The organism is Paucibacter sp. XJ19-41, assembly GCF_028462495.1.
Taxonomy (GTDB): Bacteria; Pseudomonadota; Gammaproteobacteria; order Burkholderiales; family Burkholderiaceae_C; genus Roseateles_E.
On record NZ_JAQOWX010000007.1, the window covers coordinates 1 to 84,004 of the forward strand.

An 84,004-nucleotide genomic window follows, 5' to 3' on the forward strand; every position below is an offset into this window, starting at 1 on the left:
GCTGCGGCCGGTGCGCGGCCGGCGGCCGGGCGCTCATGGCGTGCGGCCGGGCGGTAGCTGTTGTCGGCCTTGGCGGCGCCACGGGGGGCCGGCGCGGCATCGAGCTTCATCGTCAGCGAGATGCGCTTGCGGGCCAGGTCGACCTCCAGCACCCTCACCTTCACGATGTCGCCGGTCTTGACGACCTCGCGCGCATCGCTGACGAACTTGTTGGCCAGCTGGCTGACATGGACCAGGCCGTCCTGGTGCACGCCCAGGTCGATGAAGGCGCCAAACTGCGCGACATTGGACACCGTGCCCTCCAGCACCATGCCTTCGGTCAGGTCCTTGATGTCCTCGACGCCGTCATTGAAGCGCGCCACCTTGAAGTCCGGGCGCGGGTCGCGGCCCGGCTTCTCCAGCTCGGTCAGGATGTCCTTGACCGTGATCGCACCGAACTTGTCGTCGGCAAAGGCCTCGGGCTTCAGCGTGCGGATCACATCGCTCTTGCCCATGATGTCGGCGACCGGCCGCTGCACCGCTGCCATGATCTTCTGCACCACCGGGTAGGTCTCTGGGTGCACGCCGGTCAGGTCCAGCGGGTTCTCGCCATCACGGATGCGCAGGAAACCAGCCGACTGCTCGAAGGTCTTGGGACCCAGACCCGTCACGGCCAGCAGCTGCTGGCGATCCTTGAAAGCACCGTTGGCATCGCGCCAGCGCACGATGGAAGCGGCCACCGTGCCCGACAGGCCCGAAACCCGCGCAAGCAGCGGCGCCGAAGCGGTGTTCAGATCCACGCCCACCGAGTTCACGCAGTCCTCAACGACGGCGTCCAGGGTCTTGGCCAGCTCGCTCTGGTTGACATCGTGCTGGTACTGGCCGACGCCTATGCTCTTCGGATCGATCTTGACCAGCTCGGCCAGCGGGTCCTGCAGGCGGCGCGCGATCGACACGGCGCCGCGCAGCGACACATCCAGATCCGGCAGCTCCTTGGAGGCGAACTCGGAGGCCGAGTAGACCGAGGCGCCAGCCTCGCTGACGACCACCTTCTCGATGATGGTGCCGGGCGCAAGCTGCTGGATGCGCTTGATCAGGTCGGCGGCCAGTTTGTCGGTCTCGCGGCTGGCCGTGCCGTTGCCGATCGCGATCAGGTTGACGCCGTGCGTGGCCACCAGGCGACCCAGCGTGTGCAGCGAGCCCTCCCAGTCCTTGCGCGGCTCATGCGGGTAGACGGTATGTGTGTCCAGCACACGGCCGGTGTCCGACACCACCGCCACCTTGACGCCGGTGCGTATGCCCGGATCCAGCCCCATCACGACGCGCTTGCCGGCCGGTGCGGCCAAGAGCAGATCGCGCAGGTTCTCGGCGAACACCTTGATCGCCACTTTCTCGGCCTCCTCGCGCAGGCGCGAGAACAGATCGCGTTCCAGACTCATGCTGAGCTTGACCTTCCAGGTCCAGGCCACGGTCTTGCGGATCAGGGTGTCGCCGGCCCGGCCGGCGGGGCTCCAGCCCAGGTGGCGGGCGATGCGCCCCTCGGCCAAGCCGGGCTGGCCGGCCACGATCTCCTCGTCCAGCACCAGCTTGGCATCGAGAAACTCCTGCGTGCGGCCGCGAAACACCGCCAGCGCACGGTGCGAGGGCACGGTACGGATGGGCTCGGCGTAGTCGAAATAGTCGCGGAACTTGGAGATGTCCGGGTTGTTCTCGTCCTTGCCGTCCATCAGCTTGGACTTGAACAGGCCCTCGGCCCACAACCATTCGCGCAGCTTGCCGATCAGCAAGGCGTCCTCGGCCCAGCGCTCGCTGAGCAGGTCGCGCACGCCGTCCAGCACGGCGAAAGCATCGGCAAAGCCCAGCTCTGCATTGATGAACGCAGCAGCCTCAGCCTGCGGATCCAGCGTCGGGTCGGCAAACAGCTTGTCGGCCAGCGGCTCCAGGCCGGCCTCGCGGGCGATCATGCCCTTGGTGCGGCGCTTTTGCTTGTAGGGCAGGTAGAGGTCTTCGAGCTCCTGCTTGGTCGGCACGGCCAGGATGGCGGCCTGCAGCTCCGGCGTCAGCTTGCCCTGCTCTTCGATGCTCTTGAGCACGGCGGCGCGGCGGTCCTCCAGCTCGCGCAGATAGCCCAGGCGCGACTCCAGCTCGCGCAGCTGGATGTCGTCCAGGCCGTCGGTGACTTCCTTGCGGTAGCGGGCGATGAAGGGCACGGTGGCGCCGCCATCGAGCAGCTCCACCGCCGCGTTGATCTGGGCCGGGCGAACCTTCAGTTCGGCGGCAATTTGAAGCAGGATCTTGTCCAAAACAGCGAAAGCCAAGGCTAAATCTTGAAGCGCGCGAGTGTGCCACAGGGGTGGGGGCGGGGTCGGCACCCAGGGCTCAGGCGGCCAGCCAGCGCCGCTGGCCGGCGATGCGGCGCAGATCGCTGAAGCGGGTCTCGCCCCGCTCGCGCAAGACCGGCCACAGCCGCAGCAGCAACTCGGCCGTGGCCAGGGTGTCGGCGGCCGCCTGATGGCGCTGTGCGCAGCGAATGCCGAAGTGCGCCATCCACTCGTCCAGCGAGCGCCGCCGCCCCTGGGCATGCAGCACGGCGGCCACCGGCTCCAGATCCAGCCAGCGGTTGGACAGGCGGTGGCCCAGCAGCCGGCCCATCTCGCGCTGGATCATGCCCTCGTCAAACGCTGCATGGAAGGCCAGCAGCGGCGCCGCGCCGACCCACTGCTCAAAGGCCCGCAGCGCCGTCGCCGGCTCGACGCCGCTGCGCTGGGCCGCCAGGCCGATGCCGTGCAGCAGGATATTGGCCTTGTAGTCGGCCGGCACGGGCCGGGCCTCGTCCTGGCGCAGCAGGATCTCGAAACTATCTCCCAGCAGGATGCGGGGCTCGGGCCTGAGCTCCACCGCGATGGCCGCGATCGCCAGCAGCCGGTCGCGTTCCAGGTCCAGCCCGGTGGTCTCGACATCGAGCACCACCCAGCGCTGCTGTGCATCGACGCTGCCGCGGCCTGTCAGGCGCTGCCACCAGCCGCTCATCGCAGATAGTCCAGTTCCAGGCGCTGCTGCAGACGACGCGCCACCTTGTAGCTCTCCTTGAGCACACGGCGGTCGATGTCATTGAGTTCGTCCAGCGCGATCCAGTTGGGGTGGGTGGTATTGCCCTCCATCTGCACCCGCAGCCTGAGCATCTGCAGGAACTCGAAGGCGCCGATCCAGCCCTCGCGCTCGTGCGCAGGCGCCTGCAGCACCCGTCCCAGGGCCTCGAAACGGGCCCGGGTGCCGGTTTCGGCCACGCCATGGGCCAGCGCGTAGAGCCGGGCCACATCGACAAACAGGGCCGTGCCGCCGAGCTTCAGGTCCACACCCTCGCGGCCACCGATCTGCTGGGCCTCGACGGCACCCAGCCAGTTCAGCGGGGTGCGGTTGCGCAGCGCGTTCTCGGCCATCTGGCGCATGAAGCGCGGCAGCCGCGCCGCATGGTCGCTGACCAGGGCGCGCAGCGGCCGCGCCAGCCTGGCCTCGCCCCAGATCGGCCGGAAGTCGAAATAGATGCTGGCCTTCAGCAAATCCTCCGGCGCGCCGTGCTCCATCCAGGCGCTGAAGGCTTCCAGCCACTCCTGCTGGCTCAGGCAACAGGCCGGGTTGCTGGCCATCACCTGGCCCTTGCACAGCGGGTAGCCGCAGGCATCGAGAGCCTCGTTGGCCGCCCGCGCAAACGCCAGCCAGCGCGGCCGGTCGGCGGCAGGGTCGCTGCTCTCGAATATCAGGCCGTTGTCCTGGTCGGTGGCAATGGTCTGCTCGCCGCGCCCCTCGGAGCCAAAGGCCAGCCAGCAGGCACGGCCCATGTCCAGCCCATGGGCTTCGGCCAGCAGCTGCAGCAGGCGCTGGGTCAGCACATCGTTGAGATGGGAGATCAGCTCGGTCAGCTGCCGCGCGGCCACGCCCTGGCCGAGCAGGTTGCGGGCAAAGCGGCGGATGTCCTGGGCCACCACGCGCAGCGTGTCCACATCCTGGGCATTGCGTATCGCGGTGCTGACCTGCTTGAGCGACAGGCGCTGCATCGCGAACAGATCGCGCTCCGAGACGATGCCCACGACCGCCCCTCCCTCGCCGAGCACCGGCACATGGCGCAGGCCGTGGCGCGACATCAGCAGCGCCGCGTCCTGGGCCGTGTCATCGCCGCGCAGGCACAGCACCGGCGTACTCATGACTTCCGAAATCGGCCGGCTCAGCGGCAACTGCGGCAGGGTGATGCGCGCCAGCACATCGTGGCGGGTCAGGATGCCCAGCGGCGCGCCGGCGGCGTCCAGCACCAGCACCGAGCCGATGTGTTGCTGGTGCATCAGCAAGAGGGCCTGCGCCAGCGGGGTCTCGGGCGCGACGCCGGTCGGTGATTTGCGGGCCAGCTGGGCCAGCGGCGTCTCCATCGACTGCTCGGACAGGGTCTGCGAGGAGTAGGCCACCTGCAGCGCACGGCGCGATAGCGCCAGAAACTGCGCGACGCGGCGGTTCAGGAAATCGGCAAAAGGCGCGCTCACCCGGGCCAGTCCATGCACTTCGGCCGCCGGCAGCAGCAGGCAGAAGGTATCGCCCTGCGAGGTGTAGGTGGCGGTGACGGCGCGCGCGCCCATCAGCGCGCCGACCGGGACGAAATCGCCCGGTTCGAAATGAAAGCCGCCGGTGGCCTCGGCCATGCCGCGCTGGGCCGTCACCGCTCCCTGGCGCACGAACAGCAGATGCTCGACCGGCCCCTGCTCCGGCGCCAACAGCAGCTCGCCCGGGCCGTAATAGGCCTGGCTGGCGGCGGCCAGAAAGCGTTCCACATGGGTGGCCTGCATCTGCGCGAATGGGGCATGCGCGCACAGCTCGCTGCGCAGATGTCCCAGCAGGCTGGCGGACGGCGTGGCATGAGGTGGATCGCTCATGGGGTGATCATTCATGAAAAAAGCCCCGCAGCAAGCTGCGGGGCCGATTCAGATCAAGACTTGATCAAAGAAGCATCAGGCCTGGCCCAGACGCAGGTCCGGATAGCGCACATGCTCGACCAGTTCCTGCGTGTCCTTGCTCGGCGCCGGCGTGATCAGGCTGACGATGATGATCACCGCAAAGCCCAGCGGCACACCGAACAGGCCGGCCGAGATCGGCAGGATCCCCCACCACAGCTCGATCGGCGAGGTCACGCCGAACACGCCGCGCAGCCAGGGCTGGGTCGTCCCCATGTAGTAGAAGGTGATGCCCAGACCGGCCGCGATGCCCAGCGACGCACCCCATTTGTTGGCGCGCTTCCAGAACACCCCCAGCACCAGGGCCGGGAAGAAGGCAGCGGCCGCGAACGAGAACGCAGCGGAGACCAGGAACAGGATGTCGGCCGGCTTCTGCGCCGCGACATAAGCCGCAGCCAGCGCCACCACCAGCAGCAGCACCTTGGAGATGGTGACGCGGCGGGCGGTCGAGGCGTTCGGGTCGATCATCTTGTAGTAGACATCGTGGCTCAGCGCGTTGGCGATGGTCAGCAGCAGACCGTCGGCGGTGGACAGCGCCGCCGCCAGACCGCCGGCCGCGACCATGCCCGAGATCACATAGGGCAGGCCACCGATCTCCGGCGTGGCCAGCACGATGATGTCGCCGCCGATCCTCATCTCGCCGAGCTGGAAGATGCCGTCCTTGTTGATATCGGCCACCGCCAACAGGGCCGGGTCGACCTTGGCCCAGTTGTTGATCCAGGCCGGCAACTGATCAAACGGCGTGCCCACCAGCACGGTGAAGACCTCGTACTTGACCAGCACGGCCAGGGCCGGCGCGGTGAAGTAGAGCAGGAAGATGAAGAACAGGCTCCAGGTCACCGACTCGCGCGCCTCCTTGACCGAGGGCGTGGTGTAGTAGCGCATCAGGATGTGCGGCAGCGCGGCCGTCCCCACCATCAGGCAGAACACCAGGGCCAGGAAGTTGCGGCGCGATTCGTCGAAGGTCTTCTTCGCCTTCTCGTCGCCATTCGGATCGCCGGCAAACTGCTGGCCGTGGGTCGGCATGCCGGCCAGCGGCTTGGCGCGCGCCTCGTTGGCGGTCTTGCCGGCCGTCCAGGCCTTCTTGGCGTCGGCCTCGTTGGCCGGCACGGCCGCCAACGCCTTTTGCGCCGCCTCGACCTCGGCCGCCGGGGCATTGGCCGCCTTCAGCGCGGCCAGCTTGCTCTCGGCCGCGGCCTTGTCGGCGGCCATCGCGGCCGGCACATCCTTGAGCTTGGCATCGAACTCGGCCGCGCGGGCCTTGAAGATCTCGATGACCTCCTGCTCCTTCGGATCGGCCTTGATCTTCTTCTCGGCCTCGCTGACCTTCTGCAGCTGGTAGCCGTAGATGGCCTGCGGCACCGGGATATTGGTCTGCTTGACCGACAGCCAGATCACCGGGATCAGGTAGGCAATGATCAGGATGATGTACTGGGCCACCTGGGTCCAGGTGACGGCGCGCATGCCGCCCAGGAAGGAGCAGACCAGGATGCCGGCCAGGCCGACGAAGACCCCGATCTCGAAGGCCAGACCCGAGAGCCGCGCGGTGATCAGGCCCACGCCGTAGATCTGCGCCACCACATAGGTGAAGGAGCACAGGATCGCCGCCGCCACACCCAGGATGCGCGGCAGATTGCCCTCATAGCGCGCGCCCAGGAAGTCGGGAATCGTGAACTGGCCGAACTTGCGCAGATAGGGCGCCAGGAACAGCGCCACCAGGCAGTAGCCGCCGGTCCAGCCCATGATGAAGGCCAGGCCGCCGTAGCCGGTCAGGTACAGCGTGCCGGCCATGCCGATGAAGGACGCGGCGCTCATCCAGTCGGCGCCGGTGGCCATGCCGTTGTAGATCGCCGGCACACGCCGGCCGGCGACGTAGTACTCGCTGGCATCCGAGGTGCGGCTCATGAAGCCGATGCCCGCATACAGCAGCACCGTCGCGATCAGGAAGATGAAACCGATGTACTGGCGCGGCAGGCCCATCTGCTCCAGGATCGCCAGCGCGATGATGAAGACGATGAAGCCGCCCGTGTACCAGGTGTAGACCTTGTTGAGCTGCTTTTTGAAAGCAGCGTTGGAATTGGCACTGAAGGTGCCGCCTGCGCTTGAGGGTGTTGAGCCTGCCATGTCATTCGTCCTCGGCAACGCCGTGTTCCTGGTCCAGCCGGTTCATAGTCCGCGCGTAGTACCAGATGATCAGGCAGTAGACGATCAGCGCGCCCTGGGATGCGACCCAGAAGCTGAACGGCCAGCCAAAAAAGGTGAAGTTCAGTTCGCGGGCGTAAAAGCCCACGACGAAGGTCACCACGAACCAGATCGCCAGCAGAACCCCGGTGATGCGCAGGTTCTTTCGCCAGTACTGGTGATGTCTTTCGGATAACTGCATCGCTGTCGTCTCCATCGCGTTGTAAGCAAGGCCGACCCGCCTGGCGGCGGTCCGGGCACCGATGCGTCCCCCTGCGCCAACAGCGCGCAGCCTGCGTGGGAACGCCCGTCAGGCGAGCAGGCCGGTCTCGCGCTCCAGTTGCGCGGCGACCTTGGGCTCGAAGCCCTTGAGGTGGGCGATGATGCGCCGTGCCTCGTCGGGCTCCTGACGGTCCACATGCACCCGGGCCAGCTGATACCAGCCGTAAGGGCTCATGGGTTGCAGTTCGGTGTTGCGCTTGAGGGCAGCGAGCGCCTCCTCGAAGCGTTGCATGCGTATCAGGCACAGGCCCAGGCCGTACCAGGCTCGGTCCAGCTTGGTATCCAGCGCCACGGCCTGGCGGAAGGCGGCCTCGGCCTCTTCCAGCCGGCTCTCGGCCTCCAGCAGATAGGCCAGGTTGAACCAGTCGCCGGCGCTGCGCTGCGGCGCTGCCGCCACCAGGGCCTGCAGATCGGCAATCGCCGCGCCGCGCGCGCCGCGCTGCGAGCGCAGATGGGCACGGCTGGCCAGGGCGTAGCTGTCCTGCGGCCAGCGCCGCAGCATCTCGTCAAAGATCCGCTCGGCCTGCTCACGGCGACCGAACACCAGGGCGGTGATGGCGCGCAGCTTCAGCAGGCGATAGGGCCAGGTCTTGCCGGATTGCTGGGTGTTCACTGACATTGCGCCACTCCGATCTGCAGGCAGAGATTGATCTTGACCACCGTCACCACCAGCCACAGGCTCAGCATCAGCAGGAAGGCGGCCAGCGGGATGTGGCGGTCCAGCACGACGCGCGGGCTGATCGCCCGGGTCAGCTTCACAAAGGGCTGGGTCAGCACCTGCAGCAGGCGGTAGAAGAAATTGCCTTCGCGCTTCTGGCCGGCCAGCAGGCCTAGCAGCCATTGACCGGCCATTGCCAGCAAGGCGATCTCGGCGATCAGCTTTAAGGATGATGTCAGCAAAAGCATAGTGGGTCTCGCGGGCGCTGACCGCACTGTGCGACCGCAGCGCTTACAGATTTCTGACAAACACGCCCCACCCTGGGGCAGCCCCACTATCGATAACCCTCAAAGCCATGGCGGCGGCCTCGGCACACAGGGAAATCCCGCCCGGGTCGGCCATGTAAAAATAGCGCGCGTGCGAGCGCTCCCGCGCCGGCAACCCAACCACGGAATCCCATGGACATCGAACGCATCAACACCATCGGCGCCAGCCTTGCCGACCTGACAGCGCGTACTGACGCGCTAAGGGGGTATCTTTGACTACGACCGCAAAGCACTGCGGCTGAACGAGGTCAACGCCGCGCTGGAGAACCCCAGCGTCTGGAACGAGCCCAAGCGCGCTCAGGAACTGGGCAAGGAAAAGCGCACGCTGGAAAACGTGGTCCAGACCATCGACCGCCTCACGAGCAATCTGGCCGACAACCTCGAGCTCTACGAGATGAGCAAGGCCGAGGACGATTTCGCCGGCCTCGAAGGCATAGCGGCCGATGCAGCCAAGCTGGCCGAAATCGTCGAGCAGCTGGAATTCCGCCGCATGTTCAACAACCCGGCCGATCCGCTGAACTGCTTCATCGACATCCAGGCCGGCGCCGGTGGCACTGAGGCCTGCGACTGGGCCGGCATGCTCTTGCGCCAGTACCTGAAGTACGCCGAGCGCAAGGGCTTCAAGACGACACTGGAAGACCAGACCGATGGCGATGTGGCCGGCATCAAGAGCGCCACGATCAAGGTCGAGGGCGAGTATGCCTTCGGCCTGCTGCGCACCGAGACCGGCGTGCATCGCCTGGTGCGCAAGAGCCCCTTCGATAGCTCGGGCGGCCGCCATACCAGCTTTGCCTCGCTGTTCGTCTACCCGGAGGTCGACGACTCGATCGAGATCGACATCAACCCGGCCGATGTGCGCACCGACACCTTCCGCGCCTCCGGCGCCGGCGGCCAGCACATCAACAAGACCGACTCGGCGGTGCGCCTGACCCACATCCCGACCGGCATCGTCGTGCAGTGTCAGGACGGTCGCAGCCAGCACAGCAACCGCGATGTCGCCTGGAAGCGCCTGCGCTCGCGCCTGTACGACCATGAAATGCGCAAGCGCATGGAAGAGCAGCAAAAGCTCGAGGACACCAAGACCGATGTGGGCTGGGGTCACCAGATCCGCAGCTATGTGCTGGACCAGAGCCGCATCAAGGATCTGCGCACCAACTACGAGACCTCGGCCACGCAGAAAGTGCTGGACGGCGATCTCGATCAGTTCATCACCGAGAGCCTGAAGCAAGGCGTCTGAGACCGACGAGACACCCGGCGCAGCGCGCCGGGCCACACAACAACATTGAGAACAAGCACCATGCGTGAAGGCTCTGCCACCTTGATCCGCCGCGAAGACTATCTGGCGCCGACCTTCTGGATCCGCACGGTCGATCTGACCTTCGATCTCGACCCGGCCAAGACCCTGGTCACCAGCAAGATGCAGCTGGAGCGCAACCACGCCGTGCCGCACGGCCCGCTGCGTCTGCACGGCGAGGAACTGAACCTTCTGCGCGTGCTGATCAATGGCGAGAGCGTGTCCTTCCGTCAGGAAGGCGGCGAGCTGATCATCGACAATGTGCCCGACGCCGACTTCGCGCTGGAGATCCGCAACAGCTGCGCACCGGACAAGAACACCACGCTGAGCGGCCTCTACACCTCGGGGGGTGGCTTCTTCACACAGTGCGAGGCCGAGGGCTTCCGCCGCATCAGCTATTTCCTCGACCGCCCCGATGTGATGGCGGTCTACACGGTGCTGCTGCGCGCCGACAAGGCCAAGTACCCGGTGCTGCTGTCCAACGGCAATCTGCTGGAGAGCGGTGAGTTGGCTGGCGGCAAGCACTTCGCCAAATGGCATGACCCCTTCCCCAAGCCCTCCTATCTGTTCGCGCTGGTGGCGGGCGATCTGGTGGCCCGCGAACAGCGCGTGCGCACCCGCGCCGGACGGGACCATCTGCTGCAGGTCTATGTGCGCCGCGGCGATCTGGAGAAGACCGAGCATGCGATGAACTCGCTGATCGCTTCGATGGTTTGGGACGAAGCGCGCTTCAAGCTGCCGCTGGACCTGGAGCGCTTCATGGTGGTCGGCGTGTCCGACTTCAATATGGGCGCGATGGAGAACAAGGGCCTGAACATCTTCAACACCAGCGCCCTGCTGGCCTCGCCGGCCACGGCCACGGACGCCGATTTCGGCCGCATCGAGTCCATCGTCGCCCACGAGTATTTCCACAACTGGACCGGCAACCGCGTCACCTGCCGCGACTGGTTCCAGCTCTCGCTCAAAGAAGGCCTGACCGTGTTCCGCGATCAGGAATTCTCGATGGACATGGCCGCCACGCCCAGCGCGCGGGCGGTCTGCCGCATCCAGGACGTGCGTGGCCTGCGCGCGATGCAGTTCCCGGAAGACTCGGGCGCGATGGCGCACCCGGTGCGTCCCGACAGCTATGTGGAGATCAATAATTTCTACACCGCGACGGTCTACGAGAAGGGCTCGGAAGTCGTGCGCATGTACCAGACCCTGGTCGGCCGTACCGGCTTCGAGAAGGGCATGAGCCTGTACTTCGAGCGCCATGACGGCCAGGCCGTGACCTGCGACGATTTTGCGCAAGCCATCGCCGATGCCAACCCAGGCTCGGCCCTGACGACCCGGTTGGAGGCCTTCAAACGCTGGTACTCACAGTCCGGCACGCCGCGCGTGAAAGCCCGCGGCAGCTACGACGCCGCGTCGCAAACATACACGCTGACGCTCACCCAGAGCAACAAGGGCCAGCCACCGCAGGTGATCCCGGTCGTCACCGGCCTGCTCGGCCGTGACGGTACGGCCTTGGCCGAGCAATTGCTGGTACTGGATGAGACCGAGCAGCACTTCACCTTCCAGGACATCGCCGTCGAGCCGGTGCCCTCGCTGCTGCGCGGCTTCTCGGCCCCGGTATTGCTGGACGACGGTCTGAGCGACGCCGAATTGCTGGTGCTGCTGACCCATGATGCCGACGCCTTCAACCGTTGGGAAGCCGGCCAGCGCCTGGCGCTGAACCGCATCCTCGGCGCGGTCCGCAGTGGCCAGCCCTTGCAGCTGGACACGGCCTTCATCGAGGCCATGCGCGCGGTGCTGAACCACGCCGAGCTGGACGCTGCCTTCAAGGAGCTGGCCCTGACCCTGCCGGGCGAGGCCTATATCGCCGAGCAGTTGGAGGTGGTCGATCCGCAAGCCATCCATGCCGCTGTCGAGGCCGCACAGATCCAGCTCGCCGCCGCGCTGCGCGAGGACTGGATCGCAGTTTTTGAGGCCAACCAGATCAAGGGCGGCTACACGCCCGACCCGGTGTCCGCAGGCAAGCGTGCGCTGGCCAATCTGGCGCTGGCCATGCTGGTGCTGGACGCGAAGGCGCAGAGCCGGCCCGATGCCGGCGTCTGGCTGGGCCGCGCCTACCAGCGCTTCAAGGACGCCGGTAATATGACCGACCGCCTGGGCGCGCTGGCCGCCCTGGTCAACGGCCATGCCGAGCTGGCCGAGCCGGCGCTGGCCAAGTTCCACGCGTTGTTCAAGGACGATGCACTGGTGATCGACAAATGGTTCGCGCTCCAGGCTCGCGCCGCCGAGCACGGCGGCCGCACCTTTGCCAAGGTGCGCCAGCTGCTGCAGCACCCCGACTTCAGCATGAAGAACCCCAACCGTGCGCGCAGCCTGATCTTCTCGCTGTGCCTGTTCAACCCGGCGGCCTTCCACCGGGCCGACGCGGCCGGCTATGTGTTCTGGGCCGAGCAGGTGCTGGTGCTCGATGCGATCAACCCGCAAGTCGCCAGCCGCCTGGCGCGCGGCATGGACCGCTGGACCGCGCTGGCCGAGCCCTACCGCAGCGCCGCCCGCGAGGCCATTGCCCGCGTCGCGGCCAAACCCGATCTGTCCAACGATGTGCGCGAGATCGTCGAGCGCGCCTTGGCTTCCGGTTCCTGAAGACTCAAAGGATTGACCCCATGACCCGTCGCATCAGCCTGACCCAGTACCTGATCGAACAACAACGCCAGCACGGCCACATCCCGCAGGAGCTGCGACTGCTGATCGAGGTGGTGGCGCGCGCCTGTAAGCGCATCGCCATCAACGTCAACAAGGGCGCACTCGGCGATGTGCTGGGCACGGCCGGCTCGGAGAACGTACAGGGCGAGGTGCAGAAGAAGCTCGACATCATCGCCAACGAGGTGCTGATCGAGGCCAATGAATGGGGCGGCCATCTGGCGGCCATGGCCAGCGAGGAGATGGAGGGCATCTACGTCGTGCCCAACCGCTTCCCGCAGGGCGAGTACCTCTTGATGTTCGACCCGCTGGACGGTTCGTCCAATATCGACGTCAATGTCTCGATCGGCACGATCTTCTCGGTGCTGACCAAACCCGAGGGCGGCAAGGGTGTCAGTGAGGACGATTTCCTGCAGCCTGGCACGGCCCAGGTCGCCGCTGGCTACTGTGTCTACGGCCCGCAGACCACGCTGGTGCTGACGGTGGGCGACGGCGTCGCGATGTTCACCTTGGACCGCGAGCAGGGCTCCTGGGTGCTGACCGCCGACGACATCAAGATCCCCGAGGACACCAAGGAGTTCGCGATCAATATGTCGAATATGCGCCACTGGGACGCCCCGGTGACACGCTATATCGACGAATGCCTGGCCGGCACCACCGGCCCGCGCGCCAAGGACTTCAATATGCGCTGGATCGCCTCGATGGTGGCCGATGTGCATCGCATCCTGACCCGTGGCGGCGTCTTCCTCTACCCCTGGGACAAGCGCGAGCCTGGCAAGGCCGGCAAGCTGCGCCTGATGTACGAGGCCAATCCGATGGCCTTCCTGGTCGAGCAGGCCGGCGGCGCGGCCACCAATGCGCGCCAGCGCATCATGGAGCTACAGCCCGGCAAGCTGCATGAGCGGGTGGCCGTGGTGTTGGGCTCGAAGAACGAAGTCGAACGGATCACCGCCTACCATCTTGATTCGACAAAATAAATCCTGCTAGAATCGCGGGCTTGATAGCCGGTGTAGCTCAGTCGGTAGAGCAGCTCATTCGTAATGAGAAGGTCGGGTGTTCGATTCATCTCTCCGGCACCAAAAAACGTAGAAAGCCACTCCCGAGAGGGGGTGGCTTTTTTGTTCATGGAGCTCTGAACTTGTCCCAAGCCTTGGCCGCCTGGCTGACTGCGCCGCAACACCGCCGGGCCTGGCACATCCTGCTGGCTGCACTGCTGCTGGTGATCAGCTATCTGGCCTTGTCCACCGCCCCGCCACCGACGCTGGACAGTGGCTGGGACAAGCTCAACCACCTGCTGGCCTTCGGCGCGCTGGGCTTTTGCGCCTTTATCGGCGCCAGCGCCGCACGGAGCCGCTGGCTGTGGGGCCCGCTGGGGCTGCTGGGCTATGGCGTGCTGATCGAGCTGCTGCAGTCGCAGCTGCCGCCGCGCTCGGCCGACTGGCGCGATGTGCTGGCCGATGCGCTTGGCATCGCCGCAGGACTGGTGCTGGCCGCGCTGGCGCAGGCCCTGGCGCGGCGCCGCTGAGCTCGACAACGGCTACTCGATGCGCGCCCCACTGCGGGCGCGCTGCACCAGAAAGCGCCGCAGCTCCGGCGCTTCGCGGGCGAACTGCTCCTCGCTGAGCCAGCGCCGGTACAGCGGCAAGACCTGCTCGGGCCGTGCGGCCACCGCACGCAGCGCGCGGTCGATGTCGCTGATCACCGCCCTGCCCCAATCGCTGCGATTGCAGGAGAAATAGCCGACCGGCGACTCGCCCAGCTCCTCGATCGGCAGGCTCACCAGCTCGGCCGGCTGGCCCAGCTGGTGATAGCCGACCACCATCGGGTATTCCAGTGTGAAGTCCATGCGGCCGGCGCTGAGCATGGTCAGCAGATTGCCGGCGCGCGGCGCCACCATGGCCTGCACATTGCCGTCCGGTGCCGGCCTCAGCCAGGGCGCCAGATCGGCGCCGTAGTGGCGCTGGCTCATTACCAGCCCGTGCAGGTCGGCGCGCGCCGAGAGCTCACGCAGGGAGATGCTGCTGCGCCCCCGCGCAATCTCCTGCAGCCGCTCGCGTCGCAGCACCAGTTGCAGCTGGCCGGCCAGCAGGGCCGGCGTGAACAGGCGCTGCGCCAGCCGCTCGGGCGTGCGCATCGAGGTCGGCGAGCACAGCTGCAGGCCGGCCTTGCGCTCGACCTCGGCGCGCGGGCCGTTGAGCACGACAAAACGATGCCGGTACTGCGGCAGCTGGCGCAGCACCAGGCGCAGAAAACCGTCCATCAAGCCCTCGCCGAGCTGCTCGGCCGTCGCCGGCGCCTGGCCGCCGGGCAGCAGATGAAACGGCGGCCAGTCGGACAGGTTCCAGGTGATGGTGGGCTCGGCCACCACCGGCCTCGACAGCACGGCCAGGCACAGCAGGCTCAGGCGCAGCAGGCTCCTCGTTCTCCACATCGGACACTCCCTCGCAATGACGGTCAGCGAAGCGTCGATGCGCCCCTGCTGCAGCGCAGTCTAGGCGAGCACGGTGCGGCCGATCGCCTCATCAACGGGCTTCGACACCGCCATCCCAGGGTTTGAGTGCCAGCGCCACGGCATGGGCGCGGTTACTGGCGCCGAGCTTGCGCAGGATGCGCTGCACATGGTTCTTGACGGTCAGCGCGCTGATGCCCAGGCTGCAGCCGATGTCATGGTTGCTCAAGCCCTGGCGCAAGCCTTCCAGCACCTCCCGCTCGCGCTGGGTCAGACTCACGCCCGCTTGCGGCCCGCTAGCCGGCTCTGGCACCTCGGCCTGGACACGCAGCCAGCTGCTGTGCAGATGCGGCATTAGCAGCTGCAGCAGCACTTGCTGATGTTCGCTGTAGCCACCGTCCTGGCGCGCCAGCACGAAGAAGCTCTCAATCTCGCTGGGGCGCTGCGGTCGCGACACGCCGTGCACCAGCAGCTGGTCGTAGCCCGCCTGGCGCAGCAGGCCGCAAACCGGCTCGCCGCTTTCAGGCGGCAGCTGCACACGCAGCGGCCGGCAGCCGCCGCGCAGCCACAGCGCCTGCAGCTGAGCCGGCAAGGCCGCGCCACGGCTGCTGAGCAAGGTGGCCAGCGCGGCCGGCAGCGGCTTGCTGTTGAAGAGCTCGAAGGCGAGCTCGCGGTGGCTGCGCTGATAGGCACCGCACATCAGCAGCTGATGCGGCAGCAGCTGCTGCAGGCTGCCCTGGGTCCAGACAAAGAACTGGGCGCCATGGCGCAGGCTCAGTGCGGCCTCGGTCGTGCGCACCAGGGCCAGCACCTGCGCCTGGTTCAGCAGGGTTGATCCGTAGAAATCGTCCGAAGGCTGGGCTGACATGGGTGGCCGGGCATGCTGCTGAGTGCACAGCTTAGGTGGCGCACATGACGGCTTGTTGAAAAACAGCGGCCGCTACAGCAGTTTCACCAGCGCCAGTGTGATCGCCGGGAAGCACAGGAGCAAGGCCAGGCGCAGCCCGTCCCAGGCCAGGAAGGGCAGCACACCTTTGTAGGTCTCGCTCATCGGTACTTCACGCGCCAGGCTGTTGACCACATAGACGTTCAGGCCCACCGGCGGCGCCAGCAGGCCGATGCCCACGGTCGTCAGCACCAGCACGCCGAACCAGATCGCTTTGTGCTCGGCACTCAGCCCCCACAGATCCAGGCCCATGATGGTCGGAAAGATCACCGGGATCGTCAGCAGCAGCATCGACAACTCGTCCATCACACAGCCCAGCACGATGTAGAAGCACAGCACGCCGGCCACGATCAGGAGCGGGGCCACGTCTTGCTGCCCGACCCAGGCCGCCAGATGGGCAGGCATCTGGGTCAGCGCCAGCGCCGCGTTCATCATGTCGGCGCCCAGAAAGATCATGAACACCATCGCCGTGGTCTCGGCCGTGCCCAGAAAGCTGCGCTTGATGCCGGCCCAGCCCAGCTCGCGCTTGAACAGGCCCAGCAGCAGGGTCGCGACCGCACCGACCGCCGCGCCCTCGGTCGGCGAGAACACCCCGCCATAGATGCCGCCGAACACCAGGCCGAAGATCACGACGATAGGCCAGACGCCCCACAGCGCCTGCCAGCGCTCGCTCCAGGGCAGCGGCTCGCTGGGCGTGGCCAGCTCGGGCCGGGCCCGGCAGTAAAGCCAGATCACGACGATATAGCCCAGCGCCGCCAGCAGCCCCGGCAGCGTGGCGGCGGCAAACAGCTTGGCGATGTTCTGCTCGGTCAGGATGGCATAGACCACCAGGGGCACCGAGGGCGGGATCAGGATGCCCAGCGTGCCGCCGGTGGCCAGCGCGGCGGTGGAGAGCCGGCCAGCATAGCCATGGGCCTTCATCTGGCCATAGGCCACCTGGGTGATGGTCGCCGAGGTGGCCACGGCCGAGCCGCAGACCGCACCGAAGGCCGCCGCCGACAAGATGGCCGCCATGCCCAGGCCGCCGCGCACATGGCCGACAAAGGCCGCCGCCGCCTTGAACAGTGCTCGGCTCAAGCCTCCTTGGGTCGCGAACTGGCCCATCAGCAGGAAGAGCGGGATCACCGACAGGTCATAGACCGAGAGCCGCGCCACTGCGCTGCCCTTGAGCGTGTTCAGCAAGGCCATATCGCTGGTCATCAGCGCATAGCCGATGGCGCCCGGGATGAACATGGCCGCCGCGATCGGCACCCGCAGCGCCATCAGCAGCAGCATCGCAGCAAAGATGCTGGCGCCCAGACCGGCGCCGCTCATTGGCGCCCCCTTCGGCCTGCGGACTGTCCCACCAGGCGGGAGCGAGCTTGCTCGGGGCGGCCCGTCGCCGCGCTCATGAGTCTTCGCCCTTAGGCCCTAACAGGTCCTGAGTCATTTGCACCAGCGCGATCAATGCAGTCAATGCAAGACCTGGCCCCAGCACCGCATAGCTGATCCACATCGGCAGATCCAGAATCATCGTGGTCTCGCCGGCCTCACGCACGGCCAGCGCGCCGACGCCGGTGCGCCAGGCCAGCAGGCCCACCATCAGGGCCAGCAGCAGCGCGCCGATGCCGTCCAGCAGGCCGCGCGAGCGCGGACCCAGCTTCTGCGTAAAGAAGTCGACGATGATGTTGGCCCGCTGCAGCTGGCACCAGGGCAGACACAGCGCGATGCACAGCGCGATGCCGAATTGGCTCAGCTCGACATCACCGGGAATCGGCCGCGACAGCCAGGATCGGCCGACGATGCTTGCCACCGTCAGCAAGGCCACCAGGCAGGCGCTGACGCAACCAGCCAGCGCGCTCCACAGGGCCAGCCTCCGCAACACCCCCATCAAACTCACTTCTTGTACTTGGCCAGCAGGTCCTGCGCGTCCTTCAGCATCTGCTTGCCGGGCAGGCCGCGCTTGTCCATATCGGCCACCCAGTCGTCATACAGCGGAAGGCTGGCCTTGATCCACAGGTCCACCTCGGCGGCCGGCACTTTGTAGAAGGTGTTGCCGCGGTCCACCGCTGGCTTGCGGCCCACCGCCTGGCTCTCGTCCCAGGTCTTGCCGGCCTGCTGCGACAGCAGCGCGCCGCTGTTGCGGTCGATCACCGCCTTCAGATCGGCCGGCAGGCTGTCGTACTTGGCCTGGTTCATCGCCAGGATGAACAGCGCCGAATACAGCGCCGGGCGCGAGGCATCGGTCTCGGTGTGGTACTTGACCATCTCATGCAGCTTGACCGAGGGGATCACCTCCCAGGGCAGCGCGAAACCGTCGATCGTGCCTTTGCTGACCGCGTCGGCCACCGCCGGCAGCGGCATGCCCACCGGCGTTGCGCCCAGCGAGGCCAGCAACTTGTTGGTCTGGCGGGTCGGCGCGCGCAGCTTCATGCCCTTCAGATCGGCCAGGGTCTTGATGGGCTTGTCGCGGCTGTGCAGATAGCCCTCGTCATGGATGCTGAACATCAGCGGCTTGATGCCGGGGAACTCCTTCATGCCGTACTTGCCGTAATAGTCCCAGGCGGCGCGTGCCCCGGCCTCGGCCGAGTTGTTCATGAAGGGCAGTTCGAACACCTCCATGATGGGGAAACGGCCGGCCGTGTAACCCGGCAAGGTGAAGGCGATGTCGACGACGCCGTCCTTGGCCTGATCGATCAGTTGGGCCGGCGTGCCGCCCAGCTGCATGGCCGGGAAGATCTGGCATTTCAATTTGTTACCCGAGTCCGCCGCGATCTTGTCGCACCAGGGCTGCAAGATTTTGCTGGGCGGCATCGCACCGGGTGGCCAGAAGTGGTGGACCTTGAGGGTCACCTCTTGCGCCAGCGCCAGTGAGGCACCCAGGGCGCCGGCCAAGGCCAGCAGGGCGCGCAGCGCGTTTCGGGGCATCTTTTTTCCACTCACGCTTGTCTCCGCAAATGTTCGTTATGAGAGCCTATCGTATGCCCAGCGAACCGCCTCGCCATCGAGATTAGCCCTGTGGGCCGACCGGTAGGGCTGCTGACAGATTCGGACGGCGTGATGCGCTACGCTGCGTAGACCGCGACAGGGAGTCACCCATGCCTGCAGCAAGTTCGGCCACCAGCCCGGTGGCCCGCCAGCACCAATCCCATCAACTTGCCCAACGCTACGCGGCCGTGCGCGCCCACACGCTGGCGCTGGCCGCGCCGCTGAGCGCCGAAGACCAGGCGCTGCAATCGATGCCCGATGCCAGCCCGGCCAAATGGCACCAGGCCCACACCACCTGGTTTTTCGAGGCCCTGCTGCTCAAGCCGCTGGCGCCCGGCTACCGGCTCTTCAACGAGCAATTCCTCTACCTCTTCAACTCCTACTACGAGGCCCTCGGCCCGCGCCATCCGCGCCCGCAGCGTGGCCTGCTGAGCCGGCCCGGGCTGGACGAGGTGCAGGCCTACCGCGCCCATGTGGACGCGGCCGTGCTGGACTGGATCGCCCACTGCGACGCCGACAGCTGGGCGCGCGGCGAGGCCATCCTGGAACTGGGCCTGCAGCATGAGCAGCAACATCAGGAGCTGCTGCTGACCGACATCCTGCATGCCTTCTCCTGCAATCCGCTGTGGCCCGCCTACGGCAATTTGCCGGAGCAGCCGCCCGCGCCGGCACTGCAGTGGCTGAGCCATCCGGGCGGCGTGGTCGAGATCGGCCACTCGGGCACAGGCTTCTCCTTTGACAACGAAGGTCCGCGCCACCATGTCCTGCTGCAAGCCTTCGAGATCGCCAACCGGCTGGTGACTTGCGGCGAGTTTGCCGACTTCATTGCCGATGGAGGCTACCGCCGGCCCGAGCTCTGGCTGTCGGACGGCTGGGCTCTGGCCCGCGCCCAGGACTGGCAGGCGCCGGCCTACTGGCTGTCCGATGGCCGCGTCTTCGGTCTCTGCGGCGCCCGGGCCATGGACCCGGCGGCGCCAGTGCTGCAGCTGAGCTTTTACGAGGCCGCCGCCTATGCCGACTGGGCAGGGGCACGGCTGCCCAGCGAATTCGAGTGGGAGGCGGCGGCCACCGCCCTGCCCGGCCTGGTCCAGCTGTTTGACTGCGCCTGGCAGTGGACCCGCTCGGCCTACCACCCCTACCCCGGCTTCAGGCCACTGGCCGGGCCGGCGGCCGAGTACAACGGCAAGTTCATGGTGGGCCAGCTGGTCTTGCGCGGTGCCAGCCTGGCCACGCCGCCGGGCCATGCCAGAGCCACTTACCGCAATTTCTTTCCGCCGGCCGCGCGCTGGCAGTTCAGCGGCCTGCGCCTGGCGCGTGAGCCCCAATAAGGAGCCCCGCAATGAAGCCCCTGCTGCAACTGGTCCCCGACGACGAGGGCTTTGCCCCCGACCTGCACCGCGCGTTGCGCCAGCGCCCGCGCACGATCTCACCAAAATATTTCTACGACGAGGCCGGCTCGGCCCTGTTCGAGCGCATCTGCGAGCTGCCCGAGTACTACCCGACCCGCACCGAGTTGGCCCTGCTGCAGCGCCACGCCCCCGAGATGGCGACGCTGATTGGGCCCGGCGCCCAGTTGGTCGAGTATGGCGCCGGGGCTCTGCGCAAGGTCCGGCTGTTGCTGGCGCACCTGAACGCGCCCCACAGCTTTGTGCCAGTGGACATCTCAGGCCCGCATCTGCTGGGGGCCTGCCGTACGCTGCAGGCCGAATTCCCGGCGCTGGCACTGCAGCCGGTGATCGCCGATTTCACCCGTCCGCATGACCTGCCGGCGCGTCCGGCGCTCGGGCGGCGCATCGGCTTTTTTCCGGGCTCGAGCATCGGCAATTTCGCGCCCGAGCAGGCGCTGGACTTTCTGCGCATGGCGGCCCAGCAGCTGCGTGGCGGTGCACTGCTGATTGGGGTGGACCTGATCAAGGAACCTGCCCTGCTGCATGCGGCCTACAACGACGCGGCCGGCGTGACTGCCGCCTTCAACCTCAACATCCTGGCGCGCGCGCGCCAGGAGCTGGACGCACAGATCGATCCCGAAGGATTTGCGCACAGCGCCTTCTACAACGCGCCTCTGCAGCGCATCGAGATGCATCTGCAAAGCCGCCGCCGCCAGCAGTTGCGGCTGGAGCACCGCGTCTACGAGTTCGAGGCCGGCGAGACGCTGCACACCGAGAACTCCTACAAATTCAGCATCGAGGGCTTCCAGGCCCTGGCCAGCAAGGCCGGTTTCAAAGCCGCTACAGTCTGGACCGACGAGCGCGACTGGTTCAGTCTGCACTGGCTGCAAGCGCCCGACTGAGCAAAGGATGGACAGACGATGAAAGCAATCTGGAACGATACCGTGATCGCCGAGAGCGATGACACCGTGGTGGTCGAAGGCAACCACTACTTCCCCGACAGCGCGCTCAAGCGCGAGTACACCAGCTTCAGCAATCACAAGACCATGTGCTCATGGAAGGGCCAAGCCAGCTATCTGTCGCTGATGGTCAAGGGCGAGCTGAACCCCGATGCGGTCTGGTACTACCCCGACCCGAAGCCGGGCGCCGAAATGGTCGCCGGCCGGGTCGCGTTCTGGAAGGGCGTGCAGGTTACCGAGTAACTGCCGGCAACACGGTGGCCGCGCAGTCGCCGAAGCCGATGCGGCGTGCGCCCTCCTTGTGTGCGTAGCCGCGCAGTATCAAGGTGTCGCCGTCCTGCAAGAAGGTGCGCGTCTCGCCATTGGCCAGGGTCAGAGCTTGTTTGCCCCCCTGCGACAGCTCCAGCAGCGAGCCGCCCTCCTCGGCCGCCGGCCCGCTTTGCGTGCCGGTGCCCAACAGATCGCCGGGTTGCAGATTGCAGCCATTGCTGGCGTGGTGCGTCAGCATCTGGGCCAGGGTCCAGTAGGCCGACTGCCCGAAGTTGGATCGCATCAGCCGGGTCGGCACCTGGCCGGCCGCGCGCATCTGCGCGGTCTGTAGCCAGACCTCCAGCTCGATCAAATAGCCGCCCTCGGCGCGGTTCTTCGCCGAGTCCAGATAGGGCAGCGGCTGCGGATCCTCGGCCGGATGTGCGAATGCGCAGCGGAAAGGCTCCAGCGCCTCCATCGTAACGATCCAGGGCGAGATCGTGGTCGCGAAGTTCTTGGCCAGGAAGGGGCCCAGCGGCTGGTACTCCCAGGCCTGCATATCGCGGGCCGACCAGTCGTTCAGCAGGGTCAGGCCGAAAAGATGCGCGTCGGCCTGCTCAATGGGGATGGGCTCACCCAGCGCATTGCCGCCAGCGACGAACACGCCCAGCTCCAGCTCGTAGTCCAGCCGCTTGCAGGGCGCACGCTCCGGCACGGTGGCGCCTGGCGGCATCAACTGGCCCAGCGGGCGACGCACTTGCTGGCCCGAGACACCGATCGAGGAGCTGCGGCCGTGGTAACCGATGGGCACCCACTTGTAGTTGGGCAGCAGCGGGTTGTCCGGGCGGAACAGCTTGCCCACCGTGGTCGCGTGGTGGATGCCGGTATAGAAGTCGGTGTAGTCGCCGATGCGGCATGGCACGGCCATTTGCGCGGCGCTTTGCGCCAGCAGGCAGGGCGTCAGCGCGGCCTGCTGCTTGCTGTCGGCGGCCAGCGCCTCGAACAAAGCATGGCGCAGCAGCCGGCGCTTATCAGCAGGCTGGGCCATGAAAGCATTCAGATCGCCCTCGGCCAGCGGCTGCAGCAGCACCTGGACCGCGCTGCTCCAGCGCCCGGCGCTGGCGGCCAGCCTCAGGTCCAGGATCTGATCGCCGACCGCGACGCCGACGCGGGCGCTCTCGTTCGTGCCGGCACGGCGGAACAGGCCATAGGGCAGGTTCTGGATCGGGAATTCGCTGTCGGCGGCGTTGGCCGAAGCCACCCAACTCAGGGCAGCGGCGTCATGGGTGTGGTCGATGGAAGAGCTCATGCTTGTGCGGGGAAGTTGTCTTTGAGATCACGCCAGCAGTCGGCATAGCCGCTGTCCAGCGCACCGCCCTTCATGGCGAACTCGGTCGGCAGCAGACGCCAGCGAGTCTCGAACATAAAGGCCAGGGTGTTGTCCAGTTTGTGCGGTTTCAGGTCCGCGCCGCTGGCCTTGGCGAAGGCTTCGGTGTCGGGGCCGTGCGGCACCATTGCATTGTGCAGGCTGGACGCGCCGGGATTGAAGCCGCCGGGCTTGGCGTCGTACTGACCGGTCACCAGACCCATGAACTCGCTCATCACATTGCGGTGATACCAGGGCGGGCGGAAGGTGTCCTCGGCCACCATCCAGCGCGGCGGGAAGATCACGAAGTCCAGATTGGCCCAGCCGGCGGTATCCGAGGGCGAAGTCAGCACCGTGAAGATGCTGGGGTCCGGATGATCGAAGCTGATCGAGCCTATGGTCATGAAATGCGCCGTGTCGTACTTGTAGGGCGCCAGATTGCCGTGCCAGGCGACGACGTTGAAGGGCGTATGGTCCCGGCGCGCGGACCACAGCCGGCCGCCAAACTTTTTGACAATCTCGTAATCACCGACGCCCTCCTCGAAATCAGCGACCGGCGCCAGAAAGTCGCGCGGATTGGCCAGCCCGTTCGAGCCTATGGGCCCCAGCTCGGGCAGGCGCAGCGCCGCGCCATAGTTCTCGCAGATATAGCCGCGCGAAGGGCCGTCCACCTCAACCTTGAAAGCCAGGCCGCGCGGGATCAGCGCGATCTCGCCTGGCCGCACCGCCAGCAGGCCCAGCTCGGTGCGGATGCGCAGGCCGCCCTGCTGCGGCACGATCAGGAACTCGCCGTCGGCATTGACGAAGGCGCGCCGGTCCATCGACCGATTGGCCAGATACAAATGGGCGGCCATACCGACCTGGGCATCGGGATCACCGTTGACGACCAGGGTGCGCAGGCCCTCGATGAAATCGGTTGGCGCCTCGGGAACAGGCGTGGGCGCCCAGCGCAGCGGATCGGGCGGCACGACTTGACCCTGGGCAGCGCCGGTCTTCAGCCAGCCATGGTCCAGCGGCGCATAGCCGCCGACCACCACCGAGGGCTGGCGCCGGTACATCCAGGTCCTCAAGTTCTCGGCGCGCGGCGCGGTGAAGGCCGTGCCCGAGATCAGCTCGGCATAGAGGCCATGGGCCACTTGCTGCGGGCTGTTGCGCCCGATCGGCAGACTGCCGGCGATGGCCTCGCTGGCGTGTTCGTTGCCGAAGCCCGATTGGTACTTGAGTTCGCTCATCTGCGTATCAGTCCAGTTTGATATTGGCAGCCTTGATCACCTGTCCCCATTTGGCCAGTTCCTGCTTCCAGTAGGCGCGCATCTGCTCGGGCGTGCCGCCCAGCGCCTCCAGGCCTAGGGTCTGGAAGCGCGCCTTCACGGCGGTGCTGGCCAGCGCGTCCTGCAGCGCCTTGTTCAGCGTAGCGATCACCGGGGCCGGCGTGCCGGCCGGCACGACCAGGCCCTGCCAGGCATAGGCCTCGAATCCGGGCAGGCCCTGCTCGGCAAAGGTCGGGACCTCGGCAAAGGTCTTGATGCGGGCCGGGCTGGCCACGGCCAGCGCGCGCAGCTTGCCCGAGAGGATGTGCGGGTAGCCAGCTGCGGTGTCGATGAACATGAAAGGCACCTGGCCTCCGATCACATCCTGCACCGCCGGCGCCGCACCGCGATAGGGAATATGGGTCAGGCTCAGCTTGCTTCGGTCACGCAGCAGCTCGGTGGCCAGATGGTGGGGGCTACCGGCACCGGGGGTCGCGTAGTTCAATCCGTCCTGGGTCTTGGCCCAGGCCAGGAACTCCTTGTAGTTCTTCACCGGCACGTTGGCGTTGACGACCAACAGCATCGGGAAGCGTGCCACCAGGCCCACCGGGGCCAGGTCTTGCTCGGCCGTGTAAGGCAGCTTGCTGTAGAGCCAGGGATTGGCCGCCAGGGTGGCGGTGTCGGCGGTCAGCAGCACCTGGCCATCGGCCTTGGACTTGACCACATAGTCCGCGCCGATATTGGTGGCCGCGCCGGGCTTGTTATTGATGATGAGGGTCTGGCCCAGGGTCTTGCCCATGGCCTCGGCCAGGCTGCGGGCCACCACATCGGCACCACCGCCGGCCGGATAAGGCACGACCCATTCGACCGGCTTGTCGGGATAGGCAAAAGCCGGTGTGGCGGCAGCGGCGGCCAGGCTCAGGAGCAGGGAACGGCGGGACACAAGAGACATGGATCAGGACTCGCTTGGAAGAGAAAGGAAATCAGGAAGCCGCCAACGTGTTGGCTCGGGCCAGCGCCAGCGCCTCATCAAGCACCTCGCGCTCGCCGACGTGGTTTGCCAGTATCAGCACCAGCTTGGCCAGCAGCATGTCAGCCTGCTCGTCGCCCAGATCGCGCTGAGCATCGATCAAGGCTTCGTAAAAGCCGTCAGGATCGGCGATATGGGGGCTGCGTATCAATTGGCTCATGAGGACAACACTCCCAGGCAACGCCGCAGCGCGGCTTGGATCTTGGCCGCATCGAAGCCGCGCCAGCGCGCGGCCAGATGCTGGTCGGGGCGTATCAGGTAGATGCTGCCGGGCCGCGCGTCATAGCGCTCGGCCAGCAGGCCATCGGCCGGCACGATCAGCGGCACGGCCACCGTGTTGCCGACGCTGACCGGCTCGGCAGGGCCAAAACTCAGCAGCGTGAAAAAGCCCTGGCCCAGCTGATGGAGCAGCCAGCCCTCGCCCAGCGGCGCATCGAGACAGGGGCTGCCGAGGCGCAGCGGGCCGGCAAACTCATCCTCGTCGGGCGTGTTCAGCGGCGAGCCGACGTAATGGGTGGGCATGGACAGCCGGCCGCTATTGACCAGGGGCCGGGCAAAGGCCTCGGTCTTGGCCAGTTCCAGCACCGCATTGCGCAGGCGCAGCGAGGCGCGGCTCTTGGGGCTGATGAAGTCGGTCGAACGGGTCGAGTTCAGGATGTTCTCGTCGGCCGCAGCGGCGCGCTCGATCTGGTAGCTGTCCAGCAGGCTTTCGGGCGCGGCCCCGTCCAGCACTGCCTTGAGCTTCCAGCCCAGATTGTCGGCATCCTGCACGCCGCTGTTGGCGCCGCGTGCGCCAAAGGGCGAGACCTGGTGCGCCGCATCGCCGAGCAGCAGCACCCGGCCCTGGCGGAAGGTCTTGGCGCGGCGGCAGGCGAACTGGTAGACCGACACCCATTCCAGCTCGAACTCGACATCCGGGCCCAGCATGGCCTGGATGCGCGGGATCACCTTCTCGGGCTTCTTCTCCTCGGCCGGATCGGCATCGCGGCCGAGCTGGAAGTCGATGCGCCAGACGCCGTCGCACTGCTTGTGCAGCAGCACCGACTGGTTGCGGTGGACCGGGGGGTCGAACCAGAACCAGCGTTCGGTCGGAATCGCTGCCTTCATGATCACATCGGCGATCAGGAAACGGTCCCGAAAGACCTGACCCTCGAAGTCCAGACCCAGCATGCGGCGGGTGTCGCTGCCGGCACCGTCGCAGGCCAGCAGCCACTGAGCCTCCAGCTGGAACTGCCCGTCGGGGGTTTCCACCGTCAGCCGGGCGGCATCCTCGACCTGCTCCAAGGCCACCAGTCTGTGCTTCCACGCGAGCGTGATCAGCGGCAGGGCCTCGCAGGCAGCGACCAGGCGCTCCTCCAGATGGTATTGCTGCAGATTGATCATGGCCGGCATCTGGTGGGCCGGCTGAGGCAGCAGATCGAACTGGTAGGCCAGCTCGTCGCGGAAGAACACCTTGCCGACCTGCCAGCGCACGCCCTGCCCGGCCAGCGCGGCGCCGACGCCCAGGCGGTCCCAGATCTCCAGCGAGCGCTTGGCATAGCAGACCGCGCGCGAGCCCTGGCTGACGCTGTTGTTGTCGTCCAGCAGCAGCACCGGGATGCCGCGCGCCGCGCAGTCCAGCGCGGCCGTCAGCCCCACCGGACCGGCGCCGATGATGACCACCGGATGGCGCAAGACCTGGCCCTCGCGCTGGGCCGGGCTCTGCCGGTAGTCGTAGACCGGGAAGGTATAGGTCTTCAGCATGGGCCGGCCTCAGTGCGCCTGGGCCTGGAATTCCTTGTCGTGCATCCAGGCCGCATGCTTGGGCGCACGCTTGGTCTGGCTCCACTCCTCCAGCATCTGCCATTTGCAGGCATCGAGCTGCGCATACATGGCCGGCGTGCCGACATCGGCCGCCAGCTCGATGCGGTGGCCGTTGGGGTCGAAGAAGTAGATGCTCTTGAAGAGGGTGTGGTCGGTGACACCGATCACCTCGATGCCGGCCGCTTCCAGCTCGGTCTTCTTGGCCTCCAGCTCGGCCACGCTGCCGACCTTGAAGGCAATGTGCTGCACCCATTCCGGCGTGTTGGCGTCGCGGCCCATGGGCTTGGCCGTCGGCAGCTCGAAGAAGGCCAGCACATTGCCGCCACCGGCATCGAGGAAGAGATGCATATAGGGATCCTCGGCCTTGGTGGATGGCACCTTGTCCTCGGCGATGGCCAGTACAAAGTCCATGCCCAGGTGCTGGCCGTACCACTGCACCGTGGTCTTGGCGTCCAGGCAGCGGTAGGCGACGTGGTGGATGCGTTCGATCTTCATCGCGGGCTCTCCCTCAGGCCTTGATGTCTTCCAGCGCCTGCCACATCGCGATATCGCGCTCGGCGGTCCAGATGCGGGGGTCCGGGTACTGGGTGGCCTCGTCGTAGGCACGGGTCACATCGAAGGGCATGCAATGGGCAAAAATCACCCATTGGCCGTACTTCGGCGCCAGGCGCTCATAGGTCTCGCGATAGACCGTCTTCAGATCGCGGCCGGCGCTGGCCCCGGCCTTGACGCTCTCGTAGAGCTCGGAGACAAAGGCGCGCGTGCCCGACAGGCCGGCCGCCACCTCGGCCGGGTTCTGCAGCGCGCGGCCGCGGCCGGGCACCAGCTTCTCGGGCTTCAGCGCGGCGATATTGTCCAGGGTATGCGGCCAGTCCTTGAAGTAGGCATCGCCGGCATAGGGCGTGGCATCGAACTCGACCAGATCGCCGGAGAACAAGACCTTGTCCTGCGGCAGCCAGACCACCGTGTCCCCCTTGGTATGACCACGCCCCAGCTGCAGGATCTGCACCTCGAGCTTGCCGAGGAACATCGTCATCTTGCCGGTGAAAGTGATGGTGGGCCAGGTCATGCCCGGCGGCACCGACTCGACCGCCTGGAACAGCCGCGGGAAGCGGCCGATCTCGCTGGCCTTGTCCTGCTCGCCGCGCTCGACGATCAGGTCATAGGTGTCCTGGCTGGCGATGATGTGCTCGGGCTGGTAAGCGCTGGCGCCCAGCACCCGCACCGCGTGGTAGTGGCTCAAGAGCACATACTTGATCGGCTTGTCGGTGACCTCGCGGATGCGGCGTATCACGTCCTGGGCCATCACCGGCGTGGCCTGGGTGTCGATCACCATCACCGCGTCGTCGCCGATCACGATGCCGGTGTTCGGATCGCCCTCGGCCGTGTAGGCCCAGGCATGGTCGGACAGCTTGTCGAAGCTGACCTTCTTGACCTCCAGATCGGCTTGGGACGCAAAAGTCTTGGTGTTCATGGTGGCGGCGGCTCGGTTCGGGTGGCTGGCAGGTTAGGAATGAATTTAATCTTTGACAAATTCATTCGCCTATAACGAATCAACGGCTTGATCTTAGTCATCGCGTTTGTTAATGTCTAATTGATTGTTTTAGGTAGAAACCCTAGTGAAGCCCAGCGACGCAGAGACGAACCCGACCGAACGCGGCCCGCGCGGCATCCAGAGCGTGGAGGTCGGCGGCCAGCTGCTGATCGCACTGGCCCACCATGGCCGGCCGCTGGCGCTGAAGGATCTGGCCCGCCAGGCCGAGATGCCTCCGGCCAAGGCCCACCCCTATCTGGTCAGCTTCATCAAGCTGGGCCTGGTCGAGCAGGAGGCCGGCAGCGGTCGCTACGGTCTGGGGCCGCTGGCCTTGCAGCTGGGCCTGATCAGCCTGCAACAGTACGACCCGGTGCGCCTGGCGACGCCGCGCATCGAGGAGCTGGCCCTGCTGCTGGGCCATACGGTGGCGATCGCCGTCTGGGGCAATCACGGGCCGACCATCGTGCGGGTGGCCGAGGCCTCCAGCCCGGTCCACATCAGCATGCGCCACGGCACGGTGATGAGCCTGGCCGGCACCGCCTCGGGCCGGCTGTTCGCCGCCCATCTGCCACGCGAGCAGGTGCTGGCGGCCGACCCGGCCATCGTCTTCGATGCCGCGCTGGACGACCATCTGGCCCAGGCCCGGCTGCTGGGCATCGCCCACTCGCATGACGGCGTCGTCGCCGGCGTCAGCGCGCTGGCCGCGCCGGTGTTCGATGACCAGGGCCGCATGGTCCTGAGCCTGACCGCCATCGGCCCCAGCGGCAGTTTCGATCTGCGGCTGGACGGCGCACTGGCGCAGACGCTCAAGCGGGTCGGGCTGGAGTTGTCGCGTCAGCTCGGCTGGCGCGCCTCGCCCTGATGGCGGCGCATGGGCTCTTCGATGCGTAAGACCTGTCGCCGGCCCGCGATGCGGAGCCGGCTCGAACAATGCAGCGGGATCAAGCCGCCAGCGCCGTCAGCTGCAGCTCGGCAATGATCTCGGCCTCGCGCTGCGGCGAGAAGAAAAATGGATAAAGGGTGCGGACCAGCGAGCCAAGCGCGGGCTGGCCACCATAGCGCCGCAGTTGCTGCTCCACATAGCCGAAATCCAGGCTCATCAGCACAGCCGGCGCCTGCACACGGTTGTTCATTCGCGCCTCGCTGCAGACCTTGAAGCCCAGCATGCGACGGTAATACGCCACATGCCGGGGATTGACCTCGATGACCAGCATCTGGGCATCATGCACATGGTGGGCATGGATGTAGGCCGTGTGAAACAACGCGGCAAGCACGGTTTTGGAAGGGACGTCCACATCCAGAGCCAGTTGGGTGAACTCGCACAAATCCAGGCCGCTGGCGCGCAAGGCCTCCATCTCGTCGGCAAACACCGCATCGGCACCGAGGCCCGCATCGGAATCGAAACGTATGCCCAAGGTGCCCAGCGTGCGCTGCTCGGCCACCGCACTGAGCGTCAGCAAATGACGCTCACCTTCGCTGGCGCGGGTGTTGGTGAGATAGCCGCGTTGCGCATAGCGCCGGCTGACCAGCGCGCTGGCCACGCGTTTGAATTGGGGGCAGTCAGCGGCACGGATCTGGATGCCCTGGATCGCCATACCGGGCTGCGCTTCGCGAAGCCCGAAGAAACCGCGCTCACGCGCCGGTGAGCGCAGGGCATGCAAGCCAATCATGGGCTGAAGGCCCGATCTTGCCCCCAGCGAAATGCTTTCATTCGACATGACAACCCGTCCTCGCCAGCTAATGCGCCGCAGTCTAACTTGCTATATCGGCAGAACTGGCCCAACTCATGTCACCGGAACAACTGACACAGAAAACTTACACTTTCAAGCCCCATTCCGGGGGATGCCTACACTGAAAGCGTGAAAATCTCACTGCCGACACCCCCGATTTCAGGGGATTCCCCCGCCAACTCATAGCCCGGCGGCAAATGACTTGAGCAGGACGAGCAAGGCCTCGGGCTGCTCCAGCGGGCTCAGGTGCGAGGCGCCGGCCAGCACCTCCAGCCGCGCGCCCGGGACGCGCTGCGCAATGGCCTCGGCCATCGCCGGGGTCGCGCCCTGGTCCAGCGCGCCGGCGATCACCAGGGTCGGGCAGCGCACCGCGCTCAAGGCCTCCAGATAGTCGACCCCGCTGACCGCCTGGCAGGCGGCGATATAAGCGGCCGGGTCCTGGGCCAGCAAGCGGCTGTGCAGCAAGGCCGTGGCCTCGGGCTCGGCAGCACGGAAATCGGCATGCAGATAGCGCTCGGTGACCATGGACGCCACCGCCACCATGCCGCCGGCCTCGACCGCCGCGATGCGCTGGGCCCAGGCCGCGCGCGCGGCCTCGGGATACTGCGCCGTCGTGTGCGCCAGCACCAGGCCGCGCAGCAGCTCGGGGTGCTTCAGGGCCAGGCCCTGCCCCACCATGCCGCCCAGCGAGAGGCCGACAAAGCAGACCGGCCCGCGCCCCCATTCGCGTATCAGCCGCGCGGCATCGTCGACCAGCTCGTCCAGGCTGTAGGGACCGGTGGGCCGGGCGGACTCGCCATGGCCGCGCTGGTCGTAGCGCAGGGTCGGGTGTTGCCCGCCGAGCGCGGCGGCCAGGCCGTCCCAGAGATGGGCATCGAGGCCCAGCGCGTGGGCGAACACGATGGGCACGCCGCTGCCCTCGCCCTGCAGCAGCAGATGCAGCTGCGGCTGGCTGAAGGTGTGCTGCGCGCGCGGGCGCAGCGCGCGCGTCAGCGGCGCCGGCAGCGGCGCCAGGCCTTCGGCCTCGAGGATCTCTCCGGTGATCTTGAAGGCGGTGTTGGCGGCCGGCACGCCGCAGTAGATCGCCCCCTGCAGCAGGGTCTCCTGGATCATGGTAACGGGCACACCGCCACGGACGGCGGCGCGGCAGTGCAGCTCGAACTCCTCCCAGCGCGCCAGCCCCATGGTCATGCCCAGCACCAGCAGGCGCCGGGTCGGCTTGTCCAGGCCCGGCCGGCCCCAGATCTCGTGCCAGGCATAGCGGGTGATGAAGGCCTGGAACTCGGCGTTGAAGGCCGTGGCGCCGGCGGTCGAGCGCTGCACCCAGTCCTCGCCCAGCATGGCACGGCGATTGACGAGGCCGCGGTCGAAATCGTCGTCGCGTTGGTCGGGGTACTCGTTCATGGTCATGGCGCCAGCGGTTGGTCCATCAAGGACTGCCATTGTGAGCGTGCTGTCAGCAGCACCTTGTGCACACGGGCATCGGCATGGCGGGCGGCGGCCTGCACATCGAACACCGCATCGAGCTCGTCCGCGCTGATGCCACGCGAGAACTCGGCATCGCCCTGCCACAGGCCCTGGGCCAGCGCCCGCAAAGGCCGACCTTGGGCCACGACCTGCTGCGACAGGCCCTCGACCAGTTGATGGGCCCGCGCCTTGCCGCAGACCCGCGCCAGTAGCAAGGCCAGGCCCTCGGCGGCGACCAGATCGTCAAGACGCTCGATATTGGCCCGCATGCGCTCGGGCTCGATGCGCAGCCCCGCCAACGCGCCGGCCAGCGCCTGCAGCGCGCCATGGCTACTCAGCAGCAAGCCGGTCCACTCGGCCAGCTCGGCCTGCCAGCCGCCCAGGCCGCGCTCATGCTCCTGGCCCATGCAGGCCAGCAGCGCGGCGACCCGCTGCGGCGCGCGCTGGGCCGCCGCCAGCGCCTGCATGCAGGCGACCGGGTTGCGCTTGTGCGGCATCGCGCTGGACCCACCCGAACCGCTGACCGCGCCCTCCATCATCTCGCCGACCTCGGCCTGGGCCAGCAGCGACAGATCGCGCGCCAGCTTGCCCAGTGAGCCGCACATCACGCCCAGCTCGGCACCGAGCCGCACCCAGCGGTCGCGCTGGGTGTGCCAGCACTGCTCCGGCAGGCGCAGGCGCAGCTCGGCCGCAACCTGGCTCGCAACCGCATCGGCCTTGTCGCCCAACGAGGCCAGCGTGCCGGCGGCCCCGCCCAGCTGCAGCAGCAAGGCCTCGTCGGCCTGGGCGCGCAGGGCCTGGGCCGAACGCAGCAGCGGCATCAACCAGTTCAGCAGCTTGCAGCGCAGGCTGCTGACCAGGGCCGGCTGCATCAGCGTGCGGGCCAGCATCGGGATCGAGTCGGCGGCCTCGGCCTGGTCCAGCAGATGGCCGCACAGGCTCAGCAGATCGTCGTCGATCAGGCGCAGCGCACGGCGGGTCTGCAAGACCATCGCGGTGTCGATCACGTCCTGGCTGGTGCTGCCCCAGTGCACATAGCCGGCGGCGGCCGGGTCGAACAAGGCCACCGTCTCGGTGAGCTTCTTGACCAGCGGTATCGCCAGACTGCCGGCACGGCCGCTGGCCGCGACCAGACCAGTCACATCGTAGAGCTCGGCCCGGCACAGGCTGGCAATCGCCTGCGCGGCCGATTGCGGGATCACGCCGGCCTTGGCCTCGGCGCGCGCCAGCGCCGCCTCGAAGTCCATCATGGCCTGCACGATGGCGCTCTCGTCGAAGAGCGCCAGCATCTGCGGCGTGGACAAAAAACCCTCGAATACCAGCACTGACATCAACCCATCCTGAGGATCTTTGCAGCGATGCTAACGAGGGCTGGCGGGGCTGCGAGCCCGGGGCTTACCCGCAGCGGGTTTGCCCCGGCGTCGTCTGCGGACTCAGGCAGCGGCGCTGTGCGCCTGTGCCAGACGGCTCATATTGCCCATCGAGACACGGTGCATCTCGATCAGACCCAGCAGGCCGCTGCGGTGCAGCTGCAACACCTTCTCGTCTTCCAGCTGCGCGAGCTTGTCTTCGTTGATGGCCAGGAAGCCGTCAACATCGATCTTCTCGCCATTGGGCAGGGTAGCTTCGAAGCGCATGTCCTGCAGCAGGTCGAACTCCTGCAGCTGGGCGCAGACCATGCGAGTGCGCTCGGCTTCGCGCTCGAAGCTCTCAAGGAAGTTCTTCGCGTTGACGGTGAACTCGGTGGGCTGGCCGTCGGCGGCGAACAGCAGCTGACCCTCGGTCTGCGAAAAGCCCTTCCACTGCTCGTCAAAGCAGACGGCGATGTCGTCGCTGTTGTTGATGCGGGCCATCGCGAAGGGGTAGCGGCGCAGATAGGCGGGCAGGTAGTTGCCGGTCCACTTGCCGTCCTTCAGGAACAGATTGCTGCCCGGCTTCAGGCCGAACACGGCCAGCGGGGCCACGGCCGGCTTGGCGCCTTCGGCCGGCTGCTGCGCGCTCTCGCCGACGCGCACGAACACGATAGGGAACTCCTTGCAGGCGTCGGCAAACTCGACCGCCGTCAGGAACAGCGAGTTCAGGCCGGCCACGCGCTCCAGCGTCGGCAGCTCGGCCTGCAGGCGCAGGTTCTTGTGCTGTTCACGGTCCAGCGGCACCAGCGAGCCGTACAAAGGGGGGTTGCTCATTTCTCATCATCTCCATCTTGAGCCAGTCGTTTGACCAGCACCTTGTCCACACGCTTGCCATCGAGGTCCACGACCTCGAATCTCCAGGCGTTCCACTCCACCACATCGGCCGTGCGCGGCAAACGCCCCAAGAGCAGCATGATCATGCCGGCCAGGGTGTTGTAGCGCCCACGATCCTCTTCGGGCAGTTCCTTCAGGTCCAGGCGGTCCTTCAGCTCGGGGCTGGGAATCAGGCCGTCCATCAGCCAGCTCCCGTCCTCGCGTTGCACCGCCCAGGCATCACCATCGCTGGGCGCCGAAAACTCGCCCGCGATCGCTTCCAACACATCACGCACCGAGATCACGCCCTGGACCTCGCCGTACTCGTCGACGACGAAGACCAGCTGCGCATCCGAGCCGCGGAAATGGTCCAGCAGCTCCATGCCCGACAAGGTCTCGGGCACAAAGATCGGCGCCTCAAGATCGTCACCCAGATTCAGTGGCTGGCCGGACAGCGCGCGCTGCAGCAGGGTCTGGGCCGAGACCACGCCGATCACATCATTGAGCCCTTCGCGGCAGACCGGGTAGCGACTGTAGCCATGGGCTTGCAGGATGGCCAGCACCTGCGGCGCCTCGTCATGGATATTGAGCCAGGCGATCTCGGCGCGCGGAATCATCATCGAGCCGACCTGGCGCTCATCGAGCCGGAACACATTGCGCACCATCTGGTGCTCCTGCTCCTCGATCACGCCGGCGTCCAGTCCCTCTTCCAGGCTGGCCGCGATCTCTTCTTCGGTGACGCCGCGCTGCGCCCTGCCGCGCAGGCCCAGCAGGCCCAGCACCGCATTGGTCGCAAAGCTCAGAAACACAACTAGCGGTCGTGCCACCAGGGATAGAAAATCCATCGGCGGCGCCACCAGGCGAGCCACCGTCTCCGGAAACATCTGGCCCAGGCGCTTGGGCACCAGCTCACCGAAGATGATGGTGGCCACGGTCAGTATCACGACGACCAGGCCGGTGGCCGTGTACTGCGCGATGTGCTGGGCCAGGCCCAGCGAGCCCAGCCACAGCGCCAGCGGGCCGGCGAACGCGGCCTCGCCGACGATGCCGTTGAGCACGCCGATCGAGGTGATGCCTATCTGCACCGTGGACAGAAACTTGGTCGGGTTCTCGTGCAGGTCCATCGCCGCCTGGGCACCGGACTCCCCGCCTTCCACCATCACCTGCAGCCGGGCCTTGCGGGCGGCGGTGAGCGCCATTTCCGACATCGCGAAAAGGCCGTTGAGCAGAATCAGAAAAATGACTAGGGCGGTATCCATTGGCAGCGCGAGCCTCGGGTAAACCCGGTCGCGCATCGGTTCTTTCGGGGGCGCAAGCGTAGCAGAAGGCCATGACACAAACCCACCGCACAATCCCGGTATGAACTATCTGATCGGTGATCTGCAAGGCTGCTGCGACGCGCTGGAGCACCTGCTCGCCAAACTCGACTTCTCGCCCTCGCGCGACCGGCTCTATCTGCTGGGCGACCTCGTCAACCGCGGCCCGGCCTCGCTGGCCACCCTGCGCCGCCTGCAAGGCCTGGGCGACGCGGCCCGCTGCCTGCTGGGCAACCACGACCTGCACCTGCTGGCCGCCGCCGCCGGCACCCGCAAGCCGCACCGCAGCGACACGCTGAACGAAATCCTCGACGCCCCCGACCGCGAGGCCCTGCTGGACTGGCTGCGCCAGCAGCGCCTGGCCCGGCACGAGCTGGGCTGGCTGATGGTGCATGCCGGCGTCGTGCCGCAATGGGACACGCTGCAGACGCTGGCCCTGGCCAGCGAGGTCGAGGCGCTGCTGTGCGGGCCCGATCTGCAGGACTTTCTGCAACAGATGTATGGCAATGAGCCGCTGAGCTGGGACGAGTCCCTGGCCGGCATCGCCCGATGGCGATTCATCATCAATGTGCTGACCCGGCTGCGCTTTTGCGATGCCCAGGGGCGCCTGGACCTGAAGACCAAGGACGCCGACGGCGCGCCCGAGGGCTTCCTGCCCTGGTTCGATGTGCCCGGCCGGCGCAGCGCCGGCACACCCATCGCCTTCGGCCACTGGTCGACCCTGGGCCTGCTGCAGCGCCCCGACCTGCTGGCGCTGGACACCGGCTGCGTCTGGGGCGGCCGCCTGACGGCCGCCCGGGTCGAGACCGGCCGCGTGCTGGAGATCATCCAGGTGGACTGCGCGCAGGCCCAGAAGCCGGGCCTTGCATAGCGGCTAGAATGCGCGCTCTGCGCAAGGCAGAAACCGGAGGCTTGGGGGAGTGGTTTAACCCAACAGTCTTGAAAACTGTCGACGGGCAACCGTCCGTGAGTTCGAATCTCACAGCCTCCGCCAAGCGGGCTCAGCCCCCCTTGATACGCACCGTGAAGGTGATCTTGTAGCTGCCGCCATCGCCGCTGTAGCTCAGCGGGGACAGCGAGGTCTCGGTGGTCACCAGGGGCACGACGAAGCTGTGCGAGCCCAGGTACTCATCGTTCGACAGCGTGCTCTTGAGCAGATCGGTCAGCTTCGGTCGGACGATGGAGCGCAGCTGATCGCTGTTCAGATTGGCCCAGGCACTGCCACCGTAGATGTTCCAGACCGACTGCATCATCAGCTGCAGGACGCCGCCGCTGCCGAGGTCGGGGTCAAAGTCCTCTTCCAGCAGCCAGGCGAACACAAAGGCGCCGCCGGCTTCGGCCTCGTTGACGATCTGTCGCATATTCATCGTCTTGCCGGCGAGGAAGGCGCCATCCCAGTCGGGATCGCGCACGCGGATCAGCTTGCCGCCGGGCACATTGCGATGCCCCATGAAAACCATCAGATAAGGCGCATCGCTGCCGCCCTCGCTGGTGTCATCCAGGCACTTGATCTGCGTAACCATGAGTTGACGGGTGGGCATGCTGCACCTCCATTGCTGACTGACAGGCGCTAGGGCCTTGGCGGTCGCCAAAGGCTCGGCCGTGTCGGAAGTCAGGCTAGGTGCGACCCCTGCCCTGGCCCATCCCTAGGAGTGGTGGGCTGCGCAGGCAGTTCAGGGCTGCAGCGTGTACCGCGTCACCAGCCGCCGCCCCGCGCCGTCCTGGGCCGTCAGCCAGAGTTCGTAGGCCAGCGGCGTCTGGCCGGCCTGGGCCGACAGCGCCGGCAGGCTCAGCGTGCTGGCCGGCGGGAAGGCGGGCGTGAAGTCGCTGATCGTCACGCTGGCGCTGTAGCGGATCACCGCCCGCACGTTGCTCAGCCGCAGATCGGGATTGGCACTGGCCCAGCTCGACCAGTTCAGCGTCAGGCCGCTGGCCAGGGCGGCGGCGCTCAGCGGGGCACTCGCACTGACGCCGTCCAGGGCCGGGTGGCGAGCGGCGGCCGGCACGCTGGCAGGCAGCTCGGCGCGCAGCCAGCTGTTGCGGGTTTCGGCCGTGCCGGCCAGCGTGTAGCTGGCCAGGTAGCGGGCGGCGCGCAAGGTGTCGGCGCCACCCAACCAGCCCAGGCTGGTGGGTTGCAGCAAGGTGTCGGAAAGCGCGCCGCTGGCCACGGCCGAGGTCGCGCCGGCGGCCGCGCTGATGCAAAGCCAGCGCTGGCCGCAATAGGCCAGCGGGATGCTGAAGCCGCCGGGGGTCTGCACCGTGGCCTTGTCAAGCAGCGCCGTGCCGGCACTGTCCTGCGCCTGCAGCAGCAGTTGCACGCCCAGGCCGGGATTGCTGGCCGGCGCGACGACGCCGGACAGCGCGCCGCTGGCCTCCAGGCCAAGCCAGGAGACCGGCAGCAGGCCGAACTCCAGCTTCTTGCCATTGCCCTTAAGCAGCCACTTGGGCTTGGTGAGGCTCAGCGCATCGCTGAACAGCGCGACCGTGCTGCCGCTGCTGTCGCTGATCGGCGCGGCCACCAGCACGCGGTTGCAGCCGGCCGTCACCGCCACATCGTCGGCACAGCCGCTGAGCTGGAAGCGGCCGAACTGCCAGTTCTTCTGCGCATAGCCGGCCAGCAGCGCCGAGAGCTCGGCGAGCGTGCGGCCGTTGTGGCCCTCATAGCCGACCAGCAGCTCAGAGGCGGCAAAGGTGGCGGCGCTGGCGCCCTGGGCGATCAGCTTGTTCAGCGCCGCGCCCAGCTCGTCCAGCGTGGCCAGCTCGGGCAGCACCTTGGCGGCGCCGGTGGTGGCCTTCAAGGTGGAGCTGATCGCATTGGCCGGCGCCGCATCGGCGCTCTTGGCCAGCTCGGTCTTGGCCGTGGCCAGATCCACCAGCACCTCGACCGGCTGATTGATCAACAGCTTGTTGCCCAGCTGCAGTTGCTCGACGCCCTTGCTGTTCGTGACCAGGCCGATGCGCAGGCTCTCGATCAGCAGATCCTGGCTATTGCTCTTGACGGCCGCGAAGCCGGCATCGCCCAGCAGGTTCAGGGCGGCCGCATCGCTGATCTTCAGTTCGGTCAGCTGGGTCTTGACGATGGTCTTCAGGAAATCGGCGGCGGCGCTGGCCTTGCCCAGGCTGGCCAGCAGGGCCGCGTTGTCGGCGGCCTTGGCAAACACCGGCCGCGGGTCGGTACCCAGGGCCAGCGCCACGGCGGCGTCGCTCAGCGGGGTCAGCTGGGCCGTCATCGTCGCGGCAGCGGTCTGCACGGTGCCGTGCAGCACCTGCGGCTGGCCGGCCGCGTCCATGCCGCGCGCCTGCAGCAGCAGCGGCATCGCCGGGCTCTGGGTCGACAGCGTCAGGCGGTAGGTGCCCTCGACCGGGTGGGCCACGGCCGAGCCGACGCTGGCACCCTTGGCATCGACCACGCTGATGCGTGCGCCGCCCAGCGGCGCGCCGACGGCGGCCACGCCGCTGAGCACCAGATCGGCAGCCGGCGTCGTGCCGCTGTCGCCGTCCGCCCCCCCGCCGCCGCCGCAGGCAAGCAGACACAGGGCGGCCATCAGGCTCAGCGAGCGGGCGGCAATAGAGGGCAAGCGCATGGCAAACGACAACTCGGGCAGGAAGATGCGGCGAGTATGGCCAGGGCGCACCGGGACAAATGCCGCATCAGCGCCGGAAAGTGCGGCCAATAAAAAACGGCCCGCAGGCCGTTTTGTCGATCTGTTCGGATCCTCTTACTTCGGATTGACAGTGACCCAGGCCGTCTCGAACCAGTTGTCGGCGCGGTGCACCACATTGATATTGTTGCGCGCGGCCCAGGGGATGACCTGGCGGTGCAACGGGATCACATTGACCTGCTCCTTGACCTCCATCAGCGCGGCCTTGATCAGCTGTTCCCGCTTCTTGGCATCGGCCTCGACACTGCTCTGCGCGGCCAGTTGGTCAAACTTGTCGTTCTTGAAGTTGCCGTAGTTGTAGGCCCCCACGCCCTTCTCGCCGCGGTTGCGCAGCACCGGGGTCATCATGGTCTCGGCATCGGTGATGGCGCCGCCCCAGCCGTACAGATAGACGCTGGTGTCGAGCTTCTCGACCTTGGGGAAGAAGGTCACGCGCGGCATCGCATTGACCTTGACCTTGACCTTCAGCTGCGCCCACATCGTGGCCACGGCCAGGCAGATCTCCTCGTCGTTGATATAGCGGTTGTTGGGGCAGTCCAAGGTGACTTCGAAGCCGTCGGCATAGCCGGCGTCGGCCATCAGCTTGCGGGCGGCGGCGATGTCGAAGGGGTAGCGGGTCTCGATGGCCGGGTCGTTGTAGGAACCCAGCGGCGAGGGCGTCAGCCCGCCGGTGGGCACCGACAGGCCGTTCATCAGCTTGGTGCGCATCGTTTCGACATCGATGGCCTGGTACAGCGCCTTGCGCACGCGTTGGTCCTTGAACGGATTCTTGTCGCCCGGCACGGCGCCGTAGAGCAACTTGTCGCGCGCCTGGTCCATGCCCAGCATCACCAGCCGGTTCTCCGGCCCGTCGACGATCTTCACGCCCTGGGTGTTGCGCAGCCGCGGCACATCGCGCGGCGCCGGGTCCAGCACGAAGTCGATCTCGCCGGACACCAGAGCGGCCAGGCGGGTCGCGTCATTGCCGATCGGCGTGAACACGATGTCCTGCACATTGCCGTCGAACTTGCCCCACCAGTTCGGGTTGCGCTTGTAGACGGTCTTCACGCTGGGCTCGCGGGTCACCAGCATATAGGGCCCGGTGCCATTGGCGTTGCGGCTCGTGAAGGCCTCTTCCTTGTTCTTGAAGTCCAGCGGGCGGGTCACCTTGTGCTGCTCGCTCCAGCTCTTGCTCATGATCCACAGCGTGTCCAGATGCTGCAGAAAGATCGGGTTGAAGGTCTGCAGCTGGAACTCGACGGTCAGGTCGTCGATCTTCTTCGGCGTGCCGACGGCGGCCGCATAGACGGCGATCTGCGAGGTCGGCTCCTTGGCGCGGTTGATCGAATACACCACGTCATCGGCGGTCAGCGGCGAGCCGTCGTGGAACTTGATGCCCGGGCGCAGCTTGAAGCGCCAGACCAGCGGCGAGGGCTGGCTCCACTCGGATGCCAGGCCCGGCACGATATTGAGCTTGGCATCGCGCTTGGTCAGCCTCTCGTAGACCTGACCGTTCATCATATTGGTCATGCTCTCGTTCTGAGAGTGGGGGTCCATGGTCTGGGGATCACCCTGACTGGCCCAGCGCAGGGTTTGCGCCTGCACGCTCAGTGCACAGGCGGCGGTGACCAGGCCCAGCAGCAAAAACGGCTTTCTCTTCATTCGGGAACTCCCAACTGTGAACGTACGGTGGCGCGAGTGTAGGCAGGCGCGGCAGCGCGCCGCCCCTGGGATTCACCTGATGGGGCTAGCCCGGATCAGCCGCGCACAGCGGGCTTGGCCCAGAGCTCGGCCAGATGGGTGAAGCCCCAGTCCTGGGCCAGTTCGCGGCCCAGGATCTTGTCGCTGCAGCCGGGTGCAGCCAGGTCCAGCAGCTGCACCGGGATGGGCAGCTTGGACTTGGTCGAGAAGAACACCCGCACAACGGGCGCCACCAGCTTGGCCGGGTTCTGCTCGATGACCACCGCCAGCCTTCCCGAATGCAGCTTGACCAGCGTGCCGACCGGGAAGATGCCTATGCTTTTGACGAAGGCCTGGAACACCGCCGGGTCGAAATGCCCCTGCCACTGCGCCATGCGCTGGATCGAGCCGGCCGGGTCCCAGGCGGTCTTGTAGGGGCGGTTGGAGGTGATCGCGTCATAGACATCGCAGACCGCCCCCATGCGCGCCATCAGGCTGATCTGCTCGCCGACCAGCTTCTCGGGATAGCCGCTGCCGTCCATCTTCTCGTGGTGGTGCAGGCAGACGTCCAGCGTCGACTGCGGCACCGCGCCGCCGGCCTTCAGGGCCTGGTAGCCCTGCACCGGGTGGGTGCGCATGGTCGAGAACTCGGCATCGCTGAGCTGGCCAGGCTTGTTCAGCACCTCCAGCGGCATCATCATCTTGCCGACATCGTGCAAGAGCCCGGCCAGGCCGGCCTCGCGGACGGTCTGGGTCGACAGGCCGAGCTGGCGCGCCAGCGCCACCATCAGCGCGCACACCGCCACCGAGTGCATATAGGTGTAGTTGTCCTTGGTCTTGAGCCGCGCCAGGCTGATCAGGGCCGAGGGGTTGCGCTCCACCGAGGCGGTCACGTCCTCGACCAGGGGCAGGCATTGCTCGGCATCGATGGCACGACCCATGCGCGCCTCGCCGAACAGGTCCATCACCGCCTGGCGGGACCGATTCACCAACTCGCCGGCGCGCGCGAGCTCTTCGCCAAGGCTGACGGGCGCGGGGGCCGGCAGCGGGCTCGGCACGGGCTGGGGCGCAGTGGCGACGGCCGCCACAGCGGCGGGCGCGAGCGCGACAGGCGCGACCGCAGCCGGCGCCAGCCCCTTGGAGAGATCGATCCAAACCTCCGGCACCCCGCTGCCGCGCAAAGCCGCCAATTCGGCCGGCTCATTGAGCACGAACTTGGTCTTCCAGAACGGGTGGGAGAGCCAGGACCCCTCCAGCGACTGGATGAACATGCCGAGTTCTACCTGCTGGACCGGGATCTTCTTGAGCATGACGCAGCCGTATGCGAAAGCAACAAGCCTCAGTATCGTGCGCACCGCGCCCCTGCATGCGGCGAACAGGCATAAAAAAGCCGCCTACAAGAGGCGGCTTGATGAATATCAAACAAATAGGCTTCAGCGCAGCTTGGGCTGCGGCACGACCTTCAGTTCACCCGGCAGCGAGGCCAGGTACTTGGACATGGCCTTCAGCTCGGCATGGCTGAACTGCTTGACCTGGCCGGCCATGATGGCGTTGCCACGGCCCACGACGGCATTGCCCTCGACCTGGTAGGACTTCAGCGCGGCATACAGATAGTCGGCGTGCTGGCCGGCGATCTTGGGGTAGCTGCCGTCGATCGGCTTGCTGAAGTTCGCACCGTGGCAGGAAGCGCAGGCGCCCTTGTTCAGCAGCTCGGTGACCTGGGCGCTCGCCGGCACGGCCGCCTCGGGCACGGTCGTCGTGCTCTTGCCATGCTGCTCGTAATAGGCCGAGATGTCGGCGATGTCCTGCTCCGTGAGGCTCAGCGCGATGCCGCGCATCGTCGGGTGCTTGCGCTCGCCCTTGGCATAGGCGCTCAGCGAGGCGGCGATGTACTTGGCGCCCTGGCCCGAGATCATCGGCACCTTGTATACCTCGGGGAAGCTGGACTGATAGCCCGGGATGCCATGGCAGCCGATGCACATGGCCACCTTCTTCTGCCCGGCGGCCACATCCTGCGCCTGCACCGAGGTCAGGGCTCCGACGGTAGCGGCCAAAGCGAGCGAAATCTGCAGCAGTTTTTTCATGGTCCCGAGTGTTGTAGTGCTGGGTCTGGATCTGACACCGGGCGCGATTATAGGGGGCCCGTATACTGGCCCGCAGCCCATCTGTCGTTGATCTACACCATGAAGTTTCAAGGCTCGGACCAATACGTCGCCACCGCCGACCTGATGCTGGCGGTCAATGCCGCCATCACGCTGCAGCGTCCCCTGCTCGTCAAGGGCGAACCCGGCACCGGCAAGACCATGCTGGCCGAGGAAGTCGCCCAGGCCCTGAACCTGCCGCTGCTGCAGTGGCATGTGAAGAGCACGACCAAGGCCCAGCAGGGCCTGTATGAGTATGACGCGGTGAGCCGGCTGCGTGACAGCCAGCTCTCCGGCATCGAGGGCACGGACAAGGTCCGCAATATCGAGAACTACATCGTCAAGGGCGTGCTGTGGCAGGCCTTCGAGGCCGATGCGCCGGTGGCCTTGCTGATCGACGAGATCGACAAGGCCGATATCGAGTTCCCCAACGATCTGCTGCGCGAACTCGACCGCATGGAGTTCTACTGCTACGAGACGCGCCAGCTGATCAAGGCCAAGCATCGCCCGCTGGTCTTCATCACCTCCAACAACGAGAAGGAGTTGCCCGACGCTTTTCTGCGCCGCTGCTTCTTCCACTACATCAAGTTCCCTGATGCGCCGACGATGCAGAAGATCGTCGACGTGCACTTCCCCGACATCAAGTCCGAGATGCTGGCCGCCGCGATGAAGACCTTCTTCGACGTGCGCAATCTGCCCGGCCTGAAGAAAAAACCCTCGACCAGCGAGCTGCTGGACTGGCTGAAGCTGCTGGTGGCCGAGGACATCCCGACCGAGGCGCTGAAGAGCGGCGATGACAAGGTGCTGATCCCGCCGCTGGTGGGCGCCTTGCTGAAGAACGAGCAAGACCTGACCCTGTTTGAGAAGCTGGTCTTCATGCAGCGCAACAACCGATGAGCAGCCAAGACCTGGGCAAGGCCTTCCGGCAGGGGCTGGCCGACGCCATCGGCTTCGTGCTCGGCGCGCTGGCCGGCTGGCAGCTCGGCCGCTGGCTGGGCTACGACTTCATCGCCAGCACCGCCTGGGGGGTTCCCGAGCTGATCGGCCTGGCGCTGATCCTTGTGGGCTGCGGCCTCGGCCGCTGGCTGGCGCGCAAACTGATGCTGAGAGGCTGAATGGCAAGCACTGACACGACGGCCATCTGCACACCGGTCACGCTGAGCGGCCGCCACGCCACGCTGGCACCGCTGGCCCCCGAGCACGAGGCCGGCCTGCAGGCCGCCGTGCGCGAAGGCGAGCTCTGGCAGCTCTGGTACACCGCGATCCCGACACCCGAAGGCATGGCCGCCGAGATCCGGCGCCGGCTTGATCTGCAAACCAAGCAGAGCATGCTGCCCTTCACGGTCTTCGATGCCGACCAGCGCATCGTCGGCATGACCACCTTCATGAATATCGACAACGCGAACCGCCGCGTCGAAATCGGCTCCACCTGGTATGGCAACAGCGTGCAGCGCAGCCCGCTGAACACCGAGTGCAAGCTGCTGCTGCTGACGCACGCCTTCGAGACGCTCGCCTGCATCGCGGTCGAGTTCCGCACCCACCGCTTCAACACGGCCAGCCGCCGCGCGATCGAGCGTCTGGGCGCACAGCTCGACGGCATCCTGCGCTCGCACATGCGCGCCAGCAACGGCACACTGCGCGACACCGCCGTCTACAGCATCACCGCGACCGAATGGCCCACCGTCAAAACCCATCTGCAATGGCAACTCGCAAAACCCCGCTGAAGAAAACCCTCAAGAAGACTTTCGACGTCGACGCCCTGTGGCAGATCGAGCGTGTCGGTGCCCCCAGCCTGTCGCCCGATGGCGCCCAGGCCGTGGCCGCCGTGACCCGCTATTCGATGGAGAGCAACAAGGCCCAGTCCGGCCTGTGGCTGCTGTCGACGCTGGGCGGGGCGCCGCGCGCACTGACCAGTGCCGGTGACAAGGACGGCCAGCCGCAGTGGAGCCCGCAGGGCGACCGGATTGCCTTCATCGCGCGCCGCGAGCAGCAAGGCAGCAAGGATGAGGAAGCCCAGCTCTACCTGATCGCGCCAGACGGCGGCGAGGCCCGGCGCGTGGGCAGCGTCGCCACCGGCGTCGAGGCCTTCAAGTGGTTTCCGGACGGCAAGCGCATCGCCTTCATCTCCTGGGTCTGGCCCGGGCTGAAGGGCGCGGCTGCCCAGGCCAAGGCGCACAAGGAGTTCAAGGAGCGCAAGGCGACTGGCTACGTCACCAGCGAGGCGGTCTACCGCTACTGGGACCATCATGTGCCGATGGGCCGGGTCGCGCATCTGCATGTGATGGATGTGGCCACCGGCAAGACCCGCGACCTGTTCGAGGGCACGGACATCGAACTCACCCGCGCCGACCCCGACGCCAACTGCTTCGATATCGCACCGGACGGCAAGCGCATCGTGTTCGCCTTCGACCCCGCCGCCGAGAAACGCCTGGACAACCGCTACGCGCTGGCCGAGGTCGAACTCAAGAGCGGCGTGATCCGCACGCTGCTGCAGGACAAGGACTGGGATCTGCAGGCACCGCGCTACAGCCACGCCGGCCAGCACCTGGCCTTCCTGGCCAGCCACCAGGGCAAGAAGCACACCATGCCCTCGCAGCTGGCGGTGCTGGACACGCAGGGCCACTGGGCCGTGCTGTCGGAGCACTGGGACTACGAGGTCACCGCGCCGCTGCGCTGGGACGAGGACGATCTGGGCGTTCTGTTCGGCGCCGAGGAGCGCGGCCGGCGCCATCTCTGGCGCTTCGACGTCAAGACCTGCGAGGCCTTCAAGCTCTTCGAGGGCGGCAACGCGACGGCCTTCGCGCTGGAAGCCGGCACCCTGGTCGTGCAGCACGACAGCGTCCAGCACCCGCCGCGCCTGTCGGTGGTCGTCAGCGAGGGTGATGAGGAGGGCCGGGGTCAGGTCATCAGCCGTATCGAGTCCTTCAACGACACGCTGCTGGCCGACTACACCTTCTGCCGCCACGAGGAGGTGGTCTACAAGGGCGCCCAGGGCGACGATGTGCAGATGTGGCTGGTCTACCCGCCCGGCTTCGATGCGAAGAAGAAATACCCGGTGATGCACCTGATCCACGGCGGCCCGCACACGGCCTTCGGCGACAGCTGGCACTTCCGCTGGAACCATCAGGTCTTCGCGTCGCAGGGTTATGTGCTGGCCTGCGTCAACTATCACGGCTCCTCGAGCTTTGGCTACCAGTTCCTCGACTCGATCACCCAGCGCTGGGGCGAGTTGGAGCTGCAGGACGTCGAGGCCGGCACCGACTGGATACTCAAAAAGCCCTGGGCCGACAAGAAGCGCGTCTTCGCCACCGGCGGCAGCTACGGCGGCTATATGGTCGCCTGGATGAACGGCCATGTGAAACCGGGCCGCTACCAGGCCTATGTCTGCCACGCCGGCTGCTACGACTGGCAGGCCATGTTCGCCGACGATGCCTACACCTGGCATGCCAAGGAACTCGGCGCCTGGTACTGGGACGATGCCGCCAAGGTGGCCTCGCAAAGCCCGCACGCCTTCGCGAAGCACATGGCCACGCCGACCCTGGTGATCCATGGCGCGCTGGACTACCGCGTGCCCGATGCCCAGGGTCTGGCCTACTACAACACGCTGAAGGCCAAGGGCGTCGACGCGCGCCTGCTCTGGTACCCCGACGAGAACCACTGGATCCTGAAGCCGCGCAACAGCAAGCTCTGGTACGGCGAGTTCTTCGGCTGGCTGGCCAAGCACGACCTGGCACCGAGCCGCACGAAGAAGGCCTGATCAATCGCCTTCGGCCAGACCCCAGTCGATATCGCCGCACAGCACCCGCAGCTGGCCGTCGCGCCAGAACGCCACCGAGACGGTGACGCACATGCGGGCGCCATGCAGGCTGAGGTAGGGGCGGGTCAGCTGCACCTCGCCGATCGAGGCGATGGCGCGGCGGAAATAAGGGCGGCGGGCCCAGCGGGCATCGCCGGCCCGCTCCAGCGGCGCATAGCGCGGATCGGCCACCTCGACCCGGCCCGTGGGCGCGACCCGCTCGCCCTGCTCGCGGCCCTGCTCGTCCAGCAGATAGCAGAGCTGGGCCTGCTCCAGCCGCAAGAAGGCCGCGCAGGCCTCGGCCAGCGGCCGGCCCTGCTGCAAGGGCTGCAGGGCCAGGGCCAGCGCGGTACGGAAGGGCGCAACCCGCTCCTCGTCGGCCTGCCGCAGATGCAGATGGCGCTGGTCAAACAGCTCCCAGGCGCTCTCGACCTCGCCGCTGACGGCCTTGCTCAGCAGCTGCGGTGAGGGATGGCCAAAGGCATAGCCCTGTACCAGGTCGACATCGGCGTCCAGCGCCAGATGCGCCTCGTCCTGGGTCTCGACACCCTCCAGCAGCACCAGGGCACCGCATTCATGCAGCAGGGCCACCATCTGGCTGAGCACGCGGGCGATGCGCTTGGAGTCCATCGCCCGGGTCAGCAAGCTGCGGTCGAGCTTGACGATCTCGGGCCGGATGCGCCAGATGCGGTCGAAGTTGGAATGGCCGACGCCGAAATCGTCCAGCGCCAGCAGGCAGCCGGTGGCGCGCGCCTGCTCAACGGCCAGCTCGAACTTGTGATCCTGCGACATCACGTCCTCGGTCACCTCGAACACCAGGCGCTGCATCGGCAGGCCCAGCTGGTGCACGACCTCGACCGCGCGCGCCAGCATCTCCGCCTGCTCGGTGACATTGACGAACACTGCCGCATGCACATTCAGGAACAGCCAGCTGTCCTGCGCCTGCTGGGCAACGAAGTTGTGCACATGCAGCAGGCGGCACAGCCGGTCCAGCCTCACCTGTTCCTCGAAGCTGCCGACCCGCTCGAACAGGCTGACCGGCGACAGCAGCCGCCCCTGCCCGTCCTGCACCCGCACCAGGGCCTCGTAGCCGACCGGGCGGCGGTGCGGGAAGCTGTAGATGGGCTGGAAGCTGCTGCTCAGCAGACAGTCGCCATGGCGGCCCTGCCAGATGCCGTCCTGCTCACTGATGGCCTCGTACAGGGCCAGCAAGGTGCTCTCTACTTCGGTGGCCATGGCGCTCCGATCCGGCGGTCTTGTCAGCGCGATGCTAGCGGATACCAGGCTTGGCTGCGGTGCAGCATCGGATGTGGATAATCAAGAGCCCACCCTGCCCCACCCGAGCTCATGCTGATCAAGTTCTTCTATACCCTGCGCGCGGCCAAGCTGCCGGTCTCGGTCAAGGAGTTCCTGACCCTGCTGGAGGGACTGAAGGCCGGGGTGATCGGCGCCGACGGCGTGCCGACGATAGACGACTTCTACTACCTGGCCCGCACCACGCTGATCAAGGACGAGGCCCAGTTCGACAAATTCGACCGCGCCTTCGCCGCTTATTTCAAGGGCGTCGAGCTGCTGACCGACTTCACGAAGGAGGTGCCGCTGGAGTGGCTGCGCAAGCATCTGGAGCTGGAACTGACGCCCGAGCAGAAGGCCGCCATCGAGAAGATGGGCTGGGACGAGCTGATGGAGACGCTCAAAAAGCGCTTTGAGGAGCAAAAGGAACGTCATGAGGGCGGCAACCGCTGGATAGGCACCGGCGGCACCAGCCCCTTCGGCAACAGCGGCTACAACCCGCAAGGCATACGCATCGGTGGCCAGGGCGGCAACAAGAGTGCCGTCAAGGTCTGGGAGCAGCGCGCCTACAAGGACTATGACGACAACCTCGAGCTCGGCACCCGCAATATCAAGGTGGCGCTGCGCCGGCTGCGCCGCTTTGCCCGCGAGGGCTCGGATCTGGAGCTGGACCTGAACGACACCATCCACAAGACCGCGGCCAATGCCGGCATGCTGGACATCCGCATGATTCCGGAGCGCCACAACAAGGTGAAGGTGCTGCTCTTGATGGATGTCGGCGGCACGATGGACGAGCATGTGCACCGGGTCGAGGAGCTGTTCTCGGCTGCCAAGACCGAGTTCAAGCATCTGGAGTTCTATTACTTCCACAACTGCGTCTACGACTTCGTCTGGAAGAACAACCGCCGCCGCTTCGCCGAGAAGTTCCCGACCTGGGACATCATCCGCAAGTACAACAAGGACTACAAGCTGATCTTCATCGGCGACGCGACGATGAGCCCCTACGAGATCCTGCAGGCCGGTGGCAGCGTCGAGTACAACAACGAGGAGCCCGGCGCCGAATGGCTGCAGCGGCTCACCCATGCCTTCCCGAAGTACGCCTGGATCAATCCCGAGCCGCAAGGCGTCTGGCAGTACCGCCAGAGCATCGCGCTGGTCCAGCAGATCATGCATCAACGCATGTTCCCGCTCTCGCTGGCCGGGCTGGAAGGCGCCATGCGTTTGCTGAGCAAATGAGGGGGGGCACGCTGCGCACAGGCATCGCACTGGCGAGTCTGCTGCTGTCGGGCTGTGCCAGCCTGAGCGGCCTGTTCAATGGCGGCAAGCCGGCCGCCGCGTCGGCGGCCGACCCGCAGAAGATCGCTTACGAGCTCGAGATCGAGGCGCCCGAGGCGCTGCGCCCGCTCTTGCAGGAGCACCTGGATCTGGCGCGCTTTCAGCGCATCGGCGAGGACGAGCGTCTGAGCCGTATCGAGCTCGACCGCCTGGCCGCCGCCGCACCGGCCCAGGCCCGCTCGCTGCTGGAGACCGAGGGCTATTTCAACGCCGAGGCCCGCTTCGAGCGCCTGGCAGCCGACGAGCGCGGCCTGCAGCGCGTGCGGCTGACCGTCACGCCCGGCCCCCGCACCGAGGTGACCCGGGTCGACCTGAGCTTTGCCGGCGCGCTGCAAGAGCCCCAGGGCGAGGCTGCCCAGGCGCTGGCCGAGCGCCTGCGGGCCCAGCTGCGCGAGGACTGGAATCTCGACCCGGGCCGCTATTTCCTGCAAAGCCGCTGGTCCTCGGGCAAGACCGAGGCCCTGGCCACCGCTCGCGCCGGCGGCTACCCGCTGGCACGCTGGGCCCACACGGCCGCGCGCGTACATGCCGAGACCAACAGCGCCGAGCTGGAATTGCAGCTCGACAGCGGCCCGCTGTTTCGCCTCGGCGAGCTGCGTATCGAGGGGCTCAAATACCAGCACGAGGAGACCGTGCGGCGCCTGGCCGGATTCACCCCGGGCCAGCCCTACAGCGAGCGCGGCCTGCTGGACTTCCAGGAGCGGCTGCTGCAGACCCAGCTCTTCGATGGCGCCAGCGTCGATATCCAGCCCGAGGCCGAGCAGGCCGAGGCCACGCCGGTGCTGGTGCGCCTGCGCGAGGCGCCGCGCCAGCAGGCCACCACCGGCATCGGCTACAACGCCAACACCGGCCAGCGCGTCACGCTCGAGCACCTGCACCTGATCCCTTTCGGTCTGCCGATGCGCAGCCTCAGCAAGCTCGATCTGGGCCGCGATCTGCGCGCCGCCTCGCTGGAGCTGACCTCGCACCCGCAGAACGATATGCAGCGCAATCTAGGTTCGATCGCGCTGGAAGAAGACCGCAGCGAAGGCGAGATCAAGACCAGCCTGACGGCCCGGCTCGGCCGGCTGCGCGAGACCACCCGCGATGAGCGGCTCTACTACATCGAGCTGCTGCGCTCGCACGAGCGCGCCGACGATCTGAGCGTCAGCGCCGGCGCGCTGTCGATCAACGGCCAATGGACACGCCGGCGGGTCGACAACAATCTGCTGCCCACCGAGGGGCACACGGCCTCGCTGCAGCTGGGCCTGGGTCGCGCCGACAGCTCGATCGGCGCCAACGGCTTCTTCGGCCGGGTCAATCTGAAGACCGCCTGGTACCGGCCCTTCAAGCTCAGCAGCCAGACCTGGTACGCCAACACCCGGCTTGAAGTGGGCCAGGTCTTCGTCAAGCAGGACGTCGGCGTGCCCGACAAGCTGCTGTTCCGCGCCGGCGGCGACGACTCGGTGCGCGGCTACCCCTACCGCAGCCTGGGCCCCACCGAGGGCGACCAGAGCGTTGGCGGCCGGATGCTGTTCGCGGCCAGCGCCGAGATCGCCCGTCCGATCAGCGAAGCCATGCCCAGCCTCTGGGGCGCAGCCTTCATCGACGCCGGCAATGCGGCCGACCGCTGGGGCGACTTGAAACCGGCCCTGGGCTATGGCGTCGGCCTGCGCTGGCGCAGCCCGGTCGGGCCGCTGCGCATCGACATCGCGCGCGGCCATGAGCTGCGCAAATGGCGGCTGCACTTTAGCGTCGGGATCGCGCTATGAGCGAAGAGCAAAGCACGCCGGCACCGACCACGCTGCCGCGCAAGAAGCGCAGCCGCCTGCTGCTGACCACCAGCCTGGCCCTGCCGACCTTGGCTGCCGCCGCTGCGCTGGCGCTGTACTGGGGGCTCAAGACCGAGACCGGTACGGCATGGCTGCTGCAACAAGCGCCAGGCCTGCAGATCGAGGCGCCGCAGGGGCCGCTGCTGGGCGACTTCTCGGCGCGCCGGCTGCGCTACCAGAGCCCCGCTTTCAGCATCGAGCTGCAGGACCTGCGCTGGCAAGGCCTGAGCCTGGCCTGGGAGCGCACACCGCTGCTGTGGGGCCGGCTCGAGATCAAGCGCCTGCAGGCGCGGCGCCTGACGTTGGGCTGGCCTGACAGCCCGGCCTCGACCGAGCCAAGCGCCGCGCCGCAAGACCTGACCCTGCCGCTGGCGGTGCGAATAGCCGAGCTGCGCGTGGACGAGGTGCACGCACCGCCGCTGGGCGCGCAGCCCTTGCGCGATCTGCGCGCCGGGGTCTGGCTTTCCGAAAAAGAGGGCCAGCGCCATCGCATCGAGCTGCAGCACCTGGCCTGGGACAAGCTCTCGCTCAGCGGCCAGGCCAGTGTGCAGACCACCGCTGCGATGAATCTGGATTTGCAGGCCCTGCTGCGCTCCGGCGAGCAATGGCAGGCCCAGGCCTCGCTCAAGGGCCCGCTGGACGCACCGGCGCTGCTGGCCAGCGCCGAGACCGCCGGCCAGGCGCTGCAGCTGAATGCCGCGCTGCGCCCGTTCGCGCGCTGGCCGCTGCAGGCCGCCGAGCTGAACGCCGACAAATTCGACCTTGCCGCCCTGCACAGCGGCCTGCCGAGCACCGTGCTGAGCGGCCATGCGCGGCTCAAGGCCAGCGCCTGGGACCAGCCGGCCCATCTGCTGGCCGAGCTGCGCAATGGGGCGGCCGGCCGCTGGGACCAGCAGCGCCTGCCGGTGCACAGCCTCAAGCTCGATCTACAGGCCCGCCCCGATCATCTGCAGGGCCTGCAGGACCTCAGCAGCCTGAATGTCGATGTGCTGGAGGCCCAGCTGGGCAGTGCCGGCGCGCCGGCCGGCCGGCTCAGCGCCCAGGGCACGGGCCTGCAGCTGCAGGCCCGTGTCAGCGAACTGCGCAGCGCCGCCCTCGATGCCCGGCTGCCCGCGCTGCGGCTGAGTGGTCGGGTCGACCTGAAGGGCCAGCTCGGCGAGCGGCCCAGCCTGAACCTGGATGGGCGGCTCAGCGGCGACTGGCAGCAGACTGCCAAGCTGAGCCGGCCGGTCGAGCTGCAGCTGCGTGCGAATAGCGACGGCCGCCAGATCGAGCTGCAGCAGGCCCTGCTGCAATCGGGCGCCTCGCGCCTGGATATCAAGGGCCAGGTCTTGCCTGCCAGCGGTGCGCAGGGCTGGAGCGCCAAGCTCAGCGCCAGCACCCAGGACTTCGATCCCCGCCTGCTCTGGGCGGGCGAGGCCGGCTCGGGCTGGGCCAGGGGCCAGCACAGCATGGATGCCACGCTGCAGGCCGAGCTGCGCCAGGGCGCCGATGCCTGGCCGCTGGGCACCGCCAAGCTGCAGCTCCAGCCCAGCCTGCTGGCCGGCGTAGGCCTGGACGGCCAGATCAGCTATCAGGCCAGCGCCAAGCCCGAGCTGCAGCTGGACCTCAGCAGTGCCGACAACCGGCTGCGTCTGAGCGCCCAGGGCGGCGCCGCGCCACAGGGCCGCGCCGAGATCGCCGCACCGAAACTCGCGGCGCTGACACCCTTGCTGACGCTGTGGGCCCCGCAGGCCCAGCTCAGCGGCGGCCTGCAGGGCACGCTAGCAATCAACGGCAAGGAAGGTGGCAAGGACGGCGGCGGCAGCACCAGCGGCCGGCTCGACATCAAGGCGCTGCAGCTGAAGAACCTGCCCGGGCTGGACAGCCTGCGCCTGGACGGCGCCACCCTGGATTGGCAGCTCGACAGCCGCATCGACGCCCCGCTGCGCGCCCAGGCCCAGCTCAAGCAGCTCAGCCTCAACGGCAGCCTGCTCAGCCAGGCCCAGCTCGATCTGCAGGGCAGCTGGGAGCGCCATCAACTCAAGCTCGACGGCCAGGGGTACACACCCACACCGGCCTGGGCCGCCACCATCGCCGACCCCGCGGGCCTCAGTGGCAGCCTGCTGCTGGCGCTGAACGGCCAGCTCTCGGCCTCGCCCTGGCTGGCCTGGCAGCAGGCGAAGGATCCGGTCAACTGGCAGGTTCAGGCCAGCCGGCTGCTGCTGCGGCCCACCCGCAGCGAGCAGCCCGACTGGGTCTCGGCGCGCGACGTCAAGCTGAGCCTGCAGCTGGGCACATCGATCACGCTGCAACAGGCCGATCTGGCACCGGGCCGCATCGAGCTGGCCGGTGCCGGGCTGCGCTGGAGCCAGATTCAGTGGCTGGCTGCCCGTGACGCTGGCGGGCAGCCGCAGCTGAGCGCCGAGCTCGAACTGGAGCCCCTAGCGGTGGCGCCGCTGCTGGCGCGCTGGCAGCCCGAGTTCGGCTGGGGTGGCAAGCTGGTGATGGGTGGGCGGGCGCGGGTGCGCAGCGCGCCGCAGGTCGAGGTCGACATCGCGCTCAGCCGTGCTGGCGGTGACCTGACCGTGACCGACGAGGCCGGTGGCGTCCAGGCCCTGGGCCTGAGCGAGCTGCGCCTGGGCTTGCTGGCCAGCGGCGGCGTCTGGCACTTCACCCAGGCGGTGGCCGGCAGCAATCTGGGCGTGCTGGGCGGTGCCATCACCAGTCGCACCTCGCCGCAAGCCCTGTGGCCGGCGCCGGATGCGCCGCTGGAGGGCGTGCTGCAGGCCAATGTCGAAAACCTAAGCACCTGGGGCAGCTGGGTGCCGACGGGCTGGCGCCTGGGCGGTAGCTTCAATGCCGGGGTCCAGCTGGCCGGCAAGGTCGGTGCCCCGGAGATCATCGGCCAGGCCAATGGCGCGCAGATCGCGCTGCGCAACCCGCTGCTGGGCGTTGATGTGCGCGAGGGCGAGTTCTCGCTGAAGCTCGATGGCAGCACCGCCATCTTGGAGCGCCTGAGCGCCCGCGGCGGCGACGGCAAGCTCAGCGCCCAGGGCCGCGCCCTGCTCGGCGACAAGCCCGAGCTCACGCTGAACATGACGGCCGAACGCTTTGCCGCGCTGAGCCGGGTTGACCGCCGCCTGAGCGCCAGCGGGCAGGCCAGCTTGAAGATCGATCGCGACGCCTTCAGCCTCGATGGGCGCTTCACGGTCGACGAAGGCCTGTTCGATTTCAGCCGCGGCGATGCGCCCAGCCTCGACGACGATGTGCAGGTACTGCGCCCCGACCGCGCTCTGCCCGAAGCCGGGCGCACGCGAGCCAGCGGGCGCGCGCCAAAGATCGATCTGCAGCTGGCCCTGGATCTGGGTCGGCAGCTGCGCATCAAGGGACGCGGCCTGGACACCCGCTTGCGCGGTGAGCTGAAGCTGGCACACCAGGGCGCGGGGCCGACGCTGAACGGCGTGCTGCGCACCTTCGGCGGCACCTATGACGCCTATGGCCAGCGCCTGGACATCGAGCGCGGCGAGATCACTTTTGCGGGCGTGGTCGACAACCCGCGCCTGAACGTGCTGGCGGTACGCCCCAACACCGATGTCCGGGTCGGCGTGACGCTGACCGGCACGGCACTGAACCCGCGCATCAAGCTGTTCTCGGAGCCCGATATGGGCGACACCGACAAGCTCTCCTGGTTGCTGCTAGGCCGCGCACCCGATGGCCTGGGCCGCACCGACACGGCCCTGCTGCAGCGCGCCGCGCTGGCCCTGCTCAGCGGTGAGGGCGAAAGCACCTCGGGCAAGCTGATCAAAAATCTGGGGCTGGACGAGCTGTCGCTGAGCCAGGGCGAGGACGACTCGCGCGGCACCATCGTGCGCCTGGGCAAGAACATCTCACGCCGCTGGTACCTCGGCTATGAGCGCAGCCTCAACGCCACCACCGGCAGCTGGCAGCTGATCTACCGCATTGCACGCCGCTTCACCCTGCGCGCCCAGGCCGGTGAGGAGAGCGCGGTGGACCTGATCTGGCAGTGGAAGTGGGAATAGCAGGCGCCGAGCCAAGGCATGTACTTCAGGTTCAGCGGCAAGTGCACCGGCAGGGATGGGAATCGGAACTGAAAAGGCCTGCGCTTGCAGGCCTGGATGCCGAACAGGCGGCGTCAGCCGCCCTGACTGCGAGCACGGAAAGCTAGTACCACCAGCCCCAAGGCCAGCATGGCCGCAGTAGCCGGCTCAGGCACCGGCGCCGCCACCTCGATCGTCAACGAAAGCGGGCTGAACTGGCTGGAGATATCCGAGGAATATGTGTTGTCGTAGTAGCTCCATTGCCAAGAGTCGCATTGAAGCCCTCCACCTCCCTCGGGATCCAAGTTGTAGCAATTGCGTGATGCCGTCTCCGTGCTGATGTAGTGGTCCGTACGGGTAGTCCAGCCGCCCGTCAACTGAACGACGTAGGTTCCCGGATCGGCGAACGTCGATGAGAAGGACCAGCTCCCAGAGCTGGCAGGCACGCCGCCGAAAGACGCTCCGGCGGCTTGAAGCTGGACGTCTGCGACGGACTCAGACCACGTCTGATACCAGTTCACTTCCCAGACCTGGTACCCCTCCACCGGCGGCGGCTCTGTGGTGTTGCTACCGCCATTGGAATAGCTGTCTGTGCCGATGCTGAAGGAGGCGCTGAAGTCCACCGTCTCGCCTGCAAAGATGTTGAATTTGCTGGCGGAAAAAGTGTCGAGTTGGCCCGTAGAGGCCGTAGCAGCAGCAGCCAGGGCCCAGCCAGCAGCAAGGCTGACGATTTGAGTGCCGATTTGCATGGATGCATCCTCAGTTATTGCCCGCTTACACATTGAAGCCACCAAGGCCGCAAGCACAGGCAATGCGATTCTTTTGTCAAATCAGCGCGCTCCACAACACCATGAATGGCGACCGAACGCCGACGCATACGCACTGGCGGGAGGGGATTCAGGCCAGCAGGATCGGCGTGGCAACGGAACGCGGCTGCAACATGGCGATCATCTCCACCCGGCCATCGCCGTGCGTCAGGCCCGTCATCACCGCGTCAAGATCGACAATCGGGAGGCTTGCACCATTGCAGTACGACGTCCGAGCTGCGTTTTGAACCGGCGCAGGCAGTTTGTTGCACCGAAATCTTGAACGGCGGCGTTGCTAGGGATACTGACGCTCACCTATAGAATGCGCGCGGCAAGTCAGCATTCCCTCTCCGTAGTTCAATGGATAGAACGGCCGCCTCCTAAGCGGCAAATGTGGGTTCGATTCCCGCCGGAGGGACCAAGAGGGCGTTTCTGAGCGTCCCGCAAGCGATCAAGCCTCTATGTGAATCAATCACTTAGAGGCTTTTTTCATGCCATTGCGGTTCACAGGGTCTCTTTACAACCCACCCTCAACCGGGGAACATACCGGGGAACAAATCGCAATTTCGGGACAAACCGGGGTAAGTGTTCCCCGGTTTTGCTCCCAGCTTGCCACGCTGCCCCAGGAGCTTGCCATGCTGACCGATGCTGACTGCCGCAACGCCACCTGCCCTCCCGAGCTGAAGCGCCGCCGACTGGCCGACAGCGGCGGCCTCTATCTGGAAGTCTCACAAGCTGGCGCGAAGCGCTGGTTCTGGAAGTTCTACCCCGACGGAAAGGAATCCCGGCTGGCGCTCGGCAGCTATCCCGAGGTGACGCTGAAGGCCGCACGAAACGCCAGGGACGATGCACGCAAGGTCCGGCGAACCGGCGTCAACCCCGTCCAGGCCCGCCGGGCCGAAATCATCGCCAATCGGGTGTCCTCGGCCATCACCTTCAAGGCCGTGACCGAGGAGTACCACGAGAAGAAGGTCGCGGAATGGAGCAAGGTCCACGCCGCGCAGTTCCTGCGTTGCTGCGAAAAGGATCTGTTTCCGTGGATAGGCACCCTGCCCCTGCGCGACATCACCGCACCCGTCCTTCTGGACACCCTGCGCCGGGTCGAGGCACGCGGCGCTACCCAGCTTGTGCGCGACTTGCGCGAGTTCGCCGGGCAAGTTTTCACCTACGGCATCCACACCGGCAAATGTGAGAACAATCCAGCCCGCGATCTGGTCGGCGCCTTCAAGACCCACACCGTCAAGCACATGGCCGCCGTGCTGACCCCGGCCAAGGCCGGCGAGCTGATGCGGGCCTTGGCCAGCTACCAAGGGCAACCCACCACCAAGGTGGCACTGCTGCTATCGGCACTGCTGTTCCAGCGCCCCGGCAACATTCGCTCGCTGGAGTGGGCCTGGATCGACCTTGACGGCGCCATGATCACCATCCCCTCTGAGGCCATGAAACGCGCCAAGGCCGGCAAGCTCAACGGCCGGCCACATCTGGTACCGCTGGCCACCCAAGCAGTGGCCGCACTGCGCGAGATCCAGCCTCTGACCGGCCACGGCCGCTATGTGTTCCAGAGCCTGCGCACCGGCAACAAACCCATGAGCGAAAACACCGTGAATGCCGCGCTGCGCGGCATGGGCTACAGCAAGGACGAGATGACCGCACACGGCTTCCGGGCCCTGGCCCGCACCATCATGGTGGAGAACATCGCCGGCATCGACCCCGACGTGATCGAAGCGCAGCTGGCGCATGGCAAGTCCGGGCCGCTGGGATCGGCCTATGACCGCGCCGAGTACATGACCAAGCGCAAGTCGTTGATGCAGACTTGGGCGGACTACCTGGACCAGTTGCACATCGGGGCGAAGGTGATCGACTTCAGGGCGGCCTGATCTATGCATTTCAGGCCGACCAATCCGAGTCAAAGCCAAGACGCACGCCCCAGCAGCCCTCCGAAGGCATCGTCGATCCATCCCCGCTCGCACGGGGCAGCACGGCAGAACAGCCTGGCCGGCGAGCTGCTGGTGGGTCCGTCCCCGCTCGCGCGGGGCAGCCAACTCCAGCTCGGGCGCCACATAGGCCGCCACGGGTCCATCCCCGCTCGCGCGGGGCAGCCGTTGGCCTGCACAACCAGGCCGTGCTGCCGCAGGGTCCATCCCCGCTCGCGCGGGGCAGCCAAGACGGCGCCCGTGTGGACCTCCAGCGTGTACGGTCCATCCCCGCTCGCGCGGGGCAGCCCTGTCGGCGCCTTGTGCTCGTGAACTGTGACAGGGTCCATCCCCGCTCGCGCGGGGCAGCCTTGACGCTCATCAGGGCGGTGCTTTCTCGGATGGGTCCATCCCCGCTCGCGCGGGGCAGCCGGTGCGCGCCTGGTGGTTTTCACCGGCATCCCGGGTCCATCCCCGCTCGCGCGGGGCAGCCTTCACCAGCGCGATCCGGGCTTGGTGCCAGTGGGGTCCATCCCCGCTCGCGCGGGGCAGCCTACATGCAGAGCGAGTCGCGCTGCGTCGCCTCGGGTCCATCCCCGCTCGCGCGGGGCAGCCAGCTTGCCCATGGCGCGAGTGCGCCAGTAAACGGGTCCATCCCCGCTCGCGCGGGGCAGCCACTCCAGCGTGCGGTAGTAGGTGGATGTGTGATGGTCCATCCCCGCTCGCGCGGGGCAGCCAGGAGGTCGCGATGATTGAGCCCCCGTGGTTAGGGTCCATCCCCGCTCGCGCGGGGCAGCCTTGTTTGCGCGAGCCGCAGCGATGGATTCGAGGGGTCCATCCCCGCTCGCGCGGGGCAGCCACACCCAGCAAAGCACCCTGGCCGGATTTGACGGGTCCATCCCCGCTCGCGCGGGGCAGCCTGCGTGCTGCCATGATTCAATCCTTATGAACAGGGTCCATCCCCGCTCGCGCGGGGCAGCCAGTGGGCGGCCGCTCCCTTGTGCTGCCGTTTAGGGTCCATCCCCGCTCGCGCGGGGCAGCCATCCTTCAGCCATGTCGCAGGCCCTCGCAGTGGGGTCCATCCCCGCTCGCGCGGGGCAGCCGCCACCAGGCGCTCTAGATGACGAAGGCTCATGGGTCCATCCCCGCTCGCGCGGGGCAGCCGGCCACCCCATCAGCCACTCGACCCACGTCGGGGGTCCATCCCCGCTCGCGCGGGGCAGCCTCACCCGCATCATCAGCAGCGACTATGTCGACGGGTCCATCCCCGCTCGCGCGGGGCAGCCAAGCGCAGCGCTGCGGCGGTGAAGCGAGACATGGGTCCATCCCCGCTCGCGCGGGGCAGCCTCGGCCTGGCTCTTGCCTGCGGCGGCACCTTCGGGTCCATCCCCGCTCGCGCGGGGCAGCCGCGATAACGTCTTGCGCGTTTGTGGCGAACTCGGGTCCATCCCCGCTCGCGCGGGGCAGCCATGGCCTGTGCGTGGACCATGCGGCGCTTCCAGGGTCCATCCCCGCTCGCGCGGGGCAGCCGGGTCGGGGCTCTGCAGGCTGGACTGCGTGTTGGGTCCATCCCCGCTCGCGCGGGGCAGCCTCCGCAACACCACACTGGACGGCATCACCTGGGGGTCCATCCCCGCTCGCGCGGGGCAGCCACGCGCGCCGCGCAAGAGATCTTCGGTGTCGACGGTCCATCCCCGCTCGCGCGGGGCAGCCGGTTCGGGGCACTGCAGGCTCGACTGCGTGATGGGTCCATCCCCGCTCGCGCGGGGCAGCCTCAGCAACACCACACTGGACGGCATCACCTGGGGGTCCATCCCCGCTCGCGCGGGGCAGCCATTGGGAATCGTGCCGTCATCAATGCCCTGCAGGGTCCATCCCCGCTCGCGCGGGGCAGCCTGCAGCGCGAACGTCAAGACTATGCGGGTGAAGGGTCCATCCCCGCTCGCGCGGGGCAGCCGCCTGCAAGTGCGAGCTGTTCTATCCCTTCAAGGGTCCATCCCCGCTCGCGCGGGGCAGCCATCGCCGTTCATGGCGATCGTTACCGCCGAGAGGGTCCATCCCCGCTCGCGCGGGGCAGCCTTTTCTGGCCATGTCTCAGAATTCCGGGGCAGGGGTCCATCCCCGCTCGCGCGGGGCAGCCTTTGACCGTCACCGGCTTGGGCGGCTTTGGCAGGGTCCATCCCCGCTCGCGCGGGGCAGCCGCGATAGACGCCAAGCAACCCGAGGCCTATTGGGGTCCATCCCCGCTCGCGCGGGGCAGCCTTCCTTCATGACTCTTGCTCCTTGGAACGCTTGGGTCCATCCCCGCTCGCGCGGGGCAGCCAGCAGATGCACCACATCGGCGATCTCGCCCAGGGGTCCATCCCCGCTCGCGCGGGGCAGCCTTCCTTCATGACTCTTGCTCCTTGGAACGCTTGGGTCCATCCCCGCTCGCGCGGGGCAGCCAGCAGATGCACCACATCGGCGATCTCGCCCATGGGTCCATCCCCGCTCGCGCGGGGCAGCCTGTGGATCTGGCATCCAAGCTGCGCAACATCAGGGTCCATCCCCGCTCGCGCGGGGCAGCCGAATACCGCGCCGCCATTCCAGCCCAGCAAAGGGTCCATCCCCGCTCGCGCGGGGCAGCCGCGTAGTTGGCGCTCTTCCAGGCGGCCTCGGTGGGTCCATCCCCGCTCGCGCGGGGCAGCCTCGGCCGGGCGGGCCTGCCGGTATGCCGTCAAGGGTCCATCCCCGCTCGCGCGGGGCAGCCGTGGAGCCGGAAGGCCGGCCCCGGCCCCGGCGCGGTCCATCCCCGCTCGCGCGGGGCAGCCGACGTTGCGCACGCCGCCGAACGCCTGGGGAAGGGTCCATCCCCGCTCGCGCGGGGCAGCCAGCGCGGCACCCTCGCCGAGCTGCGGCAGCTGGGGTCCATCCCCGCTCGCGCGGGGCAGCCACAGCACGCCCGCCCCGTTCCGTCAGGTGCTGGGGTCCATCCCCGCTCGCGCGGGGCAGCCTCCCACCAGAGCAAGACCCGTGGGAGGATGGGGGGTCCATCCCCGCTCGCGCGGGGCAGCCTCTACAAGGTAAGTTGTTGGGGCGATTAAGAAAACCGGGAAACGCGTGCGAGATTTTAAAGAGCTTTGGGGGGCTTGCTGCGGCGGGTGAGCCACATGCCGTCGGCTTCGACCAGTTCGCGCGGCGGGTTGCCGAGCTGGGCCAGGCCCACACCACCCGTGGCGTTGAGGTCGCGCCAGACCATTACAAGACTGCCGCGCGGTTCCTGGCCGTGCCAGTCGCGCATGACGCCCCAGACCCGCTCGCGAGCACCGGGATTCATGCGGGGCGAAACAAAGACGCCGGGCGCCACCTCCAGCATCACTGAGGCCAGAAAGCCACGAAAGCGGTCGGCCACATCACGCGTCGTGACCATCACCAGCGCCATCGGCCGCCCCTTCCTGGCTCTTGCCATGTTCTTCCATGCGCAGCACCTGCTTGATGCGATCCATCATCGAGCTGATGACCTGGTGCTTGCGGAAAACCTTGGCCGCTTCGCGCCTGACGAGGCGATCCACGCTGTCATCCGACTGCGCAGCCTGCTTGGCGGCGGTGAAGGCGATCTGCAAAGTGATGCTGTCGCGAAACAGATCGGCGATGTCCAGCACAAAGGACTGACCCGAGTCTTCATGGATGAAGCCCAGCGGCGGCAGCGCGGCGAGTGACTGCACGGCAATGGCGGCGGCGGCCTGCACGGCGGTGGCGGCGTGGTTGAGAGCTTGGTTGGGCAGGTCGGCCGCCTCGGGGTTTGCGCGGTCGTAGTGACGGCCGCGCCACTCGATGCCGTGCTTGTCGGCCATCAGGCGGTAGATGGCTTTGACCCGCGCGCCTTCAATGCCTCGCAGGGTGTCCAGGTCACGGTGCGGCAGGATCTCGCCCAGGCGCAAGGCGTACATATGCCGCGCAACGCTGATGCGGCGGCGCGGCGCGCCCCACAGCTCAGCCTGGCGACGCGCCACATCCGAACGGTCAGGCATCAGGGGCGGTGCGGTATAGGAACGCACGCCGTCTTGCCCCACGGCGGCCAGCAAGGTGCCGTGCCTGGCCAGCAGCCGCAGGGCGTCATGGGTGACGCTGCTGCCCGGGCCGAGCAGGATCATGGACACCGCCTGGTGCGGAATCTGGTCCAGGGTGGGCGTCAGCGAATCAGCACCGCGCGCGAAATGCAGGCAACCGTCCACCACGCACAGCTCGCCCCGCTCCAGCCACAGCAGACCGTGGCGATCCGCATGCGGAATGCGCGCCTTCTCCAGGCCCAGCCGTCCCTTCAGCACCGTCGGCCTCTCAGCGTGCGGGGCGCAGCAAGAGCATGCCGAAGCCGAAGGCGCGGTGGCGACCGACACCTCGGGCAAGAAGATGAGCGAAGGCCCGGCTGTCGATCACACGAAGCCTGCCTTGCAGCACCGCATCGGGGCCGCCCACCGCGCGGCGCTTGCGCCCCTCGTCAGCGCTCGTGCGGGTGGTTTGGCGCAACACCTCCAGCAGCTGAAAGCGCAGCAGTTCCACCTCCAGCAGTTCCATCGCCCCTTGCCAGGGCTCTCGCGGCCCCGATTCGCGCGGACCGAGCTGGTCTTTGAGCCATTGCGCGTAAACCGACTGACGATCCAACTCGGCCTCAGGCGTTAGGTCGGCAGCGGCCAGAAAGGCATCGCGCTCCCGCCCGGTCTTGCCTTCGCGGACGATGGGACGCACCCGCACTTCAAAACGCAAGACCTGGCCCTCCGGCCAGTTGCCGGGAAAAGCACGCAGCTGGTAGCCAGCATCGCCCGCCGTGGCACACAGGCCGAGTGCTTGTGCCGCCGGGCCCTCTGCCAGCGCCACATGAAGGGCCAGCGCCTCGGGGCTCAACGAGGTATAGGCCAGCAGGGCTTGTTGCTCAGCGTCATAAGCGAAGGGTTGCGGGGCATCCTCGCCGAACACGGCCGCCAGCAGACCATGCAGGGCATAGCCCAGATCGCCCTGGCTGCGCGGCAGCAGGCCGTGATGAGCCGCCCAGGCCGCCAGGTGACGAGGGTCAGGTCTTGTGCGTAGCAAATGCAGCGCGGGTGCCTCGGCACTGCCGGATTGCTGGATAGGGAGGCTCATGCCTGCACCTCCTTGAGGTGCAACTCAGCCTCGCGCACGGCTCGCCAGCCGCCATGCACGCCGCTGCGCCAGTTGCGCTCGTCGCACACATCGGACCGCCTGTCCTTGGGCAGGCGGCCTTCGCCGTCGGGCCACTGCACGCGCAGCGGCTGCGCCGAATCGGTGCCGGGTGCCACCGGCCATTGTTGAAGCGCGCCCGCCAGATCGTCTGCCTCCACCCACCCAGCCACCAGCCGCCCGGTGGGCAGGCAGGGTTTGCGGCCGATAAAGAGCGGACGCCGGGGCCGGTCCAGCGCCTGGGCCAGTTCGGCCAGGGTGGGCGACTCCTCAGCCGGCTCCAGGCGCAGCAGCACCAGAGCGGATAGGTCGGCGTGGTAGTCGCGGTAGCGCAGGTGGGGGCTGTTGTAGGAGGCCACGCCGCCGCGTCTTTCCTCAGGTTCGCCTCGGGTCGTCCAGCCCCGGTCGTTGGCACCCAGCTGGGCGGTTTGAAAGTCTGTCAGCCGGGAACCGGGGGCTTCCAGGCGACAGCCCATGCGCAGGCGATCCTGCAAGCGCTGGTGGGCGGCCGTCTCGCTGCGGTCCCAGCCCAGAGCATTGGCCAGAAGGCCGGCAAGCATGGACAGGGCTGGAAACTGCTGGATGACGCCCAGGTTGTCGATGGTCTCGCCGCCAAAGGCGATCAGCGGGGAGGCCAGGCGCAGGGCCAGGTGTTGCGGCATATCAGCAGCTCTCGAGCGGCGCGTCGGCCTGTGTGATGGCGGTCTTCACCCACTCGCCCAGGGCCGCCAGTGGCAGGCGCGAGGCACCGGGAACCGCCACATCGTCGACCGCCAAAAAGCGTCGGGCCAGCGGCGCGCCATAGGCGTCGTCGAGCTTGCCAATTTCCTCACTCAGGCGCTGCACGGCAGCCCCGCGAAGGTCTGACCCGGTCAGCGGCAAGGCATTCTGGAAGGTGCCCGCCAGGCTGCGCGGCTGCCAGTCGCCGGCCTCAACCAGCATAAACTTGGCCCATTCAAAAGGGGCCGTCGAACCCCGCTTGGCACCGGGGCTGACGGTGGCAATCAGGTGCAGCAGGTGCTGAACTACGCGACCCGAGAGCTCGCGCTTGTCGGCGCCCAGGGCGGCCCAATTGGCGGCTGCCTCGCCCTCCAGATTGGCGATCAGCTGGGGCACATCCACTACCACATAGCCGTAATACAGGCCCGAGCTCAGCTCGGTGTCGAAGATACCGGCGGAGCCTGTTTCGCCGGCCTCGCGTTGCAGATCGTCCACCACGGTGAAGTAGTCGTTCTCGACCTGGGCTTCATGAACAGTGAAGGCATGGGCCACATAAACCGCCGCGTCCCGGTTGGCCAGCACATCGGATGTGACCATGCGACCGAACAAGGCCGATTCGAGGCCACTGCCATGCTTGAGGGCCTCGATATTCTTCTTCTCGTCCTTTAGGAAAGCGGCGATTGCCGCCTTAAGGTCTTTTTCCTCACTGCAATCACTGGCCAAATTGGCGCAGCGCTTGACCAGGTAGTCGATCTCGGCACGGCCCAGCAGCACCGCCTGGCCGGTCTCCAGCGCCTCCTTGCCCTTGGCCTCTTTGGGCTTGTCTAGCAGGCCGGCCGACCGCAGGCCCTCGGCGCAGGCCTGGGCCAAGTTCTCGGCCACACCTTGGGCCAGCAACTCCTTGCGGATCAGTTCCAGCGTCTGGCGTGATCGCACGGCCATGGGCACACCCAAGGCGGCCAGCGCAAATCGGTCCTCAGCCACCCGCCAATGTCGTTTCAAACACTGCGAGGAGATGCGTGTGCGTATCGCGTTGCCATAGGGCAGGCGCTTGGCCAGGCCGGCGTCATCGCGGTTGAGCAGCGCGCCAGGGTAGGTGTGCAAGGTGTGGATCTGGATGAAGCGGGGCAGGTTGATCATGATCTTGTTCCTCCGGAGATTGGGTGTCGATTCAGGCGGCGGCGATGCGGGCCAACTTTGAAAAATAGGGGCCGGCAATGCGCAAGCGCAGTGCCTCAGCCGCTTGAACCTGCGCTGGGTCGTTCTCGATCAGTACCAGGCTGCCCAGCTCTCGCCAGTTCGGGGCCGCCCCCTTGCTTGCCAGCAGGCGCAGCACGCGGGGCAGCAGTTGTCGAAAAGCGTCACCGCGCGCCGTCAGCAATTTGGTGACGCGCGCCTCGGACACGCCTGCATCGGCCAGTTGCTCGCCCAGTCGGCCGGGGCTGTGGCCGGTGAGCGCCATGCCCTGCGCAATCAAGGCCCAGCGGGGCCAGGTCTCGGCGTGCCAGGTGTGGGGCTCGAGCCCCGCATGCAACAGGCCTCGCGCGAGGGCGGCCAGCTCATGGGGTTGGAGTGCCTGGGTTTGCAGGCGCGCCAGCGCGGCCCGGTCACCGGGCGGGGCATGAGCAATCCAGCCAGCCAGCTTGGAGAACATCTCGCCAGGCTGGGCCGGTTCAGCTGGTGCATCGGGGCCTGCTTTGGCGGCAGTCGCCGCAGTGTTTTGCTCGCTCATGCCTGGTTGTCCTGGGATGTGGAGAGGGTGGCGTAGTGCTGTGCCAGCAAGGGCAGCGGACTCTTGGGTGATCTCAGGCCGCCGTGAAACCGGCTCAGCGCAGCGGCCTGGGCGCGGTAGCGCTGCATGCCACTGCGCGGGCCAGCGTTGAAGGCGTGGCGGAGCAGTCTTTCCGCACGCTCAGTCAGGGCGATCAGCCAGCTCAGGCGCTCGGCGCTGGCATCGTCGGCCTCGACCTCCGCCGTGAGATCGGCGAAGAAGCGCGCGTCTTCGACTGCCTCGAAAGGCTTGGCGAAGTCGCTGGCTTTGTTCTTGGTGCTGTCGCTCGCGTCCTTGCCGACGGGTCCGTTGTTGAACAGAGTCATCAAGGACAACCACAGGAGCTTGCGAACCTCGGCAATGGCCGCGATGCGCTCGCCGGAGATGCGCGCAGCCACGTCGCGCGAACCGCCCAGCAGGCGGCGTAGCTTGGGTGAGATGGGCACGCGGCGCTCGTGGTAGCCCTCGGTCTTGCCTTGCCCCCGCGTAACGCCGCGCGCAATGAGTTCAAGCCGAGTGCCTTCACCCTCGCAACCGACATGCTGTGCCCGACCGGCTTTGTACTTCCCTCCAAAGAGCAGTTCAGCCATCAGCTTGTAGCCAAAGCCATCACTGGTGATGGTGAGTGCCTTGCCTTCGGCGATGTCAATGGGTGTCCAGGCGTCGCCTGTCATGCCGTTGAGGTCTTTCGCGGCGATTCTGGCTGCCTTGGTTCCGGCGCCTAAGGCCTGCAACTCCGCGCCGTGGCATTGCAAACGCACGCGGCGGCACAGCTCAATGTAGAGGGGATCGAGTCGCCCAAAGGCGCAACTGCTGTTGCCATCCCAGGCTTGCAACCAGACCAGGGCCAGGCCATTCTCGGTGGACATGCCATGTTCTTGTGCGATGTCGTCCCGCGCGTGAAGCAGCGTTGCAACATCTCGAAGCCAGCGCCGTCCCCATCCTTCCACTGTGGCAACACCCACGCCAGGCCGGCTGGCAAAGCCTCCGTTCATGCGCGAGATGCCGTAGTTTCCCGCACCCAAGAAGCCTTCCTGAGTTTGCAGACTGATCAGTGCAAGCAACCAGTCCTGAGCGTCTGCCGCACTCGCACGAGCAGCTTTCAGATCATGGTTCTTTGAAGTGACAAGTATGTCGAGTTCGTCGGCTGCGTGATAGACCGACTTCCAACTCGCCACACTCCCCCCCGGCACCGCCGCCTGCAGCAAGGCCGGCCGGTCCGGCGGCGTGACCAGGCACCAGGCCGCACCGTCCGGGTCGTCCGGTGTCAGGGCCAGCAGGGCTGAACGCCACTGGGCAGCGGTCTCGAACACGGTCTTGCGGCCTGCAGCATGCAGGGCAATGGCGGCGAGCTGGCACAAGAAGGCGTGCCAGGGGTGGCGCTGGTGGGCGCGCAAGGCGGGGAAGTCCCGCACCAGGTCGCTTGCCATGGCCACGAACAGCTCGGGCAGGCTGGCTTGAATGCGGGCGTTGTCGGCCACGTGGCGGTAGCTAATCAGCGGCTCGTTCAACAATGAATAGTGCAAGCCCGCTTGCGATGGACTGCTGGTGTGGGTCATTGCCCCTCCCCTCCCTCTACAGCTATTGTCAAGCGCTCCAGCCCGAAACGACTGTAGCGAAAACGAGCATCTCCCCAACTGAAGGCAAAGCCTGACCCTTCGCCCAGAGGACCTACATCGGTAGCTTCGGCATCAGGGGACAGGCCGCGTGGCACCTGATGGTGCCGCACGGCCAGCTGCCGCACGGGCACGCCGAAGGGCCCGACTGGCGGCCCTTGATCTCCAAACACCAGCAGCCGATCAGCAGCGCCCAGCCGGGTGGCCAACTGCTCGCCTGCCTCCGGGAAGGGATGCTCACCGAAGCCTTGCGTGTACGCAAGGGCTTGCAGTCCGCCCAGACTGGCCTTGGCAGCGGTGCTGCCATCCACCTCTTGGCCGAACTGTTGCCAGGCTTCGCCCAGCCCCTTGCTGATCAGATCGAGGCCCTCGGGGTGGGTGGCTTGCTCGACCAGCAAGCGGTTGTCGGCCGGAATCTGTCGACTGGGCTGGGCGGCAATCAGACGGCGGGTGGCTTCGATGATGCGCAGGTCCAGGTACACCCCGTCCAGGGACTTGCCCTTGCTGCGCAGCGGCCCTAGGCCGTGCTGCATGCGCTTCAGCAAAGGGGTCAGGTCATGCCCGGCCGGGGTCAGTACCCAGGCCTGCGCCGTCTCGAAGCCCATGGGGCGTACATCGCCGGGCTGCTCGGCGGACGGACGCGCGTGGCGATGCAGCCGTCCCAGGCGCTGCAATAGCACGTCCATGGGGCACAGATCAGTGATGAGCAGGTCGGCATCAATGTCCAGGCTTTGCTCCAGGGTCTGCGTGCCGATGAGAATGCGCCCGCCGGGCGAGACGCGCTGCTTGCCCATTTGCGCCTGCACTTGATCGTCCAGCAGTGGGCGCTCCTGGCGGCTGAAGCGGCTGTGATGCAGAGTGGCGATGCCATTCACCTTGAACAGCAGTTCGTCCGATAGGTCTTGGGCTTCCAGCAGGGCTTCCAGCGCTCGTAGGGTGGCGACCGCCGCAGGCACGGTATTGCGTATCACCAGCACGCGCGCCCCACGCTGGGCGGCTTCAAGGGCTCGTGCGGCAATGCGCTCGGGCTGGTCGATTTCATCAAGCAAGTGCCAGGAGACCTCCTTGTGCCGTGGATTGCCTTCGATGGTGCGCACTTGCGCAAATCCACCCACTTGGGTGCTCAGGGCTGGATAGGGTTGCCGCAGGGCTTCGAGTAGCGTCGGTGCGGCTGAACGTCGGGCTGTGCCGATGCTGAGAAACTTGCTGCGCGCCACCGCCCCCAGGGTGGCGGACAAGAGCAGGGCCTGACCGCCGCAAGCCACATGGGCACGCAGCAGCTGTTCCAGCAGAGCCGTCATATAGGCGTCCGAGGCGTGGACCTCGTCTACCACCAAAAGGCTGCGGGCCAGCATGGCATGGCGCAGGTGAGCATGCTTGAGCGGCAGGGCCGCCAACAGAGCCTGATCCACCGTGCCCACGGCGATGGTGGCGGCCAGATAGCGCTTGGGAGATTCGACAGCCCAGCGGCGCTCGGACTGTGCATCGCCCGGACTGTCGGACCACAGTACACGATAGCCCGGCAGGCGCTGCGGCAGAGCTTCGTCTGCCGCTTCATAGCCGGGCAGGGCTCGCACCACCAGGGGTGTGCCAGCAGGCCAGACACGGCTGGCAAAGTCGCGCACGCGCTGGTGGATTTGGGTAGCAGCCACGCGGGTGGGCAAAGCGAAATAGAGGCTGTCCACCTCGCCCCGTTGAAAGAGGTGCAGAAAGCGCCAGAGCGCGGCTTCGGTCTTGCCACTGCCGGTTTCGGCTTCCAAGATGGCCACCGGGCCAAGGTCTTTTGCGCTCATGGCAGCCTGCATCGGCCGCGCGCCTGGCAGGTCGAAAGCCTGGAAGAAGCTAGGTGGCTGCTGGTTCACAGCCAGGCGTTGGGCCAGCACGTCCAGGCCGATCACCCGCACCGCATACCGTGCCCGGTCGGGCGCGCTCAGCGCGCGATTCTCACCCGGCAGGCTATATGGGAAAAAACCATCTCGAGTGTCAGATCCCAACCAATCGGCCAACTGCACCAAGCCGGCGAAGATGTGCGTGAAGGCAGGGCTGTCGGGCAATTCGGCGTCTACCACCTTGAAGGCCAGCGGGTAAACATCCAGGCAAGTCTGGCCGATCCGAGCCACAGCGGCAGCCGGGTCATAGATCAGCTGGCCAGCCTGCCACACCGGCGCCCAGTCCTGGCTGTTATGCTTGACTTGCACGGGCTTGCCGTGATGGCTGATGCTGGCGTGCAGCAAGGTTAGGACGGCCTCACCCCAGTCATTCATGGCGGTCAAGGGCAGGCCTTGCACGACGACAAGGGCACGCGGATCGTCGGATTCAAAAAGGGTCCATCCCTCCGCACCGTGTCCGGAGTGCACAGGCCAACCCAATTTCCGCGCAACGCTCTCGGGCCAGTACTTGGCCTGAAAGCCGGGGCAGCACTTGCCGATGTCGTGCAGTAGCACCAGCACGGCCAGGCGCTGCAGGTCGCTCGCCTGCAGTGCTCGGCCAGCGGTCGTGTTTAGCGCGCGCCGGATTGCTTCGCACTCCGTCATGGCGATGAAACAGGCTGCGACGTCGAGCATGTGATCGATCAGCGAATGAATGGCTGAGACGCCTCCCTCGTCGTTGCGTTGCAACTTGCCCCATATCGGCCACTCCGAGCTCAGCTTTTGAACAGGCTGTGGCGGCTGCAGTTCGGGAGGCAACGTCATGGTGCTGGGCAATTCTCGTGTGCACATCGGATGCGCAGTATCACTAGCTTCGAGGAGCGGGGGTGCCCTCTCCGCCGATACAGACAGAGCTTCGGGACTCCAAATGCTGGCGCCCAGCCTATCCTGCAGTCATTCCTTCTCTTCTTTTGGGGTGGATCTAGCGCCCCCAAGTTGCTGATTTTTAGCAAAATTCAGCACGCGTTTTCGCCGATTTCATGCCGAAGATTGGTTCATGCCAATCGACATCATCAGCGCAGGCTCAGACGGTGACTCCAGAGCGAACGCAGACCAGCACGACAGTGCACCGGGAGTGAACCGAGACTGCCCCCGCAGTGGCGCAGGACTGAACGCCGCGACGGTCATGTCGCTGGCACCGACCGAGGCGCCTGGCCGCATCACCCGCAAGGCACGGCAGTACCAAGCCGCGATCGCCGAGCTTCGCGCGCAGGGCTACACCCTGGCGGCGATCTGCCGGTCACTGGCGGCTGCGGGTATGCACGTCAGCGTCAGCACCGTTCGACGAGAAGCCATTCGACAAGCCGCGCCGGCCCGGATCCCCTCGCTGCAGCCCCACCTCGCCGCCCACGGCGCCTCCTCACCCGCCTATGCCTCAGAGCCGACCGTCGCGCGAGCGACAACGACGGCATCCCTGCCCCGTGCAGGCGTGTCCGTTCCCTGCAGCGCCAAAGATGAGGCCGAGATCTTTGCGCTCGGGGTGATCACCAACCCACTCGTCCGTGCAAAGGAGCCACCATGAAGATCGCTGTCATCAACTTCTCCGGCAACGTGGGCAAGACCACCGTGGCCCGTCACCTGCTGCTGCCCCGCATTCCCGGCGCGGAGCTGATCGTCGTGGAAAGCGTGAATGCTGACGGCGGCCCCAGTGGCGACCGACACGGCAGCCCGGCGCAATCCCTGCGCGGCCGCCAGTTCGCTGCGCTGCAGGAGTACCTGCAGACCATCGACAGCGCCGTGGTCGACATCGGCGCCAGCAACGTGGAGGAGCTGCTGGACCTGATGCAGCTCTACCAGGGCAGCCATGAAGACTTCGACTGCTTCATCGTGCCGACCGTGCCGGGGCCCAAGCAGCAGCAAGACACGATTGCGACCTTGATCGCGCTGTCGCGCCTGGGCGTGCCGGCCTCGCGGGTGAAGATCGTGTTCAACATGCTGGAGCCTGCAGCCAGCGTCGAGGATGCGTTCTACCTGCTGCAAGCCTTCCTGGCCGAACGGCCGCTCGCGACGGTGAACACGGCCTGCCGCTTCCGAGCGAACGAGATCTACGCGCGCATTCGAGGTCACCGGGGCGCCCAAGCCGACCTGGCCACGCTGGCCAGCGACGATACCGACTACAAGGCCTTGATCCGCCAGTCGCCCGACATCGGCGAGAAGCTCACCCTGGCCGAGAAGCTCGCCACCCGCCGGCTGGCCTCATGGGCGATCACGGAACACGATGCGTGCTTCGCAGCGCTGAGCTTGGAAGAGGCGCAGGCGCCGCTTGTCGACTCGGCACTCGGATCCACTCTCAACGAAATCTCCGCAGCACTCCCGAAACCTGCCCGGAGGGCCGCGCGATGACGGCCCAGCTCAACGGCCGCGAGGCGCTGTTCGTCGAGTCGCTCGGCGAGATGGCCACGGTGGTGAATCGGGTCGAGGCCCTGGTGCCCCTGTTGCAAGACACCCGGAAATCGCTGATCGATGCGAACACACAGTTGTGCAACCAGCGCCGCGAGTTCGATGTTCACATGCATGCCATCACCGAGCACGCAAAGCTCGTGGCGATGAACCACGTCGCACAGCACACACGCGAGATGACGCGCAAGTCGGTGCAGACGCAGGTCGTGGAGATCCACGAAGCGGCGCGCAAGGCGATGGGTGCCGAAATCCGTCCGACCTTGCAAGAGCTGATCGCACCGCTGCACCGCCTGGCATACCAGGCCAGTCAACGCGAGAGTGCCCGGGAACGCTGGGAACGCTGGCTGGCGCATGCGATGACGGCCGCAGTGGCCTCCTCGGTCACTTTGATCCTGGTGAGCGCCTGGCTGTGGACCCGCTGAAGTTCGAGAGGGCTTGAGATCCCAGGCGGCCCGGCTTCGGGCGTGGCGGGTGCCAGCGGTGCCGATCTGGCCGCAGGCCTGTTCGGCAAGGGGGCGCGTTCATGCGCAGCAGGAAGGCATCAAGCCCCCATCCGCTGGCACGGGTGCGGGCCGCCTGCCTACCTGCATCGGGCGGCGTCGCCTGTCGACATCGCCATGCGTGATGTCCTACCGTTTCGTCCTGCCCATGCCCTGAATGCGGGGGCGTCAGGCCATTCCCTAGCGGGAGGCGCACTCTTAGACTGAACGCATGGACAACCTACTCATGAGCATCTACCTCGCCGTTGGGCTTGTCCTGGCGGTCGCATTCAGCCAGCGGCGCGAGCTGCTCGGCGGCCTGCCCATCAGTCCGCATGACGATGGTTCAGACTCGCTGCTGTGGTTCGCCATGTGCGCGGGCTTCTGGCCGCTGATGCTTGTCTCGGCGGTCTACGCAAAGACCAGGAAGTCTCAGCAGAAGCACCGCTGAGCCATCGCATCACCACATGCCGGCCACCACGTGCCGGTCTCTTGCGCTGGCGCTAAGCCGGCACCAGTTCCAATCGATTGGGCAGTTCTCGGACCAGCAAGCCGTGCAACTTGGCCAATGCACGCGCAAAGCCCAGGTTGTCACCCGTCCTGAATACGCCGCTGACCCGTAGGCTTGCGAGCGCACCCGCATCAGCCACACTGATGGGCGTCGCGCTGTAGCGGTTCATCTCGTCCAGCGCTTGCGGCAGCGACGCGTTGTCGAAGACCGCCTCGCCGCGTTTCCAGGCCAGCACCTGGTCCACGGGGGGTCGGTCGACCTGCGGCTTCAGCGCCGCAGCCACCTGGCCACGCGGCCGGGGAGTGACTCGCAAACGCTGGCCCGGCGTCATCTCGACGCCGTCCGCAGACTTTGTCGGTACGCCGACCGCGCTCGCGCCGCGTACCACCACCCTGCCCTCGACCAGCGTGACGTCGAGCGCCTCACGCGCGCCGGCAACAGACGGTGTCAGCCGCACCACAAAGGCCGTCCCGGTGGCGGTGACTTCCGCCCCGGCCGCCTGCACGACAAAGGGCCGGCCCGCATCCTTGGCCACCTCGAAGAATGCCTCTCCGCCTTCCACGCGCACGCGGCGCTGGGTCTGGTCGAGTTCCACCTTCACCCGGGTCGAGGTGTTCAGCGACATCCGGGTCCCATCCTTCAGGATCACCAGGCGCTGCTCGCCGATGCCGGTGTCGTAGCGGTCGATGTCGCGCCCCAGCACACCGACCACGAGGGCAGTCGCTGTGAGCGACAGAGCGAGCGCCCAAGGGCGCGGCCAGGCCCATCCCCTCGTGCCGGCATTCGCGAGGCTGGCGCCCTGCCCTTCCCCACCTTGGCTCTCAGGCCTGCTGGCCGCCGCTGCCCGGGCCACGGCGGCCCGGTCGACGCCCGCCGCCTCCATCCACAGATCCGTACCGCGCTCGAAGGCCAGCCGGTGCGCCGCCGAGCGTGCCTGCCAGGCTCGGCATTCGCGTTCCATGTGGTTGGATCGATCCGGCCCATGCAAACGGGCGATCCAGACGGCCGCCTCGGCCGCGATCTCTCGCGTCACGACGGGCTCGGCCCCCCGCCCTTCGTTTTGCTCGTCGCCCTGCCCGTCCCGCCCCTCTGCGCCAGTCACGTTCGCCAGTCCTGCATCCCGGTGATGAGTTGCATCGTAGCCTTGGCGATGTGCTTCTCCACCGTGCTGATGCTCAAGCCGTGATGATCGGCGATCTCCCGGTAGGTCAGCCCGTCCAGGCGGTGGGCCAGGAAGATGTCCCGGCTCCTTTCGGTCAGTCGCCCCAAGCAATAGTGCAGCCGTGCCAGGCGTTCACGCCCCAGCACCACGGCCTCAACGGGCGGCGACTCGTCGACCAGGATGACCTCTTCGAGCACGACCTGCTCGCCGTGGGTGACACGGCCCCGGTGCTCATCAATGGCCAGGTTCAGCGCGGTCTGCATCAGGAAGGCCTCGGGTTTGTCGACGACCTGCTCGCGCTCGTAGCGGGCCAGCCGCACCCAGGCTTCCTGGACGATGTCTTCCGCATCCTGAGTCGAGCTGCCGCGCCGCCGCAGGGCATCTCGGATGCGGGAGAAGACGGGGGGTAGGTTCTTCATGATGGGCACCCTCCTGTAAATCAGGACGACCATGCCGCAGTGCGGGTTGCGGTAGGGCCGATGACGGGGTTGACAGAAACGCACGCGACAGATTCGGAGGGGGCTTGTTCTCCCGATCAGTTCGTGCACACACCGAACAATGTGGATGATCGTCCGTGGTGCTATTGACGTCAATAGCAAAACATCCGTGGATGCCTCGCCAATCTCCACGTCACGCCCAAACGCCAACACTGTTGGCGTTCGGCGCAGCTGTTCGAGAGCGTCGGCTGAGTCTTGGCCTATCTCAGGAAACCCTAGCCCACGAGGCGGGAATTGACCGCTCGTACATAAGCAGCGTCGAGCGTGGGGGGCAGAACGTCGGGCTCGTATTGGCCGCCCAGATCGCGCAGGCCCTTGACACCAGTTTGGCGGACTTGATCGCTGCCGCCAGGCTGTGAGGCCCAGCGGTTGATCCCAAGCATCGGCTTGAGGCTGTGAGCAGCCGGTCGCCACTCCTGAACCTCATCGCGACACGAGCGCTGGATTCGATGCCCATCAGCGGTCATTCACCAAGGCTGGCGATCGACCCTGAGGAGCCGTTCGACCTTCCGCTCGGCCCTGCCGGAAAGCGGTCGCTCAACGTTTGAACTCAGCCGGCCCGGTTGGCTGCGATGAAAGGCTATGCGTCATGTGCGCCATCACCGAATGCTGGTTCAAAGGCCGTCCATTTGCGCGGTTCAGGCTCATAGCGAAGATACACGGCATCTTCTGAGTTCTCTGCTGTAACCACAACAGATTTGGATGCGCCCTGCGCAAGTTGCTCCAAGATTTCCAGTACCACCGCATGCTCCTGCGGTCCGTTGACATCGCGCGGATCGATGTCAAGTTCGATCTCACCCGGCACGAAGAAGTGACAATTTACGGTTACTCGCCCGACCGATACCTGAAGCAGATGTGAAACTTCTCGGTTCGAGAAGATGTCTTCAACGCTCGGCAGCGGCATCTCCGCCCCATCGCACAAGTACCTGGCACCAAACTGATTCGCCATCGAGAGGAGCACAAGCCAGTCAGTCTTATTCGCATCGAACAAATAGACATCCCGGAGCGAACCGTCGCGCTCCCACAAGTCACGCGGCTCGCCGAAGCGAGGTTTGGTCATGACCAACGTACCAGCTGAGTGGACCGCGACGGCGCGCTCGGTGGTGGCAAGGCGCGCGAACCTGACCCGCCGTTGCGGGACAGGTTAAGCGCCGAGTTGGATCGCACCTGCCGCGAGGAGCTATTCATTGGGCTCGAAGCCTGGATAGACCTTGTACGAAGGCAGATGGGCATCTTGGTCGTACCAGGGCGCCTTGCTTCCGACAAAGACGTGGCGGCTTGGGAGGACTCTTGGATCGTCGTTCAGTGTTCCGAGCGTGATCACGGTTCCCTCAAGTGCATTGAGCCTCTTGATGAATAGCTGAGAGCCGCACTTTGAACAAAACATCTTCTCTCTGTTCGGCGACGAGCGATATGAGGTGAGGTGCTCTGAGCCTTCAATCGTCAAGGCGGCTGTAGGTACGAGCGCGTTAGTCGAGAAGGCTGCTCCGTGGGCCTTCCTACACATGGAGCAGTGGCAGTTCTCGGCGTGGGTAATCTCTGATGCGACCGAGTAGCGGACGGACTGGCAGAGGCAACTTCCGTTGAACATGAGAAGGTGTGTCCTGTGTGGCCTATCGAAGCTGAGCCGGGCGCTGCGGCCTGCCGACGCGCGTCTGCTCGGGCGACCGATTAAGCAGCAGGCGCTCAAGCTTGGCCAAACGCTTGGACACCGCCTCGCGATTCTTGGCCGATTTGATCCAAGCGGGTAGCCGAGAGAACATGGAAGCATTCCCCGCATTGACGCCTCGCTCTCGAAGACTAGCCGCAACGTAGCTCTTGAGTGCCTGAATGTGATGCGCGTTGTATGCCCAAACAGCGCCATATCTGCCTGCATCCACAAGTAGCAGTGGCATGCCGAAGTGTGGATCGTTGTGCTCCGCCCCATCATGAATTCTTTGAGCCACCACCGGCACGATCGACTCATGCCCACACTCTGGGCATGAAGCGACTACGGAATCCAAAACCTCGCGCGGCCAACCACGCTGACTAATGCGCGGCTGCAACCACTTGTGCCCGCAGTAACCGCAAGGCCGCCTGCCGGTCATGGACATAGGCCCAACCCAGTCACCGCGCACAGAATCGAGAGTCAAGCCGCACTCCGCACATTCGAAGGATGCGCTCCACCGCCGCTCCTGAAACTGTGCAAGGACGGTACCAGCAGCGTTGCAACGAACGCATTTGACGTGAACCTCGCTGGCGTAGGCGCTGAGGAACTTCCCGGTATCAACGACCCGATCACTTGATGGCATTTCTGTTGCCTAGACAAGATGGCTTCGTGACGCCGGGCGGCCCGACCCCTGCGATGCCGTAGGGTGCGGGCACAAGGCCCGTAGAGCTACACCAATGCACCCGGCGGACGGGCCGCCGGGGCGTTGCAAGTTTGCGTGGAGTCGGAGCATGGAGTGCAAATCTAACAGCATCTTGTTCGTCGTCCTCCGAGATGCGCACCCTCTGAACTCCCTACGCGGCCTCAACATTCCGCAGATGGCTGTGCAGCCGCTGGACATGCGACTTGGGACTGAAGCCGCGCTTGCCCGCGTGGTCGGCATCTTCGGCGCTGCGCATCCGCACCACGCCTACCCGCTGCAAATTTTGCATGGGAAAGCTGATCACTTTCTTATCCGCACGCGGCGCCGCTTGCCAGTCGCATTGCATCCCTAGATGTGCCGTCGCGATCGGTCTTGAGCCGACCTCCGTTGCGTTGGTTGACCTTGATGGCGAAGACTCGCCAGAGTTACCGGTGCCGCGAGATGCCGTACAGCAGCACTTCACGGGCGCCCGCTCCTGGCCGGGTCGAGCCCGCCAGCTTTCGGAATTGCTAGCCCTGAAGCGGCCGTTCAGGACGCAACCTTTGAGCGACTGCTCTCGGGCGATGACGTTGGCCGAGCGAGCACCCGCACCCGCACCCGGCCATCAGCAGCCGTTGTTCGGCGCCTGGCTAGCGGCAGCTTCGTGCCCAAAGCCGAAGTTCATCGCACCGCAGCACCAGTCTTTACTCACTCACTCGAAGCACAAGAATCGAATGACGCTTCAGCAATAAGGGTCCCTTCAATACGAGGCCCCTGCCGGCGCCGGTGCAACATCGACCTTCACTTTGCTCGCGCTGCTGCCTGCCTAGGCGGTAAGTTTCCCAGCTTGCAAAATGAGCGAATCGAATACCTCAGAACGAAAGCGTACCGGTTACTCGAGTTATCTCCCCTCCACCGGTCTTCAACTCTGTGTTGTTGAAGGTGATTGTCCGTTTGTCGTAGTCGACCACGATGCCCAGAGCGCTGAGGCTTGGACAAGTGACGAGGATGTTATTGCAGTAGAAGCCCCAAGAGCGTAGCCCACTTCCAATTCCATTATCGAATTCGGCATAGTCCAGTGAGATGGAAATGCTGCTTGGTTTCAACCAAGGAATCACTGGCGTGGCGTCCAAACTTGATACTGAAAACTTGAAACCAGGCGCAAGCGATACTTGCCCCATATGCTGTCGCGTCAGCCCGAATGTACCGCCAAAACTAGAGTAGCAACGATTTGTTCCCGAACTCGAATCACAGGTCGGAGAAATGTATTTAAAGACGGTCTCCGAGGCATCTGGATTGAACATTGTGAAGCCGGGATAGAAGCTTACCGCTTCGCCGGAGAGGCTAAGCCCAGAGGACACACCGCTCCTAACGCTCAGCGTCGCAGCCTTGCTTTCAGTGCTGAGCCCAGCGCTTTTTACGACGACATCGAACTGGGCGCCGTCATCTGCCTGCGTCGCAGGGAACGTGTACGTGGACGCCGTTGCGTCCGGTATATTGATGCCATTGCGCCGCCACTGATATTCAATCTCCGATTCAGCGGTCGCGCCAACACTGAAGCTCGCCGTCGCCGGCCCCCCGGAAAGGAAAACAGTCGCAGGTTGGATCGTGATGGATGGAGGAGATGCGACCGGGCCAAGATAAATTGGCAAGACGTCCCGCATCAAACTGAGAAACTTTGGAACAACGAATGCGTGGAACGCCGCTTTTTCATTTGGAAGCCTAGATCCTCCGACGAAGTCGGATTGCCATTCCATTTGGAATTGGCTGGAATTCGCGGCCGTGGCCTTGGCGCTTGCGACCTTGGTCGGCACACCATCCAACCCAACCCGGTAGATTCTCACCTCGTCAATGTCGTATGAGCCGATTCCGAAAGCTCCCTTGTTTAGGCTCGCGGGATCCAGAGCAACAAAGAATGTACTGGCATCGCCAACGGAAAAACTGGATCTGCTCAGGGTGGCTGCTCCGCCTAAAGTAGCTTTATTGAGAACCGGGCCGGTACTCGTCGTAATCTTCGCAATCTCCGCCTTGTAGTCGACGTTGAGCTTAAAGTTGTCGCGAAAGAAATCGACGATGTCCGAACCTGGCGTGATGTTGGCCGATTGGAAAGTCTCTGTGGCCGGCTCGGTAGGCGGAGAAGCCACCGACTTGATTGGGGAAGTACCCCGCCAAACTAGTCCAGTCTCCACCTGAGCTTCAATCAGAGTCAGCGTGCGCGCGAGAACCCGAACCCCGAGACCAGCCCCCACGCCCGCGCGCAGTTCCCATTCGGCGGTCGACCCCTCGTAAGCGTCCGAGGTGACGGTGGCGCTGCCATTGCTGGTCGTGTACCCACTCAAATTGGACCAGCCAGCCGCCTCCGTATAGGCCAAGCCGATGCTCAAGTTGACGTCCTGTTTGAAGTCGTAGTTGATCTTTGACTTCGAGCCCAGCCTTGCCTCACCCTTGGCTATAGCATCAATCGGAATGATGGGAGATATGACGAGCGCCAGAAGACCGGTGACCGGAATTGGGATTGCAACCAACAGCGCGCGGCAAGCGTACCGTCCGGTGAATGGCTGAAATTCCAAGGCGCCGTCGAGCCCCATATGCGCCGTGCCACTGAACCGGAATCGAAGGTCCGTCACGACGCCAGACAGGATGGAGCCGTCGAGCACGAAGTCGGACGTGTCGTAGTCGAACTGCGTGGTGGGATTGAAGGTGGGTTTCCAAAAGGCTGCGTCGAAATCCCCGTCGCAAGTCAGGCGCCCATAGGCGGCCGAGAATCCATTGGCCCGCACGCCCAACGCGCTCCGCATCGGCTCCTGGGTCTGGAGGTACTCGGCGACCGCGCTGATCCCTGCGCTGGACTTGGCGTACGCCTTGATCTGCGCGCCTGTCATCCGAAAGGACAGTCGGGCATCCTTTACGAGGGCGGTGACCGGCGTGGGCTCAACAAAAAGGAACTTCGACTTGGCCGTATCGAAGGGCTGAATTTTCGTGATGCGACCGCCGATGCGATAGGCGCCGGTGCCAACGACAAGGCTGCCGACACTGATCCCCGTTCCGTCTGAGACCGCGAATTCGTAGGTCCCGCCCGCTCCCCCAGTCGGCGCCGAGACCACCATCGAGTCATCAATGGGGATCACGCTTGGTTGCAAAGATACTGCGGCGGCGGTAATGGGCAAGGATGAAACCTCTCCAAGCTTGGCCGTAATGCTCGCTGAGCCGGTGCCGGAGACAGCCTGTACGTTGCCGGAGTCAGACACCTCAATAGCAGGATCCGAACTGGAGAACAAGAACTTCACGCCCGTGATCTCGACGCCGTCCTTATCTAATGCCTTCACCTTCAGCGGCATGCTTTGGCCGCTTGCCGTGAACGTGATATGGCTAGGAGCAATCTCAATGCTCGCCACCGTCGGCTGAGATAGGTTGGGGTTGCCGTCAGTTGAGGCGTCACTGCCACCGCCGCCACATGACGCGAGTTGAAGAGCGAAAGCAACGCCGGCGAGTAGCCGGACAAATCCGGAAGCAACCGAATGCATTTTATTCCCTCCCCAATTCAATGCTATAGCGCTCGCGTGTCAACGGAAAGTCGGTCGACCTTCGCTGCACGTCCTTGTGCTGTGTTGGAGACGCAGTCCGCGTTTACGCTCGTGTTCAAACACCGTTCGGATTGACCTTTTGCAAGGCATTCAACGGTGCAGACGGCCACGACGCCGCGTGCGCGAATGTCCAACAGCACCCCTTGTACCTATGAACTACGAGGCGTGCATCCACAAGCCGTGGCTTGACAGCACTGTGGATCGAATGTCGCACTCGGGCACGAAGCTGCTGTAGGCAGGTGATGTCCCGCGAGGTGTGGTCAATGGGCTCCTATGGGGACCGTGCGTTCAGAGCGCTTCGCATTCTCAAAGTTGAGGATGCGTGCCGCTGGTAGGGGACGGATAAATCAGGGGCTTTAGTCGCGGCGCCGCCGTTCGAGCGCCATTCCGACTGGTCAGCTAACGCCATTCAGGGAGGCGCCATGGCACCGAGCACTAACCCGACAGACAACCCTACCGATATCGTGGCTGCGATTCGGGCCTTCAGGCCTTCTGAACATCCTCCGTTCGTGCCAGGCCTGTCTCGCGCACACCTGCCAGCGACGATCTCCCCGAACTCTCCGGTTTTTGCGCTTCCTCCCGTGGTCGTAGCGCTTCTGACGCTGGCTGCTGAGGAGTTGGTGAAGGCCCTGGGCAAGCGAATAGGCGAGCGCCTAGGGGATGCAGTCGGCGACATCATCGACCATTTAGTTGAGTCACTCTTTGGTTCACGTTCGGACTATGAAGCTGAGGTTGTCAGCCGGCTGGATCGGATCCAGAAAACGCTAGACGCGCTCGTCGAGTTCCTCTCGAGCGACTTCATCAAGATTCTTGCTGGCACGGTCGACATCTCGATCGCCAAGGACAAGGCTGCCGGCGTTCATGCCTCGGCTGCATTCGTGTACCAGCGCAAATGTGAAGTCCTTGACGCTGCAGTGAACAATGGCAGGCCCACCGAGCTATATGAGGACGCCGTTTTTAACGTTGCGGCGGAGGCTGCATCAGACGCCCTCCAGATCGTTAGCAACGCTGACTACGGCATTTCATTTTTTGGCACGGCAATTGAAGCGATGGTTGTTGTTACTGCAGCGGCTGAGCGCCTGTGCAAGGACCAAGGTAAGGACGCCTTCTACGCCAAGCCGCTCGCAGGCTATGCGCGCGATATCAGGGCTGTCTGCCAGAACTTCGTTGATCCGGCGAATCCGAAAAGCTTCATTGCGCGATATACGCCCCTCGAAGAGCGTATAAGGAAATATTCAGAGCTGGTCACCACCAATTGCCTGGGTGGACACGATTTCCTTGCTGGCTGGCAGGGGCTCGGTCTCGACGGCGCGGGCGACATTCGCGTCATGCCCCGGACCTTCCGTCTGATTGGCTGGAATGATGCGACGCGTCGGTCTCAACGCACGGCTACGAATCGCCCAGGGTTTGCCATTCCTGGCGGTCAGCAGCCGACGCCGGCGCTGGTCTACGCGGGTATGAAAGCAGCGTATCCACCGCATGACGATTTCCCGATCTGCTCGTGGTGGAGTCCTATGGGGTTCACCTGGAGCTCTTTCGATGATGAGGCTCACGCCGAGATTGACCGCAACTGGGCTTTCGCCAAGCTTGATGGGCAACCCATAGTTGACAACCTGAAGGCACTGCACGAAGCCGTGCTCAACCTTCTTGCGTCTTGCGACTACGTCATCGCTGCGCTCGACCCTCCAGAGCCTCTGCCGACCTGAGTGAAGAGGGCGGCAAAGCCCGTTCCACCTTGCCTAACATACGACCCTCGCGAGGGTTCGAAAGGGCGAAGCCGGTCCATTGCTCCCACTGGCTGCCTTGCGGCCGCGACTTTTTTGCAGCTGAGTCCGCTTTGGGCACGAAGCCGCCATCGACGACGAAAGCGCCAGCGGCTGCAATGGGTCGATTGCCGGCCCTCGCCAATGACCGCTGACCGGCGCCCAATCTCGCGACCAGGCCACGTCTAGGTTGCCCAACGTCGAGCGGCCGCTGCCGCTGCACAGCGGTAGTCGATTCAGGGCATCGAATCACCGGTTGAACTCAGGCCCAGGCATCTCTCTGGAGATGACCGGCTCTACGTCGCGCCCACGCACATGTGCCGGCACCTCGCGCTCCCACTTTCGGCCGTGCTCCCTCGCGAAGGTCGAGCCTCGAATGAAGCTGGTGATGCGCTCCGCCAGCTCGCGATCCCTGGGCTGATCTGAGGCCGTGAGCGCGGCCACGATGTGAGCCCAGGCCCGCAGCGCGCCCATGCGGCTGCGCTGGTAGGCGTCGCCTGATTTCATCGGCTCCGGGGCATTGTGCAGACGCCCCTCCTCCCGTGCCTTGCGCTGCCACAAGTGCTCGTAGCGGCGCACCTCCCCACGGGTGGCCTGGCGTGTGGCCTCGGCTTCAATGCCATAGCCACGCAGCCGCTCCGCGAAGGTCTCGCGCCACCGATGCAGATCGGCCTTGCGCGGGTTCAGACGCCTGCCACTCATGGACTCGGCCCGCACGCTCAGATGCACGTGCGGGTTCTCCTGGTGCTTGTGCAGCACCATCACATAGAAGTGGTCCTTCAGCTCGATCTGGGCAAACTCCCGTGCGGCCATCAGGACGATCTGCGCATTGGTGCCGCGTGGCATCGACAGCATCAGATTGAAGGCTTCCCGGCGGGGGCTAGTCTCCTCGATCAGCGAGCCACCCAGCCGCCATTGCTCGGCCAGGTCATGCAGCGCTTCCTTATCCTGGCGGACCACACCCCGGTCGTCCTCAAAGGCCAGCTGTCCGTTCTTGCTGATGTAGCGGAAGTGGGCTGCGATGGCGCCCATGCCCCGACCACCACCGGTGACCTTGACCATGACCTGCGGCCCCCGCCGGGTCACGGTGGCCTCGATGCGCCGACGGATCACCGCAGCCTGGCGACGCAACAAGATATTCAGGCGCGGTTGCGGCGCCACCTTGACGATGCGATTGCCGGGATAGAACAGGCGCTCTCCCCATTGCACCAGCACACCGTCGATCACTGAGGATGAGGTCCGGGGCGCCATGTCGTTCACCCTCCCTCAGGCTTGCAAGCTGGCCGACGCCATGACGCCGGCACTGCCGCCATCTGGGGCGCGGCCAAGGCCAGGTGCTGCCCAACTTCTGCGATCAGCCCCGCCACCAGAACATCAAGGCTAGCCAGCTCAGGGGATGAGGACTCTTCCAGCGCACGCTCCAGGGCCTTCAGACCGCTGTGCAAGGCCGCCAGCTTGGCGTTGGATCGCACCAGCGACGACACGAGCTCCCTGGGGCTGGCATGCAGAGGATCTTCCTCTGACCGCGCATCCAGGAGCTGCGCGACATACATCCCCTGCGACAACTCGGCCGCACGCGCAGCGCGGGCCAGCCTGGCGGCCCGGTCGGCGGGCATGCGCAGGGTCACCTTAGCGAACGGGGCGGCGTTGTGAAGCTGAATCGACGCTGCCGGCGCCGTGTCCATCGCACCGACAGCTGAGGCGTCAACGGCCTGTGCGTCCAGCCACTCGCCGAGGACAGTTCTGGCCAGCGCAGCCGCACTCATGCGGCGCGAGCGTGCGACGGCAGCTAGCGCGGGGCCATGCCGACGGAAGTCGATGGTCAACCGTTCGCGACGGCCGCTGCCGCTGCGTGGCGCATGGGCTCGCGGCTGGCGGACGAAGGTGGCGGTTCCCATGACACAAGTTTGCGTCGGGTTCGGCGCTTGGCGCGTGCTGATTTTTGCTAAGAATCAGCGCCGGGCGCGACCCAGCAAGATGCATCACGTCTTCATGAGTCCGCCAACAACGAACCCACGAATCACCAGATCAAGGAACAACAAAAGGCAGCACCTCAATCATGGGGGAACAAACCGGGGAACGCTTTTGGCCAGTAGCTGAAAAACTGCTATCAAGTCAACTACTTACGCCGCACTTGCGGTTCCCGCCGGAGACCAATAGGACGTTTCAGAGCGTCCCGCAAGCGATCAAGCCTCTATGTGAATCAATCACTTAGAGGCTTTTTTCATGCCATCGAAGCTCGTGGGGTTGCTTTACAGCTCAGGTCGGGTGGGGGAACTTCGTCACACAGGCTGTGCTTCCATCCGCTTGTCTCAGCTCGCGACCGAGACAGCTGTCTGCCGCCGACGCCACAGCACGGGCACGCAGGCGCCCGCCAGCGCCAGCGCCACCAGCGCATAGGACTGCGGCTCGGGCACCGTGGCGCAACTGCCCTGCCCCACTGCGATGCACGCAGTGCCGTAGCTGACATCAGTCAGGCTCAGCCCTTCGCGGCCGACCAGATTGAGTTCGAAATCCGGGCT

The 84,004-nt window shown here is 66.1% G+C and carries 71 protein-coding genes, 3 tRNA genes and 1 CRISPR repeat array; of the genes, 27 read left to right on the top strand and 47 right to left on the bottom strand.

What is annotated here, in order from left to right; all coding sequences use genetic code 11:
- From PO768_RS03090 to PO768_RS03120, 7 genes are all read right to left on the bottom strand, one after another.
- The coding region (locus PO768_RS03090; RefSeq protein ID WP_272644901.1) for a Tex family protein at positions 1-2,282 on the bottom strand (2,282 nt) is incomplete at its 3' end.
- A gap of 76 nt (positions 2,283-2,358) precedes the next feature.
- Positions 2,359-3,009 (bottom strand): 3'-5' exonuclease, encoded by a 651-nt coding sequence (locus tag PO768_RS03095; RefSeq protein ID WP_272644843.1) that lies wholly within the window; start codon positions 3,007-3,009, stop codon positions 2,359-2,361.
- Complete coding sequence (locus PO768_RS03100; RefSeq protein ID WP_272644844.1) at positions 3,006-4,898, bottom strand: DUF294 nucleotidyltransferase-like domain-containing protein; 1,893 nt, start codon at positions 4,896-4,898, stop codon at positions 3,006-3,008. Before PO768_RS03100 ends, PO768_RS03095 begins: the two co-directional genes overlap by 4 nt.
- Before the next feature lie 75 nt (positions 4,899-4,973).
- The gene (locus tag PO768_RS03105) at positions 4,974-7,100 is read right to left on the bottom strand and encodes a sodium:solute symporter family protein (protein WP_272644845.1); all 2,127 of its coding nucleotides are present in this window, start codon (positions 7,098-7,100) and stop codon (positions 4,974-4,976) included.
- 1 nt (position 7,101) lies between these two features.
- Positions 7,102-7,359, bottom strand: coding sequence for a DUF4212 domain-containing protein (locus tag PO768_RS03110; RefSeq protein WP_262970889.1), 258 nt, complete (start codon positions 7,357-7,359; stop codon positions 7,102-7,104).
- A 108-nt stretch (positions 7,360-7,467) separates the two neighbouring features.
- A complete protein-coding gene (locus tag PO768_RS03115) occupies positions 7,468-8,058 on the bottom strand; it encodes a tetratricopeptide repeat protein (RefSeq protein ID WP_272644846.1) in 591 nt (196 codons plus the stop codon).
- Positions 8,049-8,345, bottom strand: coding sequence for a hypothetical protein (locus tag PO768_RS03120; RefSeq protein ID WP_137943987.1), 297 nt, complete (start codon positions 8,343-8,345; stop codon positions 8,049-8,051). The genes PO768_RS03115 and PO768_RS03120 overlap by 10 nt, the downstream gene beginning before the upstream one ends.
- 210 nt (positions 8,346-8,555) lie before the next feature.
- Between PO768_RS03120 and prfB the strand changes: the two genes are divergently transcribed.
- The 5 genes from prfB (at position 8,556) to PO768_RS03145 (ending at position 13,936) form a co-directional block, all read left to right on the top strand.
- Positions 8,556-9,660 (top strand): peptide chain release factor 2 gene (prfB, locus tag PO768_RS03125; RefSeq protein ID WP_272644847.1). Its coding sequence is split into 2 segments (ribosomal slippage): positions 8,556-8,636 and positions 8,638-9,660, totalling 1,104 coding nucleotides; the frame shifts between segments, so codons are not numbered across the junction.
- Between the two features lie 60 nt (positions 9,661-9,720).
- Positions 9,721-12,354: an aminopeptidase N gene (pepN, locus tag PO768_RS03130; RefSeq protein ID WP_272644848.1), complete on the top strand. Its 2,634-nt coding sequence runs from the start codon at positions 9,721-9,723 to the stop codon at positions 12,352-12,354.
- 20 nt (positions 12,355-12,374) lie between these two features.
- Positions 12,375-13,388: a class 1 fructose-bisphosphatase gene (locus PO768_RS03135; RefSeq protein WP_272644849.1), complete on the top strand. Its 1,014-nt coding sequence runs from the start codon at positions 12,375-12,377 to the stop codon at positions 13,386-13,388.
- Between the two features lie 26 nt (positions 13,389-13,414).
- Positions 13,415-13,490 (top strand) — tRNA-Thr (locus PO768_RS03140).
- Between the two features lie 59 nt (positions 13,491-13,549).
- Positions 13,550-13,936, top strand: a complete 387-nt coding sequence (locus PO768_RS03145) for a VanZ family protein (RefSeq protein WP_272644850.1) — start codon at positions 13,550-13,552, stop codon at positions 13,934-13,936.
- A gap of 12 nt (positions 13,937-13,948) precedes the next feature.
- On the opposite strand, the gene PO768_RS03150 is transcribed toward PO768_RS03145, so the two are convergent.
- From PO768_RS03150 to PO768_RS03170, 5 genes are all read right to left on the bottom strand, one after another.
- Complete coding sequence (locus PO768_RS03150) at positions 13,949-14,842, bottom strand: TIGR02285 family protein (RefSeq protein ID WP_272644851.1); 894 nt, start codon at positions 14,840-14,842, stop codon at positions 13,949-13,951.
- A gap of 91 nt (positions 14,843-14,933) precedes the next feature.
- The gene (locus PO768_RS03155) at positions 14,934-15,728 is read right to left on the bottom strand and encodes a helix-turn-helix transcriptional regulator (RefSeq protein WP_272644852.1); all 795 of its coding nucleotides are present in this window, start codon (positions 15,726-15,728) and stop codon (positions 14,934-14,936) included.
- 72 nt (positions 15,729-15,800) lie between these two features.
- Entirely contained in the window at positions 15,801-17,120 is a 1,320-nt protein-coding gene (locus PO768_RS03160) for a TRAP transporter large permease (RefSeq protein ID WP_272644853.1), read from the bottom strand.
- Between the two features lie 73 nt (positions 17,121-17,193).
- Entirely contained in the window at positions 17,194-17,676 is a 483-nt protein-coding gene (locus PO768_RS03165) for a TRAP transporter small permease (RefSeq protein ID WP_272644854.1), read from the bottom strand.
- A gap of 5 nt (positions 17,677-17,681) precedes the next feature.
- Complete coding sequence (locus tag PO768_RS03170; RefSeq protein WP_272644902.1) at positions 17,682-18,713, bottom strand: TRAP transporter substrate-binding protein; 1,032 nt, start codon at positions 18,711-18,713, stop codon at positions 17,682-17,684.
- 170 nt (positions 18,714-18,883) lie between these two features.
- Here PO768_RS03170 and egtB point away from each other — a divergent pair, with 170 nt between their 5' ends.
- Genes egtB through PO768_RS03185 form a run of 3 tightly spaced genes read left to right on the top strand, consistent with a single transcriptional unit; the run spans position 18,884 to position 21,363 of the window.
- Positions 18,884-20,101 carry an ergothioneine biosynthesis protein EgtB gene (gene egtB / locus PO768_RS03175; protein ID WP_272644855.1) on the top strand — a complete coding sequence of 406 codons (1,218 nt, stop codon included), beginning with the start codon at positions 18,884-18,886 and terminating at the stop codon, positions 20,099-20,101.
- A gap of 11 nt (positions 20,102-20,112) precedes the next feature.
- A complete protein-coding gene (gene egtD / locus PO768_RS03180; protein ID WP_272644856.1) occupies positions 20,113-21,063 on the top strand; it encodes an L-histidine N(alpha)-methyltransferase in 951 nt (316 codons plus the stop codon).
- 18 nt (positions 21,064-21,081) lie between these two features.
- Positions 21,082-21,363: a DUF427 domain-containing protein gene (locus tag PO768_RS03185; RefSeq protein WP_266004238.1), complete on the top strand. Its 282-nt coding sequence runs from the start codon at positions 21,082-21,084 to the stop codon at positions 21,361-21,363.
- On the opposite strand, the gene fahA is transcribed toward PO768_RS03185, so the two are convergent.
- From fahA to PO768_RS03220, 7 genes are read right to left on the bottom strand one after another with little or no spacing between them, the layout of a single operon-like run.
- Entirely contained in the window at positions 21,353-22,678 is a 1,326-nt protein-coding gene (gene fahA, locus PO768_RS03190) for a fumarylacetoacetase (RefSeq protein ID WP_272644857.1), read from the bottom strand. The genes PO768_RS03185 and fahA overlap by 11 nt on opposite strands.
- The gene (hmgA, locus tag PO768_RS03195; RefSeq protein ID WP_272644858.1) at positions 22,675-23,967 is read right to left on the bottom strand and encodes a homogentisate 1,2-dioxygenase; all 1,293 of its coding nucleotides are present in this window, start codon (positions 23,965-23,967) and stop codon (positions 22,675-22,677) included. Before hmgA ends, fahA begins: the two co-directional genes overlap by 4 nt.
- A 7-nt stretch (positions 23,968-23,974) precedes the next feature.
- Positions 23,975-24,937: a Bug family tripartite tricarboxylate transporter substrate binding protein gene (locus PO768_RS03200; RefSeq protein ID WP_272644859.1), complete on the bottom strand. Its 963-nt coding sequence runs from the start codon at positions 24,935-24,937 to the stop codon at positions 23,975-23,977.
- A 31-nt stretch (positions 24,938-24,968) separates the two neighbouring features.
- Entirely contained in the window at positions 24,969-25,175 is a 207-nt protein-coding gene (locus PO768_RS03205; RefSeq protein WP_272644860.1) for a DUF2783 domain-containing protein, read from the bottom strand.
- The gene (locus tag PO768_RS03210) at positions 25,172-26,758 is read right to left on the bottom strand and encodes an FAD-dependent oxidoreductase (protein ID WP_272644861.1); all 1,587 of its coding nucleotides are present in this window, start codon (positions 26,756-26,758) and stop codon (positions 25,172-25,174) included. The genes PO768_RS03205 and PO768_RS03210 overlap by 4 nt, the downstream gene beginning before the upstream one ends.
- A 9-nt stretch (positions 26,759-26,767) precedes the next feature.
- Positions 26,768-27,313 carry a VOC family protein gene (locus PO768_RS03215; RefSeq protein WP_272644862.1) on the bottom strand — a complete coding sequence of 182 codons (546 nt, stop codon included), beginning with the start codon at positions 27,311-27,313 and terminating at the stop codon, positions 26,768-26,770.
- A 13-nt stretch (positions 27,314-27,326) separates the two neighbouring features.
- Positions 27,327-28,292 carry an MBL fold metallo-hydrolase gene (locus PO768_RS03220; RefSeq protein WP_272644863.1) on the bottom strand — a complete coding sequence of 322 codons (966 nt, stop codon included), beginning with the start codon at positions 28,290-28,292 and terminating at the stop codon, positions 27,327-27,329.
- 145 nt (positions 28,293-28,437) lie between these two features.
- On the opposite strand from PO768_RS03220, the gene PO768_RS03225 reads away from it, so the two are divergent.
- Positions 28,438-29,214 carry an IclR family transcriptional regulator gene (locus PO768_RS03225; protein ID WP_272644864.1) on the top strand — a complete coding sequence of 259 codons (777 nt, stop codon included), beginning with the start codon at positions 28,438-28,440 and terminating at the stop codon, positions 29,212-29,214.
- Between the two features lie 79 nt (positions 29,215-29,293).
- Here PO768_RS03225 and PO768_RS03230 read toward each other — a convergent pair whose 3' ends face one another.
- The 5 genes from PO768_RS03230 to PO768_RS03250 form a co-directional block, all read right to left on the bottom strand.
- Positions 29,294-30,022, bottom strand: coding sequence for an N-acyl amino acid synthase FeeM domain-containing protein (locus tag PO768_RS03230; protein ID WP_272644865.1), 729 nt, complete (start codon positions 30,020-30,022; stop codon positions 29,294-29,296).
- A 240-nt stretch (positions 30,023-30,262) separates the two neighbouring features.
- Positions 30,263-31,486 carry a bifunctional 4-carboxymuconolactone decarboxylase/3-oxoadipate enol-lactonase PcaCD gene (gene pcaCD, locus PO768_RS03235; protein ID WP_272644866.1) on the bottom strand — a complete coding sequence of 408 codons (1,224 nt, stop codon included), beginning with the start codon at positions 31,484-31,486 and terminating at the stop codon, positions 30,263-30,265.
- 2 nt (positions 31,487-31,488) lie between these two features.
- Positions 31,489-32,880 (bottom strand): 3-carboxy-cis,cis-muconate cycloisomerase, encoded by a 1,392-nt coding sequence (gene pcaB / locus PO768_RS03240; RefSeq protein ID WP_272644867.1) that lies wholly within the window; start codon positions 32,878-32,880, stop codon positions 31,489-31,491.
- Positions 32,881-32,982: 102 nt separating this feature from the next.
- A complete protein-coding gene (locus PO768_RS03245; RefSeq protein ID WP_266004219.1) occupies positions 32,983-33,735 on the bottom strand; it encodes a SapC family protein in 753 nt (250 codons plus the stop codon).
- Complete coding sequence (locus tag PO768_RS03250) at positions 33,732-35,033, bottom strand: hemolysin family protein (RefSeq protein ID WP_272644868.1); 1,302 nt, start codon at positions 35,031-35,033, stop codon at positions 33,732-33,734. Before PO768_RS03250 ends, PO768_RS03245 begins: the two co-directional genes overlap by 4 nt.
- Before the next feature lie 100 nt (positions 35,034-35,133).
- Here PO768_RS03250 and PO768_RS03255 point away from each other — a divergent pair, with 100 nt between their 5' ends.
- Together PO768_RS03255 and PO768_RS03260 are read left to right on the top strand one after the other, a co-directional pair.
- Complete coding sequence (locus PO768_RS03255; RefSeq protein ID WP_272644869.1) at positions 35,134-35,961, top strand: symmetrical bis(5'-nucleosyl)-tetraphosphatase; 828 nt, start codon at positions 35,134-35,136, stop codon at positions 35,959-35,961.
- A 35-nt stretch (positions 35,962-35,996) separates the two neighbouring features.
- A tRNA-Ser gene (locus PO768_RS03260) sits at positions 35,997-36,084 on the top strand.
- Positions 36,085-36,091: 7 nt separating this feature from the next.
- Here the strand turns inward: PO768_RS03260 and PO768_RS03265 are convergent.
- The 5 genes from PO768_RS03265 to PO768_RS03285 form a co-directional block, all read right to left on the bottom strand.
- Positions 36,092-36,631, bottom strand: a complete 540-nt coding sequence (locus PO768_RS03265) for a hypothetical protein (RefSeq protein WP_137944021.1) — start codon at positions 36,629-36,631, stop codon at positions 36,092-36,094.
- Between the two features lie 132 nt (positions 36,632-36,763).
- Positions 36,764-38,674: a hypothetical protein gene (locus tag PO768_RS03270; RefSeq protein ID WP_272644870.1), complete on the bottom strand. Its 1,911-nt coding sequence runs from the start codon at positions 38,672-38,674 to the stop codon at positions 36,764-36,766.
- Between the two features lie 135 nt (positions 38,675-38,809).
- Positions 38,810-40,393, bottom strand: coding sequence for an ABC transporter substrate-binding protein (locus tag PO768_RS03275; protein ID WP_137944023.1), 1,584 nt, complete (start codon positions 40,391-40,393; stop codon positions 38,810-38,812).
- Between the two features lie 95 nt (positions 40,394-40,488).
- A complete protein-coding gene (locus PO768_RS03280; RefSeq protein ID WP_272644871.1) occupies positions 40,489-41,721 on the bottom strand; it encodes an HD-GYP domain-containing protein in 1,233 nt (410 codons plus the stop codon).
- 123 nt (positions 41,722-41,844) lie between these two features.
- Positions 41,845-42,495: a c-type cytochrome gene (locus PO768_RS03285; RefSeq protein ID WP_262970915.1), complete on the bottom strand. Its 651-nt coding sequence runs from the start codon at positions 42,493-42,495 to the stop codon at positions 41,845-41,847.
- A 99-nt stretch (positions 42,496-42,594) separates the two neighbouring features.
- Between PO768_RS03285 and PO768_RS03290 the strand changes: the two genes are divergently transcribed.
- The 4 genes from PO768_RS03290 to PO768_RS03305 are packed head-to-tail and all read left to right on the top strand — an operon-like array spanning position 42,595 to position 46,309.
- Complete coding sequence (locus tag PO768_RS03290) at positions 42,595-43,449, top strand: AAA family ATPase (RefSeq protein WP_137944026.1); 855 nt, start codon at positions 42,595-42,597, stop codon at positions 43,447-43,449.
- Positions 43,446-43,667: a hypothetical protein gene (locus PO768_RS03295; protein WP_272644872.1), complete on the top strand. Its 222-nt coding sequence runs from the start codon at positions 43,446-43,448 to the stop codon at positions 43,665-43,667. Before PO768_RS03290 ends, PO768_RS03295 begins: the two co-directional genes overlap by 4 nt.
- Complete coding sequence (locus PO768_RS03300) at positions 43,668-44,276, top strand: GNAT family N-acetyltransferase (protein ID WP_272644873.1); 609 nt, start codon at positions 43,668-43,670, stop codon at positions 44,274-44,276.
- Complete coding sequence (locus tag PO768_RS03305; RefSeq protein WP_272644874.1) at positions 44,252-46,309, top strand: S9 family peptidase; 2,058 nt, start codon at positions 44,252-44,254, stop codon at positions 46,307-46,309. The genes PO768_RS03300 and PO768_RS03305 overlap by 25 nt, the downstream gene beginning before the upstream one ends.
- On the opposite strand, the gene PO768_RS03310 is transcribed toward PO768_RS03305, so the two are convergent.
- Positions 46,310-47,584, bottom strand: a complete 1,275-nt coding sequence (locus tag PO768_RS03310; RefSeq protein WP_272644875.1) for a sensor domain-containing phosphodiesterase — start codon at positions 47,582-47,584, stop codon at positions 46,310-46,312.
- A 111-nt stretch (positions 47,585-47,695) separates the two neighbouring features.
- On the opposite strand from PO768_RS03310, the gene PO768_RS03315 reads away from it, so the two are divergent.
- The 3 genes from PO768_RS03315 to PO768_RS03325 are packed head-to-tail and all read left to right on the top strand — an operon-like array spanning position 47,696 to position 54,809.
- Positions 47,696-48,877: a vWA domain-containing protein gene (locus tag PO768_RS03315; protein ID WP_272644876.1), complete on the top strand. Its 1,182-nt coding sequence runs from the start codon at positions 47,696-47,698 to the stop codon at positions 48,875-48,877.
- Positions 48,874-50,727, top strand: a complete 1,854-nt coding sequence (locus PO768_RS03320; protein ID WP_272644877.1) for an autotransporter assembly complex protein TamA — start codon at positions 48,874-48,876, stop codon at positions 50,725-50,727. Before PO768_RS03315 ends, PO768_RS03320 begins: the two co-directional genes overlap by 4 nt.
- The gene (locus PO768_RS03325; RefSeq protein WP_272644878.1) at positions 50,724-54,809 is read left to right on the top strand and encodes a translocation/assembly module TamB domain-containing protein; all 4,086 of its coding nucleotides are present in this window, start codon (positions 50,724-50,726) and stop codon (positions 54,807-54,809) included. Before PO768_RS03320 ends, PO768_RS03325 begins: the two co-directional genes overlap by 4 nt.
- Positions 54,810-54,922: 113 nt before the next feature.
- Here the strand turns inward: PO768_RS03325 and PO768_RS03330 are convergent, their stop codons facing one another.
- Complete coding sequence (locus PO768_RS03330; protein WP_272644879.1) at positions 54,923-55,576, bottom strand: PEP-CTERM sorting domain-containing protein; 654 nt, start codon at positions 55,574-55,576, stop codon at positions 54,923-54,925.
- 403 nt (positions 55,577-55,979) lie between these two features.
- Between PO768_RS03330 and PO768_RS03335 the strand changes: the two genes are divergently transcribed.
- Positions 55,980-56,054: transfer RNA gene (locus PO768_RS03335), tRNA-Arg, on the top strand.
- A gap of 214 nt (positions 56,055-56,268) precedes the next feature.
- Positions 56,269-57,510: a tyrosine-type recombinase/integrase gene (locus PO768_RS03340; RefSeq protein ID WP_272644880.1), complete on the top strand. Its 1,242-nt coding sequence runs from the start codon at positions 56,269-56,271 to the stop codon at positions 57,508-57,510.
- A 73-nt stretch (positions 57,511-57,583) separates the two neighbouring features.
- Positions 57,584-60,600: direct repeats of the CRISPR family, unit length 29 nt; unit sequence GGGTCCATCCCCGCTCGCGCGGGGCAGCC.
- A 55-nt stretch (positions 60,601-60,655) separates the two neighbouring features.
- On the opposite strand, the gene cas2e is transcribed toward PO768_RS03340, so the two are convergent.
- The 8 genes from cas2e to cas3 are packed head-to-tail and all read right to left on the bottom strand — an operon-like array spanning position 60,656 to position 69,521.
- Positions 60,656-60,967, bottom strand: coding sequence for a type I-E CRISPR-associated endoribonuclease Cas2e (gene cas2e, locus PO768_RS03345; protein WP_272644881.1), 312 nt, complete (start codon positions 60,965-60,967; stop codon positions 60,656-60,658).
- Positions 60,939-61,853, bottom strand: coding sequence for a type I-E CRISPR-associated endonuclease Cas1e (gene cas1e / locus PO768_RS03350; RefSeq protein ID WP_272644882.1), 915 nt, complete (start codon positions 61,851-61,853; stop codon positions 60,939-60,941). Before cas1e ends, cas2e begins: the two co-directional genes overlap by 29 nt.
- Before the next feature lie 10 nt (positions 61,854-61,863).
- A complete protein-coding gene (locus tag PO768_RS03355; RefSeq protein WP_272644883.1) occupies positions 61,864-62,664 on the bottom strand; it encodes a type I-E CRISPR-associated protein Cas6/Cse3/CasE in 801 nt (266 codons plus the stop codon).
- Positions 62,661-63,383 (bottom strand): type I-E CRISPR-associated protein Cas5/CasD, encoded by a 723-nt coding sequence (cas5e, locus tag PO768_RS03360; RefSeq protein WP_272644884.1) that lies wholly within the window; start codon positions 63,381-63,383, stop codon positions 62,661-62,663. Before cas5e ends, PO768_RS03355 begins: the two co-directional genes overlap by 4 nt.
- A 1-nt stretch (position 63,384) precedes the next feature.
- Entirely contained in the window at positions 63,385-64,581 is a 1,197-nt protein-coding gene (gene cas7e / locus PO768_RS03365) for a type I-E CRISPR-associated protein Cas7/Cse4/CasC (protein ID WP_272644885.1), read from the bottom strand.
- Between the two features lie 31 nt (positions 64,582-64,612).
- Positions 64,613-65,173: a type I-E CRISPR-associated protein Cse2/CasB gene (locus tag PO768_RS03370; RefSeq protein WP_272644886.1), complete on the bottom strand. Its 561-nt coding sequence runs from the start codon at positions 65,171-65,173 to the stop codon at positions 64,613-64,615.
- Positions 65,170-66,771, bottom strand: a complete 1,602-nt coding sequence (locus PO768_RS03375) for a type I-E CRISPR-associated protein Cse1/CasA (protein ID WP_272644887.1) — start codon at positions 66,769-66,771, stop codon at positions 65,170-65,172. Before PO768_RS03375 ends, PO768_RS03370 begins: the two co-directional genes overlap by 4 nt.
- Positions 66,768-69,521 (bottom strand): CRISPR-associated helicase Cas3', encoded by a 2,754-nt coding sequence (cas3, locus tag PO768_RS03380; protein ID WP_272644888.1) that lies wholly within the window; start codon positions 69,519-69,521, stop codon positions 66,768-66,770. Before cas3 ends, PO768_RS03375 begins: the two co-directional genes overlap by 4 nt.
- A gap of 232 nt (positions 69,522-69,753) precedes the next feature.
- Here cas3 and PO768_RS03385 point away from each other — a divergent pair, with 232 nt between their 5' ends.
- From PO768_RS03385 to PO768_RS03400, 4 genes are all read left to right on the top strand, one after another.
- Entirely contained in the window at positions 69,754-70,278 is a 525-nt protein-coding gene (locus tag PO768_RS03385) for a hypothetical protein (protein WP_272644889.1), read from the top strand.
- Entirely contained in the window at positions 70,275-71,099 is an 825-nt protein-coding gene (gene stbB / locus PO768_RS03390) for a StbB family protein (RefSeq protein ID WP_272644890.1), read from the top strand. The genes PO768_RS03385 and stbB overlap by 4 nt, the downstream gene beginning before the upstream one ends.
- Positions 71,096-71,578: a hypothetical protein gene (locus PO768_RS03395; RefSeq protein ID WP_272644891.1), complete on the top strand. Its 483-nt coding sequence runs from the start codon at positions 71,096-71,098 to the stop codon at positions 71,576-71,578. The genes stbB and PO768_RS03395 overlap by 4 nt, the downstream gene beginning before the upstream one ends.
- Before the next feature lie 304 nt (positions 71,579-71,882).
- On the top strand, positions 71,883-72,086 hold the full coding sequence (locus tag PO768_RS03400) for a hypothetical protein (protein WP_272644892.1): 204 nt from the start codon (positions 71,883-71,885) through the stop codon (positions 72,084-72,086).
- Positions 72,087-72,138: 52 nt separating this feature from the next.
- On the opposite strand, the gene PO768_RS03405 is transcribed toward PO768_RS03400, so the two are convergent.
- Positions 72,139-73,179 carry a FecR family protein gene (locus PO768_RS03405; protein WP_272644893.1) on the bottom strand — a complete coding sequence of 347 codons (1,041 nt, stop codon included), beginning with the start codon at positions 73,177-73,179 and terminating at the stop codon, positions 72,139-72,141.
- Positions 73,180-73,244: 65 nt separating this feature from the next.
- Positions 73,245-73,727 carry an RNA polymerase sigma factor gene (locus PO768_RS03410; RefSeq protein ID WP_272644894.1) on the bottom strand — a complete coding sequence of 161 codons (483 nt, stop codon included), beginning with the start codon at positions 73,725-73,727 and terminating at the stop codon, positions 73,245-73,247.
- Positions 73,728-73,918: 191 nt separating this feature from the next.
- Here PO768_RS03410 and PO768_RS03415 point away from each other — a divergent pair, with 191 nt between their 5' ends.
- Positions 73,919-74,164 carry a helix-turn-helix transcriptional regulator gene (locus PO768_RS03415; RefSeq protein WP_272644903.1) on the top strand — a complete coding sequence of 82 codons (246 nt, stop codon included), beginning with the start codon at positions 73,919-73,921 and terminating at the stop codon, positions 74,162-74,164.
- Positions 74,165-74,385: 221 nt separating this feature from the next.
- On the opposite strand, the gene PO768_RS03420 is transcribed toward PO768_RS03415, so the two are convergent.
- Positions 74,386-74,865, bottom strand: a complete 480-nt coding sequence (locus PO768_RS03420) for a hypothetical protein (RefSeq protein WP_272644895.1) — start codon at positions 74,863-74,865, stop codon at positions 74,386-74,388.
- 120 nt (positions 74,866-74,985) lie between these two features.
- The gene (locus PO768_RS29255; protein WP_442953166.1) at positions 74,986-75,771 is read right to left on the bottom strand and encodes a GFA family protein; all 786 of its coding nucleotides are present in this window, start codon (positions 75,769-75,771) and stop codon (positions 74,986-74,988) included.
- A 497-nt stretch (positions 75,772-76,268) separates the two neighbouring features.
- On the opposite strand from PO768_RS29255, the gene PO768_RS03425 reads away from it, so the two are divergent.
- On the top strand, positions 76,269-76,508 hold the full coding sequence (locus PO768_RS03425; protein ID WP_272644896.1) for a hypothetical protein: 240 nt from the start codon (positions 76,269-76,271) through the stop codon (positions 76,506-76,508).
- A gap of 499 nt (positions 76,509-77,007) precedes the next feature.
- Here the strand turns inward: PO768_RS03425 and PO768_RS03430 are convergent, their stop codons facing one another.
- Entirely contained in the window at positions 77,008-79,659 is a 2,652-nt protein-coding gene (locus tag PO768_RS03430; protein ID WP_272644897.1) for an immunoglobulin domain-containing protein, read from the bottom strand.
- A gap of 482 nt (positions 79,660-80,141) precedes the next feature.
- Between PO768_RS03430 and PO768_RS03435 the strand changes: the two genes are divergently transcribed.
- Positions 80,142-81,425 (top strand): hypothetical protein, encoded by a 1,284-nt coding sequence (locus PO768_RS03435; protein ID WP_272644898.1) that lies wholly within the window; start codon positions 80,142-80,144, stop codon positions 81,423-81,425.
- A 306-nt stretch (positions 81,426-81,731) separates the two neighbouring features.
- Here PO768_RS03435 and PO768_RS03440 read toward each other — a convergent pair whose 3' ends face one another.
- From PO768_RS03440 to PO768_RS03450, 3 genes are all read right to left on the bottom strand, one after another.
- Positions 81,732-82,709, bottom strand: coding sequence for a relaxase/mobilization nuclease domain-containing protein (locus PO768_RS03440; protein ID WP_336297741.1), 978 nt, complete (start codon positions 82,707-82,709; stop codon positions 81,732-81,734).
- Between the two features lie 29 nt (positions 82,710-82,738).
- A complete protein-coding gene (locus tag PO768_RS03445; RefSeq protein ID WP_272644899.1) occupies positions 82,739-83,380 on the bottom strand; it encodes a hypothetical protein in 642 nt (213 codons plus the stop codon).
- Positions 83,381-83,794: 414 nt separating this feature from the next.
- On the bottom strand, positions 83,795-84,004 hold a 210-nt coding region (locus PO768_RS03450; protein WP_272644900.1), incomplete at its 5' end, for a PEP-CTERM sorting domain-containing protein.

What these genes read in the sequence shown, in the direction of transcription:
- pcaB (WP_272644867.1), bottom strand. Translation starts at nt 32,880, where the DNA reads ATGTCAGTGCTGGTATTCGAGGGTTTTTTGTCCACGCCGCAGATGCTG.
- PO768_RS03135 (WP_272644849.1), top strand. Translation starts at nt 12,375, where the DNA reads ATGACCCGTCGCATCAGCCTGACCCAGTACCTGATCGAACAACAACGC.
- pcaCD (WP_272644866.1), bottom strand. Translation starts at nt 31,486, where the DNA reads ATGAACGAGTACCCCGACCAACGCGACGACGATTTCGACCGCGGCCTC.
- PO768_RS03320 (WP_272644877.1), top strand. Translation starts at nt 48,874, where the DNA reads ATGAGGGGGGGCACGCTGCGCACAGGCATCGCACTGGCGAGTCTGCTG.
- cas3 (WP_272644888.1), bottom strand. Translation starts at nt 69,521, where the DNA reads ATGACGTTGCCTCCCGAACTGCAGCCGCCACAGCCTGTTCAAAAGCTG.
- egtD (WP_272644856.1), top strand. Translation starts at nt 20,113, where the DNA reads ATGAAGCCCCTGCTGCAACTGGTCCCCGACGACGAGGGCTTTGCCCCC.
- PO768_RS03300 (WP_272644873.1), top strand. Translation starts at nt 43,668, where the DNA reads ATGGCAAGCACTGACACGACGGCCATCTGCACACCGGTCACGCTGAGC.
- PO768_RS03170 (WP_272644902.1), bottom strand. Translation starts at nt 18,713, where the DNA reads ATGCCCCGAAACGCGCTGCGCGCCCTGCTGGCCTTGGCCGGCGCCCTG.
- stbB (WP_272644890.1), top strand. Translation starts at nt 70,275, where the DNA reads ATGAAGATCGCTGTCATCAACTTCTCCGGCAACGTGGGCAAGACCACC.
- PO768_RS03400 (WP_272644892.1), top strand. Translation starts at nt 71,883, where the DNA reads ATGAGCATCTACCTCGCCGTTGGGCTTGTCCTGGCGGTCGCATTCAGC.
- PO768_RS03410 (WP_272644894.1), bottom strand. Translation starts at nt 73,727, where the DNA reads ATGAAGAACCTACCCCCCGTCTTCTCCCGCATCCGAGATGCCCTGCGG.
- PO768_RS03100 (WP_272644844.1), bottom strand. Translation starts at nt 4,898, where the DNA reads ATGAGCGATCCACCTCATGCCACGCCGTCCGCCAGCCTGCTGGGACAT.
- PO768_RS03315 (WP_272644876.1), top strand. Translation starts at nt 47,696, where the DNA reads ATGCTGATCAAGTTCTTCTATACCCTGCGCGCGGCCAAGCTGCCGGTC.
- PO768_RS03375 (WP_272644887.1), bottom strand. Translation starts at nt 66,771, where the DNA reads ATGACCCACACCAGCAGTCCATCGCAAGCGGGCTTGCACTATTCATTG.
- PO768_RS03110 (WP_262970889.1), bottom strand. Translation starts at nt 7,359, where the DNA reads ATGCAGTTATCCGAAAGACATCACCAGTACTGGCGAAAGAACCTGCGC.
- PO768_RS03105 (WP_272644845.1), bottom strand. Translation starts at nt 7,100, where the DNA reads ATGGCAGGCTCAACACCCTCAAGCGCAGGCGGCACCTTCAGTGCCAAT.
- PO768_RS03435 (WP_272644898.1), top strand. Translation starts at nt 80,142, where the DNA reads ATGGCACCGAGCACTAACCCGACAGACAACCCTACCGATATCGTGGCT.
- cas2e (WP_272644881.1), bottom strand. Translation starts at nt 60,967, where the DNA reads ATGGCGCTGGTGATGGTCACGACGCGTGATGTGGCCGACCGCTTTCGT.
- PO768_RS03150 (WP_272644851.1), bottom strand. Translation starts at nt 14,842, where the DNA reads ATGTGGAGAACGAGGAGCCTGCTGCGCCTGAGCCTGCTGTGCCTGGCC.
- PO768_RS03285 (WP_262970915.1), bottom strand. Translation starts at nt 42,495, where the DNA reads ATGAAAAAACTGCTGCAGATTTCGCTCGCTTTGGCCGCTACCGTCGGA.
- PO768_RS03250 (WP_272644868.1), bottom strand. Translation starts at nt 35,033, where the DNA reads ATGGATACCGCCCTAGTCATTTTTCTGATTCTGCTCAACGGCCTTTTC.
- PO768_RS03310 (WP_272644875.1), bottom strand. Translation starts at nt 47,584, where the DNA reads ATGGCCACCGAAGTAGAGAGCACCTTGCTGGCCCTGTACGAGGCCATC.
- PO768_RS03155 (WP_272644852.1), bottom strand. Translation starts at nt 15,728, where the DNA reads ATGTCAGCCCAGCCTTCGGACGATTTCTACGGATCAACCCTGCTGAAC.
- PO768_RS03160 (WP_272644853.1), bottom strand. Translation starts at nt 17,120, where the DNA reads ATGAGCGGCGCCGGTCTGGGCGCCAGCATCTTTGCTGCGATGCTGCTG.
- PO768_RS03395 (WP_272644891.1), top strand. Translation starts at nt 71,096, where the DNA reads ATGACGGCCCAGCTCAACGGCCGCGAGGCGCTGTTCGTCGAGTCGCTC.
- PO768_RS03275 (WP_137944023.1), bottom strand. Translation starts at nt 40,393, where the DNA reads ATGAAGAGAAAGCCGTTTTTGCTGCTGGGCCTGGTCACCGCCGCCTGT.
- PO768_RS03430 (WP_272644897.1), bottom strand. Translation starts at nt 79,659, where the DNA reads ATGCATTCGGTTGCTTCCGGATTTGTCCGGCTACTCGCCGGCGTTGCT.
- PO768_RS03355 (WP_272644883.1), bottom strand. Translation starts at nt 62,664, where the DNA reads ATGAGCCTCCCTATCCAGCAATCCGGCAGTGCCGAGGCACCCGCGCTG.
- PO768_RS03115 (WP_272644846.1), bottom strand. Translation starts at nt 8,058, where the DNA reads ATGTCAGTGAACACCCAGCAATCCGGCAAGACCTGGCCCTATCGCCTG.
- PO768_RS03200 (WP_272644859.1), bottom strand. Translation starts at nt 24,937, where the DNA reads ATGTCTCTTGTGTCCCGCCGTTCCCTGCTCCTGAGCCTGGCCGCCGCT.
- PO768_RS03215 (WP_272644862.1), bottom strand. Translation starts at nt 27,313, where the DNA reads ATGAAGATCGAACGCATCCACCACGTCGCCTACCGCTGCCTGGACGCC.
- PO768_RS03280 (WP_272644871.1), bottom strand. Translation starts at nt 41,721, where the DNA reads ATGCTCAAGAAGATCCCGGTCCAGCAGGTAGAACTCGGCATGTTCATC.
- hmgA (WP_272644858.1), bottom strand. Translation starts at nt 23,967, where the DNA reads ATGAGCGAACTCAAGTACCAATCGGGCTTCGGCAACGAACACGCCAGC.
- PO768_RS03340 (WP_272644880.1), top strand. Translation starts at nt 56,269, where the DNA reads ATGCTGACCGATGCTGACTGCCGCAACGCCACCTGCCCTCCCGAGCTG.
- PO768_RS03220 (WP_272644863.1), bottom strand. Translation starts at nt 28,292, where the DNA reads ATGAACACCAAGACTTTTGCGTCCCAAGCCGATCTGGAGGTCAAGAAG.
- fahA (WP_272644857.1), bottom strand. Translation starts at nt 22,678, where the DNA reads ATGAGCTCTTCCATCGACCACACCCATGACGCCGCTGCCCTGAGTTGG.
- PO768_RS03165 (WP_272644854.1), bottom strand. Translation starts at nt 17,676, where the DNA reads ATGGGGGTGTTGCGGAGGCTGGCCCTGTGGAGCGCGCTGGCTGGTTGC.
- PO768_RS03095 (WP_272644843.1), bottom strand. Translation starts at nt 3,009, where the DNA reads ATGAGCGGCTGGTGGCAGCGCCTGACAGGCCGCGGCAGCGTCGATGCA.
- PO768_RS03210 (WP_272644861.1), bottom strand. Translation starts at nt 26,758, where the DNA reads ATGCTGAAGACCTATACCTTCCCGGTCTACGACTACCGGCAGAGCCCG.
- PO768_RS03265 (WP_137944021.1), bottom strand. Translation starts at nt 36,631, where the DNA reads ATGCCCACCCGTCAACTCATGGTTACGCAGATCAAGTGCCTGGATGAC.
- cas5e (WP_272644884.1), bottom strand. Translation starts at nt 63,383, where the DNA reads ATGCCGCAACACCTGGCCCTGCGCCTGGCCTCCCCGCTGATCGCCTTT.
- PO768_RS03185 (WP_266004238.1), top strand. Translation starts at nt 21,082, where the DNA reads ATGAAAGCAATCTGGAACGATACCGTGATCGCCGAGAGCGATGACACC.
- PO768_RS03330 (WP_272644879.1), bottom strand. Translation starts at nt 55,576, where the DNA reads ATGCAAATCGGCACTCAAATCGTCAGCCTTGCTGCTGGCTGGGCCCTG.
- PO768_RS03270 (WP_272644870.1), bottom strand. Translation starts at nt 38,674, where the DNA reads ATGCGCTTGCCCTCTATTGCCGCCCGCTCGCTGAGCCTGATGGCCGCC.
- PO768_RS03290 (WP_137944026.1), top strand. Translation starts at nt 42,595, where the DNA reads ATGAAGTTTCAAGGCTCGGACCAATACGTCGCCACCGCCGACCTGATG.
- PO768_RS03325 (WP_272644878.1), top strand. Translation starts at nt 50,724, where the DNA reads ATGAGCGAAGAGCAAAGCACGCCGGCACCGACCACGCTGCCGCGCAAG.
- PO768_RS03255 (WP_272644869.1), top strand. Translation starts at nt 35,134, where the DNA reads ATGAACTATCTGATCGGTGATCTGCAAGGCTGCTGCGACGCGCTGGAG.
- PO768_RS03205 (WP_272644860.1), bottom strand. Translation starts at nt 25,175, where the DNA reads ATGAGCCAATTGATACGCAGCCCCCATATCGCCGATCCTGACGGCTTT.
- PO768_RS03385 (WP_272644889.1), top strand. Translation starts at nt 69,754, where the DNA reads ATGCCAATCGACATCATCAGCGCAGGCTCAGACGGTGACTCCAGAGCG.
- PO768_RS03120 (WP_137943987.1), bottom strand. Translation starts at nt 8,345, where the DNA reads ATGCTTTTGCTGACATCATCCTTAAAGCTGATCGCCGAGATCGCCTTG.
- cas7e (WP_272644885.1), bottom strand. Translation starts at nt 64,581, where the DNA reads ATGATCAACCTGCCCCGCTTCATCCAGATCCACACCTTGCACACCTAC.
- pepN (WP_272644848.1), top strand. Translation starts at nt 9,721, where the DNA reads ATGCGTGAAGGCTCTGCCACCTTGATCCGCCGCGAAGACTATCTGGCG.
- PO768_RS03420 (WP_272644895.1), bottom strand. Translation starts at nt 74,865, where the DNA reads ATGACCAAACCTCGCTTCGGCGAGCCGCGTGACTTGTGGGAGCGCGAC.
- PO768_RS03295 (WP_272644872.1), top strand. Translation starts at nt 43,446, where the DNA reads ATGAGCAGCCAAGACCTGGGCAAGGCCTTCCGGCAGGGGCTGGCCGAC.
- PO768_RS03445 (WP_272644899.1), bottom strand. Translation starts at nt 83,380, where the DNA reads ATGGGAACCGCCACCTTCGTCCGCCAGCCGCGAGCCCATGCGCCACGC.
- PO768_RS03245 (WP_266004219.1), bottom strand. Translation starts at nt 33,735, where the DNA reads ATGAGCAACCCCCCTTTGTACGGCTCGCTGGTGCCGCTGGACCGTGAA.
- egtB (WP_272644855.1), top strand. Translation starts at nt 18,884, where the DNA reads ATGCCTGCAGCAAGTTCGGCCACCAGCCCGGTGGCCCGCCAGCACCAA.
- PO768_RS29255 (WP_442953166.1), bottom strand. Translation starts at nt 75,771, where the DNA reads ATGAGTCGATCGTGCCGGTGGTGGCTCAAAGAATTCATGATGGGGCGG.
- PO768_RS03230 (WP_272644865.1), bottom strand. Translation starts at nt 30,022, where the DNA reads ATGATTGGCTTGCATGCCCTGCGCTCACCGGCGCGTGAGCGCGGTTTC.
- PO768_RS03370 (WP_272644886.1), bottom strand. Translation starts at nt 65,173, where the DNA reads ATGAGCGAGCAAAACACTGCGGCGACTGCCGCCAAAGCAGGCCCCGAT.
- PO768_RS03305 (WP_272644874.1), top strand. Translation starts at nt 44,252, where the DNA reads ATGGCAACTCGCAAAACCCCGCTGAAGAAAACCCTCAAGAAGACTTTC.
- PO768_RS03415 (WP_272644903.1), top strand. Translation starts at nt 73,919, where the DNA reads ATGCCTCGCCAATCTCCACGTCACGCCCAAACGCCAACACTGTTGGCG.